This window comes from Pseudomonas taeanensis MS-3, from assembly GCF_000498575.2.
In the GTDB taxonomy this organism is placed as follows: domain Bacteria; phylum Pseudomonadota; class Gammaproteobacteria; order Pseudomonadales; family Pseudomonadaceae; genus Aquipseudomonas; species Aquipseudomonas taeanensis.
Map to the genome: position 1 here is coordinate 689,526 of NZ_AWSQ01000001.1, position 112,049 is coordinate 801,574.

Consider the following 112,049-nt stretch of genomic DNA (forward strand, 5'->3'; position numbering starts at 1 on the left):
TAACGTCGATTCACCCGGCCTGCTGGGCTGGCTACACTGCGCGCTGATTTTTGCGAGGCGCTTTGCATGCAGTTGCTCCCCTGGTCCCACGCCAGTTCCGCCGGCTTTACCCTGCGCGGTTGGCATTCGCCGGCCTCCGGCAAGCCGGTGCTGCACTTCCTGCATGGCAATGGCTATTGCGGGCGGGTCTATCAGCCGCTGCTGGAGCACTTGGCGGAGGACTTCGACCTCTGGTTGTGCGATGTGCAGGGGCATGGCGACAGTGACCACGGCGGCCGTTTTCATGGTTGGAACCGCAGCGCCGAGCTGGCCCTGGAGGCCTTCGCCGAGGGCCGCGAGCGGTTTGCCGAGGCGCCGGTATTTGCTCTCGGCCACAGTTTTGGCGGGGTGCTCAGCAGCCTGATGCTGGCGCAGCAGCCACAGCTGTTTCAGCGCGCGGTATTGCTCGATCCGGTGTTGTTCAGCCCGGCGATGATCGGGGTGATGGCGCTGTCCGACGTGGTCGGCCTGGGCCGCCTGAATACCCTGGCGAGCAAGGCGCGCAAGCGTCGCCGGCAATGGCCGGATCGTGACGCCGCGTATGCCAGCCTGCACGGCCGCGGCATGTTCCGAGGCTGGACCGAGGCGGCGTTCGTGGCCTATATCGAGCACGCCCTGGGCGACACCGAGCAGGGCGTGCAGCTGAAGTGCCGGCCGAGCCGCGAAGCGGATATCTTCGGCTCTTACCCCAAGCGCCTGTGGCCGTCGCTGGCCAAGGTGGTCACGCCGACCGAGGTGATCTACGGCCAGCGCAGCTACCCTTTTGTCGCCAAGTCGGTGGCACGCTGGTGCGCCAGCAATCCTCATGTGCGGGCCCAGGTGGTCGACGGTGGTCACTGCTTTATGCAGGAGCAGCCCACGGCGACTGCCGAGCGGGTGGCCAACTTCCTGCTGCAACGTAGCTGAACGGCTTGAGGCTCAGCGTTCTGGCGATTCTCGGGGGTGAGTATGAAACGCATATTGTGTAGCGCGTTGCTGGTGCTGGCCGGTCAGGCCCAGGCCTTCGATTGGCAGGACAGTGCGACGGTGACCCAGGTGTTCGAGCGCGCGGGCGTGACGGGCACCTTCGTCCTGCATGAAGTCGGCAGCGAACAGCTGCAGGGACACAACCGTCAGCGCGCAGAAACCCGCTACACCCCGGCCTCTACCTTCAAGATCGCCCATAGCCTGATTGGTTTGGCCACGGGCGCGGTCAATAGTGTCGATGAGGTGTTTCCCTACGACGGCCAGCCGCAGTACCTCAAGGCCTGGGAGCAGGACATGGGTCTGCGCGAGGCGATCAAGGTCTCCAATGTGTCGGTCTATCAGGCGCTGGCGCGGCGCATCGGTCTATCGCGTATGCGCAATCAGGTGAGCGCCCTGGGCTATGGCAACGGCGAGATTGGCAGCCAGGTCGATCAGTTCTGGTTGCAGGGACCGCTGGCCATCAGCGCGGTGGAGCAAACCCGGTTTCTTGCCCGTCTGGCCCAGGATCTGTTGCCCTATTCGCCCGCCATCCAGGCCAAGGTGCGTGAGATCAGTCTGCTCGAGCAGGGTCCAGGCTGGCGTTTGTCTGGCAAGAGTGGATGGGCCACGTCCTCCGAGCCGGGTATCGGCTGGTGGGTAGGCTGGTTGGAAAGGGACGGCAAGATGTACAGTTTTGCGCTGAATATCGACACTCATGGGCCAGCGGATCTGCCTAAACGAGTCGAACTGGGCAAGGCCAGCCTGCGCGCTCTCGGTCTGTTGTGAGGTCGAGCGGCTAATCCTGGTGGCGTTGAGCGTCAGCCTTGCTGTGGCTGGCTCGCCATTGCTCCAGCTCGATCACCTGCGGGCTATCGGCCATAGGGGTTTTGCAGGGGTGCGCCGCCAGCTCGATCCGTCCGAGGTGCTGGCCGAACATGACAATGCTGCCGGCGTGGCGTTGTTCGCCGGTGACGGTGAACTCGAAGCCATAGACCCGCGCCAGGCGCCGGTGACCCCGGGCATCGGTGAGCAGGGTGAGTTTGCGCAGGGCGACGTTGCCGTCGAGCAGTTCGATATCGGCTTTCACGCAGTGCTGCTTGACCAGCGCCAGGGCACGCTCGCGCAGGCCGTGGGCGTGCCACATCCAGGCCCCGGCCGTAGCCAGCAGCATCAATACGAAAATATTGCCGAGGGTCAACATCAGGGGGCTCCAGGCGGGCGCTGCATGAGTCGCAGCGGCTCCGGCAGCTGTTCAGTGCATTCTGCCAGTCGCGGCCGGGCGCTGTCTTGCCTCGTCGCCTAGCGCTCGGTTTTCAAATCCAGGAAACGCCGTTCCAGTTCCTGGCGAATCGCCCGACGTTGTTCGGCTTCGCTGAAGCGCCGGTGTTCATCGGCGGTTTGCGGCTGGCGTTGCGGCACCTGCGTGGGTTTACCCTGATCATCGACCGCGACCATGGTGAAAAAACAGCTGTTGGTGTGGCGCACCGAGCGTTCACGGATATTTTCCGTGACCACCTTGATGCCGACCTCCATCGAGGTGCGACCGCTGTAATTGACCGAGGCGAGGAAGGTCACCAGTTCGCCAACATGAATCGGTTGTCGAAAGGTCACCTGATCCACCGACAGGGTCACCACATAACCCCCGGCATAGCGGCTGGCGCAGGCGTAGGCGACTTCATCGAGGTATTTGAGCAGGGTGCCGCCGTGCACATTGCCGGAGAAATTGGCCATATCCGGGGTCATCAACACGGTCATCGACAGCTGGGTGTTTCCGGGTTCCATGGGCGGCTCTTCAGGTTGGGACGGCTTTAAGGAGGCGGTGTTCTACGCCTAATCTATCAGAACGACTCAGGCGGGCGGCGGGTCACGCCAGCGCTTGCGCGCATGCAGGTAGGCGGCGCTGTCGCCGTAGCCCAGCAGTTCGCCAATCTGCGCGCTACTCAGTCCTTGCAGTTGGTAGTGTTGCTCCAGGTCGGCGCGCAGCAGGTCGAGCAGCTGGCGGAAGCTCAGCTCCTGTTCCTGCAGACGCCGGCGCAGGGTGCGCGGACTCTGGTGCAGGGCTTCGGCAACGCTCTCCAGGCTCACTGGCTGGCCGTGCTCCAGGGCCCGGCGCGCGGCGGCGGCAACCTTGCCGGCCCAGCCGCTGAGATGACGCCGCTGCGCGAGGCGGCGGTCGAGCTCCAGGCACAGCAGCTCGACCATGCCCGGGTGGCGGCCCTGCATCGGCAGTGACTGGGTCGAGTGATCGAACAGCAGGCGGTTGTGCGCGGCGTTGAACTCGACCCGCTCGCCGAACCAGGGCCGGTATAGATCATGGTAGGCCGGTCGGGCGTGGCGGAATTGCGCGCGCCGCGGCAGCAGCGCCTGGCCGGTGCCGCGGCGCATCTGGGTTACGGCCATCACCGTGTAGTGCTCGACCAGGTAGCGCGCCAGCTGCGGCGGTGCGTCGATGTCCAGCTCCACGCCCAGGCCCTCGTCGCTTTCGACGATGCGCAACTGGTCGGAGTCGGCGGCCAGACCGGCATAGCGCACCCAGCAGCGGGTCGCTTCGGCGACGTCGGCGCAGAACAGGCAGAGATGGGCCAGCACATGCCAGTCCTGGGGGCTGAACTGGCCGAACAGGTGCAAGCCAATGGCCGGATCGTGCTCGGCGGCGGCGTTCCACAACTGCTCCAGCTCGGTCAGGCTGAAGTCCGGCGAGGCGCTGGCGCGGCTCTGCAGGAAGCGTTCGAGGACCTGGCCGAGGGCGCCGCGGTGGAAGCGTCGGGCGGGTAGATTGGCCTGTTCTCGGGTGTTTTTGTCCGTTTCGCGCATGTTGCCTCTGGCCGTTGTGGCTTCTTATGGGGCTGTCGCCCGGTGCGTCTGCCGGGCTCAGTCGAGGTTGCCATGAATCCAACAACAATCGCCAATAATCCCTCGCTCGTGGTCGGCGCAATCTTTTTCGGCTTCATCCTGCTGGAACTGGCCTGTGGCTGTTTCCGCCAGCCCAAGGGGCAGTGGCGCGACGTCGCCCTCGAGGTGTTCGGTTCGAGCCTGCTGCTCGGCCTGACCTTTCCGCTGATCTTCTTCCTCTGCAACAGCCTGCTCGCCCAGTGGCTGCCCCAGGCGCGCGGCGTGCTCAGCGACTTGCCCTGGTGGGCCGGAGTCGGTCTGTTGCTGCTGTGTGACGACATGACCCAGTACGGGTGGCACCGTCTGGCGCACCGGGTGCCTTGGCTGTATGCCCTGCACCGCGCGCACCACTCGGCGGACTACATGAGCATCCGCATCGTCTATCGCAACAACAGCTTTTACTACCTGCTGATGCCCGGTCTCTGGCTGTCCGCGACCCTGGTCTACCTGGGGCTGGCGGAGATCTACTACGGCTACCTGATCGTCAAGATGGCGGTGATTTTCGGCGCCCACAGCAGCGTGCCCTGGGACGACAGGCTCTACCGCATCCGCGCCCTGCGCCCGTTGATGTGGCTGCTGGAGCGGACCATTTCGACCCCGGCGACCCATTCCGCCCACCACGGGCAGAACGCCGCCGATGGCGTGACCCACTACAAGGGCAACTTCGGCAACCTGCTGTTCTTCTGGGACGTGCTGTTCGGCACGGCGAAGATCACCCGGCGTCGGCCCCAGGCCTTCGGCGTGGAGAACCTGCGCCCGGTGAGCTGGCAGCATGAGCTGTTCTGGCCGCTGGTACGCAGCCGCAAGCCAGTCAAGGCCAGCGGGTCTCGGGCGCTGAGTGACGGAGCCGGGCAATGAGTCTGAAGCTGGTGTTGCTGGCCGGCTCCAGTCAGCCGTCCAGCCAGTCGGCCAAGGTCGCCGCCTACCTGCAGCGGCGCCTGCTGGAGCTGGGCCATTGCGCGCCGGCGGACCTCAGCCTGATCGACCTCGGCGCCACCCCGCTGCCGTTGTGGCCGGCTGAGGATCAGGCCGGTGCCTGGGCCGACTGCGCGGCGCTGCTGCGCGAGGCGGACGGCCTGGTGCTGGTCAGCCCGGAGTGGCACGGCATGGCCAGCCCGGCGCTGAAGAATTTCTTCGTCTACGCCGGGCGCCGCGAGCTGGGGCACAAGCCGGGGCTGCTGGTTGGTGTCTCGGCCGGGGTCGGTGGCGCCTATCCGTTGAGCGAGCTGCGCGCCTCCAGCTACAAGAACTGCCGGCTGTGTTATGTGCCCGAACAGCTGATCGTGCGCCAGGTGGACAGCGTGATGAACGGCGACGCGCCGATCGATGAGGCCGATGCGCGAATCCGCGCGCGAGCCGACTGGGCGCTGCAGGTGCTGGTGCACTATGCGCAGGCCATGCGCCCGCTGCGCACGGCGATCCAGTTCGAGTCGGCGGCCTTCGCCAACGGCATGTGAATGATGGCAGGTGCGTGATGCCGGCTTATTTGCCGGCCGAGAGGCCGAAGTCGATCGCCAGATCGGCGCCGGTGATGGCCTCTGCATGTGGCTGGCACAGGTACCAGACCAGCTCGGCGATTTCCTCGGGACGCAGGAAGCGCGCCTCGCGGCCCTGGGGGTACTGGCTGAGCAGCTCGCGCTTGTAGGCGTTGGGGTTGCCCTTGCCATAGCGTTCGGCCTGGTAGTCGAGCATCGGCGTGGCGATATCGCCGGGCGACACGGCGTTGACCCGTACGCCGTGTTCGGCCAGCTCCAGTGCCAGGGTCTTGCTCAGCATGTTCAGTGCGGCCTTGCTCGCACAGTAGGCGGCTGAGCCACGGTAAGCCTGACGTCCGGCGTCGCTGGAGATGTTGACGATGCAGCCGCGGCTCTCCATCAAGTGCGGGATGGCCGCCTGGCTGAGGTAGAAGGCGGCCTTCAGGTTGACGCCCATGACCTGGTCGAAGTCCTCTTCGCTGAAGTGCGCCACCGCTCCTTCGCGCCAGACCCCGGCGGCGTTGATCACGGCGTCCAGGCGCCCGGTGCTGGCCATGACCTTGGCGATCAGTTCATGGCAGTTAGCGGCGCTGCGCAAGTCAGCGGTAGTGCTGAAATCCAGCGGCACCTGGGTATTCAGGGCATGCAGACCACTCTTGTCGACATCGGTGCCGGTGACCCGCCAGCGGCTCTGCGAGAAACGCTTGGCAATAGCGCGGCCGAGGCCGCCAGCGGCGCCGGTGATCAGGACAACAGGGGTGCTCATGGGGCGATCCTCCAGATGGGCGGTGGTCAGTCCAGTTTAGGTAAAGCTGGTCACTTTGCGCGGCGCGCGTTGAATCAGGCTTGGCTGAGGTACCAGCGCCAGTCCTGCTCGCCGACTTCGCCCATGAACTGACGATATTCGTGGTACTTGATCGCCAGGAACACCTTGATGAACTCCGCGCCCAGGGCTTCGCGGGCCCAGCTCGAGTGCTCCAGCGCGCGTAGGGCACTGAGCCAGTCGGTGGGCAGGAACTCCGTGGCCTGTGCATAACCGTTGCCTTCGATCGGCGCGCCCGGGTCGATCTGTTTGCGGATGCCCAGATGGATGCCGGCGAGCACGGCCGCGGCGGCGAGATAGGGGTTGGCATCGGCGCCGCAGATGCGGTGTTCGATATGTCGGCTGAAGGCCGGCCCACCTGGCACGCGCAACGACACGGTGCGGTTGTTCACCCCCCAGTTCTTGGCCAGCGGCGCATAGCTGTTGGCCTGGAAGCGGCGGAACGAGTTGGCGTTGGGACAGAACAGCGCCAGCGAGTCGAGCAGGGTGCTCAGCATGCCGCCGATGGAGTGGCGCAGCAGCGGGGTGCCGCTGGGCGCTTCGCTGGCATACAGGTTGTTGCCCTGCGCGTCGGCCAGGCTGACGTGCAGGTGCATGCCGTTGCCGGCCAGGTCGCCGAATGGCTTGGCCATGAAGCAGGCCTGCAAGCCCAGTTTATTCGCCACGCCCTTGACCAGGCGCTTGTAACGGATGCCTTCGTCGATGGCCTGCAGCGCATCGGCGCGGTGCTCCAGGGTGATTTCGACCTGGCCCGGCGCGTACTCGGAAATCGCCGTGCGCACCGGCAGCCCCTGCACGTCACAGGCGGCGTACAGCTCGTCGAGGAAGGGTTGCAGCTGCTCCAGTTCATAGACGCCATAGACCTGGGTAGCCTGGGGCCGCAGACCGTTGCCCTGCCGAGCCGGCAGCGGGCGACCCTGCTCGCCGCGTTCACGGTCGAGCAAATAGAACTCCAACTCCACCGCCATCACCGGGTGATAGCCGTCGACCTTGAGGCTGTCGATCACCCTGGCCAACACATGCCGCGGGTCGGCGACGGCGGCCGGCAGGCCCTGGCTGGGGTGCATGCTTACCTGCAACTGGCCGGTCGGCTGTGCGCGCCAGGGTTGCAGGCACAGGCTGCCGGGCAGTGGATAGGTCCAGCAATCGGCATCGCCAACCTCCCAGGCCAGGCCGCTGTCTTCGACATCCTCGCCATTGATGGTCAGGCCGAGGATGGTGCTCGGCAGTGGGCGGCCGCTTTTATACATCGCCAACAGTTCATCGCGGTGCAGCAGCTTGCCGCGCGGCACGCCGTTGGCATCGATGATAAACAGCTCGATGCTGCGCACCTCGGGGTGTTGGCTGAGGAAGTCTTCGGCTTCCTGAAACGTGGCGAAATGCATGTAAACCTCGTGGGCGCCGGCTTGGGCGCCTATGTCTTATGTATGTAGCCCGGATGCAATCCGGGATGGGTTGACCGAGCCCCATGGCAGCCGGGCTACGCCATGTCGCGCCCTCGCCCTGGCTTATTCGCGGGCGACGGGCATGGCCAGCAATTCACCCAGCGCCTGATCCAGGGTGGTGATCAGCCTGTCGACATCGGCTGCGCAGGTGTCCGGGCAGCACAGGGTCATGTTGTGGAACGGGGTGATGAGAATGCCGCGGTTGATCAAATACAAATGCAGGGCCATCTGCAGGCTGTCGTGGAAGGCCGCTTCGGCCTCGGCGCCAGTCTTCGGCGGCTCCGCGCAGAACTGGAATTCGCAGCGCGCGCCCAGTTCGGTCACCGACCAGTTGAGCTGGTGTTTTCCGATCAGGTGGCGCAAGCCGCCGGCCAGGCGCTTGGCCAGCGGCAGCATGTGGTCGTAGGCGGCCTGGGTCATCACCTGTTCCAGGTTGGCGCGCATGCAGTGCATGGCCAGGGCGTTGGCCGACAGGGTGGTGCCCATGCCGCTGTGGCCGTGGCCGCTTGCGCTGGCGTCGCGGCCCGGCTCATGCGCGCGCTGCTGCGCGATGTGCATGGCGTCGGCCATCGCGGCGCTGCAGCCGAACACCGAGCAGGGCACACCGCCGGCGATCGGCTTGCCGACCACGAAGAAGTCCGGGTCTAGGTTCCACAGCCGGGTGCAGCCACCGATATCGGTGGAAATGGTGTGGGTTTCGTCGATGATCAGCAGGCTGCCATATTTACGCGTCAATTCGCGGCACTGCTGCATGAAGCCCGGTGCCGGCAGCACCATGCCGATATTGGTCATCGCCGGCTCGCACAGTAGGGCCGCCACGTCGCCTTGGGCCAGCGCGGCTTCCAGCGCCGCCACGTCGTTGAACGGGATCGAGCGGCTGTGTTCGGTGAGGTCGTAGGCCTGGCCGATCAGGCCGGCACGATGCACCGTCTCGCCGTCGCGGCAACGCACCATGACGTCGTCCACGGTGCCGTGGTAGCAGCCATCGAACACCAGCAACACCTTGCGCTGAGTGATGGCACGGCTCCAGCGTACGACGAAGCGGTTAGCGTCGGTGGCGGTGGTCGCCACCTGCCAGTAGGGCAGGCCGAAGCGCTCGGCCAGCAGTTCGCCGGCGATTACCGCATCCTCGCCGGGAAGCATGGTGGTCAGGCCGTTGTCGCCTTGTTCAGCCAGGGCCTTGGCGATCGGCGCCGGCGAGTGACCAAACATGCTGCCAGTGTCGCCCAGGCAGAAGTCGATGTACTCATGGCCATCCACGTCATAGAAGCGCGCACCCTTGGCGCGCTCGACGAACAGCGGGCAGGGGGTCGACCAGTCGGCCATCCAGTGCATCGGCACGCCACCGTACAGTGAGTGACGGGCGCGTTCGGCCAGCGCCACGGACTTTGGGTTCTGCTCGAGGAAGCATTGGCGCTCGCGAGCGACGAAGGCTTCCACGGCGGTTTCGCTGATACCACTGGCAGTCATTTCAAAACACCTCGTTCGAATTTCTGCACATTCTTATTTTGTGATCACAAAACTGTCAATTGCTGGCAGATGTACGGGTATTTGTTAGTATTTTGTTTGTTTTGTGATCACAAAAGGAAGTCAGGTGGCTGAGTCAGCGTGGCAGGGGCAGGTTGCTCTGGTGAGCGGAGCTGGAAGTGACAGTGGCATCGGCATGGCCATTGCGCGCCGACTCGGCCGCGCAGGCGTGCGCGTGCTGTTGACGGCCAGCAGTGCGCGTATCCAGCAGAGGGCGACCGAGTTGCAGGCAGAAGGGATAGACGCCCGTGCCCTGGTGGCTGACCTGACTGACGAAGCGCAGGTGGCGGAGCTGGCTGCCTGGGCTGTAGCGCAGTTCGGTCACGTCGACATTCTGGTGAACAACGCCGGCATGGCCATGCAGGGCAGCCCGGAGCCGTTCGCCGAGGTGGCGGCGATGGATCTGGCGACCTGGAACCTGTCGCTGGCGCGCAACCTGACCACCAGCTTCCTGCTCACCCGCGCCCTGCTGCCGGGTATGCAGGCCCGAGGTTACGGACGCATCGTCAACATCAGCTCGACCACCGGTACCCGTGGCAGCAACCGCGGCGAAGCGGCCTATAGCGCGGCCAAGGCCGGTCTGCTTGGCTTGAGTATGGGCTTGGCGCTGGAGGTGGCCAAACAGGGCATTACGGTGAACAGCGTGGCACCCGGATGGATCGCCACCGGCTCGAGCACCGACCAAGAGCAGCGCGCTGCGTCGTACACTCCCCTGGGACGCGCCGGGCGTCCAGAGGAGGTTGCCGGAGCCGTGGTCTTCCTGGCATCCCCTGAAGCCAGTTACATCACCGGCGAAGTGCTGGTGGTGGATGGCGGTAATTGTCTAATCGAGAACAAGGCGCCCTGAGCGCTAAGGAATAACCCATGCGTAACTGTCTTCTGACCCTCAACCAACTGCCGGCGCCGCCGACATGTGCAGGGTGACCCGGACATGGCCGACAACCTGCAGGAGCAACTCTACCAACGAATCCGCGAGGCGCTGCTGGCGGGGCGTTTTCAGCCCGGCGAGCGGATGAAAATCCGCGACCTGGCGGCCGCCTGGGGCACCAGCCCGATGCCGGTGCGTGCGGCGCTGCAACGCTTGGTCGCCGAAGGCGCCCTGGAAGGCGAACAGCAACGTTCGGTACGGGTACCGGCGATGACCCGTGAGCGCTTCCAGCAGATTTCCCTGGTGCGCCTGAGTCTGGAGGGTTTGGCGGTCGAACAGGCCGCACCGCGTATCGGCGAGGCTGAGATCGCGCTGCTGCACGGCTGCATCGTGCGTATGGAACAGGCGCTGGAGCAGCGCGATGTGCAGGGCTACCTGAAGGACAACAGCCAGTTCCACATGACTCTGTACCGCGCCTGCGGCAATCCGATTCTACTGCGCATGATCGAGAGCTTATGGCTGCAGGTCGGGCCGTTTTTCAACCGTCTGTTTACCGAGGCGGACCTGTTACTACGCCTCAACGACTTTCATGAGGACGTTCTGAAAGCCTTGTTGGCGGGCGATGGCAGGGGCGCGCGAGCGGCGATTGAGCAGGATCTGAGCTTCTTCGGCCAATTCCTGCTCAATCTGCTGGATTTGGACAGCGCGGCGCGCGGTTTAGGTTGAGGGCTGAGCCTCGGGCCGCGCGCTGCGCAGCCCGGGCCAGGTGCTCAGCTCTCCAGCCAGATGTCGCGGACCCAGTGCCAGACCGACTCCCAGGTCTCGTCTTCGTTGAGCTCGCCGGTCTCACCTTCCCACAGCAATACAGTGCCGTCCTCTTCGACGCAGTAGTAGTTGCCTCGATCCTCGCAGATCGGCACCAGTTCGCGCGGTACGCCCAGCGACCAGGCCATCGAGGCCACTTCCGGCAGATAGGTGTGTGACTGCGGGTCGGCAGCAGTAACCGGCTCCAGGCGGCCGTAGACCACATCGCTGACCTGGAGCAGGAACTCGCGCAGTCCGTAGGGCAGGTGGATCAGGATCTGCTCCTGGATTTCCACCAGGGTTTCCTCATCCGGTAGCTCCAGAGGCACCGGCACGGGTTCGTTCATTTCGCGCAGTTGTTCGATGACTTCTTCCACGGCAATAGGCCCTCAATGCATGTTGATGCGCTTTATACAGTAGCTGGCGTCAGGAATAAAAAGCATCGTGCGCTGCGCCGGTGGGTTCTGGTTGCAGGGCCGTTCCCTCGGCTGAGAGTGCATAGGGATGCGCACTGGGTTTGCGCCTCTACAGATAGACCCAGTACTGCTGTCGAGGGCACCCGTCTAGCACCAAGTGTTGCAGCCTGACGCGGGCACGCGGACTAAAATTTAAGCATGGGATTGTCGCTTAGCCAGCCACTCTGGGTATGGGTGAGCAACGGGAGGTGAATCATGCATATGGCAGCAACCTTACAGCGCAGCCTGGAACAGGCGCAGTGTCAGTTCGATCTGGTGCCACACCCGCATTCGGCAGGGAGTCTGGAGTCGGCGCGGGTGGCCAACATTCCGGCAGAGCGTCTGGCCAAGCCGGTGATTCTGGATGATCGCCAGGGCCACTACCTGATGGCGGTGCTGCCGGCCAGTCGGCACCTGGATATGAGCATGGTGTGCAAAGGGGCCGAGCATTGGCAGCTCACCAACGAGTCCACTATTGCGGGTCTGTTCAAGGATTGTGAGCTGGGCGCTGTACCGGCGGTAGGTGAACCTTACGGGATGAGCATGCGGGTCGATCCGCAGTTGACCCGACAGCAGGATATTTATTTCGAGGCCGGCGATCACGAGAGCCTGGTGCATATGAGCACCGATCAGTTTCTCAAATTGGTGCCGCGTGCCGAAGTCTGTGAGCTCTGTCCGCAAGGGCCCGCCTAGGCCGTCGGCGCCGCCGATCTTCTATTGGCGCCGCTCGATCGCCCAGCGCCAGCCGCATCGTGTCGGTCGGCCGCGGCCGAAGGGACACCGCTGAGTGTCGGTTGTTGAGCATACCGGCATAAAAAACCCCAGGCTTGCCTGGGGTTTTTTGAGCAAACGAACCGATCAGTTCTGGCGAATGCCCGCCACCAGCCACGGCTGGTTGTCGCCTGCTGCGCGCTCCAGGCGCCAGCTTTCGCTGAAGCTTTCGCCCTGGTCGAAGCGCGAGGTCTTGGCCTGGCCGACGAAGGTCAGGGTAGCGACAGTCTTGTCGGCCGTGTCATCGACGCCGTCCAGCTGCACTTCGAGGTTGTCGATATAGGTGGACTGGAAGCCGTCGCCCAGGTCGGCGCGTTCCTGAGTCAGGAAGCTGAGTAACTGAGGAGTGACGAACTCGGCGATCTGCTCCATCTCGTTGGCATCCCAGTGCTGTTGCAGACTGAGGAAGTGCTCGCGGCCGGCGGCAATGAAGCTTTGCTCGTTGAACCAGGCTGGCGCATTGATCACCGGTTTGATCGCCGCCGCGCTGCCGCCGAAGATCGGGCTGGCAGCGGCCGGCATCTCGCGCTGGTAGGGTGCGCCATTGGCGGCCATGGGCTGGCTGCGTTGGCGACGGGCGGCTAGGAAACGGAACAGCAGGAAGGCGATCAGGCCGAAGATCAGCATGTCCATGATCTGCAGGCCTTCGAAGCCATCACCCATGAACATCGAGGCGAGCAGGCCACCGGCGGCCAAACCGGCCAGTGGGCCGAGCCAACGCGAGGCACCGCTGGCGGCGGCGGGTTGGCGACCGGCGGCGGTGGTGCTGGCGGCCGGTTGCGACGAGGTCTGGCGAGTCTGGTGGCTCGGCGCGGAGCCGAAGGATTTAGCACCGCCAAAGCGCTTGGCATGGGCTTCGAAACTGAACGTTAGCGCCAGGCAGATAACCAGGGCGATGCTGAGGAAACGCTGCATGATGGAGATGCTCTCGGTTTGTGGAACTACGCGCGGCATCTTGCACGTCCTGCATGACGAAGGCCAGCCGCAGAGTGTTTCGAGCTTTTGCTTTTTAGCTGTAGCGGTGCCAGCGACAGCCACGCGGATACTCTTCACCACCGTCTGCTGAGGCGCCGTTGTCATGTAAAGCCCCAAAGCCTTTGCCTGGGGCGAGGAGGCGGTACATGCCTAGGCTCGGATCGAGGTATTCGACGAGCGGCAGCGTTTGCCGGCGCAAGTCAGGCGCATGAGCAAAACCGGCGCAACTCTGAGCGATCGCCGGTGCCCCGATCGACTCTATCGGCAGCATGCTCGGGGCTATTGTCGGTTTCAGCGTGCCGATTCTGCGCGTGCACGGCATCAACCAGTTCAGTCAGAACAAGCAGGCCTGCGTCTTCGCCGGCGTGCAGGCTGGGCTGCAACAATCGTCGTGGCCGACCGAGCAGCGCCTGGCTGTGTTTATGGCGAATTTGCCAACCCACTAGCCTGCTAGGTCTGGCGCAGCAGCATCAACAGCGGGCCGCCGCGCAACTGCCGCCGCAGCAGGGCGCGGAACTCCGCTGGGTCTTCTTCGGAATGGCGCAGCCAGTGAATAAAGCAGCGCAGGTAGACACCGCTGAGCAGGCTTTCCTCGGCAATGCGATGCAGGTACAGGCTTTCCCGCCGGGCGGCCTCGCGCCACCATTGCACGGTGCGGCTGATGCGTAACAGGCCCAACACCTGCAGGTGCAGATGCCCGGGTTCGAGTTTGTAGAGCAGCATCTGTCCGGTTACCGCGCGGTGTGCAGCCAGGCTGTCGAGCCAGGCGATCAGCAGCTCCTCCAGGCACTTGGCAGGCGTCAGGGCGATCAGGTCGGCAGCTTTGGCGCGGGCCAGCAGGGCGCGGTCGGCACGGTCGAACCAGGTTTCGACCAGTTGATCCTTGTCGCGAACATGCGCGGCAATGGCGTCCAGACCGACGCCCAGGTGTTCTGCCACCTCGAACAGGTGCAGGCGCTCCCAGCCGCAGTCATCGGCCAGTTGCAGCGCCGCGTCGAGGATCTGCTCGGCATTAACAGTCGGTTTTTTCATCGGCTCACCTCGCTTTCGAGTATGGGCCGGCAGTGGGCTAGCGGTGGCTGCAAACGACAAACGGAGCCGAGAGGCTCCGTTTGTATATGAATGGCTGCTGTCCATCCCTATCGGTGCCTCTGGATGGACCAGGGCTGGCCGCACCGCGGTTATTCCCGGATTTCATCCGGGCTACGGCCTGGCTTGGATGGCTGGCTCAACGCCAGTTGTACAACTCCTTCTCGGACAGCTGGTGCATCTGGCTGACCTGGGCCTGGAAGGCTTTCATCGAGGCCCAGATACGCCCGTTCAGTTCGTTCTGCGCGGCCAGTTCGCCGAGTACTATTTCGGCCTCGAAGTGCATGGCGTCGAGCACCTCGTCGGGGAAACGCTTGAGCAGGGTGGCCTGTTTCTTCAGTTCATCCAGGGCCAGGGCGTTGTGATAGACGTAGTCGTCCAGCATGTCCTGGTTGGCCGCGCGGGTCGCCTCGGTGAGGATCGCCTGCAAATCGGCCGGCAGGCCGTCCAGGGCTTTCTGATTGATCAGCAGCTCCAACACCGCCTGGGGTTCCTGCCAGCCCGGGTAGTAGTAGAACTTGGCCGCCTTGTGCAGGCCGAAGGCCAGGTCGTTGTAGGGGCTGACCCAGTCGGTGGCGTCGATGGCGTTGGTCTGCAGGGCGGTGAACACCTCGCCGCCCGGCAGGTTGACGGTGGTCGCGCCGAGGCGGTTGAGCACTTCGCCGCCGAGGCCCGGCATGCGGATCTTCAGGCCCTTGAGGTCATCCAGTGAATTGATTTCCTTGTTGTACCAGCCGCCCATCTGCATGCCGGTATTGCCCACGGCCATGGGCTTCACGCCGAAGGGGGCATAGGCCTCGTCCCACAGCTGCTGACCGCCACCCTTGCTCAGCCAGGCGTTCATTTCCGAGGTCGACAGGCCGAACGGCACGGCGGTGAAGAATTGCGCGGCCGGCACCTTGCCCTTCCAGTAATAGGCGGCGCCGTGACCGAGCTCGGCGGTGCCGCGTGACACCGCGTCGAACACCTCCAGCGGCGGCACCAGCTCGCCGCCGGCGTAGACCTTGATGGTCAGGCGGCCGTTGCTCATGGTCGCGACCCGCTCGGCCAGGCGTTCGGCGGCGGTGCCCAGGCCGGGAAAGTTCTTCGGCCAGGCGGTGACCATCTTCCACTGAAAACTCTGCACCGGCGCGACAGCGGCTTGCTCGGGGCTGGCTTTTTCGTCATTGCAGCCAGCCAGGCCGAGGGCGGCCAGCAGGGCCAGGGTGGCGCCGAGAAGGTTGCGGTGATTCATCGAGGCATCCTTAAATGTCTGTCTTATTTATGCGGCAGCTATTACCAAGCAGCTCAAGGAGTGTTTAGCGCTGGAGCGTCGTCTTGATTGAGCACTTGCAAGACGACTCGCACTCCAGCTGTGGAAAAGGCTTCTTTCCACAGTGCACTGCCTAGGAGGTAGATTCTTGAGCTTACTTGAGGCTGCCGTTCGTTAGAACTGGTAGGCAATACCCGCCTGTAGCGCTTGGCTGGTCAAGCGCTGCTTGTACTCTTCGCCCCACAGGTTGGCGGGCACCATTTCCGTACCGTAGTCCGCGTAGCGGTATTCCAGTCGCGCGGAGATATTGGCGTTCAGCAGGTATTCTGCGCCAACGCCAGCCACCCAGCCGTCTTGCCAGCGGGTATGTGATTCCTTCACTTGGGCCAGTGTGTCCTGCCAGGTTCTTTCGACCCGTACCGCCGAGTAGCCTGCGGTGGCATAAAGCAGGAACTGCTTGTTGAAGAGATAGCCTGCGCGGCCTCTTAGCGATCCGGCCTCAGTCAACTCAGTCGTGGCGTGATAAGACGGATCAGGCTGTCCGTTAAAGGCCTGATAATCGCGGTCGGTGTCATCGGCGCGGCCTTCGTAGTCGGCCTCTATTCCGAGCAACAGATTATTTTCAAAGGTCCAGTTATAGCCTGCCAAGAGACCGTACTGGATGCCTCTGGGGTTGGTGGTTTGCGCCCAGTTGCTTTTTACCCCGGTGGTCTGAAACTGGCCCTTGCCTTCATCTTCGCTCCAGCTGTAGCCGCTGTAGGCACCCAGATAAGGCCCATTGAAATTGTCTGCGAGGGTAACGTTCGAGGCGATCAGTGCAGCCAGGAACAATGGATATTTCATGCTTTCTTCCCTGTATTATTTTTAGAGCGAGCTGAAACGCTCAGCATCTTTGAATGTGGGGTGTATTGGCGGACACGTTTTTAGCGCGGCCCCGAGAGGCAAGTCCAGCAGGCCTCATTATTTAAAGTGTGTCCCTATTCCAACTGGCGCCAATTCTTACAGTGCTTCCAGCTTGGCGTAACTGAGCATCAGCCATTTGCTGCCTTCGCTTTCGAAGTTCACCTGTACCCGCGCCTGCGCGCCGCCGCCCTCGAAGTTGAGGATGGTGCCTTCGCCGAACAGGCTGTGTTGTACACGCTGGCCGAGGCTGAAGGCGGTATCCGGCACGGCGCTGCCGGCGAACATACTGCCGCCGCTCATGCCGCGATTGCCTGAGCCCATGGGCCGGGTGACGCTGTTCGACAGGCGCACTTCCTGGATCAGTGCGGGCGGAATCTCGCGGACGAAGCGCGACACCTTGTTATAGGTCTCGCTACCGTACAGGCGACGGGTCTCGGCGTAAGTGATCACCAGCTTCTGCATGGCGCGGGTGATGCCGACATAGGCCAGGCGCCGCTCTTCTTCGAGGCGGCCAGGTTCTTCCAGGCTCATCTTGTGCGGGAACAGGCCTTCTTCCACGCCGACCAGAAACACCTGGGGGAACTCCAGACCCTTGGCGCTGTGCAGGGTCATCAACTGGATGCTGTCTTCGTTTTCCGCTGCCTGGGTGTCGCCGGCTTCCAGTGAGGCATGGCCGAGGAAGGCCTGCAACGGCGACTGCTCGTCGCCTTCGTCGTTCTCGAAGGCGCGCGCGGCGCTGACCAGTTCTTCCAGGTTCTCGATACGAGCCTGGGCTTTTTCGCCTTTTTCCGCCTTGTGGTAGGCGATCAGGCCGCTCTGCTCGATGACGGTCTGGGTCATCAGGTGCAGCGGCATGCTCAGCGCCTTGGCGGCGAGGTTCTCGATCAACTCGATAAAGCCGGCCAGGGCGCCGGAGGCGCGGCCGGGCAGGACCTTGCCGGCGAGCATCAGGCCGATCGCCTCCCACATGGAGACGTCATGGCCGCGGGCGTACTCGCGGATCGCCTCGACGCTCTTCTCGCCGATCCCGCGCGCCGGCACGTTGATCACCCGCTCCAGCGCGGCGTCGTTGCCGCGACCTTCGAGCAGGCGCAGGTAGGCCATGGCGTTCTTGATCTCGGCGCGCTCGAAGAAGCGCTGACCGCCGTAGATGCGGTAGGGAATCTTCTCGCGCAGCAGCGCCTCTTCGAGTACCCGCGACTGAGCGTTGGAGCGGTAGAGGATGGCGATTTCGCTGCGCTTGAGGCCGTCCTTGCGCAGGGCGTCCTCGATCGATTCGACCACGTAGCGGGCTTCGTCGTGTTCGTTGAAGGCGGCGTACAGGCTGATCGGCTCGCCATCGCCGTCCTCGGTCCACAGTTCCTTGCCCAGGCGCCCCTGATTGTTGGCGATCAGTGCGTTGGCGGCCTTGAGGATGCCGGCGGTGGAGCGGTAATTCTGCTCCAGGCGGATGGTTTCGGCGTCCGGGAAGTCGCGGCTGTACTGGTGAATGTTTTCGATCTTGGCCCCGCGCCAGCCGTAGATCGACTGGTCATCGTCGCCCACTACCATCAGGCTGTCACCGTCCTTGGCCAGCAGGCGTAGCCAGGCGTACTGCACGGCGTTGGTGTCCTGGAATTCGTCGACCAGGATATGCCGGAAGCGCCGCTGGTAGTGCTCGAGCAGGCCCGGCTTGTCGCGCCACAAGTCGAGGGCGCGCAGTAGCAACTCGGAGAAGTCGATGACCCCGGCGCGGGCGCAGGCCGCTTCGTAGGTTTCGTAGATTTTCAGCATGGTGGCGAGGAACAGGTCGCCGCCGGGCTGAATATGCTGCGGACGCAGGCCTTCGTCCTTCTGCCCGTTGATAAACCACTGGGCCTGGCGCACTGGCCAGCGCTGCTCGTCCAGGCCCAGTTCGCGGATCACCCGCTTGACCAGGCGTTGCTGGTCGTCGGAATCGAGGATCTGGAAGTTTTCCGCCAGGCCGGCCTCCTGCCAGTGCGACCGCAGCAGGCGATGGGCCAGACCGTGGAAGGTGCCGACCCACATGCCGGCCGGATTCATACCGAGCATCTGTTCGATGCGCGCACGCATCTCGGCGGCGGCCTTGTTGGTGAAGGTCACCGACAGAATGCTGTGCGGTGAGGCGTTGACCACCTGGATCAGCCAGGCGATACGGTGCACCAGCACACGGGTTTTGCCGGAGCCAGCACCGGCCAGGACCAACTGACGGCCCAAACCGGCCGCTACGGCCTGGCGTTGAGCATCGTTGAGGGAGTTCAGCAGAAGAGAGAGATCGTCGCGCATCGCGGCATTCTAGGGGGCGGGCGCAGGCAGGGCAAACCGCAGATGAGCACACCGTGAGCAACTGACGACTGGCAGGTCACCAGCACGGCCAATGCTTGCCGGGCCGCGCCCCGTAAAAAGTTAGGCCGGCCGGCGGGGAAATCGCGTTCATCGATCTTGGGCGCTGGCTCTAGCTCGGGTATGCTCCGCCGACGCCTAGGCAACCCTTAATAAGAATATCGCCTATGACTGCCCTCACGAGCGCCGCAGTAGCCGAGTTGACGCTGGACACTTCGCACGAGATCGATCAGCAATTCGTCACTGGTATTGCTGTCGAGCGTACCCGCCTGCTCTACCAGGGCTCACGGGTACCGACCCTATTCATGTTGCTCAATGGCCTGGCCTGCGCCTACCTGCTGTGGACGCCACAAAATCGCTGGCTGCTATCCGGTTGGCTGATCTGGTTGGTGTTGCTCGCCGTCTTGCGTCTGGTACAGGTCACCGCGTTCAATGCCGCGCCGCCGAGTCGTCAGGCCCATCCGCACTGGCGGCGAAATTTCCTGTTTGGCGCCCTCGCGTCCGGTCTGACCCTGGCCTTTGCCGCCATCTTCCTGGTGCCAGTCGATGTGTTCTACCAGCAGGCCCTGGTCTACGGACTGATTGCCGCGGCGATTCTCTCCGCCAGCGTCGCTTATGCGGTGAGTCTGTCGGCATTTCTGACCTTCGCCGTGCCCTGTCTGCTGCCCTCGGGGGCCTATCTGCTGCTCAGCGACAACGCCTTGCAGCGCGCTTGGGGCCTGCTGGACGGTATTTTGCTGTTGGCGCTGCTGGTGGTGGCCTGGCAGGTTAACCGCCTGGTACAGCGCAGTCTGCTGCAACGCTTCCAGAATCTGGCGCTGATCGGCAACCTGGAGCATGCCAAGCTGCGGGCCGAAGGTCTGAATGTCGAGCTGGCGCGAGAAATCGAACAGCGCCGGCGGGCCGAGCGCGAGTTGCGTGGTGCCCACCGCGAGCTGGAAATGCGTGTGGCTGAACGCACCCTGGAGCTGGACGAAACCACGCATGCCCTGAGCAAGAGTCAGGCGCGTCTGGCCCTGGCCCTGGAAGCCAGCGAATTGGGCTTGTGGGATTGGGACCTGCAAAGCGATCAGGTACACCACTCCCAACTCAAGGAAATTTTCGGTCTCGAACCCGGCGCGGTTCAGGTCATGTTGCGCGATCTCAAGCCGCGCCTGCATCCGGACGACCTGCCGGTCCTGCGCCGCGCCCTGGTCGAGCACATGAAGGGGCGTACCGACGGTTACCAGATCGAGTACCGCATCAAGCACGCCGCCGGGCACTGGGTGTGGATCGAAGACCGTGGTCGCGCGGTGGAGCATGACGCCCGGGGACGGGTGCTGCGCATGCTCGGCACGCGGCGCGATATCAGTGCGCGCAAGCAGCAGGAACAGCAGCAGCAGCTGGCTGCCACGGTGTTCGAGGCGGCCAGCGAAGGCATCGTGATTCTCGACCCTGACTACCGCCTGTTGGCGGTCAATCGGGCGTTCAGGCAAGTCACCGGCTACCGCCAGGATGAGTTGATCGGTAAAAGCGTGATCAGCTTTATCAGCAGTCGCGAGGCGCGCCAGCAGTACCAGCTGATCCGTCTGGAGTTGGAGCAGTGTGGTAGCTGGCAGGGCGAATTGCTCGAGGCGCGCAAGAACGGCGAGCTCTACCCGCAGTGGTTGCAGCTGAATGTAGTACGCGACTCACGGGGAAATGTCAGTCATGTGGTGGGCTTCTTCGCCGATCTTACGTCGCGGCGCGAGTCTGAAGAGCGCCTGCGCTACCTCTCGCATTACGATCAGTTGACCGGTCTGGCCAATCGCAGCCTGTTCCGCGAGCGCCTGCACGACGCCAGCCAGCGCGCGCGCCAGAGTGGCCGCAGCCTGGCCTTGCTACACATTGATCTGGATCGCTTCAAGCTGCTGAATGACAGCCTCGGCCATGACGTGGCCGATCAGTTGCTGCGGCAGATGAGCCGTCGCCTGAGCCAGGCGGTACCCGAGGCCGACACCCTGGCGCGCTTGTCGGGCGACGAGTTCGGGGTGTTGCTCGACTCCTACGGTAGCCTTTCCAGCCTGGCGCGCATGGCCAGTCGTCTGCTGGCCAAGCTGCGGGTACCGATGACGGTTGGCGATCAGGAGTTGGTGATCAGTGCGTCCGTTGGCATCAGTCTGTGGCCGGACAATGCGCGGGAAATCTCCGCGCTGATCAGCCAGGCCAACATGGCCATGCAGCACGCCAAGCATTTGGGCGGCAACACCTTCCAATTCTTCACCGATAACCTGCAAGCCTGCACCCTGGAGCGCCTGCAACTGGAGACGCAGTTGCGCAAGGCCATCGATGAGGGGCAGCTGGAAGTGTTCTACCAGCCCAAGCTATGCCTGGCCGATGACAGCCTGAATGGTGCCGAGGCGCTGGTGCGTTGGCGTCATCCGCTGCTGGGTCTGGTGCCCCCCGGCGACTTCATCGGCCTAGCCGAGGAAACCGGCCTGATCGCACCCATCGGTGAGTTCGTCCTGCGTGAGGCGTGCCGGCAGGCGCGCGAATGGCAGCGTCAGGGGCTGGCGCAGATCCGCGTCTCGGTGAACCTGTCGGTGCATCAACTGCGTCAGGGCAATCTGACCAGCCTGGTGCGCCAGGTACTCGAGGAAACCGACCTGGAGGCGCATTTCCTCGAGCTGGAACTCACCGAAAGCCAGTTGATGGAGAACGTCGAAAGTGTCATCAGCACCTTCCATCAGCTGCGTGCCCTGGGGGTCAAACTGGCGATTGATGACTTCGGCACTGGCTATTCTTCGCTCAGTTACCTCAAGCGTTTCCCGGTGGATTACGTGAAGATCGATCAGACCTTCATCCGCGACCTGTCAGCGGGCGGTGAAGATGCCGCCATCACCCGGGCGATCATCGCCCTGGCCCATAGCCTGGAGCTGAAGGTAGTCGCCGAAGGGGTGGAAACCCAGGCGCAGATGGACTTCCTCAAGGCGCACCACTGCGATGAAATTCAGGGCTATCTGATCGGCAGGCCGGTACCGGCGGAGCAGTTTGTCGAGGTGCTACGTGATCAGATCAAGGTTTTCTAGCGGCACGTGGATGGTGTTATCTGGGGTGGCGTGCGCCTGTTGGGCAAGCGCACGCGGCGGGGTCAAAGCCCGTTGGGAAGGAAACGAGTGGCGCCGCTGACCTCATCGATCCTCTTGATGCGTACGGCTTTCTGGCAGGTTTCATTACGCGTATTGCTGTCCGCGCAGTACTGCGTGAGAAACTCAGCAAACGCCATGTCCTGACCGTTAACGGTCAGCACGCGCTTGAAGTATTCGCCTTGAATGCCCTGTGCCTGGCGGCGACTGGTCATCTCCTGGTCGACTACCAAGCGTCCGTGCAGATCAACGCTGGGGAATTCGGGGGCTTTATCTTCTTTGCAGGCAGCCAGCAGCATGGCAGTGGCGGCCAGGGTGATTAAACGCAGCATGATGAGCTCTCTCGAAAGCCTCCCCCCGGCGGGTGCCAGGGGAAGTGTCGGGGGTTACTCGCCGAACAGGCGAGTGGAGCGATTGACCTCGGCTTTGCCGGAGTCTTCCAGCAAGGCTTTAGTGCCCGAACTCAGGTTGCGCGAAGCATCCGCGTCCGACTGGATCACGTCGGTTCGTGCCGCGCTCTCGCGCAACTCGGCATCGATGTAGTCGTTCGCCCGAGCTGCGCGGGCGCGTTTAGCCTGCAGTTCAAGTCTGCGCTCTTCCAGTTCGAGTGCCCGCAGTTCGTCCTCAAAGCCTTCTTCACGGCTGCGAACGCGCTTGTTTTCGGACTCTTGTGCCTGACGTTGTGCCAGAGCTTTCTGTTGTGCAGCTTGTTGTACGGCGGCGCGTTGACGGCGATTAGCAGCATCGCGCGCGTCAGCACGTGCCTGCTCGGCAACGGCCTGGCGAGTGCGCTCGGCTGCGGCATTCGCTTCAGCTTGCTTGGTTTGCTGTTCGATTTGGTACAACTGGTCGAACTGGTTGGCCAATGCCGGCAGGGATAACAAGGCCAGGGCGGAGCCCAGAACAATATGTTTCATCTGTGCGCCCTCAGCTCTTGGTCGGTTCGGGGCAGGTTGCGTTTGGCTGGATGCGTGTTTCGTTGGACAGCATCATTACCATCAGCGAGATTTCGCCAATTTTGAATTCGCAAGGACGGCCGACCTGGGCAGAGGTGAAAATCTTACCGTTTTCCGAGTAACCGATCAGCACGCCTGGCACCAGGGAGGTATCGCTGACCAGCGAGCCGGCCATTGCGCCTGCAGCACCACCTGCAACGCCGCCCACTATTGCGGTATCACGGTGATTCTGTGCGCCCAGCGCCGCGCCGCCAATAGCGCCCAGCAGGCCACCGACCATCATGGCGGCTTTCTGGTTTTTCTCGTTGCTGACTTTGATCTTGGAGGGGGAAACCGTCAGGATTTTAACGGTTTTGGCTTCTTGCTGAGTGTTGACCTGACTCGCGTCGAAGACATCGGCTTGGTACTGCTCGCCAGTGGCTTGGCAGCCAGTCAGTACGGCAGCGATAGAGAGTACCAGGCAGCGTTTGATCATCATTCCTTTATTCCTTGATGAAATATAAACATCCTTTTGCCAGTTTATTTAGAATAATAATGGCAATGAGCCGGCATTCTAATCAAAGGGTTTGGTCAGGGTAAAGGCGGGCTGTTGAACTTACTGAGATATACGCTGTCTCCCTGCCCGGAGGCGTGAGGTATCGGCGGAGCCTTGCAATTCGCGCACAGTCCTCCGTTACCATCGCGGATACTAGATGCTGATGTCAGCTAGTCTGAGCTGCTGCAGTCAGCTGCGGCGGTTTGTTGCGCTACTCCATCCACTGCCGGCCATGTCGCTCGAGCAAGCTTTGCAGCTGCTCCGGGCCATTGCTGCCGGCCGGATAGGGGCGCGGGCTCTGGTAGTGCTGGTGCCAGCCCTGGATGATCGGATCAATCCATTGCCAGGCGGCCTCCACTTCATCGCGGCGCATGAACAGCGTCGAGTCGCCTTCGATGACATCCAGCAGCAGACGCTCGTAGGCGTCCCAGCGGCGCTGTTTATTGAATGCGTCGGCCAGGTTGAGATCGAGCTCCACCGGTTTCAGGCGCATGCCTTTTCCGGGATTCTTGGCCATCAGCTGCAGGCTGATGCGCTCTTCCGGCTGCAGGCGGATCAGCAGGCGGTTGGCTTCGCCTTCGCCGAACAGCCGATGCGGCACCGGTTTGAACTGAATGAGGATTTCCGAGGACTTCTTTGCCAGGCGTTTACCGGTGCGCAGGTAAAACGGCACACCGGCCCAGCGCCAGTTGTCTATTTCCGCCTGAATGGCAACAAATGTCTCGGTATCACTGTCGTTGTCGACATTTTTCTCGAAGTAATACGCCGGAACGTCCTGCCCGCCGATCTTTCCGGCGGCGTACTGGCCACGCACGGTCTTGTCCCTGACGTCGAGGCCGGTGATGGGCTTCAGGGCTTCGAGGATTTTCACTTTCTCGTTGCGCACCGCCTCGGCGTCGAAACGCACCGGCGCCTCCATGGCTACCAGGCAGAGCAGCTGCAACAGGTGGTTCTGCACCATGTCGCGCATCGCCCCGGCATGGTCGTAGTAGGCGCCGCGGTTCTCCACCCCGAGGGTCTCGCAGACGCTGATCTGGATATGATCGATGTGCCCGGCACGCCATATTGGTTCGAACAGGGCGTTGGCGAAGCGCAGCGCCATGAGGTTCTGTACGGTTTCCTTGCCCAGGTAATGATCAATGCGGAACACCCGGGACTCGTCGAATACCGCGGCGATCGTTGCATTGATCGCCTGCGCCGACTCGAGGGAGTGGCCGATGGGTTTCTCCAGCACGATGCGCGCCTTGGGTCCGGCCAGTCCTGCGATTTTCAGGTGCGCGGCGATATCCTCGAACAGGCCGGGTGCAGTGGCCAGGTAGTACACCCGCACGCGCTCCTCGGGGTTGCCCAGGTGTTTGCTCAAACGGCCGAAATCGGCGCTGTGGCTAGCGTCCATGGCGAAGTAATCGAGGCGTGCAGCGAAATGCTGCCAGGTTTCGGCGTCGAAGTCGGCGCGCGCGACTTGAGCACGGCAGTGGCGTTCGGCGAGGGCCTGGAAGGCTGCGCGGCTGTGCTTGCTGCGCGCCAGAGCGAGGATGCGCATGTCGGCGTGCAGGCGCCCCTCGCGGTGCAGGTGATAGAGCGCGGGCAACAGTTTATGCAGGGCTAGATCGCCGGTGCCGCCGAACACCAGCATGTCGCAGGGAATACTCAATGAAGGAACTCCGACTCGTTTACCTGTGCGGGGGTGGCGGCCATGTAGTATAACTACAAGATCACTACAACCCGGCCTGCGCCGATCATAACCGAGTCGTGACTCGGTCGAGGATCGTCCGCCGGATTCAATGCCCCCAGCAGAGCCTATTTCTTGTGAATTTGTTGCAACACATAGCCCAGTCGCGCCACCTGTTACGTAAGTCGGAACTCAAGGTGGCCGACCATGTGCTGCTCGACCCGGCTGCGGTGATGCACAGTTCGATGGCCGAGCTGGCGCATAACGTGGGGATCAGCGAGCCGACCATCGTGCGCTTCTGTCGCGCCATTGGTTGTGGCGGCTTTCAGGACCTCAAGCTCAAGCTGGCGCAAAGCCTGGCTGCCGGCGCCAGCTTTGGTCAGTTCGCGATCCACGAGAACGACTCGGTCAGCGATTTCAGCCTGAAGATTTTCGATACCACCCTGCATACCCTGATCGAGGTGCGCGAGCACCTCGATCCACAGGCGCTGCAGCAGGCCATCTCCGCTTGTGCCCAGGCCCAGCGCGTGGAGTTCTATGGCTTTGGCGCTTCCGGTGCGGTGGCGGCGGATGCCCAGCACAAGTTCTTCCGTCTGCTGCTGAACGCCGCGGCCTATTCCGACCCGCACATGCAGGCGATGAGCGCGGTGACGCTGAAACCCACCGATGTGGCGATCTGCATCTCCCAGTCCGGTCGCTCCAAGGACCTGCTGATCACCGCCAATCTGGTGCGTGAAACCGGCGCCACGCTGATCACCCTGTGCCCGAGTCAGACCCCGCTGGCTGACCTGGCTTCAGTGGTACTGGCGATCGACGTGCAGGAAGACACCGAGATCTACACCCCGCTGACCTCGCGTATTGCCCACCTGGTAGTGATCGACGTGCTCGCCATGGGCGTGGCCATGGCCCGCGGCCCGTCGCTGGTCAACCACCTGAAGAGCGTCAAGCGCAGCTTGCGCAGCCTGCGCCTGTCGCCCAAGTCGATCAAGATCGCCGACGATCAGTAATCCTCGCCCTGTTGCGGCCAGCGCTGTCGGCGGTCTGGCGTAACCACAGCTTCATTGCTTTGCCGTCAAAGCGTCATGCAGGCGGTCGATCCTGTGACTCCCGTTATTCGCCTTGGGAGACATGTGATGGCTCGCTACTCGGATGAAGTGCACGCGCACGCCAACAGTGATGCGAAAGATCGGCGCAAGTTGCGCGACCAGCGGCGCATGGAGTTTCGCCGGGCGATCGAGTACTACTCGGAACAGCGCCTGTTGCAGCAGGAATTGGCCGACTATCCCGAGTTGATTGCCGCTAATTATCTGGCGACGACGCAGGCAGTGACCCGGCAAAGCGCTCAGCCAGTGCGTTGATCTGACTGCGCTGGTTGCGTACGAAGTTGAAGAACGCCTGCGCCACCGGTGACAGGTGTTTACCGCGCGGATGCACCACGCACCAGCTGCGCAGCAGCGGCAGCTCGCTGACCGGCAGCTCGCGCAAGAGGCCCTCCTGCAGTTCGCGGCGCACCGCGTGGCGCGGCAGCAGGGCCAGGCCCAGGCCGGCCAGTACTCCTTCGCGCTGCCCCTCCAGCGAGCCGACCTCCAGGGTCTGGGCGAAGTGCGCGCGCTTCTGGTGGCAATACTCTTCGCAGGCCTTGCGTGTACCTGAGCCCGTCTCGCGCACCAACAGTGGCCAGCTGGTCAGTTCCTGCAAGCTCAGTGGTTCGCGGGCGCACAGCGGGTGCGCCTGCGGCGCCACGGCGATGATCGGGTTATTGAGAAAGGGTAGAAACTCCAGGGCCATATCCGCCGGGACCTGCGACATGATCAACAGGTCGTCGCGGTTGGCGCTCAGGCGTTTGATCGCCTGAGCGTGGTTGACCACCACCAGTTGCAGGCTGACTTCCGGGTATTCGCGGCGAAAAGCGGCGAACAGGTGAGGTATGAAGTACTGCGCGCTGGACTCGACGGCCAGGCTCAGCTGCCCCTGCAGCGAGCCTTGCAGGTCGGCCAACTGCATGTCGAGGCTTTCCAGGCGGCCGAAGATATCCGCGCCAGCGCGTTGTAAGGCTTCTGCTGCGTCGGTCAGGTAGAGCTTCTTGCCGACGTAGTCGAACAGCGGTTGGCCGACCAGTTCTTCCAGTTGACGAATCTGCAGGCTGACGGCCGGCTGGGTCAGCGACATCTCCTCGGCGGCGCGGCTGTAGGAGCGCTGCTCGCACACCGAGCGAAATACCTGCAGCTGGCGCAATGTCATGCGCATCAAGGACTTACGCATTATGAGTCTCGTCGATTGCGAGTGGGGAGGCCGCGTTTGGCGGTCTTTGCCGATGCCTGGAAACTGGCGTAGAGGTGTGAGTATTAGTTTTTAATTATAGCCAATCAAATAAATATTAATTTTTGGTAATTCGCTGCGCGGCGTAGGGTAATCGGGCGATTGCTGCACGACAGCGATCCTTCGCCGAACGGCTTGCTCGTTCGTCTGCTGCCGATTCATCAGAGCCTGGCCGAGGAAAAACTCGTGATCAAGAAAATCCTGATAGCCAACCGCGGTGAGATTGCCGTGCGCATCGTGCGCGCCTGCGCCGAGATGGGTATCCGCTCGGTGGCCGTCTATTCCGACGCCGACCGCATGGCACTGCACGTCAAGCGTGCCGACGAGGCCCATGGCATCGGCGCCGACCCACTGGCCGGCTACCTGAACCCGCGCAAACTGGTCAACCTGGCGGTGGAAACCGGCTGCGATGCCCTCCATCCGGGCTACGGCTTCCTCTCGGAGAACGCCGAGCTGGCAGAAATCTGCACCGAACGCGGGATCAAGTTCATCGGCCCGAGCGCCGAGGTGATCCGCCGCATGGGCGACAAGACCGAGGCCCGGCGCAGCATGATCAAGGCCGGCGTGCCGGTCACCCCGGGTACCGAAGGCAACGTCGTCGACCTCGCCGAAGCGTTGCGCGAGGGCGAGCGCATCGGCTACCCGGTGATGCTCAAGGCCACCTCCGGCGGTGGCGGGCGCGGTATCCGCCGCTGCAACAGCCGCGAGGAGCTGGAGCAGGCCTACCCGCGGGTGATTTCCGAGGCGACCAAGGCCTTCGGCTCGGCCGAGGTGTTTCTGGAAAAGTGCATCATCAATCCCAAGCACATCGAGGCGCAGATTCTCGGCGACAGTTTCGGCAACGTGGTGCACCTGTTCGAGCGCGATTGCTCGATTCAGCGACGCAACCAGAAGCTCATCGAGATCGCCCCCAGCCCGCAACTGACCCCCGAGCAGCGTGCCTATATCGGCGACCTGGCGGTGCGCGCGGCGCAGGCGGTGGGCTACGAGAACGCCGGCACCGTGGAGTTCCTGCTCGCCGAGGGCGAGGTGTACTTCATGGAGATGAACACCCGGGTGCAGGTGGAGCACACCATCACCGAGGAAATTACCGGCCTGGACATCGTTCGCGAGCAGATCCGTATCGCCAGCGGCTTGCCGCTGTCGGTCAAGCAGGAAGACATCATCCACCGCGGCTTTGCGTTGCAGTTCCGCATCAACGCCGAGGACCCGAAGAACAACTTCCTGCCCAGCTTCGGCAAGATCACCCGCTACTACGCCCCCGGCGGCCCCGGCGTGCGTACCGACACGGCGATCTACACCGGCTACACCATTCCGCCTTACTACGATTCGATGTGCCTGAAGCTGATCGTCTGGGCACTGACCTGGGAAGAGGCGATGGATCGCGGCCTGCGCGCCCTGGACGACATGCGCGTGCAGGGAGTCAAGACCACCGCCGCCTATTATCAGGAGATCCTGCGCAACCCCGAGTTCCGCAGCGGACAGTTCAACACCAGCTTCGTCGAGAGCCATCCGGAACTGACCGAGTACTCGATCAAACGCAACCCGTCGCACCTGGCCATCGCCATCGCCACCGCCATTGCTGCCCACGCTGGCCTGTGAGGATTTGAGAAATGTCTAAGACCCCTGTTGCTAAAAAAATAACCGTCACCGACACCATCCTGCGCGACGCCCACCAGTCGCTGCTGGCCACGCGCATGCGCACCGAAGACATGCTGCCGATCTGCGACAAGCTGGACCAGGTCGGCTACTGGTCCCTGGAAGTCTGGGGTGGCGCCACCTTCGACGCCTGTATCCGCTTCCTCAAGGAAGACCCCTGGGAGCGCCTGCGTCAGCTCAAGGCAGCGCTGCCCAATACCCGCCTGCAGATGCTGTTACGTGGACAGAACCTGCTCGGCTACCGCCACTACAGCGATGACGTGGTCAAGGCCTTCGTGGCCAAGGCGGCGGTCAACGGCATCGACGTGTTCCGCATCTTCGACGCGATGAACGACGTGCGTAACCTGCGCGTGTCAATCGAGGCGGTGAAGGCCGCCGGCAAGCATGCCCAGGGTACCTTGAGCTACACGGTCAGCCCGGTGCACACGGTCGAGGCCTACGTGAAACAGGCTCAGGCCATGCAGGCCATGGGCATCGACTCGGTGGCGATCAAGGACATGGCCGGTCTGCTCACCCCCTATGCGGCCTTCGACCTGGTCAAGGCGCTGAAGGCCGAGGTCGACCTGCCGGTGTTCGTGCACAGCCACGACACCGCGGGCCTCGGCTCGATGTGTCAGCTCAAGGCGATCGAGGCCGGCGCCGACCATATCGACACCGCCATCTCCAGCATGGCCTGGGGCACCAGCCACCCGGGGACCGAGTCGATGGTCGCCGCGCTGCGCGGCAGCGAGTACGACACCGGCCTGGACCTGGAGCTGATCCAGGAGATCGGCATGTACTTCCATGCGGTGCGCAAGAAGTACCACCAGTTCGAGAGCGAATTCACCGCGGTGGATACCCGGGTACAGGTCAACCAGGTGCCGGGCGGGATGATGTCCAACCTGGCCAACCAGCTGAAGGAGCAGGGCGCGCTCGATCGCATCAACGACGTGTTCGCGGAAATTCCGCGGGTGCGCGAGGACCTCGGCTTCCCGCCACTGGTGACCCCGACCTCGCAGATCGTCGGCACCCAGGCGGTGTTCAACGTGCTGGCTGGCGAGCGCTACAAGACCATCACCAACGAGGTGAAACTCTACCTGCAGGGCCGTTATGGCCTGGCGCCGGGCAAGATCAACGAGCAACTGCGCAAGCAGGCGATCGGCAGCGAAGAGGTGATCGACGTGCGCCCGGCCGACCTGCTCAAGCCGGAAATGGCCAAGCTGCGCGGTGAGATCGGCGCCCTGGCCAAGTCCGAGGAGGACGTGCTGACCTACGCCATGTTCCCGGACATCGGTCGCAAGTTTCTCGAGGAGCGTGAGGCCGGCAGCCTGACCCCCGAGGTGCTGCTGCCGATCCCCGAAGCCGGTGGCGTGGCCGCCGCCGGTGGCGAAGGGGTGCCAACCGAGTTCGTGGTCGATGTGCACGGCGAGAGTTACCGGGTCGATATCACCGGCGTCGGCGTCAAGGGCGACGGCAAGCGCCACTTCTACCTGTCCATCGATGGCATGCCGGAAGAAGTGGTGTTCGAACCGCTCAACGACTTCGTCGCCGGTGCCAGCGGCAAGCGCAAGGCCGCCAGCGCGCCGGGTGACGTCAGCACCAGCATGCCGGGCAACATCGTCGATGTGCTGGTCAAGGAGGGCGATGCGGTCAAGGCTGGCCAGGCGGTGCTGATCAGCGAGGCGATGAAGATGGAGACCGAAGTGCAGGCGCCAATCGCCGGTACAGTCAAGGCCGTACACGTGGCCAAGGGTGACCGGGTCAATCCGGGCGAAGTGCTGATCGAGATCGAATAACCGCAACTGCGGGCAAGCGAGGCGCGTGCCGCCATCGGCAACTGTTTACCTCTGGGGGGCCGCAAGGCTCCCTTTTTTTAACTGAACGCCAGGCCATGGTATCTACGAGAGGCGGTTATGGGCATTGATCCGGTTGTACTGTTTTTCGTCTTCGGCCTCAGCGCCGGCTTGCTGAAAAGCGAGCTGAAGCTGCCGCCGGCACTCTATGAAACCCTGTCGATTCTGTTGTTGCTGGCCATCGGTCTGCACGGCGGGGTGGAGTTGGCGGAGCAGGCCAGTGCACGCTTGTTGGGCCAGGCCGCGTTGGTCCTGGGCTTGGGCGTGGCCTTGCCGGTGGTGGCCTTTGGCATCCTGCGGGCACTGGGCTTCGATCGGGTCAACGCCGCCGCGGTGGCGGCCCACTATGGTTCGGTCAGCGCCGGTACCTTCGCCGTGGCCGTGGCCTTTCTGCTGGCGCGCGGCATCCACTTCGAGAGCTATATGCCGCTGTTCGTGGCGATTCTGGAGATCCCGGCGATCCTGGTCGGCATCCTCCTGGCCAAGGGTCTGGCGCGCGACACCGACTGGCGCGAACTGGGCCGGGAGATCTTTCTCGGCAAGAGCATCATGCTGCTGCTCGGCGGCCTGATCATCGGTGCGGTGGCCGGCAAGGAGGCGATCAAGCCGCTGGAGCCGCTGTACACCAGCATGTTCAAGCCGGTGCTGGCGTTCTTCCTGCTGGAGATGGGGCTGATCGCCTCGGGTCAGCTCGGCGCGCTGAAGCAGTTCGGCATGCGTCTGCTTGGCTTCGCCCTGCTCATGCCCTTGCTCGGCGCGCTGATCGGCGCCGCCCTGGCACGGTTGATGGATCTGTCGCTGGGCGGCACCGCGATGCTCGCCACCCTGGCGGCCAGCGCCTCCTATATCGCGGTGCCGGCGGCACTGCGTCTGGCGCTACCGCAGGCCAATCCTTCGCTATCCTTGACCGCCTCACTGGGGATTACCTTTCCCTTCAACATTCTGCTCGGCATTCCGCTGTATCTGGCGCTGGCCGAGCAACTGATCGCCTGGGGACTCTGAGATGACCGCGCATACCCGTACCCTGCTCACCGTGATCTGCGAAGCGGCGCTGGAGAAGAAGCTGGTGGCCGACCTGGAGCACCTCGGCGCACCCGGCTGGACCATCTCCGATGCCCGCGGGCGTGGCGCCCATGGGGTGCGCAGCGCCGGCTGGGAAACCGAGAGCAATATTCGTGTGGAGATCATCTGCGCGCCCGAGCTGGCCGAGCGCCTGGCCAGCCACCTGCAGCAGCGCTACTACGCCAATTACGCGATGGTCTGCTATCTGGCGCAGGTTGAGGTGCTGCGCCCGGAAAAATTCTAGCAGGCTGTTGAAAAACTACTGCGCTCGACTATACGGCGTTGAAGTCAGGCCGGGACGCGGTGTCTCAAAATGCTCATTTACAGCTCGTAAACTGCGCTTTTTCGCCTAACTTCGCCTTGTCTAGCCTTCGCTCGTTACCTTTTTCAACGGCCTGCTAGGCCCGGCTCGGCCGCGTGTTGGCACTTATCCCTGTGATCCGTGCGGGCTGCCAGGCGTCTAGCAACGGTAGCCTGGGCGCCGTCTGGGTGTTGCCACGAGCCCCCGCATGCAAGCGCTGTTGACTGAAATTCTCGATGAGGTCCGTCCACTGCTCGGCCAGGGCAAGGTGGCCGACTACATTCCCGCCCTGGCCACTGTCGAACCGCGCCAGCTGGGCATCGCGGTGTACGGTAACAGCGGCGAGCTGCACGTGGCCGGCGATGCGCAGCGGGCCTTCTCGATCCAGAGCATTTCCAAGGTGTTCAGCCTGGTCCAGGCCATCGGCCATTCCGGCGAGGCGATCTGGCAGCGGGTCGGTTACGAGCCGTCCGGGCAGCCGTTCAATTCCCTGGTGCAGCTGGAGTTCGAGCGTGGCCGGCCGCGCAATCCCTTTATCAACGCCGGGGCCCTGGTGATCTGCGACATCAACCAGTCGCGCTTCGCCGCGCCGCCGTTGTCGATGCGCGATTTCGCCCGGCGCCTGGCTGGCAACCCGGAGCTGGTCATCGACAATCGGGTCGCCGAGTCGGAGTATCAGCACCGCGCGCGCAATGCGGCCGCGGCCTACCTGATGCAGGCCTTCGGCAATTTCCATAACGATGTCGAGGCGGTGCTGCGCAGCTATTTCAGCCACTGCGCGCTGCGCATGAGCTGCGTCGACCTGGCCCGCGCCTTCTGTTTTCTGGCCAACGATGGTTTTTGCAAGCACAGCGGCGAACAGATTCTCAGCGCGCGGCAGACCAAGCAGGTCAACGCGATCATGGCCACTAGCGGCCTGTACGACGAGGCCGGCAACTTCGCCTACCGCGTCGGCTTGCCGGGCAAGAGCGGGGTCGGCGGCGGCATCGTCGCGGTGGTGCCGGGGCGCTTCACCGTCTGTGTCTGGTCGCCGGAGCTGAATGCCGCCGGCAACTCCCTAGCTGGGATCAAGGCCCTGGAGTTGCTTAGTCAGCGCATCGGCTGGTCGGTGTTCTGAGCCGGTCACTAGGCGTCAGCGGCTGGGCGCGCTTGCGCGTAGCGCCTCCAAGGTCTGCCTTGCGCTCGGGCCGTTTGGCCGGTTGTCAGTTCAGCAGGGGTTCACTGGTCATCTGGGCACCTCGCCGGTTCGGCGTGGGTGGCGCGACTCAGGTCAGGCGCTTGCGGAACTGCACGAAGCCCGAGCGTTCGGCGACGCGCTCGTAGAGCAACATGGCGCTACTGTTGCTCTCGTGGGTCAGCCAGTGCACCCGGTCGCATTTGGCCTGTCGCGCCTGGGCGTAGACGAAGTCGATCAGTTGGCCACCGACGCCGCTGCTGCGCGCCTGTTTGCTAATGAACAGGTCCTGCAGGTAGCAGTAGTCGCCGACAGTCCAGCAGGAGCGATGAAACACCCAGTGCACCAGGCCAACGGCCTGGCCATCGTGCCAGGCGAGGGCTGCATGCATCGGCTCGGCGGGGTCGAGAAAGCGCTGCCAGACGACCTCGCTGGTGGCGGCGGGAATCTCGGTCATATAGAAGCGTTGATAGCCCTGCCACAGCGGCAGCCAGGCGGCTTGGTCGGCGGCGCTGACGGGACGGACCTCGACGGGGATACGAACGGGCATGGCGCGGTCTCCTGTGTGCGCAAACTGTCATCCTGCGACGGTTAGGCCGTGGCCGCAAGCCTCGCGACTGGCTTGCGGTGGCCTGGGAGCCTGACCTCAGTCGGCGCGCTCGCCGCACAGGTCGAGGGCGAACCAGTGTTCCACCTCGGCTTGGTTCAAGCCGGCGCCGAGCAGGGCGAACAGCTTGCCCAAGGCCGCCTCGCGGGTCATGCCGCCGGCGGACACCAGGCCGGCGCTGGCCAGTTGGCTGCCGGCGGCATACACGCCGAACTCGACATGGCCATGGGGGCACTGGCTGACCGCGGCCAACACCACGCCGCGCGCGTGCGCGGTTTTGAGCGCGGCGAGCAGCGCGGCATCCTCGGATGGCCCAGTGCCGCTGCCGTAGCACTCCAGCAGCAGCCCGCGTACACCGCTGGCCAGCAGGGCCTCGACCTGGGCAGCCTGGATGCCGGGATAGAACGGCAGTACGGCAAGGCTTACCGGCTGGCGTGGCTGGCGGTAATCGAGGTTGGCGGGAGTCACTCCGGCCCTGACGCCGAGGCGCTGGCGCGGCGGCTCGCTGAAGGCGTCGAAGGTTTCGCTGCCGAGCTTACTGACCCGCGCGCCATGCATCAGCCGGCCGCTGAAATACAGCTGTACGCCAGCTGCAACGCCCTGCTGCAGCGCCTGCATGGCGCCGAACAGATTGGTCCAGGCATCGCTGCCCGGGGCGCCGGCTGGCAGCATCGAGCCGGTCAGCACCACGGGTACCGGTAGGTCCAGCAGCAGGAAGCTCAGTGCGGCAGCGCTGTAGGCCAGGGTATCTGTGCCGTGCAGCACCAGTACCGCATCGCAGCCATCCTGTTCGACGCCGGCACGGATCGCCGCGGCCATTGCCAGCCAGTTGCTCTGGCTCATATTGGCACTGTCGATCGGCGGCAGCAGTTCGCGGAAAACCCAGCTAGGCAGCTGGCGGCCGGTCTCCAGGGCCTGTTGCGAACGCAGCCGGGCCTCGAAGCCGGAGGCCGGCGCCAAGCCGCTTGCAGTCTGCTGCATGCCAATGGTGCCGCCGGTGTAGAGCACTAGCAGTTTGGATGGGGAGGGCATGGCTTTTCTCCTTGTGCAGGCAGCAAAACAGGGGGCGCGCCCCCTGTTTCGTCATGGTGCAACGCCGCTTAGCAGGCTGTTGAAAAACTACTGCGCTCGGCTATGCGGCGTTGAAATCGGCCTAGCCGTCGCTCGCTACATTTTTCAACGGTCTGCTAGCGTTGGTGCTGGTAGTTGCTGACTTCGGCCTGTGCGCTCGGCTCCGAGGTCGGCGGGGTGGCCGGCCAGGCTGCGGGGTCGAGGTCCAGATCGGCGAACTGCTTAGGATCGAAGACCGGCGACTCTACACCCGCTTTTACCTGGCTGTCGTAGTCCTTCATCAGGCGCAGACCGACCTTGAACAGCAGTGCCAGGGCCACCAGGTTGGCGACTGCGAGCAGGCCCATGGTCACGTCGGCGAAGGCGAACACCGTGCCCAGGTCCTGCACCGAGCCCCACAGCACCAGGCCGACCACCAGCACACGGTAAGTCTGTACCGGCCAGCGCTTGCTGGTGAAGAAACCCAGGGCGTTCTCACCCAGGTAGTAGTTGTAGATCAGCGTGGTGAAGACGAACAGCAGCAAGGCGATGCTGACGAACACCCGGCCCCACTCGCCGACTACGGCGGCCATGGCGGTCTGGGTCAGCACTACGCCGGCCATCTCGGTGCCCGGCTGATAGACGCCGGAGAGCAGGATGATCAGCGCGGTGCAGCTGCACAGGATGATGGTGTCGATGAACACGCTGAGCGACTGCACGATGCCTTGGGCAACGGGGTGCTTGACCTGGGCCACGGCGGCGACGTTGGGTGCGCTGCCGAGGCCGGCTTCGTTGGAGAACAGGCCGCGCTTGACGCCCATGATGATCGCCGCACCGATGCCGCCGGCGAAGGCCGGTTCCAGGCCGAAGGCGCTCTTGACGATCAGCGCCAGCACCTCCGGCACCTGGTCGATATTGCCGCCGATCACGAACAGCGCCATGGCGATGTAGGCGAAGGCCATGCTTGGCACCAGGATGTCGGCAATCTTGGCGATGCGCTTGATACCACCGAAGATGATCAGGCCGATCACCACCACCAGGGCGATGCCGCTGATATGGGTGGGCAGGCCGAAGGTGTCGTGCAGCGAGCTGGCCACGGTGAAGGACTGCACGGCGTTGAAGCCAAAGCCGAAGGTCACCAGCAGCAGCAAGGACACGACGATGCCCAACCAGCGCTGGCCGAGGCCGTGCTGGATGTAGAAGGCCGGGCCGCCACGGTAGGTGCCGTCGGCTTCGCGGCGCTTGTACAGCTGGGCCAGGGAGCACTCGAAGTAGCTGGTGGCCATGCCGACCAACGCCACTACCCACATCCAGAAGATCGCGCCCGGGCCGCCGAGCATGATCGCCACCGACACGCCGGCGATGTTACCGGCGCCGACGCGCCCGGCGACGCTGAGCATCAGCGCCTGGAACGAGCTGAGCTGGCCCGGCTGACGCTGAAAGGCTTCGCTGAAAATGCGGAACATGCTGCCGAAATAGCGGAACTGCACGAAGCGCGAGCGGACCGTGAAATACAGGCCCAGGCCGATCAGCATGACGATCAGCAGCTTGCTCCAGAGCAGGTCGTTGAGGAGGTCCAGCATGAGGAGATGCCTCTCTTGTAGTTATTCGGGAATGCCACGCAGCGGGCGACCTGTGCATGGTTGAGTAACCGCGTGTGTCAGGCAATTTCGCAGATAGCGGCGATGTGACGCGAGTTGATGCTATATTTGCGCCGCTAGCACCATTCTAGGTAGGCGTCATGTCGAACCATCAGGGTCACAATCTCAAGCTGCTGTGCAGCCACTACCGCTCTATTGCCGAGGTTTGCCGGCAGCTGGCGATCAACCGCGCGCAGTTCAACAAGTACCTCAGCGGGCAGAGCCGGCCAACGGCTTACAACCTCAAGCGCATCTGCGATTTCTTCGGTATCGAGGACTATGAACTGGGCCTGCCGGCGGAGCAGTTCGCCCGCCTGATCGGGGTGCGCCGCAGTGGTCAGGAGCGGCCGGCGGCGGCCGATCCGCTGCTCGAGCTGCTGCAACCGCTGCGCGAGCATTGCAGCAGCCTGTCGCGCTACTGCGGCTACTACTTCGAGTACGCCAACTGCATGTCGGTGCCCGGCAACATCCTGCTGTCGCTGGTGCAGCTGCGCGAGGAGCGCGGCACCTACCTGTTCGAGCGCCAGGAACGCCAGGAGCGCTCGCGCGCCGACAACGGCGAGGCCGACGACTGGGTGCGCTGTCGCTATCTGGGCGCGGCGTTCTACCTGCAAGACCGGGTGTTTCTGATCGACTACGAGTCGCTGACCGCCAATGAGGTGAGTCAGACCATCCTGATTCCCAGCTTCAAGAGTCGCATCACCCGCCTCAACGGCCTGAAGACCGGGGTCTCCAGTGGCGACCGGCGCACTCCGGCCTGCACCCGGGTGGTCTGGGACTACCTGGGCAAGGAGATCAACCGGGTCAACGCCTACCGCCAGGTGATGCTCTATGGCCCGGATGACCCGCGCATCGACGCCGACATTCGCCAGCGTCTGAGTGGCGGCCAGGTGCGCGACGGCTTGTTCGAAGTCGAGTGACTGCAGGCGGGTGGTTGCACGAAGGCGGAAGGAAGCCGCCGGCGGGAAGCGCTCGCTGGCTCGGCGGTGGCGAGACCAGGACGGTCAGGCGGATGCCTGCCGCCGAGGGCAGGCGTCCGTTTTCAGCGGTGTATCAGTTGCCGGCAGGCTGCGCCTTGGCCATCACGGTGGCCGGTGCGGCTTGTGCTGTGGGCGTGCTGTCGAGCTGATCGACCACTTGGCGGCGGCCATTGTTCAGACGCAGGCTGCAGACTTTGGTGTCCAACGCCGCGCCGAAATCTTCGCGAGCCCAGCGAACCAGGGAAATGGCCATGATCAACATCACGGGCAGCATCGGCAGGGCGACCACCAGGGTGGAGGTCTGCACGGCCTTGAGGCCACCCACCACCAGCAGACCCACTCCGAACAGGGCCAGCAGCACGGCCCAGAGCACGCGGTTGCTGCGTGCCGGCTCTTCATAGCCGTTCAGTTCGCGGGTGCTGATCGAGGCCAGGGTGTAGGCCGAGGAGTCGACGGTGGTTGCCAGGAATACGAAACACAGCACGGTGAAGGCCGGAATGATTACGCTGGAGAGCGGCAGCGTCTTCAGTACCGCGACCACCATGGCCGGCATGCCTTGATCGTTGAGGATGCTCAGCAGGTCCACCACACCGGTGGTCTGCAGATGCACGGCGTAGCCGCCCCAGATGGCGAAGAATGCCCAGCAGCCGACGCTGCCCCAGATCACGCCATTGAGGACCAGGTCCTTGATGGTGCGGCCACGGGAAATGCGTGCGACGAACAGACCCATCATCGGCGCGTAGGCGACCCACCAGGCCCAGTAGAAGACCGTCCAGCCCTCGGGGAAGCCGCCTTTCTCGATCGGGTCGGTCCACATCGAGATGTGGAAGAAGTTGTCCAGATACAGGCCCATGCTGTTGGTCCACAGACCCATCAGATAGAGGGTCGGACCCGCCGCCAGGACGAACACCAGCATCAGCACGGCCAGCACGCCGTTGATGTTGGACAGGGTCTGGATGCCCTTGCTCAGGCCGTTCCATACGCTCCAGGCGATCATCAGGGTCCACAAGGCGAGCACGCCGAGCTGCAGCAGGAAGGACTGTTCGAGGCCGAACATTTCCTGGAACAAGGCGGATACCAGCGGTACCGACAGGCCCAGGGAAGTGCCCACGGCGCCGATGATGGAGAACATCACGATGACGTCGATCAGCTTGCCCAGGGGGCCGTCGATCAGGCCGCCGAATACGCCGCGGCAGGCCTCGGACAGGCGCAGCACGTTGCCCTTGCGCACGTAGAGGTAGTAAGCCATGGGCACGGCCGGCAACAGGTAGATGGCCCAGGGGATCAGGCCCCAGTGAAACATCGGGTACATGGCCGCCCACTCGGTGGCGGTGCTGGTGCCTTTGGCCAGGTGCAGGGGCGGGCCGTCGAGCAGGTAGATCGGCTCGGCGAAGGCCCAGGCGCAGATGGATATGCCAATACCGGCGCAGAACAGCATGGTGATCCAGGCGCCAGTGCTGAATTCGGGCGCTTCCTCCGGTGAACCAAGCTTGATGCGGCCTAGCGGGCCGAAGGCCAGCCAGCCCATGAAGGCGAAGGAGGCCACGCCGGTCACCAGGAACAGCCAACTGAAGGTGCTGGTAATCCAGGAAAATAGGTTGTTGACGATCTGTAGTCCGGCTTCCGGAAACAGCATGAGGGGAACGCTGGTGCAGAGTACGGCGATCACGGCGGGCCAGAAGATCGTCTGCTCTATACCTTTGCCGGCAAGGTTGTTGTTGTTCATCGACTCGTTACCTCGCGGACAGGCCAGGCTTGCCTGTCCGTGGTCGTTTTTTATAGTGCGCGGCGCTTCTGGTTAGCGGTGAGCCGGGACGCTGCGTATATCGGCCGTCATGTAACGGCGCCGAAGAGTGCGCAGCTGTGCCTGGCTAACAGCAGCCAGAGGCCGCTCGTCTGAGCTGCGCTCCTGCGCGAGTGGGGCTCCAGTACAGTACATGTTAACTAATGGTTAACATGTACTGTGGGTTAACATTATGGGTGGGCATTCAGCGGAGTGCAATAGCCGCCTGGCAGGCATTCGTCGCTGTTTCGGGGCCTACGGAGGGGAAATCGGGCAGCCGCCTATGGCCCCGTCGCGTCGGGCGCGGGGGCATCTCGGGGAAGGCAATGGAAGGGCAGCTAGTGCCGTCGCGGTTGTCGTTCGACGGCAGGGGGCAACGCAGGCCAGGGGGCGGTCAAGCAGTCGCGAGCGGTCTTGCGCTAGTAGCCTGGCGTCGTACGCCAGGCGTGTGCCCAGAATGTATTACGGGGCGGACCGGCCGGCGGTCTTGAGTTTCGCCAGTTGTTCCTGGCAAAGGGCCAGTTGTGCGCGAAGTTGTTCGCGCTCCTCGCGCAGTGCGGTGGTGTCTTCGAGGAAGGTGATCAGGTGCTCAGCCTCACCGCTGATGGGGTTGCGCTGCAACGAGGTTCGCGCCCGGATCCAGATGAAGTGGCCGTCACGATGGCGCATGCGCTTCTCGATTTCGTACATGTCAATCTCGCCGGACTTGAGCCGCGCCAGCAAGGTCAGGTTGTGCGTCAGTTCGTCTTCGTGGCTGAGCAGCTGGAAGCGCTGGCCGCACAGTTCCTCGCTGGAGTAACCGAGCAGTGTGCACAGGCGCTGATTGACCTTCAGCCAGGTGCCGTCGAGGTCGATATAGGCCATGGCGCCGCAGGCCTGTTCGAAGATGGTGCGAAAGCGCTCCTCGCTGTCGCGCAGGGCCTCTTCGGCGATCTTGCGTTCGGTGGTGTCGGTACTCACGCCGGTCATGCGCAGCACCCGCCCCTGATTGTCGCGAATCGGTGTGGCGCGCGAGGATATCCAGCGCACCTCGCCGCTGCCCAGAACGATGCGGAAGTCGAGATCGTAGGGCTCGCCCGTGGCGATGGCCTGGTCGATCGTGGCCCTCAGGGAAGCGGCATCCTCGGCCACCACGTGGGGCCAGAAGTCATCGTTGCGGTTCACCTGCCAGCCGTAGATTTTCTGCACGTTGTGCGAGTAGGTGACCTCGTCGCTGAGCAGGTTCCACTCCCAGGTAACGATGCGCGCGTTCTCCAGCGCCAAGAGCATGCGCGCCTCGCTCTCCATGATCTCGGCAGCATATTGGCGGCGCACGTCGGTCATCGGCAATTGCACAGCCTCGGCGTTTTCGGCCTCCTGCTGGGCCTGTTCGCCGTAGCGCAGCCAGATCCAGTTGACGTCGAGGAACTCGGCCAGGCTGCGCAGACGCTCGTTGTCGATCTCGCCGCCGCGGGTCCACTTGTGCACCGCGGTGCGGGAAATGCCCAGGGCGCTGGCCACGGCCTGCAGGCTCAGTTTCTTGAGCTCAAGCAGTTCCTTGAGGCGAAAAGCAAAGCTGTCAGGTTCCATAGCAAGGGCTTCTCGGAGGCGCCGTGGTGGCACGGCACAGGGTCAGGAAAACACCCAGACTAGCGACTGCAGGAGGAAGGAAAGGCAGGGCCGGGGCAACTGTGAGCGGCGATTATACACAGCTGCCCCGGCACCATGCCGGTGTTACAGGTCCAGTACCAGGCGTGGCGTGCGGGCGCGCGAGACGCAGACCATCAGGGTTTTCTGCAGGGCCTTTTCTTCGTCGCTGAGGTACTGGTCGCGATGCGCTACCTCACCTTCGAGGATGGTCGTTTCGCAGGTGCCGCACACTCCTTCGCGGCACAGGCATTCGACCTCGGCGGCGTTGGCCTTCTCGATCGCCTGGAGAATGCTCATGCCTTCCTCGACCTTGAGTTCGGTGCCGGAACGGGCCAGCACCAGGGTAAAGGCGGCGCCTTCGGCCGGGGCCACGGCGAACTGTTCCCAATGCACGCGCTCGTCGGCGATGCCCTGAGCCTTGGCCGTGGCGATTACTGCATCGATCAGCGGCTTGGGGCCGCAGACGTAAAGATGCGCCGCGGCGTCCAGGCCAGCGATCAGCGCGTCGAGATCCAGGCGCTGCTGCAGGCTGTCGATATAGAACCGCGTGCGTTCGGCATGCGGGCCGCTGCCCAGTTCATCGGCGAAAGCCCCATGCTCTGGGGCGCGGAAGGCGTAGTGCAATTGGTAGTCGGCAGCCTGCTCGTGCAGTTCATACAGCTGCGAGAGGAAGGGGGTGATGCCGATGCCGCCGGCGATCAGCACGTGCTGAGCGGCCGTCTCGCTCAGGCCGAACAGATTGTTCGGCGCGGCGATGGTCAGCTGGCTGCCGATCTCGACCTTGTCGTGCATGAAGGCCGAGCCGCCCTTCGATTGCTCCTCGCGGCGTACGCCGATCTGGTAGCTCGAGGTGTCACGCGGCGAACTCATCAGCGAGTAGGCGTTGCTGTACAGCTTGTCGCCATCGTGCATCTGCACGATGACATGGCTGCCGCCGGTAAAGGACGGCAGCGCACTGCCATCCAGGGCACACAGGCTGAAGCGCTTGATCAGCGGAGTCACCTGCTCCACGGCGGTGACCCGCACGTCGATCATCTGATACTTGTTGGACATGCTTTCCTCCAGAGGGCGCTTATCCGCGCATCACACCGCTAAACACAGGTATTTGATTTCCAGGTAGTCATCGATGCCGTAGCTGGAGCCCTCACGACCGAGGCCCGACTGCTTGATGCCGCCGAAGGGCGCCACCTCGTTGGAAATCAGCCCGGTGTTGACCCCGACCATGCCGTATTCCAATTGCTCGGCGATGCGCCAGACCCGGGCGATGTCGCGGCTGTAGAAGTAGGCGGCGAGACCGTAGGGCGTATCGTTGGCCATGCGCACCACCTCGTCGTCGCTGTTGAAGCGCACGATCGGCGCCACCGGGCCGAAGATCTCCTCGTCGAGGATCTGCATGCCCGGCTTGACGTCGGCCAGCACGGTGGGCTCGAAGAACTGCTCGCCGAGCGGGTGCTGCTGGCCACCGGTCACCAGGCGCGCGCCTTTTTCCAGGGCATCGTCGATCAGGCCGCGCACCTTGGCCACGGCCTTGCTGCTGATCAGCGGACCGATCTGGGTGCCCGGCTCGAAACCGTTGCCGATCTTCAGGTCGCGCACCCGGGCGGCGAAGGCCTGGGCGAAGGCGTCGTGCACCTTGTCGTGAACGAAGATGCGGTTGGTGCAGACGCAGGTCTGCCCGGCGTTGCGGTACTTGGAGACCATCGCGCCTTCGACCGCCGCGTCGATGTCGGCATCGTCAAAGACGATGAACGGCGCGTTGCCGCCCAGTTCCAGGGACACCTTCTTAATGGTGCTGGCGCACTGGCTCATCAGCAGGCGGCCGACCGGGGTCGAGCCGGTGAAGCTGAACTTGCGCACCTGGGGGTGTTCGGTGAGTTGTTGGCCGATGGCCACGGCATCGCCGGTGACGATGTTGATCACCCCGGCCGGCAGACCGGCACGCGCGGCCAGTTCGGCCAGGGCCAGGGCCGAGAACGGCGTTTCGTTGGCGGGCTTGACCACTATGGTGCAGCCGGCGGCGAGGGCCGGCGCGACCTTGCGGGTGATCATCGCCGCCGGGAAGTTCCACGGGGTGATGGCGGCGCACACGCCGATGCCCTGCTTGATCACCAGCAGGCGCTTGTCGGCGCTGGGCGAGGGAATGATGTCGCCGTAGGCGCGCTTGCCTTCCTCGGCGAACCACTCGACAAAGGACGCCGCGTAGCGGATCTCGCCGAGGGCCTCGGCCAGTGGCTTGCCCTGTTCCCAGGTCATCAGCGCTGCCAGGTCCTCTTCATGCTGCACGACCAGATCGAACCAGCGCCGCAGCAGACGCGCCCGCTCCTTCGCCGGCAGGGCACGCCAGGCCGGCAGGGCGGCGTCGGCCGCTGCGATGGCACGCAGGGTTTCGCCGCCGGCCATCAGCGGCACGTGGCCGATCATCTCGCCGGTGGCCGGGTCGCTGACTTCGACGCGCTGCGCGCTGTCGGCGTCGCACCAATTGCCGTTGATGTAGCACTGCTGGCGGAACAGTTGTGGGTCTTTGAGTTTCATGTCGTGCATCCCCATTCAGGTGCGAAAGCCGGGCAGCAGTTGCCCGGCCGGGTGCGATCAGGCGTGCTGGTGTTTTGCCAGTAAGCTGTGGAAGTGGGAGATGCCATGCTCGCTGATGCCACTGCGCTGCTGGTCCACCATGATCCGACCCTTGCCGCGGTAGCCGCGAGACTGCAGGCCCTTCTGCACGCTTTCGACCAGGTTCAGGTCTTCCGGACGGAACACGTCGCGGTACCACTCGATCAGGCGCTGCTGCTCCTCGCTCAGCTCCTTGTTGAGGAAGTAGATGTCGTAGTGCTGCATGGTCTCATTGGCGCTCACCGGGAACTCGTAGATCACGGTCATGAAGTTGCCGCCCGGCGGTACGTTGAACATGGAGCAAGGCCACAGCCAGAAACCTTTGTAGCTGGCGCCGCCCTGGCTTTCGTCGAACTTGAACGATTTTTCCGAGGACTTGGCTTCGCTCTCCTGCAGGCTCCAGTTCGGGTACAGGTTGTGCGCGTAGGCCTCGATCTTGATCGAATCGGAGAATCCGGGGTGAGCCGTCGGGCAGTGGTAGCACTCCTGAAAGTTGTCGACGATGGACTTCCAGTTGGCCTGGGTACGGGACACGAAGCGGGCGGCCAGATGCAGGTCGTCGATCACAGGGCAGGCTTCACGCAACTTGTCGCCGAGGCCCGGCAGTTGGTCTTCGACGCTGCCTGAGTTCGGATCCATGTTGATGTAGATGAAGCCGGCGTATTCCTCGACCTTCAGCTGTACCAGGCTGGAGTTTTCCTTGTCGAAATTGACCACGTTGTCGCAGTTGCGCGCGTGAGCCAGTTCGCCGTCCAGCTTGAAGGCCCAGGCGTGATAGGGGCAGGTGATGACGTTCTTGGCCTTGCCGTCGCCGCTCAGCAGCTGGTGGCCGCGGTGCGGGCAGACGTTGTAAAAGGCGCGCAGGAGCATGTCGCGGCCGCGCACGATGATGATGCTTTCGCCGATGATTTCCCGGGTGATGTAGGCGTTGGCTTCACGCACTTCGCTACCGTGAGCCACGCAGACCCAGCTCTTGGCGAAGATGTTGTCTTTCTCGTAGGCGAAGACGCTGGGCGAGGTGTAATAGGTCGCCGGGATGGTGTAGGCCTCTTCTGGATTGGCACAGAAGTCGACTGGTAGTTTTTCGAAAGTACCCTGCGAGCCGAGGTTGCTCGGTGGGATGATGTAAGTCTCTTCCGAGATGGAATCGAGGTCGGCTGGCAGCTGTTCGAAATCAGTCATCGCTAGGCCCTACTTGGAATGCGCGGTTGTTGTTAGGGGTGATCGAGTTAACTATAGGTTAACAGTCACTGACGGTTAACAGTATGCGTAAAATCCAACCCGCGTGCAAGAGTGGTGCATGCGCTCTATTGGCTGTTTTAGTGGACTAGTTGACGAGCGGTCAGTCGGTGGGATGCGCCGGCGGGACCCTAAATGGATAAGAGCGCATCAGCCGATGCGCTCTTGGGGTGGACGGTCTGGGATTGGCGGCGAGGCGCCCGTGTTTCAGCGCGCGGCCTTGATTCACGGGCGGCTTCTGGGCCGGCACTGTTGCCCAAATCACGGGTCTTTGCCGCCGAGGCGATGACCGCTACAGCGCTGCGTCTTATGCCGACGTCCAGCAGTCGTTCCCCGCGCAGATCCGCAACGGCCCGTGTGAGTTCGAGAAAGACGCCTCAGCTTCGCTCGCTAACCGCGCGCAACTGCTCCAGGCGCTGTATCTGCCGCCCTTGGCTATCGAAGTTGTCACTGCCCAGCCAGTGCTGGAACGCGGCGTGGCAGGCCGGCCATTCGCGGTCGATGATGGAAAACCAGGCGCTGTCGCGGTTGCGGCCCTTGATCACCATGTGCTGGCGGAAGGTGCCTTCGTAGACGAAGCCCAGCCGCTCGGCGGCGCGCATGGAACGGGCGTTTAGGGCGTTGCACTTCCACTCCAGGCGGCGGTAGCCGAGGGTGCCCATGGCCAGCTCGGCCAGCAGGTAGATCGCCTCGGTGGAGGCGGGGCTGCGCTGCAGGGTGCGGCCGAAGGCGATGTGGCCGATCTCGATGCTGCCGTCCTTGGGCGCCATGCGCAGGAAGCTGAGCAGGCCGGCGGCGCGCTGGCTGGCGCGTTCGAGTACGGCGAAGAACAGCGGGTCGCTGCTGGCCGCGTTAGCCGCCAACCAGGCATCGAAGGCCGCGCGCTCGGGAAACGGGCCATAGGGCAGGTAGTCCCACAGCAGTGGATCGGACTGCGGGCCTTGCAGGGCTTGCCACAGGTCATCGCCGTGGGCGGCCAGGTCCAGTGGTTCGAGGCGCACGTACTGGCCATCCAGCGCGGCGCGTTGCGGGATGGGGCGGGGCTGCCAGTCGGCCAGATTGGGGCGGGTCATGGCGCTGCTCCTTTCAGAGGTTCTTGCGGTACTGGATAAAGCCGGAGCGCTCGGCGATGCGCTGGTACAACTGCATGGCGTTGCCGTTGCTTTCGTGGGTCAGCCAGTGCACCCGCGAGGCGCCCGCGGCGCGGGCCTGGGCGTAGACGTGCTCGATCAGCCGGCGACCGGTTCCGGTGCGGCGGGTGTCTGCGGCGACAAACAGGTCCTGCAGGTAACAGCTGTTTTCCACCGACCAGTTGGAACGGTGGAAGATCCATTGCACCAGCCCCACTGCCTGGTCACCGCGCCAGGCCAGGGCGGCATGGGTCGGCTCGGAGGGGTCGAGGAAGCGTTGCCAGGTCACGGCGCTGGTCTCGGTGGGGAGCGCGCTCTGATAGAAGTCTAGGTAACCCAGCCATAACGGCAGCCAGGCGGCGTGGTCAGCGGGAATGACGGGGCGGATCTCGATAGTCATGGGTCTTCCTGGGCTGGGTTAGTTGGTGGCCTGTGTGGCTAGTTCAATTAGGCAATTTCGGCGTCTGAGGCCCTGATACTGCGTTGCTGCTCCTCGCCATATCCAGCTATGACTGGTCGCAGCGTCTTGCCTCGGAACCTCAGTCATCCGAACTTGAGTTAACCAACTAGCCGTACAGGCCACTTGGGCTGTTCATGCGTGCGGCCAGTTCGCGGTCGCGGGCATCAGGGCTGGCATTCAGGCCCTCGCGCACGCCGCTCTGGTCGGCGGCGCTGCGGTTCTGCCCGAGCTTCCATTTACCTTCCAGGCGCCGGATCGGCAGGGCGAAGCCGACGATGGCGCGCAGCATGCTGTCGAGGTAGTCGCGCGGTGCGTCTTCGATCGCCCAGGGCTGGGCGCGGCCAGCCTCGTGACGCGCGCTGAGGCGGCCGACCAGGGTCAGCAGACGTTCGGCGTCATCGAACAGTTCGATCTGGCCGTAGACGTGCACGGCGATGTAGTTCCAGGTCGGCACCACCTTGCCGTGCTCGGCCTTGGCCGGGTACCAGCTGGGGCTGACGTAGGCGTCCGGGCCATTGCATACCACCAGCGTCTCGGGGTCTTGCGCGAGTGCCCGCCAGTGCGGATTGGCACGGGCGAAGTGACCGTAGAGGGTGCCGAACTCGCCTTCGTCGGCGACCAGCAACAATGGCAGATGGCTGGCCTGCAGGCCGTCCGGGCCCTGGCTGACCAGGGTGGCCAGGCGTGACTCGGCGATCTGTTGGTGCAGTTCGACGAGGTCGTCCTGGCGAAAGGATGAGGGTAGATACATGAACGTTCTCCTGGCGGGATGAGCTCATGCTAGGCAGGATATTGGTCTGTTGTAAGATCCATTTTCTGCGACTTTGATAGGGCCAATGCTATGAGCACCCCCGTACCGCTGCCGGTCGACCTGTCCGGTATCCGCCTGGACCCCGCCCGGGGTCTGGCGCGCCAGCTGTACCAGGCGTTGCGCGAGCGCATCCTCGACGGACGCCTGGCCAGCGGCACGCGACTGCCGGCGGGGCGCGACCTGGCCGAACTGCTGGGCATCTCGCGCAACACCGTGGGCCGCGCCTTCGACCAGTTGTATGCCGAGGGTTATGTGGCGGGCCGGGTCGGCGACGGCACCTATGTCGCCGAACTGGTCGCGGTGGTGCGCCCGCCGCCCGCGCCGCCCAGCGCCGCAGCACCCAGTCAGGTCCTGCAGAGACTGCAACAGCACCATCTTCCCGTTCCGCTGGAGGGGGCGCCACGGGCCTTTCGGGTCGGCGTGCCGGCCTTCGATCTGTTTCCCTTCGAGACCTGGGCGCGGCTCAGCGCGCGCTTCTGGCGCAAACCGTCGTCGGCGCGCCTGGGCTATGGCGACCCGGCCGGCGACGCGCAACTGCGCGAACTGATCGCTGCCTACCTGCGCAACAGTCGCGGCCTGCACTGCGACCCGGCACAGATTCTGGTCACCTGCGGCGCCCAGCAGGCCATCAGCCTGTGCGCCCAGCTGCTGGTCGAGCCGGGCGAGCGGGTGGCCATCGAGAACCCCGGTTACCGCGCCGCCGGCCATGCCTTCGCCGTGGCCGGCGCGCAGCTGGCAGGCATTCCGGTGGATGACGAAGGGCTGGATACCGCGGCGCTGGAGTCGGCGGGTGACTGCCGTCTGGTCTACGTCACGCCCTCACATCAGTACCCCACCGGGGTGACCCTGTCGCTGGCGCGGCGCCTGGAACTGTTGGACTGGGCCGAGCGCCACGACAGCTGGATAGTCGAGGACGATTACGACGGCGAGTACCGCTACAGCGGCACGCCCCTGGCGCCGCTGGCCGCCCTCGACCGCCAGGGCCGGGTGCTCTACGTCGGCACCTTCTGCAAGATCACCTTCCCGGCGCTGCGCCTGGGCTATCTGGTGCTGCCGGTTGGCCTGGCCGAGTCCTTCGCCCGCCGTCGCGCCCTGGACATGCGCCATTCGGAGATCGGCACCCAGGCGGTGATGGCCGAGTTCATAGCCGCCGGGCATTTCCAGCGGCATATCAGGCGCATGCGCGGCGCCGCGCGCAGTCGTCGCGATGCCTTGCTGGCCGGCTGGCCGACCGAGGTGCCCGGCTGCGCGGCGCTGCCGACGGTGGAGGCCGGCTTGCACCTGTGCGTGCGGGTGGACAGCCTGGCGCGCGAACGCGAGCTGATCGCCTTGGCGGCTGCAGTGGGGGTGGAGTTGAACGCACTCAGCGACTACTGGCTGGCGGACGGCACGCCGCCAGAGGATCGCCGCGCCGGGCTGGTGCTGGGCTTTGCCGCGGTGCCCGAGGCGCAGATCAGCGAAGCCCTGCAGGCGTTGCGCCGCGCCTGGCGGCTGTGAACGTGCTGGCTGTCACGGGGGCTGCACAAACGCAAAAGGGATGGCCGAAGCCATCCCTGTAGCAAAGCAGAGCCGAGGCAACCGGGCGTTGCCTCAGGTTTGCAGCGGCAGCAGATGCGGGGCTATCAGGATGTCGCCCAGTGTGGCGTCGTCCCGCTGTCGCCCAGTCGCTTCGCCGCAGGCAGTTGGCGCGGCCTCAACGGCATTGCCCGCCCTTCACTCTTTATCGCTGGAATTGTAGATATCCAGGTCCAGCTCGTTCTCGCTACGTCCGACCAGGGTGGTGGTCATCAGGTCGCCGGCGACGTTCACCGTGGTGCGCGCCATGTCGAGGATGCGGTCGATACCGGCGATCAGCGCCACGCCCTCGAGCGGCAGGCCGACCGAGCTGAGTACCAGGCCGAGCATAATCAGGCCTGCACCGGGCACGCCAGCGGTGCCGATCGAGGCCAGGGTGGCGGTGAGGATGATCATCAGGTACTGGCCGGCATTCAGGTCTATGCCGAAGGCCTGGGCGATGAACAGCGCCAACACGCCCTGGTAGATGGCGGTGCCGTCCATGTTGATGGTGGCGCCCACGGGCAGTACGAAACCGGCTACGCCCTCGGATACGCCGAGGTTCTTGCGCGCGCACTCGATGGAGACCGGCAGGGTGCCGGAACTGCTGGAGGTGCTGAACGCTACTACCAGGGCGTCGAGGATGCCCTGGAAAAAGCGCAGCGGGTTGAGCCGCGCCAGCAGGCTGAGCAGGCCGCCGTAGACCAGCAACACGTGGACGATGCTGGCCAGGTAAATGACCCCGATGACCTCGGCCAGTGGCAGCAGTACTTCGGCGCCGTGGCTGCCGACTACGCCGGCGATCAGGGCGAACACGCCGTAGGGTGCCAGGCGCATGACCAGGTCGGTGAGCTTGTAGAGGGTCTCGGCCAGGCTGTTGAACAGCTTGATCGCCGGCTCGGCCTTTTCACCGATCAGGTTCATGCTCACGCCCAGGCCGATGGCGAAGACGATGATTTGCAGCACATTGCCTTGGGCAAAGGCGTTTACCGGGTTGCTCGGCACCATGGCGACCAGGGTGTCGATCAGTGCCGGTGCCTGCGCCGCACTGGCGGCTTCTGCGGCCACCATGTTGAGGCCCTCGCCGGGGCTGAACAGGCCGCCGAACAGCAGGCCGATGCTTACCGCGAAGGCGGTGGTGACCATATAGATGGCGATGGTCTTGGCGCTGATGCGGCCGAGCTTGCTGGTGTCGCGCATGGAGGTGATGCCCGCCACCAGAGAGACGAAGACCAGCGGCACAATGAGCATCTTGATCGCGTTGAGGAACAGTTGGCCGAGCGGGGCCAGGCTCAAGGCGTCCTTGCCGAAGGTCATACCGACCAATACGCCGAGCACCAGGCCGGTGACAATTTGTTGCCACAGCGGCAGGCGTGCCCACAGGCGCAGGGGGGCGGTCAGGGAGGAGATTGCAGTCATCGGGTTACCCGTCTTGTTGTTGTCGTGGGAGCACAGGCTTATCTGCGCGCCCTCGTGAATAGGCAGTCAGGCCGGGCGCCAGGCCGGCGTCCGCAAATAAAAAAGCCCCGATGCCAGTGGGCGGCGTCGGGGCTTGGATCGAGCGCTTAGGCCTGCAGCGGCACCAGGCGCGGGGCGATCATGTTCTCCGGGCGGAGGATGTCGTCCAGTTCGGCGTCGTCCAGCAGCTTCTCTTCGCGCACCAGCTCCAGCACGCTGCGGCCGCTGTCCAGGGCCAGCTTGGCGATGCGCGTGGCGTTCTCGTAGCCGATGTAGGGGTTGAGCGCGGTGATCAGGCCGATGGAGTTCTCCATCAGCGCGCGGCAATGCGCTTCGTTGGCCGTGATACCGACCACGCAGTGCTCGCGCAGCATGTCCATGGCGCGCTGCAGCAGGCGGATCGAATCGAAGATCTTGTAGGCGATCAGCGGCTCCATGACGTTGAGCTGCAGCTGGCCGCCCTCGGCGGCGATGGTCAGCGCCAGGTCGTTGCCGATGATTTCGAACGCCACCTGGTTGACCGCCTCGGGGATCACCGGGTTGACCTTGCCGGGCATGATCGAGCTGCCCGGCTGACGCGCCGGCAGGTTGATCTCGTTGATCCCGGTGCGCGGGCCGCTGGACAGCAGGCGCAGGTCGTTGCAGATCTTCGACAACTTGACCGCGGTGCGCTTGAGCATGCCGGAGAACAGCACGAAGGCGCCCATGTCCGACGTCGCTTCGATCAGGTCGGCAGCCGGTACCAGCGGCTGGCCACTGATCGCTGCCAGGCGGTCGACTGCGAGCTGCTGGTAGCCCGGGTCGGCGTTGATCCCGGTGCCGATCGCGGTGCCGCCCAGGTTGACCTCGGTGAGCAGCTCTGGGGCCAGGCTGCGCAGGCGCGCCAGGTCTTCGCCGAGGGTGGTGGCGAACGCGCGGAATTCCTGGCCGAGGGTCATCGGCACGGCGTCCTGCAGCTGGGTGCGGCCCATCTTCAGCACGTGGGCGAATTCCTCGCCCTTGGCGGCGAAGGCACCGATCAGGCTGTCGAGGCTGGCCAGCAGGGTGTCGTGGCCGAGCAGCAGGCCGAGGCGGATGGCGGTCGGATAGGCGTCGTTGGTCGACTGCGCCATGTTCACGTCGTTGTTCGGGTGCAGGTACTGATACTCGCCCTTGGCGTGGCCCATGGCCTCCAGGGCGATGTTGGCGATCACTTCGTTGGCGTTCATGTTGGTCGAGGTGCCGGCGCCGCCCTGGATCATGTCGACCACGAACTCTTCATGGAAATCGCCACGGACGATGCGTGCGCAGGCTTCGCTGATTGCCGCGTGCTTGGCTGCGCTGAGGTGGCCCAGTTCGCGGTTGGCGTCGGCCGCCGCCTGCTTGACCATGGCCAGTGCCGTCACCAGTTTCGGGTAGTGCGCCAAGGGCACGCCGGACAGGCGGAAGTTGTGCACCGCGCGCAGGGTCTGGATGCCGTAGTAGGCCTCGGCGGGAACTTCGAGGGTACCGAGCAGGTCTTTTTCGACGCGAAATAATGCAGCAGCGGACATGATGGCTAGCTTCTCTTGGGGATGCGGTGAGTGCCGCGATGCCTTCTAGAATATGGGCTGTGCTCAAATGCCGGCCAATGCTGTTAAGCGCTGGGGTATGCATAATCGGCATAATGTCGGCGTGACGTCCTAAACTGATCGGACGTGTAGCCCGGATGAAATCCGGGGTGCCTAACCACTCTGCCCCGGATTGCATCCGGGCTACGGGCGATTATTCATTCCATCGGCATTACGGAAAGCAGATGAACCTGGAAACCAAATGGCTGGAGGACTTCGTCACCCTGGCCGCCACCCGCAGCTTTTCCCAGGCCGCCGAGAAGCGCTTCGTCACCCAGCCGGCCTTCAGTCGACGGATCAAGGCGCTGGAGCAGATGCTCGGCCTGACCCTGGTCAACCGCGCGCGCACCCCGGTGGAGTTGACCGAGTCGGGACAATTGTTTCTGGTCACCGCACGCAGCCTGGTCGAGCAGCTCGGCGAGGTGGTGCGCCATCTGCACAACCTCGAGGGCAAGCAGGGCGAAATGTTGCAGATCGCCGCCGCCCACTCGCTGACCCTGGGCTTCTTTCCCGAGTGGATCGCCCGTTTGCGTCGCGAAGGCCTGCCGCTGACCACCCGCCTGGTGGCGACCAACGTCGGTGAGGCGGTGCATTCGCTGCGTGAAGGCAGTTGCGACCTGATCCTCGCCTACTACGACCCGGACGCCGCGTTGCAGATGGACCCGGAGATTTTTCCCTCGCTGCACCTGGGCCTGACCTCGATGCTGCCGGTGTGCGCGGTGGACGAAGCGGGGCAACCCTTGTTCGATCTCGACAGCGGCCAGAGCGTGCCGTTGCTGGCCTATTCTGCGGGGGCCTTTCTCGGCCGCTCGGTGAATCTGTTGTTGCGCCAGCGCGCCCTGCGTTCCAGCACCGTGTACGAAACGGCGATGGCCGACAGCCTGAAAAGCATGGCCCTGCAAGGCATGGGCGTGGCCTGGGTGCCGCGCCTGAGCGTGACCGCCGAACTGGCCCGCGGCGAGTTGGCGGTGTGTGGCGGGGAACCCTGGCAGGTACCGCTGGAGATCCGCCTATACCGCTGCGCCCTGGTGCGCAAGGCGGCGGTGCGCCTGCTGTGGCGCAAGCTGGAAAGCGGCGAGGTGGGACGCTGAGACGGCTGCCGGCCTACGCCGGATAGCCTGGAAAAACAAAAATGCCCGTCTCTCACGAAACGGGCATTTCTATTTCTTCAGCCGGGTTGCCGGGCGTGCAATCAGCTTGTCACGCCAGCGGTCTGGCGGGCGGTGACCCTGAGGGCGGACTCGACCATGTCGTAGTCGACATAGCAGCCTTGCAGGTGGCGGCGACCGGTTTGCGGGTCGAAGCTCTTGCGGCCATGCATGACCCGGCGATTGTCGAAGGCGACCATCTCGCCAGCGGCCAGGCGCAGGTCGAGGCGGTAACGCGGCGAGCGCAGAATCTTCCAGAAGGCCAGGTAGGCGCGGTACCAGGGCATGATCTGCGCAGGCGGCAAACGCAGGCTGTCACGCAGCCAGTTGTTGAAGCGCACCTCGATGACCTGATCGTGTTCGTCGAGGTGAATCACCGTGGCGCGTGTCACCAGGTCGACCTCTTCGTCGGCGAAGCGGCAGTCGATGGCGGTTTCGGCCAGCAGGCGGAAGGCCTGCGGGTCCTGCTCGCGCAGGGCCTCGGCCACGGCGACGCCGTCGGCGAAGATCGACTCGCCGCCCTGGGCATCGTTGGCCAGGCAGTAGAGCATCTGGATATCCGGCGGATTCTTCCAGTTGGTCAGGTCGGTATGCAGCTCAAGGCCCAGCGCGGTGTAGGCAGCATTATTCGGCTTGGGCTTGCTGAAGACCTCGAAGCGGCCGCCGAAGTTGCTGGCGCGGATCGGGCCGATGGTGGCCGCGACCTGATCGATTTCGCCACCTTCGCTGGGACCGTTTTGCAGGATCGCGAAACCGTCACGGCACAGCGCATGCAGCCAGTCCAGGCGTGCGTTGCCACCGGCCATGTAGTCGACGAAGTCGCTGCGATGAGGGATGAAGTGTTCCGCCCAGGCCTGGTTCGCCGGCACGATGCTCGGCTGCCAGGCCTGCTGCTGCGGGCGCAGGCGATACAGCCAACCGGCGTCGAAGCGGCTGGCATGGCCGTCGCTCCAGATGAGCGCCAGATGCCCGCCCTCGACACTGATGGCCGGGGCCATCTCCAGGCAGTTGGGGTCGAGGTCGATGATGAACTGGGTGCGCTCGTAGGTCTGCGGGTGCCGGCAGGCGTCGCAAGCGCAGTGATCGCGCAGCCACAGCAGCGGATATGCGGCACTTTCGCGGGTATCCAGCAGCTGCCAGGCGACGTGGATGCAGTCGTCTGCGCAGTGGGCGGCGACGATCGGCGGTGAGTTGGTGTAGGCGCCGTATTCTTTCATGTCGACTGAGCTGCTCAGGCTATCGGCGGCGGCAGCTGGGGGTGTGAGGCAGTCAGTCATCGGGTATCTCCGCTAAAGCGCAGCGCGCGTAAAAGTAGCTCGGTTGGCCGTGAAGTGGGGTGTTCGGCGCATGTCCGGTGCAAGCAAGGGTGAGGCTTGGCAGAGGGGCTGACAAACGATCAATTCATGCTCTGAGACCAAGCCAGGCTAATGCCTGCCTTAGTCATGTGCGCTATTCTCGGCGCATTGCCCCTCTTCAGTGAGCCACCCCATGAGCGATTCCGAGCGACCTGCTTCAGCCACTACCAGCGGGCCAATGGCCGATCATCTGGATCTGTCCGGGCTGACCCACGACCTGCCGCCCTTGCTTTGGCTGGAGGCATTCGAGGTGGCCGCGCGCACCCTGAGTTTCACCGCCGCCGGCCGCGAGCTGAACATTACCCAGTCGGCGGTCAGCCAGCGCATCCGTTTGCTGGAGGATCGCCTCGGTCAGGCGCTATTCGTCCGCCATCCGCGCAGCCTGAGTCTGACCCTGGCCGGCCAGGCCTGGTTGCCATCGATCCAGACCGCCTTCTTGCGCATGCGTGACAGCACGGCCGAGGTGTTCGGTCTGTCGCGCGATGCGCCGGTCACCTTGCGCTCAACGCCGCTGGCGCAACAGGCCTGGCTGGCGCCGCGGTTGGTGGCTTTTCACAAGGCTCATCCCGAGGTGGCCCTGCACCTGGCCAGCGGCTTCTGGAGCAATGACTTCGGCAGCGAGGGGGCGGACATGGAGATCCGTTACGGTCGCGGCGATTGGGACGAGCAGGAATGCATTGCCCTGGGCGAAGGCGAAGAACAGATGGTGGCCCTGGCGGCGCCGGAGCTGGCGGCGCGTCTGCAACGTCCCGAGGACCTGGCCGGCGAGACACTGTTGCACTCAGTCGGCTTCGCCGTCGGCTGGCGCGCCTGGTTGCAGGCGGCTGGCGTGGCCGAGTTGGAGCGGCAAACCCGGCGGATCAGCTGCGACACCCAGGTGATGGCCCTCGAACTGGCGCGCCAGGGCATGGGCATCGCCCTGGCCCACCGCAACCTGTTCATGCGTTGGCAGCGCGAAGTGCGCCACGGCCTGGTGCCGGTGTTCGACCTGTGCGTGACCACGCCGGAGCGTTTCTGGCTGGTACGTCCGTTGCGCCGTCAGTTGCGCGAACCGGCGCAGAAGCTGTGGGACTGGCTGGTGAGCCATCGCCAGGATTGAGCCGCGGCTGTTTAGCGGGTGCAGTGCTGAGACAGCGCGCCGGGCACCCGGCCCGGCGCGCTGCCTGCGGGTCAGAGCTTCAGGTGTTTGATCACCGCGGCCTTGCCATCCTGGCCGTCGAAGGTGGTCACGCCCTCCAGCCAGGTGTCCAGCCATTGCGGATTCTTCGCGATCCATTGCTTGGCGGCCTGTACCGCCGGCTCCTTGTCCATGATCCTTTCCATCATGTGCGACTCCATCGGGATGTCGAACTTCATGTTGCTCGCCAGCTTGGCGGCGTTCGGGCAGCGCGTCTGGTAGTCGTTGGCCATCACCGTGTGCACCTTGGCCGCGCCACCGTCCGGGCCCCACAGGTCGTCGGCCCCGCTGAGGTAGGTCATGTCGAACTGCAGGTTCATCGGGTGTGGCGCCCAGCCGAGGAAGACGATCGGTTCCTGCTTGCGGATGGCCCGCGCGACTTGCAGGCGCATGGCCGTCTCACTGGACTCCACCAGCTTGAAGTCGCCCAGGTCGTAGCGGTTCTCCTCGATCATGGTCTTGATCAACTGGTTGCCGCCGGCCCCGGACTCGATGCCGTAGATCTTGCCCTTGAGCTGATCCTTGTAGCGGGCAATGTCACTCATGTCCTTGAGTCCGTCGCTGGCCAGGTAGCTCGGCACCGCCAGGGTGAACTTGGCCCCGGTCAGGTTGGGTTCCGCCATCAGGGCTACGCTGTTGTTCGCCGCCGCAGGCTGGAACAATGGGTCGGAGGCCGGCGACCAATAGTCGAGGAAGAAGTCGATATCTTTCTTCTGCAGGGAAATCAGAATGATCGGCAGGCTCAGGGTCGTGACCTTTGCCTTGTAGCCCAGCCCCTCGGCTACTGCCATGGTCAGGCCGTTGATGGCGCCATTGTCCACCCAGCCGACGTCGGCCATGCGCAGGGTCTGGCATGACGGCGCGTCCTGGGCCCAGGACGGGCTGGCGCCGAGTGTCAGGGCAAGAGCCACCAAAGCAGTACGATTCGTTCTATTCATTATTTCGTCTCGTCAGGTTCAGGTTGTGGCAGAGGTGTCGAGGGGCGCTCCCGGCGCGGCTGCCGCATAGCCGCTGGCGTCAGCGGACTTGCAGTCTTCGGGCCTTTCCGTTCAGGTGCCTGGCCGGCATTGCGACCCGACCGTCCATGAGGGAGCATTCGGTCGGAGTCGGGTGCAGAGCAAGACTGCGGCCAGGCCGGGTGGCTGACAAACGATCTATTAGGCCGCTAAGGCCAAGCTCAGCTAATGCCTGGCTTTTCCATCGGCCGTAGATCACACCGCACCGTCCCTGTGCGGCCCCAGGCATGAGCGCTGTCCGCGGTCTGCTCCGCCCGACCGGGCTCAAAGGTGCACGTAGAGATCCTCGCCCTCGACGCTGACCGCATAGGTCTTGGCCTTGATGCTGCGGTCGACGATGAACTCGCCGGTCTTGATCTCGAATTCCCAGCCATGCCAGGCGCAGCGCACCAGATCATCCTGCTGGCCGTAGATGAAATCGTAGTGCGGCGTTTCCTGCGTGGTGCCGCACTGCGGCCCCTCGCAGAGCGCCGCGCCACGGTGCGGGCAGACATTGAGCATGGCGTGGTATTCGCCGCCGACGTTGAAGATGCCGACCGGCAGGTTGCCGAGCTTGACGATCTTCTGCTGGCCGGTGGCGACTTCATGGGTCTTGCAGGCCAGAACTTTCTTCGCATCCATGGGCTTCTCCTCTCTATCAGGCGGTCTTGGCCAGGGTCTTGGGCTGGGGCAGGCGTGAGTACACCTTCAGGGCGTTGCCGCCGAGGATGCTGTCGCGCCACTGCGGCGGGATGTGCAGGGATTCGACGCTGTCGTAGTCCCAGTGCGGGTAGTCGGAGGCGAACAACAGGGTGTTCTCGCCGTCCATCGCCTCGAGAATCGCCCACAGGTGCTCGACCTTGGTGCCCGGCTGCTCCAGCGGCTGGGTGGTGAAGCGGATGTTGCGCTTGAAGTACTCGCTGGGCAGCATCTTCAGCCACGGCGTCTCCTTGCGCAGCGCCTTGTAGTTGGCATCCAGGCGCCAGAGCAAGCTCGGCACCCAGGCCACGCCGCATTCGATGACCACGAAGTACAGGTCCGGCCACTTCTCGAATACGCCCTGGGCAATCATGCTGGCCACGTGGGTCATGGCCGACTGCGGCAGCAGTGCATGGGTTTCCCAGAAGAAGGTGGTCGGCCCCGCGCCGATCGGGTTGCTGTTGACCCCGCCCTGGCCGCCCAGGTGGATGGCGAACGGCAAGCCCATCTCCGCACAGGCTTCGTAGATGGGGTGGTAGAAGGGGTCGCCGTAGGGGCGCTGGGCGCCATGGGAGGCCAGCACCTGAACGATGTCCGGATGGCCGCCGAGGCGACGGATTTCCGCTGCGGCGCCATGCGGGTCGGTCGGGCTGATTACCAGTGAGCCCTTGAAGCGGCTGTCCTTGGGCAGCCAGTAATCGACCATCCAGTCGTTATAGGCGCGCACCAGCGCCGCTGCGTAATAGGGGTTGGCCAGGGTCGAGGCCTCCAGGGCCTCGTCACCGGTGAGGATGGCATAGTCGATGTTGTAACGATCGAGATGCTTCTCCTTCATGAGGCTGTAGTGCTCTTCCTGGGTCGCCGGATTGATGTCGGCGCGCTTGAAGCCTTCCGGATGCAGCCAGGGACGATGGCCGTGGGGGAAGGCACCGACCGGGCCGGGCTGTTCACCGCGAATGAAGAAATCCTTGAAGATCCCGTCCATGTAGGGGAGCAACACCTCCGCCGACATCCAGTAGTTGTGGCAATCGCAGTCGATGATCGTGGTCATCTTTCAGGCTCCTGTGGTTATTCGCGGTGGCAGGTCAACGCTGACCCCGGCCACCACGACTGGGTGATGGCTGCCATCCTAAGAGTCCGATTTAAATTTTTATAATGAATTAAGAATGCCGTATAAATGCAAAATAACGATTGATTGACCTGCCTGGGATACCGCGGATGAAGATCGAATTTCTGGACACCTTTGCCGACCTGGTGGAGACGCGAAACTTCAACCGCACCGCCGAGCGCCTGTGCGTCACCCAGTCCACGGTGAGCATGCGCATCCGCAGCCTGGAGGAGGCCGTAGGTGCCCAGTTGTTCATCCGCGGGCGCTCGGGCGCCGAACTGACCGCCGAGGGCCGGCGCTTCGAGAGCTACGCGACCAACCTGCGCCTGTGCTGGAACCAGGCCCGCCAGGACATCAGCATGCCGCGCGACTACCAGGGCCGGCTGCGCATCGCCACCCAGGTGAGCCTGTGGCAGCGCCTGATCAGCAAGTGGGTGTTCTGGCTGCGCCAGGAGTTTCCCAAGACGGCCATCCATGTGGAGGCCGACTACTCGAAGACCATGATCGACGAACTGAGCTTCGGCAATCTGGACATCGCGGTGATCTACACCCCGCAATACCGCCCGGAACTGGAGATCCAGCACCTGTTCAACGAGCGCTTCGTGATGGTTTCGTCACAACCGCAGTCGCTCGCCGAGGTCAGCGTGGAAAGCTACGTGCTGGTGGCCATCTCTCCGCATTTCGTGGCCCGACACGGCGAATTGCTGCCGCAGTTGCAGCTGGCACCGGTCTCGATGGGCCTGGGGGTGATGAGCGTCGAGTATCTTCGCGGGCGCGGTGGTGTGGCCTACCTGCCGGCCGACCTGGCGCAGTCCTATATCGAGCAGGGCGAATTTTTCCCGGTGGCCGACGCGCCGCAGATTGAGCAGCCAGTGTTCGTCTCCTTCCTCAGCAAGAACCGCCATCGCCCGCAGATCAGCAAGGCGATCAAGGCCCTGCGCCTGATTGCCCTCGACTGAGGCCGCGCCCTTCGCCCCTGGCGCCGGCCAGCGGACTGAGCGGACCCCGCCGTTCCGTTCGGCGGACACGCTGTGGGCAAGTTGATCGTAAATAGCGATTAATATCGCTAAAACAAAGAATCATGGTGATTGATAGGCTCTTCACAGCCAACTGCCGGCAATCCGCCCCCGGCAGACGAAGAAGAGGCCTGTCCCCGATGAAGAGCCTATCGATCGACCCCGTCCAGCTAGCCGCGCTGCCGTTCTGGCCTGCCAGCGAGCTGGAGGTGCGCTGTATCCAGATCACCCAGGAAACCCACGACGTCGCTTCGTTCTGTTTCGCCGCGACCCAGCCGCTGCTGTTCACCTTCAAACCGGGCCAGTACGTCAGCCTCAAGGTGGAGATCGACGGGCGCCAGGAAGTGCGCTGCTACTCCATTTCCACGCCGCCCTCGCGGCCCTACAACTTCTCCATCACGGTGAAGAAGGTACCCGGCGGCCTGGTTTCCAATTGGTTGCACGAGCACTTCCATGAAGGCGACTGCCTCAAGGTGCAAGGCCCCCAAGGCGGCTTCAACATCATCGACCAACCCTGCGACAAGGCCCTGCTGCTCTCTGGCGGCAGCGGCATCACCCCGCTGATGTCGATGACCCGCTGGCTCTACGACACCGCCGCCGAGGTCGACCTGCACTTCGTGCACAGCGCACGCACCCCGGACGACATCATCTACCACCAGGAACTCCAGGCGATCGATGCGCGTGCGCCGAACTTCCGCCTGTCGCTGGTCTGCGAGGGCAGCCTGAGCGGGGCGACCTGGTCGGGCTACCGCGGTTTCCTCGACGCCGCCATGTTGCAGCAGATGGTTCCCGATCTGTTCGAGCGCACCATCTATGTGTGTGGCCCGGAAATCTATATGCGTGCGGTGCGCGGCATTCTGCAGGGCCTGGACTTCCCGATGCAGCGCTACTTCGAGGAGAGCTTCGGCGGCGCCCCAGCGGCTGCCCCGGCTCCAGTCGACGCAGGCGAATCCGCCACGCACCGGGTGAGTTTCAGCCGCGCCGGCAAGAGTGTCAGTGGTGTCGCCGAAGAGACCATCCTCGACATCGCCGGCAAGCACGGCCTGTGGATTCCCTCGGCCTGCCGTATGGGCTTTTGCGGCGCCTGCAAGCTGCGCCGGGTCAGCGGCGAGGTACGCATGAACCACAGTGGCGGCATCAGCGACACCGAGATCAACGATGGCTACGTCCTGGCTTGCTGCAGCTATGCGCAAGGCGACGTCGAGTTCGACTACTGAGAACAATCGGGCGTCGCCAGCGCCCGGCCATGTGCGAGGAAGCAGCTATGCAACAGGCCCTGCGGGTTGAAAATCTAAGCGTCTCCTACGCCGGTCACTATGCCGTCGAGGATGCCAGTGTGAGTATCGAGGCGGGGTTGCTGGTCGGCATCATCGGCCCCAACGGCGCGGGCAAGTCGACCCTGCTCAAGGCCATACTCGAGCTGATTCCCAGTGACCACGGCCGCGTCGAGATCTGCGGTCGGCCGCTGCAGCAGTCCCGTCGCACGGTCGCCTATGTGCCGCAGCGCAGCGAGATCGACTGGCAGTTTCCGATCAATGTGCTGGACACCGTGGTGCTCGGCACCTATCCCAACCTCGGCTGGTTCAACAAGCCCGGGCGGCATGAACGGCAGGCGGCGCTGGAATGCCTGCGCCGGGTTGGCATGCAGGACTTCGCCCAGCGTCAGATCGGCGAGCTGTCCGGCGGCCAGCAGCAGCGGGTGTTCCTCGCCAGGGCACTGGCCCAGAACGCCGATCTGTACCTGCTCGACGAGCCCTTCGTCGGCATCGACGCGCTGAGCGAGCGCGCCATCATCGGCATCCTCAAGTCCCTGCGCGACGCGGGCAAGACGGTACTGGTGGTGCATCACGACCTGAGCAAGGCCACCGAGTATTTCGACCGACTGATCCTGATCAACAAACGCATCCTCAACTACGGCGTTGCCGCCGAGGTCTGCACCGCGGGTGCCCTGACCAAGGCCTATCTGGGCGACTTGCCGTTCACCAATCAACTGGGAGTAGCCTGCTGATGACCTTCCTTCAAGCCGTTGTGGAATATGACTTCCTGCAGAAGGCCCTGCTGACCTCGGCCATGGTTGGCATCATCTGCGGGGTGATCGGCTGCTTCATCATCCTGCGCGGCATGGCACTGATGGGCGATGCGATCTCCCACGCAGTGCTGCCCGGCGTGGCCCTGTCGTACATGCTGGGGTTCAATCTGCTGATCGGTGCGGTGTTTTCCGGCCTGTTCACCGCCATCGCCATCGGCTACGTCAGCCAGCACAGTCGGATCAAACACGACGTGTCGATCGGCGTGATGTTCACCGCCGCGTTCGCCTTGGGCATCATCCTGATTACCCTGCAGAAGAGCAGCACCGACCTCTACCACATCCTCTTCGGCAACGTGCTGGCGGTGCGTCCAGAGGAAATGTGGATCACCCTGATCATCGGCACCCTGGTGCTGGCCTCGATCTACCTGTTCTACAAGGAGCTGTTGGTCAGCACCTTCGATGCCACCATGGCCGCCGCCTACGGCCTGCCGGTCAAGCTAATCCACTACTTCCTCATGACCCTGCTGACCCTGGTGACTGTGGCCTCGCTGCAGACGGTCGGCATCGTCCTGGTAGTAGCCATGCTGATCACCCCGGCGGCCACCGCCTACCTGCTGACCAACCGTCTATCCGTGATGATCTGCTGGGCCGCCGGCCTGGGCCTGGTCTCGGCCTTCAGCGGTATCTACCTGAGCTTCACCTACAACCTGGCCTCGGGCGCGACCATCGTCATGACCTCGACCCTGTTGTTCCTCACCGCCCTGCTTCTGTCGCCCAGCCAGGGCCTGATCTGGCGCGGCCTGCAGACCCGGCGTCGGCGCCATCAGGCGCCAAGCGCCGGCGCCGCCAACAACCCTGACAACGCCATGCTCAAGCACGAGGTGAGCCCATGATCAGAACCCTGCTACTCATCGCCCTCGGCCTGCTCGGGCCCTGGCTTGCGCCGGCCTGGGCCGCTAGCGGCGCCAAGCTCAAGGTGGTCACCACCTACTCGATCCTCTACGACATCGTGCGCAACGTTGGCGGCGAACGGGTGGAGATCCACAGCCTGGCGCCGGTGGGCTCCAACCCGCACGAGTACGATCCGCTGCCGCTGGACGTGCAGAAGACCAGCGATGCCGACCTGGTGTTCTACAACGGCCTCAACCTGGAAGCCGGCAATGCCTGGTTCGACAAGCTGCTGGGTACCGCCGGCAAGGCCGGCGCGGACGCTCCGGTGTTCCGCATCAGCGCCGGGGTCGCCCCGCAGCACCTGACCTCCAGCGGTCAGGCCGGTGCCGAAGACCCCCATGCCTGGCTCGATGCGCGCAACGGCATGCAGTATGCGCGCAACGCCCAGGCCGCCCTGAGTCGGATCGACCCGGATAACGCCGCGACCTACCAGGCCAACGCCGCGGCCTATATCGGCCAGTTGCAGAAGCTGCACAGCAAGGCCCTGGCGGACTTCGCGCAGATCCCGGCCGAGCGTCGCTACCTGGTCACCAGCGAGGGTGCGTTCAAGTACTTCTGCGCCGCCTACGGTTTCGAGGCCGGCTATATCTGGGAGATCAACGCGGAAAACCAGGGCACGCCGCAGCAGGTCATCGCTCTGCTCGGGCAGCTCAAGCAGCGCCGGGTGCCGGCCCTGTTCGTCGAGACCAGCGTCGATCCGCGCAGCATGCAGATGGTCGCGCGCGAGAGCGGCATCGCCATCGCTGGCACTCTGTTCACTGACTCCCTGGGCCTACCCGGCACGCCCGGTGACAGCTATATCGGAATGCTGGCGGCGAACGTCGAGACCATCCTGGCCAGCCTGCGTTAGCGCGTGCTGGTCGCGTGCCTCTGCAAACCCCTGCCCGAGTCAGGCCAGGGTTTTGCAGAGGCCATGTTGCTCATGGCTGCTTGGCCCTGTAACAGCCTAGCGATCAACCCCCCCCCACTCAGGCGGCCCACACATGCGTGGCGCACAAGGTACTGCCTGCGTTACAACATCGCGGGCTGCCGTCGCTTGTCGATCTGACCGACCTCCCCGTAGTTGCCAGGCTGTTCAGCATGCCGGAGCTTTTCTGAGAACTGACCCCCTTAGGCGGCGCGTGCGGGCAGTGCTCAAAACGTGAATTGCCCAACTGGCAAGCACCCCTTGCCGCTGTCCGGGGGCGTGGTGAGTCATTGCGCTGGGGGTAACGGCTGTATGTGTGGTCTTGTGGCGCCTGTTGGTATGTGCGAGTCGCACTGCGTGGTGACCATGGGGGGCTTAGGGCGACTCTAATTACACGTCAGGGTTGATTGTACAAAAGCGATTAAACCGTTCTGCATAGGGAGGGCCTCACACATGTACATCGCCGTCAAAGCCGCTTGGGCGCTCTTGATGAGTATGGGGCTGCTCATGCTCGGCAATGGCTTGCAGGGCTCGCTCATCGGTCTGCGCGCCACTCTGGAGGGCTTCTCCACCCAGCTCGCCGGGCTGCTCATGTCCGCCTACTTCGTTGGTTTTCTGCTGGGCTCGACCCTGACCCCGAAAATTGTATCCAAGGTCGGCCACGTGCGCGTGTTCGCCGCACTGGCTTCGCTGGCTTCGACCATGGTCTTGCTCCACTCGGTTTTCGTCGACCCGACGCTCTGGTTCATCATGCGAGTGATCACCGGCTTCTGCATGGCCGGCCTGTACATCGTTGCCGAGAGCTGGCTCAACGACCTCGCCACCAACCAGACGCGCGGCCAGCTGCTTTCGCTGTACATGGTCATCGTGATCGGCGGCATGGCCTGCGGTCAGTTGCTGCTCAACGTCGCCGATCCGGGCGGCTTCAAACTGTTCATTCTGATTTCGGTGCTGTTGTCCTTCGCACTGCTGCCGGTGCTGCTCAGCGATGCGCCGGCACCGAGCTTCGCCGCAGCGGCGCCGATGGGGCTGCGCCAGCTGTATCACAGCTCGCCGCTGGGGGTGGTCGGCTGCATGGCCGTCGGCTTGTCCAATGGTGCGGTGGTGGGGATGGGGGTGATTTACGCGGAGCTGATCGGCTTTGCGCTCTCCGACATCTCCATGTTCATGGGACTGGTTCTGCTGGGCAGCGTGGTACTGCAATGGCCGATCGGCCATCTGTCCGACAAGTATGATCGGCGCTGGGTGATTCTCGTGGTCACCCTGCTGGCCGCGTTAGTGGCGCTGCTGGCGATACCTGCATCGCAGCTATCGGCCAATACTCTACTGGCCACGGCATTCCTGTTCGGCGGCCTGTCTTTTCCCATGTATTCGCTGTGCGTGTCGCATACCAACGACAACCTCGAGCCTAAACAAATGGTTGCGGCCAGTGGCAGCCTGGTGCTGGCGGTGGGCATCGGCGCAACCCTGGGGCCTTCGACTGCCGCTGCCATCATGGGCCTGGTGGGGCCTAACGGTCTGTTCTGGTTTCTTGCCGTGGTGCATGCCGGCGTCGGTGTGTTCGCCCTGTATCGCATGACCCAGCGTCGCGGGGTGCCACTGGATGAACAAGGCCATTGCGTTGCCATTCCAGCTACGGCGTCCCAGGTGGCGATGGCCATGGTCCAGGAAACGGCGGTGGGCGATACGGATCGTGCGGTCGAAAGCCAGGTCGAGGCAAAGATCAGCTGAGTAGGCTGGCGCCTTCAACCATCGCGTGCCCGGTTCCGGTAGCGCTCACTGCAGCCGCTGTTTTCCTGCGCGTCCGCTGGCGTGTGCGCAATTGCCAAGCGTCGCCGCATGAGTTGCAACGTGCCGGGTCGCTAGGGTCGCTCGTTGGCCCGCGGCATCTTGCGCTTGGACTGCGCCAGGGTAGTGAAAGCATGGCCAGGATCTAGTTGCGTGTGCCCGCACCTTCGTAGGCTGGTGACGCCGAAGGCTCGCCCTGTTCAGCCAGGCAATGCGCGCCTTGTAGCCCGGATGCAATCCGGGGAACGGTTGTGCGGCAGTCTGCCGATCAGGCGGGTGCACGTCACCTCGGGCGTTTGCTTCAGCCCAGCCACTTCACCGCGAACAGAATCAGTGTGGCGAGAAACAGGGTTTCACTGATCAGCAGGGTAGCCGGACGCCAGCCGACTTCCAGCAGCGACTTCAGCGAAGTCTTCATCCCCAGCGCGGCAATCGCGGTGATCAGGCACCAGCGCGACACATCGCCGGCAAATTCCTGTACCTGGGTCGAGGCTACTCCACTGCTGTTAATGGCGACGAACAACACGAAAAAGATGATGAACAGAGGCAACGGCAACGCCGGGCGCAGACCATCTGCCGCGCCACGTTTGCGCATCAGCAACGACAGGCTGAAGACGATCGGCACCAGCATCGCCACGCGCAGCAGTTTGACCACGGTCGCGGTATCGCCGGTTGCATCCGACATGCTGTAGCCGGCGCCGACCACCTGGGCCACATCGTGAATGGTCGCGCCGAGGAATACCCCGGCTTGCTGGGCATCCAGGCCGAACCATTGGGCGATCGGCGGGTAGGCGATCATCGCGATGGTGCTCAGCGCAGTCACGCTGATCACGGTGAAGATGGTGTTGCGCTCACTGTCCTTGTTCTGCGGCAGTACCGCGGAAATCGCCAGCGCCGCCGAGGCGCCACAGATGCCCACGCTGCCGCCGCTGAGAATGCCGAAGTCGCGTGACTGGCCGAGCAGCCGCGAGAGGAGGATGCCGAAACTGATGGTCAGGAACACCGCCCCGATCACCACCGCCATTAGCGTGCCGCCCAGCGAGAGGATCTGCTCCACGGTGATGCGCATGCCCAGCAGGGCCACGCCGATACGCAGGATGGTGCTGGAAGTGAAACGAATACCGGCCACCGCACGCCCCTCCTCGGAAAGGAAACCCAATGCCATGCCCAGCAACAGGGCCATCAGCATCACCGGCGCACCGTAATGTTCGGAGAGGAAGGACGCGCTGGCGGCGACTACCAGCGAGGCGATGATCCCTGGCAGCAACAGGTTGAGCTTCTGTTTGCGGCATGCCAGCCAGGACGCCGACGGTTGCGCTTCGTCCAGCGACTGGTTGGGCACGGGGGGGATGGTGTGATGCTGTTTGATTGTCATGTGCTCACCTACGTCCTGTGGTGATGACATGACTGGTTTTCGAGGCGAGCAGGCCGTTGTGCTGAAACCAGGCCGTGCGGCTCAGGCTCACCGCCAGCGCCTGCAATGGGCTGGCACAGGGGGTGTTCTGGCGAATGAGTTTCAACAAAGGCATGGCAGCGGTTTCCTTGGTAGTCGCAAGTAAACCTAAGCGCCTTGTGCTTAACTTAAAAACTGATTATATGCATATAACCTACCTGTATAAGTGGTTGATGCCAGTGCGGATAAGCCTGAGGCAATTACAGATCTTCTGCGCCGTTGCGCAGACGGGCAGCACCTCGGCGGCGGCCGAGTCGATCGCCTTGTCGCAGTCCGCCACCAGTGCCTCGCTGAATGAGCTCGAGGTGCTGCTAGCCACCAAACTGTTCGACCGCGTCGGCCGGCGCTTGCTGCTCAACGACAGCGGCAAGCTGCTGCTGCCCAAGGCACAGCAACTGCTCGATGGCGCCTGCCAGATCGAGGAGCATTTTCGCGGTGGGGTCGGCGCGCTGAAGAGCACGCTGCGGGTGGGGGCCAGCAGCACCATCGGCAATTATGTGCTGCCGCATTACCTGGCGGAATTTCGGCGTATATGCCCGGAAATCCAGGTGAACGTGGCGATTTCCAATAGCGCCGCGGTGGCGGCCATGGTGGCCAACTTCGAGGTCGACATCGGCCTGATCGAAGGGCCTTGCCATGAGGCCGGGTTGACCGTGAGCCCCTGGTTGAGTGATCAGTTGCTGGTGTTCGCAGCTCCCGGACACCCGCTGGCCAAGCGCAAGGGCGTGAGCCTCGAACAGTTGCAGCAGGCGGAATGGTTGTTGCGTGAGCAGGGCTCCGGGACCCGCGAGGAAGTCGAGCATGCCTTGCTGCCGCACCTGCATGCCCTGAATCTGCAGACAGAGCTGGGCAGCTCGGAGGCCATCAAGCGCTCGGTGGCCGCCGGCCTCGGCATCAGCTGCCTGTCGCGCTGGGTGCTGGCTGATTGGCTCGACAACGGCCAGTTACAGGCGCTCGATAGCCTGTTGCCGCCACTGTCGCGGCGCTTCTACATGCTGCGCCATCGCGACAAGTTCGTCTCCACCGCCCTGGAGCGCTTCTGGCAGCACTGCGCCGCCAAGGGAAGTGGGGATTCTCGTTAGCGGGGTTAGGTTATTTCGCGGCCAAGGCCGCTCCCACAGGTCTCTGATTCCGGTGGGAGCGGCCTTGGCCGCGCAGCGTTGTGCTGGTAAATCAGGGCTGCTAATAACCCTTCCCCCGGCAGAGCCGCTGCGCGCAGGGACGTCATCAGGGTTGTAGGAGCCAGCTTGCTGGCGATCCGCCAACAGGCCGCCAAGATCGCCAGCAAGCTGGCTCCTACACAATGTTGCCCCGAACTATTTCGCCGGCATCAATAATTCCGAGGCAGCCCCCTGGAGCGGTACTCAGGTGCCCGACTTGATCCGGGTCCAGGCGCGGGTGCGGATGCGTTCGGTCTTCAGCGGCAGCGGCTTGAGCACATACAGGGTCTTCTGCGCCTCGGCCGTCGGAGTCAGATCGGAGTTGTCGCGGATCTCCGCGCTGACCAGTGGCATGGCGTCCTTGTTCGGGCTCGGGTAGCCGAGGAAGGTGCTGATGGGCGCGACCACGCTCGGGTCGAGCAGGTTATTGAGGAACTCGTGGGCCTCGTCGACGTTCTGCGCGCTGGCCGGGATGGCGAAGGAGTCGAACCACAGCGGTGCGCCTTCCTTGGGCAGGCGCCAGTCGACCACCACGCCGTTGCCGGCTTCTTTGGCACGGTTGGCGAACTGGTAGAAGCTGCCCGAATAGCCGATGGCCACGCAGATGTTGCCGTTGGCGATGTCGTTCATGTACTTGGCCGAGTGGAAGTAGCGCACGTGCGGACGGATCTTCAGCAGCAGCTCAGTGGCCTTGTCGTAGTCCTCGCGCTTGCTGCTGCTCGGGTCCAGGCCCAGGTAATGCAGGGCGATCGGCAGGATCTCGCCCGGCGAGTCGAGCATGGTCACCCCGCACTTCGCCAGCTTGGCGGCGTTCTCTTCCTTGAAGATCAGGTCCCAGCTGTTCACCGGGGCGTCCTCGCCGAGCGCGGCCTTGACCTTTTCCGGGTTGAAGCCGATCAGCACGGTGCCGTACATGTAGGGCACCGCATGCTCGTTGCCGGGGTCGTTGGCGGTCATCAGCTCCAGCAGTGCCGGATCGAGGTGCTTCCAGTTCGGTAGCTGGGACTTGTCCAGCTTCTGGAACACCCCGGCCCTGATCTCTGTGTCGAGAAAGGTGTTGGTCGGCACCACCAGGTCGTAGCCCGAGTTGCCGGTGAGCAGCTTGGCTTCCAGCGCCTCGTTGGTGTCGAACACATCCCAGGTCAGCTGAATGCCGCTTTTCTCTTGGAACTCCTTGGGCACCGAAGGCAGCATGTAGTCGGCCCAGTTGAATACGCGCAACTCGCGCTGTTTTTCCGTGGCTTGCGCTTGGGCCGCGCCGCACAGTGCGGTGGCGACCAGGGTCGCGCCGAATAGCTGGGTGATTCTGTTCATCGAGGTCACTCCATTCTTGTTGTAATGCTGTCGCCGCGCTTGGGCGCGCCGGGTTGGCGTAGGGGGATGGCGCTCTTTTCAGCCACCAGGCTGGCCCCGGTGGACGAAACGAGCGCCGTCCATCCCGGGATCAGTTCGCTTCGAAACCTTCCAGCACGTTCACCGCATTGATGCCGATCTCCTCCACCGCGTAGCCGCCCTCCATGACGAACAGGGTCGGCAGGCCGAGGGCGGCGATGCGCTGGCCCATGCGCAGGTAGTCCGGGCTGTCGAGCTTGAACTGGGAGATCGGGTCGTCCTTGAAGGTGTCCACGCCGAGCGAGACGATCAGCACTTCTGCGCCGTACTCGGCGATGCGTTGGCAGGCCTGCTCCAGCGCTGCGCCCCATTCCTGCCAGGCGCTGCCGGCCGGCAGTGGGTAGTTGTGGTTGCAGCCTTCGCCGGCCCCTGCGCCAGTTTCATCGGCATAGCCGAGGAAGAACGGAAACTCCGCCACCGGGTCGCCGTGAATCGAGGCGAACAGCACGTCGCTGCGCTCGTAGAAGATCGACTGGGTGCCGTTGCCGTGGTGGTAGTCGACGTCGAGGATCGCCACCTTGGCCCGACCCTGATCGAGGAAGGCCTGGGCGGCAATGGCCGCATTGTTCAGGTAGCAGTAGCCGCCCATTACATCGGCGGCCGCGTGGTGGCCCGGCGGGCGGCACAGGGCGAAGGCGCTGTGGGCGCCGGCGGCGATTTCCGCCTGGGCGCTGAGCGCCACTTGCGCGGCGCTATAGGCCGCCTGCCAGGTGCCGGCGGTAATCGGCGCGCCGGCGTCGAAGCTGTAGTAGCCGAGCTGGCCGTGCAGGCTTTCCGGCAATTGCTGGCGCAGTGTGCGCGCCGGCCAGGTGTAGGGCAGCAGGTCGCCCTGACCGGCCTGCTCCTGCCAGCGCGCCCAGGCGCCCTCGAAGAACTCCAGATAGGCCGCACTGTGGATGCGTAGCAGTGGCGCACGGCCGAAATCCTTGGGCGCGCGCACTTCGCCGAGCTGACGATCCTTGACCCGCGCCAGGATATGGTCGGCGCGTTGCGGCTTCTCGAAACAGGGCACCAGTTGCCCGTTCATCAGCTCGCAGCTGCCATGGTGCAGGTGATGGTCGTCGCTGTAATAGGTCAGCATGTGCGGGTGTCTCCCAGGCGCTTTTGTTGTGGTGGCCAGTGCCATGGCGGCCAGTGCCGTGGTGGCCACTGCCATGGCGATCAATGCCGTGGTGGCCGGTGCTGTGAGAGCCATTGTTCGCCGGGTCGGCCGACTGGGGAACGCTGGTAACGGCCAATAGGGGATCGAAGTGGCCAAATGTACTGGCCGCTGTAAGCCTTGTGCATGCAGCAGGCGGTTACGGCAGCAGTAGGTGCACGCAAGAGGGGCTGTTGGGTATCGCTGCGCTCAACCCAACCTACGCGCAAAAGAGACTCGGCGTGACCCTGCTCCAGGTCGTAGGGTGGGTTAGCCGCGCAGCGGCGTAACCCACCATGGATGCCAAAAGAAGCGGTGGGTTACGCCTACGGCTAACCAACCCTACGTGCTGCGCTCAACCCAACCTACGCACGAAAGCGGCTTGGTGCGACCCCGCTCCAGCGCTGGAAGGCATGGCGGAAGCTGGCGCTCTCACTGAAGCCCAGCTCCTCGGCGATCCGGCAGATCGGCCAGTCCTCCTGGCCGAGCAGGGTCTTCGCGCGTTCGAAGCGCAGCTCGTCGAGCAGCTCCTGATAATGGGTGCCGAGTTCCTGCAGGTGGCGGCGCAGGGTGCGTGGCGAGCAGTGCATCTGCTGCGCCAGCGCCTCCAGCCCCGGTGGTTCGGCCAGGTGGCTGGTCAGTGCCTCGCGCACGCGCTGTAGCCAGGCCTGGCGGGTGGTGAACTCGACATTCAGCTTGCGGCAGCGGGCGAGCATCTCCTGATGGGTGACCGGGTCGGCCAGCGGCAGGCGCCGTTGCAGCCACTCGGCGGGAAAGGCGAAGGCATTGCGCACGGCGTCGAACTGCAACGGGCAGGCGAAGCTGGCCGTGTAGCGCTTGGCATAGGCCGGCCGGGCGTGGCTGAACTGCGCCGCGACCAGCGGCACGGGCTGGCCGAGCAGGTCATCGCAGATCAGCTTCAGCGAGGCCAGGCACATTTCCACATTGAACTGCTCCAGCGCCGACGCATGCCGGTACTCGGCTGCACTGACCCAGGCCAGCTCGCCCTCGACCTGCAGATCCAGTTTGAAATAGGTGCCGAGCAGGGCCGGGTACTGCAACAGCAACTGCCAGGCGTCACCAAAGGTGGCACTCGACAGCGCGGCGTAACCGAGCAAGCCGTAGGCGGACACGTGCATGCGCCGGCCCAGCTCCAGGCCGAGGTCGGCGCGCAGGGCCAGAGCATTGGCGCACACCTGCAATTCCTGGGTGCGGGTGATGCGCTGCTCGCCGCTGGCCAGGTCGCTGGCCTGAATGCCGCTGCCGGCGAGCAAGACCTCGCTCGACTCGGGCCGCTCGGCGAACAGCTCGAGAATCATCGAGACGACATGCAGGGTGGTCAGGTGAGCATGCAACATCGACGGCATCCGCTACTTCGGGTGGTTGGAAGCAGCAAGAAGCATACCGTGAGGCTGGCCGGATTGGTTTTGGCTGGTTTATCTGCCGCGCACTGGGAAAATCGACTGTGGTTGAGGGCTGTTGTCGAAACAGGGGATCGGTCTGCGCCTGACACTTGGGTCAGGCTATCGCCCGGCAGATAACGTGCCGACTCGATCATGGGCTGTGCGCAGGAGTTGATGCCTAGACTGGGGCCCCTCAGGAGGCCGAGCGCAATCGGCGTGTAAGGGGTTGAGCGGCATGGATGCAAGAGGTAGAGCGGCGCAGGATGCCAAAGCCGAGAGCTGCGATGGGCCAGGGATGGCCCTTCGCAGCGTGCTCCTGGAACGACGATGGAGCGAGGGAACCCTGGCGCAGCCAGGGCCGGATTTGGGGTGTGCTTTCTTTTTGGTTACTTCTTCTTTGCACCGGACGCCGATGCGGGGCAAAGAAGAAGTAACTCGTCCGAGGGGCGAAACCCGAACATGCAGCCAGCGCGGAAAACGGCGAGCAGAGTGTTGCCCACCCTACAGAAGTCGGGACGGTACTTGGGTATCCAGGCTACTCGCTAGTTGTATGTTTGGTTACATTTCATCTGAGAAGTAAGCCATTATTTCAGCTGTTGTCATTTCTTTGGTTTCGTTGGAAAAGCAGTAATAACTAGGTCTTGCATCACTAAAATACTGCATGTCCATCTCCAGGCCTTTCAAGTTTGGAAACAGGCCTACTGGCATATTATATTCGCCACTAGCGTTGAACTTATAAAACAGATGAGTTCCACATTCAGTACAAAAACCACGCGATGCCCAAGATGATGAATTGAACATCTTTACTTTATCACTACCTTCAATTTTCACTTTAGTGCCACATTTCACAGCAAAAAATGGAGCGCCTCCCCAGCTTCTACAGGACTGGCAATGGCACACTGTGAATTTGGGGTTGACGTCTTCTGCGATAATCTTAACTGCACCACAAAGGCAGTTTGTTTCTGAATGAGGCATGTAAATAACTCCTGAATTGATGAGGCACATAACGACGCTGTAGAAAACCCCAAAACCACTCCCGCTATCAAGGCTCGCAGCGCTTTTTTCGAGAATACGTGAGTGATTGGTCATTCACGGGCTTTGATGGGGCGCGTGTAACAAAGAGGGGTCGGATTCATTTAATTCAGTATCAATCAAAAATAAATCACTCCGACCCCTTTGTTTCTTTAGCCCGTCCCGAGTGAGCGAAGCGAACGGCTGAACCATTAGTTATGTTTCATTGATTGGCACGAGCTTAAGGGCGATACGATCTATTACATAGATAAAGCTTAGCGCAAGTGCGAGTGCCGCATACCAATGTAGAGTGTAGCCAAAATTTGACGCTACTAGTTTTGCCCCATATGTCAAAACAGCTGCAATTAGAAAAACTACTAAAGGATAAGCTTTGGGCGGTGTGGAAATTTTGCTGCACGCCTTGCAGATGTATTTACTGGAAAAGTTCCAGGGCATCTTGTGTGGGATTTTACTACTGCAATTTGGGCAATTCATATGCGTCCTGCAATGGAATATAATGATTAAGCTAAGGGGCTGGCTTTAGCCAGTCCCAGTGATCGAAGCGAACGATTTGAGCGCATGGTTAGAAATTAGTACAGCGAATCAATATATGAGTTCATTGGCTCATGCAGTAGATCTTGCGGGTGGTCTCCGCCAAAAGTAGCCCACTTACTTTTACCAGAAAATATTGTTGATGCTGCGGTTTCAAAGGTTTTACCGTCGTAAATTGTAACTTTTATTTCTATTCTGTCAGGTAAACCAGACCACTCTGTAGCCCTCTCTTCCCAATGGAGAATTTCTGGTACTACATAGTAGCCAAAGGCCCCATTATTTTTTAGGCAACCGATGTCGCTGCAAGATTGCGATACAGTAATGTTGTTTGAGTATCGTGCAAATGCTGCGCGTGTTGCGGCGGCAGTCATTTCACCTGACGCTTGGTAGGTGTCATTGCTGTAACGACCATTCGTGGGTGTTGCGATAATTAAAGATTTTCCGCTTTGTAATTTGGCGCTAGGAGCTGATATATCGTTGTGCATGTATTTTGCTGAGCAACCTGAGATTAGCGCTAACGCAAATAAGGCTGAAATTTTACGCATGAATACCTCTAAGTTCTAACGTTTGGTTAAGGGACGGGCTTTAGCCCGTCCCAGTGAGCGAAGCGAGCGATTTGAACCACTAGTTAGGGCTTGTTGCTAAAGTGATGTTTTATTGCATGATGTGTTTTTATTAAAGTAATAATGCAGAAAGCGCAAAAAGCGATATAAAGAAATGAGAAGACTGCAAATTGTACTGGCTGGTTTTCGATTGAGAAAACCTGGGTAGTGCTAGCGCTTATTGGTTTAAACGAAATAGTGCCGGCTATTATTTGGCTTAATGCGTATTGGATTGCTGATGCGGAAAACATTGCTGCAATAATTAGAGGTGCATAGCTTCTATAGTAGCCTTTTGGTCGGCTTGGGATTTTGATTGTAGTAAGCTTTATAATGGCAAAGACTAGTAGAATAGGCACTAATAATACTGCGACTGAAACGATGATGAACACTATTGCGCTTTGCATGATGACCCTGGCGTTTGGTTAAGGGGCGGGCTTTAGCCCGTCCCAGTGAGCGCAGCGAACGGTTTGAACCATTTGTTAGCGGTGATACCACGTGGAATTTTTGGTTTTTCCTGCCGGCGTATATTTTTCAAGAAGCTCAGCCATTCCTGCTAAATTTTCATATCCTTCGAAGCGTAGGTTGTTGAAAGATTTAGTGGTTAGCAACAGCGATTTAATATTGCCTTTAATGCACTGAATTCTAAGGTGTTCTATGTCCGATAGCGGCATGCTCACAACAGCGCCCTTGTGCGATACGTTGATTTTATCTTGAGCTTCAAGAATTTCTACTTCTGGGTATGAAGTGTCATGATTCTTGATGCTTCGATACGCATGAGGTAAATATTTAGCAAGAAGGAATATACCAATCGCTGCGATTATCTTGTTGGATAATTCGCTGCTATTAACGAACATGAATACAAAGCCTGCTATTAAAGCGACGACAAAGGTTGCGGCGAATATAGTTTTCCGTTTTCCTTGGCGCTTGTATTTTTCAGACACTATAAATTTCATTATTTACCGCTAACGTTTGGTTAAGGGGCGGGCTTTAGCCCGTCCCAGTGAGCGAAGCGAACGATTTGAATGCTGTNNGTAGGGGGAGTCCATATACCACTTGTTAGGCTGTTGGGTTAGTAGCTCTGAAAAAAGACAACATAGCTTCAAGGAAAGCACGAGCTTCAGCGCCATTGATGAAATTATGTGAATGGGTCTCTGCATTCCAAAAGAGAAGAATATTTTCATCTGATCTTTCAAGTAGCTCGGATAGCTGAGTCTGGATGCGTGACATGGCTTCTTTGTCATGGCCGGTGAAAATATCTGACCAGATTTCCTCATCCGTACCGAAATCCAGATATGCATCTTGGTGATACTAGGACCCGATAGCATTTTTGAGAGTCGCGAACTCTCCAAGATGTGCGAGGTAATTGGGTTCTTTGTTCATAATGCCTAACTAGTAATTATCCGACATACCTATATATGGAAACAATATCCATATCTAAACCCCTGTGCCCAGGTCTGGATATCCATGGTCATATGTAGCCATCACTCCCCCTCGCAATCGCCAAACCCAAGGCACGACAAAACCTGCCCATATCTCAGGCATAGAGGCATAGAGGCATCGATTGAGAGGGTTAGCGAAGGCACATCCAGATATCCATATCCTGCCTGAACGGCGTGGTCGTAGTGGCAGTTTGCTCCAGTACAGCCGTCTAGCTCAAGGGTGCAGGCGCTCACTGCCTGTATATAGAGGGGAAAGCCCGCGACCCCGGCGCCAGAGCTGGCGGACGGACGGTCATGCAGGGGGGGCGCTCTTTGTGTCGTTACGCTATACTGCGCCGCCTTAAAACCCGCCTGCTCGCGGGTTTGACCCGATCATGACAAGCCACGCACTTTGCGTGGCTTGTTGGTTTTTGACGCGCCGTGAGGCGCCCGATGAAGAGGCACGACGATGAGCGCACTGGTTGGCGTGATCATGGGCTCCAAGTCCGATTGGTCCACCCTTAGCCACACCGCCGAGATGCTGGACAAGCTGGGCATTCCCTATGAGGTCAAAGTGGTGTCTGCCCACCGCACTCCGGACTTGCTGTTCCAGTACGCCGATGAGGCCGAGGCGCGTGGCATTCAGGTGATCATCGCCGGTGCCGGTGGCGCCGCGCACCTGCCGGGCATGTGTGCGGCCAAGACCCACCTGCCGGTGCTCGGTGTGCCGGTGCAGTCGGCGATGCTCTCGGGCGTCGATTCGCTGCTGTCGATCGTGCAGATGCCGGCTGGCATCCCGGTCGCCACCCTGGCCATCGGCAAGGCCGGTGCGGTCAATGCGGCGTTGCTGGCGGCGAGCATCCTCGGTCACCAGCACCCGCAGTTCCACGCGGCGCTCAAGCAGTTCCGCCAGGAGCAGACCGAGACCGTGCTGGATAACCCGGACCCGCGTCAGGCCTGATGGCCGCTCAGGGCTTGGCCTGGTAAGAGTATCGCGGGCGAGCCCGCTCCCACAGGTTCTGTGCAGGGCCGCAGGCGCTTGCGGCAGTTGATGAGGTAGCAGCATGAAGATTGGTGTAATCGGTGGCGGCCAGTTGGGTCGCATGTTGGCTCTGGCGGGGACCCCGCTGGGGATGAACTTCGCCTTCCTCGACCCGGCGCCGGACGCCTGCGCCCAGGCCCTCGGCGAGCATATCCGCGCCGACTACGGCGATCAGGATCACCTGCGTCAGTTGGCCGATGAGGTCGATCTGGTGACCTTCGAGTTCGAGAGCGTACCGGCCGAGACCGTGGCCTTCCTCTCGCAGTTCGTGCCGGTCTACCCCTGCGCCGAATCGCTGCGCATCGCCCGCGACCGCTGGTTCGAGAAGTCGATGTTCAAGGAACTGAGCATCCCGACCCCGGCGTTCGCCGACATCCAGTCGCAAGCCGACCTCGATGCCGCAGCCGCCAGCATCGGCCTGCCGGCGGTGTTGAAGACCCGCACCCTGGGCTACGACGGCAAGGGCCAGAAGGTTCTGCGTGCTGCCTCCGACGTGGTTGATGCCTTCGCCGAACTGGGCAGCGTGCCCTGCCTGCTCGAGGGCTTCGTGCCGTTCAGCGGCGAAGTGTCGTTGGTCGCCGTGCGTGGCCGCGATGGCGAGACGCGCTTCTACCCGCTGGTGCACAACACCCACGACAGCGGCATCCTCAGCCTGTCCGTGGCCAGCAGCGACCACCCGCTGCAAGCGCTGGCCGAGGACTACGCCAGCCGTGTGCTGAACAAGCTCAACTACGTCGGCGTGCTGGCGTTCGAGTTCTTCGAAGTCGACGGCGGTCTCAAGGCCAACGAGATCGCTCCGCGCGTGCACAACTCCGGGCACTGGACCATCGAAGGCGCCGAGTGCAGCCAGTTCGAGAACCACCTGCGCGCCGTCGCCGGCCTGCCACTGGGCTCGACCGCCAAGGTCGGCGAGAGTGCCATGCTCAACTTCATCGGCGAAGTGCCGGATGTGCGCAAAGTAATGGCGATTGACGACTGTCACCTGCACCACTACGGCAAGGCCTTCAAGGTCGGGCGCAAGGTCGGCCACGCCACTCTGCGCTGCGCCGACCGCGCCACCCTGGATGCGAAGATTGCCGCCGTCCAGGCACTGATCGCGCAGGCCTGAGCCTGCTGTGGCGCCGTCCTCGGACGGCGCCATGCGTCGGCCATTGAACCTCTACAGTTGCATCCCGTCTGATGGCTTAACGCCAGACTTGAAGCAGAAGCCTGGCGCCCCTCAATCCATTCGGAGCGCATGCCATGGGCATTATCGGCACTATCTTCATCGGCCTGATCGTTGGCCTGATCGCACGTTTTCTCAAGCCGGGCAACGACAGCATGGGCTGGATCATGACCATTCTGCTGGGCATCGGCGGCGCTATCGCCGCGACCTACGGCGGTCAGGCGCTGGGCATCTACCAGGCGGGACAGTCCGCTGGTTTTATCGGCGCGGTGGTTGGCGCCATCGTCCTGCTGATCCTCTACGGCGCGATCAAGAAGAGCTGAGAAGTGGCGAAAGAATGCTCGCCTGCTCCAGCAATGCCGTTCACCTGGGTCAAGTGGACAGCCTTTTAGTAGCCCGGATGTAATCCGGGGAAGTCCGGCGCCTGAAAGACCGCTCCCGGATTGCATCCGGGCTACGCATCGGGCGCGACGGCGATTGATATTTACCCAAGCTCTGGACCCTTAGCGTCCCGATCACCGACGAGTACAGCTATGCGCTATCTGCTGTTGTCCCTCCTGCTGCTGACTAGCCTGGCGCGCGCCGAGCTGGCGGAAACCGACTGGCTCGAGCTGATGCCCGAAGCCGACCGCCAGGCGCTGGAGGCGATGCCGGAGATCAGCCACGACAGCCCCGAGCAGGACGGCGCCTTCTACAACCCGGACGGGCTTCGGCAGCAGGACAAGAGTTTGCCGGCGGTGATGTATTCGGCCAAGACCGTGGCCGCGCTCGATGGCAAGGCGATTCGCCTGGGCGGTTACCCGGTGCCGCTGGAAACCGACGCCCAGGGCCGCAGCACTCTGTTCTTCCTGGTACCTTACCCCGGCGCCTGCATCCACGTGCCGCCACCGCCGCCTAACCAGTTGGTGCTGGTACGTTACCCGCAGGGCATCGCGCTGGAGGATATCTACGCGCCGCTGTGGGTCAGCGGCACCCTGCAGGTGGAGCAGGTCAGCAACGAGCTGGCGGATGCCGCCTATGCGCTGCAGGCGGGTGAGGTGAGATTGGTAGAGGAGGCCGACCTGTAAGACCGGCCTCGCTGCCGCGTTCAGTCGGCCAAGGGCTCCGACCAGAGCGTCATGCTCAGGCTGTGTTGCTCGCCGGGCGCTAGGCTGATTGCATCGTCCAGCACGTTGGCCGATTCGATGCAGAGCATGCCCTGCCAAGCATCCTCGGCGAATTGCGAGAGGCGCTTGGCCTTGTCCACCCAGGGATTCCACAGCACCGCCGAGCGCGAACCGCTGGTTTTCAGATGTATCCGCCGCTGCCAGCCCGGATCGAGGATGCTCAGCTCGGCGGGCAGGCCCAGGTAGATGCGGTCGGTCTCGCCGCCGATGCGCAGGTTGCCGTCCTGCCAGCGCTCCTGCCAGTCCTCCAGGGTTTCGATATAGCGGCTGCCGCCGAGCCCCTCGACTTCCACCTGACGCACATCGCTGACCGCGAAGTAGCTGTGCAGCGCCTGGCTGATGGCCGCCGGCGCGCTGCCCTGGTTATGGCTGGTCAGGCTGATCTGCAGGTGCTGGTTGAGGCGAATGCTCAGGTTCAGGCTGACCCCCGGCCAGCCCGGCATGCCGTTGTCCGGTTCGATGAAGGCGAAGTCCAGGCGCACGCCGTCGCCCTCGTTCTCCACCCCCAGCAGTTGCCAGTCCGCGCCGCGCACCAGGCCATGGGCCGGGACTATCATGCGCCCGCTCTGGTACATCGCCTGCACCGCCTGCGGGTTACGCGCCAGGTCGCCGAACCAGGGCCAGCACACCGGCACTCCACCGCGCAGTGACTGGCCCTTCTTGTAGCTGGCCTGCTCACTGAGCCAGATCAGCGGTGGCTGACCATGCTGTTGATAGCTCAGTACCTGTGCGCCCTGCTGGGCCACCAGTAACTCGGCCTGCGCCGTGCGCACCCGCCAGCAGACCAATTCATCCATTTCTACCCGTTCGACCTGCGGGGCCTGCTCTGCACTGTTCATGGCTGTACTCCTCGGTAATACATAAGGGAATTTGAACCCAGTCGGCGCAAAAGGCCAATGGCGAATGACCGAGCGGCTCGACTCGAACCGGCAGGCACTGCGAGTTTTCGTGCCGAGCGTGACATCCCGACTACCCTTGGATGGAGGAGATCGCTGTAACGGAGAGCTGCATGCGCAAACTGTTGATCGCCCTGGTAATAGTCGCCGGCCTGGTGGCGTTGGGCTGGTGGTGGAGTCGTCCGCAGCCGCTGGTGGTGCGGTTACTGGAGGTCGAGCGGGGACCGGTCGAGGCGCTGGTGGCCAATACCCGTGCCGGTACCCTGAAGTCCTGTCGGCGTTCACATCTATCCTTCGAGACGGGCGGCCAGGTCGGCGAGTTGCTGATCGGCGAGGGGCAGCGGGTGCTCAAGGGCGAGGTGTTGATGCGCCTGCGCCAGGATGAGCAGCAGGCCCGTCTGGCAGAGGCCGAGGCGCGCCTCAACGGCCTGCGCAACCAGCGTCAGCAGCGCTGCCTGCAAGCCGGACTGGACCGCCGCGATCTGCAACGCCTGAGTCGCCTGGCCGAGCGAAAGCTGGTGGCCGACGACCGTCTGGACCAAGCGGGGACCCGTTCACGGTTGGCGCAGTTGGCCTGTGACGCCAGCGAATCGCAGATTCACGAGGCCGAAGCGGGCCTGGCGCTGCATCGCGCGCTGCTGGAGCAGACCAGCCTGCGCGCGCCCTTCGCCGGCATAGTGGCGGAGATCAACGGCGAGCTGGGCGAGTACATCACCCCCTCGCCACCGGGAATTCCGACGCCGCCGGCGGTGGACCTGATCGACGACAGCTGCCTGTATGTGCAGGCGCCGATCGATGAGGTGGACGTCTCCCGCGTGCACCTGGGGCTGCCGGTGCGGATCAGCCTGGACGCCTATCGCGATCAGCATTTCGCCGGCGAGGTCAGCCGCATCGCCCCCTTCGTGCAGGAGCTGGAGAAACAGGCGCGCACCGTCGATATCGAGGTGCGTTTCGCCGAGGTGCCGCCGGGGCTGGCCCTGCTCACCGGTTACAGCGCCGATGTCGAGGTGCTTCTGGAGCGCAAGCGCGATGCCCTGCGCATCCCCACCGAGAGCCTGCTGGAGGGCCAGCGGGTGCTGCGCTACGACGCCGAGGCTGGGGTGCTGCGCGAGGTGACGGTGCATACCGGGTTGGGCAACTGGCGCTGGACCGAGGTGCTGGATGGGCTGGAGGCGGGTACGCAGATACTCGCCAGCCTCGATCAGGAGACCCTCGGCGATGGCGTGGCGGTGATCCCGCAGGCCGCGACGGAGTCGGCGCCATGATCCGCTTGCGCGAAGTGACCCGCCGTTTTCAGATCGGCGAGCAACAGGTGCTGGGCCTGGACCGGGTCAACCTCGACGTCACTGCCGGGGATTACCTGGCGGTGCGGGGGCCGTCCGGCTCGGGCAAGTCGACGCTGCTGAATATCCTCGGCCTGCTGGACGCGCCGAATAGCGGCGAATACTGGCTGAATGGCGAGGCGACGGCGAGCTTGAGCGAGGAACGCCGAGCCGAGTTGCGCAGCCGCTGGATCGGTTTCGTGTTTCAGTCCTATCACCTGATCCCCCGACTGACCGCCTTGGAAAATATCGAGCTGCCGATGCTGTTGGCCGGCATCGAACCGACCGAGCGCCGCCGCCGCAGTGCCGCGCTGATAGAACGTCTGGGCCTGGGTGCGCGCAGCGCCCATCGCCCGGGCGAGCTGTCCGGTGGTCAGCGTCAGCGGGTGGCCATCGCCCGCGCCATGGTCATGCGCCCGCTGTTGCTGCTGGCCGACGAGCCGACCGGCAATCTCGACAGCCATTCCGGCGCCGAGGTGATCGCCCTGCTGGAAGAGCTCAACGCCGATGGCCTGACCCTGTTGGTGGTGACCCATGACGCGGTGCTGGCGCGACGCGCCCGACGGCAGATCCATATGCGCGACGGCTGCATCCTCGCCGAGCCGAGTCTGGTGCCGGCCTGATGCGCGCGGCCGATGCCGTAACCCTGTGGCTCGGTGCGCTGCGTGGGCACCGTTCGCGCAGCCTGATGCTGTTGCTGGTAATGGTCATCGGCGTGGTCGCGGTGATTCTGCTGACCGGTCTCGGCGAGGGCGCGCGCACCTTTGTCCTCGGCGAGTTTTCCTTGCTCGGCCGCAACACCCTGATCGTGCTGCCCGGGCGCAAGGAAACCAGCGGCGGCATGCCGCCGATCAGCGGTCTGGCGCCGCGCGACCTGACCCTGCGCGACGCTCAGGCCATCGCGCGCTTGCCGCTGATTCGCCGGGTCGCGCCGCTGCAGGCCGGGCAGGCGGAGGTGAACGCCGGCAACCGCACGCGGGATGCGTTCATCCTTGGCACCACCCACGACTTCTTCGCGATTCGCCAACTGATCGTCGCCCAGGGGCGGCCATTGCCGAAGTTGCAACCGAACCAGGCCGGGGCGTTCTGCGTGATTGGTGCCACGCTGCGTCGCGAGCTGTTCGGCAGCGCCCCGGCCCTGGGCAAATGGCTGCGGGTGGGCGACCGGCGCTTTCGCGTGATCGGCATCCTCGCCGAACGGGGCGAGGCGCTGGGCATGGATTTCGGCGAGCTGCTGGTGATTCCGGTGGCCAGCGCCCAGGCGGTGTTCAATCGCGAAGGCCTGTTTCGGGTGTTCGCCGAGGTGCGTGGGCCGAGTTTCATGGCCAGCGCCAAGCGGCAGATCCTCGCCACGCTCAAGGAACGCCACGAGGGCGAGGAGGACGTCACTCTGATCAGCCAGGACAGCATGCTCAGCGCCTTCGACGACATCCTGCGGATACTGACCCTGGCGGTGGCCGGGATCGCCGCCATCAGCCTGGTCGTGGCCGGCATCCTGATCATGAACGTGACCTGGATTGCGGTCAGCCAGCGCACCGCCGAGATCGGTCTGCTCAAGGCCATTGGCGCGACGGCGGCGCAGGTGCGCCTGTTGTTTCTCGGCGAAGCCGCGCTGCTGGCGCTGGTTGGTGCCCTGACCGGCTTGGCGCTCGGCGAGACACTTCTCTGGCTCGGCCGGCAGGCTACGGGACTGCCGTTCTATGCGCCCTGGTGGGCGCGCCTCGGCGCCGTGCTGCTGGCGTTCGCCACGGCGGTGCTGTTCGCCTGGTTGCCGGCCAGCCAGGCGGCAAAACTGCAGCCGGTGATGGCGCTACGCCCGCCGGGCACCCGCTGAAACCGAACTGTGGCGGGGCTGCTGTGGGCAGAGCCTCACCGCGCGAAGGCATGACCGACAACCGCAGCACGGCTGCACGGGAGGACCGCCATGCGCTGGCGAGATGGCTTCACCCTGACCCGTTCGGCTCTGACCAGTCGGCCGCTGCGCAGTGGCCTGACCCTGCTCGGGGTGGCCATCGGCATCGCCGCGGTAGCGCTGCTCACCGCCATCGGTGAAGGGCTGCGCGGTTACGCGATGGAGGGTTTCTCGCAGTTCGGCACGCGGATCATCGCGGTGCATCCCGGCAAGACCCAGACCGGTGGCCTGGGCAGCCTGCTCAGCAGCGTGCGCCCACTGACCCTGGCCGACGCCGATGCCCTGCGCCGTCTGCCGAATGTCGAGCAGGTGGTGCCGGTGATTCAGGGCAGCGGCGACATCCAGTTCGGTGCGCGTTCGCGGCGTAGCGACATCTTCGGCAGCGGCCACCAGCTAGCCGAGGCCTGGCGCTTCAAGCTGGCGCTCGGTCAGTACCTGCCGCAGGCGCGCGATGGCCGCTCGCCGCCCTATGCGGTGCTCGGCGCGCGCTTGCGCCGTGAGCTGTTCGGCACGGGCAACCCGGTGGGCGAGTTGATTCGCGTCGGCGGCACACGTTTCCGGGTGATCGGGGTGATGGCGGAGAAGGGCCAGCTGCTCGGTTTCGATCTGGACGATATTGCCTACATTCCGGTGGATTGGGCGCAGAGCCTGTTCAACCGCGAGGGCGTGATGGAGATCAACCTGGTGTTCAACGGCGGCACCACGTCCGCGCGCCTGAGCGAGAAAATCCGCCGGCTGCTCAGCGAACGGCATGGCGCCGAAGACTTCCGCCTGACTGCCCAGGACGACATGCTCGGCAGCCTGGACCGGGTGCTCGGCACTCTGAGCCTGGCCCTGGCTGCCCTGGGCAGCATCTCCTTGCTGGTCGGTGCGGTGGGCATCCTCACCATCATGACCACCACGGTCGGCGAGCGTACCGCCGAGATCGGTCTGTTACGCGCCATCGGCGCGACTCCGCGGCAGGTGCTCAGCCTGTTCCTTGCCGAAGCGGTGCTGCTGTCCCTGGCCGGCGGCGTGCTCGGCCTGCTGTTGATGGCGCTGTTGTTGGGCCTGCTACGGCTGGGGCTGCCGGATCTGCCGTTATCGCTACAGCCGCTGTTCCTGCTGCTGGCGCTGCTGCTGTCGGTCGGCATCGGCGTAGTCGCCGGTCTGGCTCCGGCGCGGCAGGCGGCACGACTGCATCCGGTGGAGGCGCTGAGGAGTGAGTAAGATACTGCGAGGAGCAGAGGGATGGCCCTCTCCCGTGGATGGGAGAGGGCGCGGGGGGATTACTTGCCGTAGACCTGTTCCGGCAGCCAGGTGATCAGGCCCGGGAACTGGTAGGCGATCACCAGCAGGATCAGCTGGATCAGGATGAACGGCAGTACGCCCTTGTAGATGGTGCTGGTCGGCACTGAGGCGGGGGTGACGCCGCGCAGGTAGAACAGGGCGAAGCCGAACGGTGGGGTGAGGAACGAGGTCTGCAGGTTCAGCGCGATCATCACGCCCAGCCACACCGGGTCCAGTCCCATGGCCAGCAGTACCGGACCGACAATCGGCACCACCACGAAGGTGATTTCGATGAAGTCGAGGATAAAGCCGAGCAGGAAGATCACCACCATCACCAGGAAGAAGGCGCCGAGTACGCCGCCCGGTAGTTGGGCGAACACGTCCTCGATCAACACTTCGCCGCCGAAGCCGCGGAATACCAGGGAGAACAGCGAGGCGCCGATCAGGATCAGGAACACCATGGTGCTGATTTCGGTGGTGCCATAGGCCACTTCACGCATCTGCGCGAAGTTCAGCTTGCGCTTGCTTATGGCCAGCAGCATGGCGCCGAGCGCGCCGAGTGCCGCCGCCTCGGTGGGGGTGGCGTAGCCGGCGAGGATCGAACCGAGCACCGCGGCGATCAGCAGCAGCGGTGGTATCAAGGCGTTGAACAGCTTGCCCCATTCGATCGGACCGAGTTCATCCTTCGGCAGCGCCGGCAGCTTCTTCGGCTGCAGCACGGCGACGCCGATGATGTAGAGGATATACAGGCCGACCAGCAGCATGCCGGGGATGAAGGCACCAACGAACAGGTCGCCGACCGACACGGTTTTCGGCGAGAAAATACCCATCTTCAGCTGCGCCTGCTGGTAGGCGCTGGACATCACGTCACCCAGCAGGACCAGGACGATCGACGGCGGAATGATCTGCCCGAGGGTGCCAGTGGCGGCCAGGGTGCCGGTAGAGATGGCCGGGTCGTAACCGCGACGCAGCATGGTCGGCAGCGCCATCAGGCCCATGGTCACCACGGTCGCGCCGACGATGCCGGTGCTGGCGGCGAGCAACGCACCGACCACGCAGACGGAAATCGCCAGACCGCCGCGCAGGGTGCCGAACAGCCGCGACATCGACTCCAGCAAATCTTCGGCGACCCGCGATTTTTCCAGCATTACGCCCATGAACACGAACAGCGGCACCGCCAGCATGGTCTGGTTGTTCATGATGCCGAACAGGCGGTTGGGCAGGGCGCTCAGGTAGGTGGCATCGAAAGTGCCAGTGAGCACGCCAATGCCGGCGAACAGCAAGGACATGCCGCCGAGGGTGAAGGCCACCGGGTAACCGGCCATCAGCGCCAGGCAAATGCTCGCGAACAGCAGAATGGGCATTAACTCAGCCATGTTTCACCTCCGACGCGGGCAGGTGACCGGCGAGCAAGTAAATGGATTTGATCAGGTCGGAAAGGCCTTGCAGCGCCAGGCTGAAAACCAGTACCAGAATGATGCTTTTCTGCAGGTAGACGAATGCCAGGCCGCCCGATTCGCTGGAAGCCTCCAGGGTCGCCCAGGAGTTGCCGACGTAATCCCAGCTGCTCCAGCCGAGGAACAGGCACAGCGGCAGGAGGAACAACAGATTGCCAAGGAGCTCCACCAGGGCTTGGCGACGGCCGCTGAATTTCTGATAGAAGATATCCACACGGACGTGGGCGTTGCGTTGCAGGGCCCAGGCCGCGGCGCCCATGAACACCAGGGCGTGGGCGTAAAGCACGGCCTCTTGCAGGGCGGTGGCGCCGATGCCGAAACCGTAACGCAGAATCACTACAGTGGCGGTACCGAGTACCAGAAACAGGGTCAGCCAGGCGCAGGCTTGACCGAAGCGCTGGTTCAGCGCATCGAGGGCGCGGGCTATGCGCAGCGGTAGAGGAGGTTGGTCGGACATGTTGAGTCCTTATCGTTATGGGTGAGGAGGCGCGAGAAAACCGGCGATTCTAGGCATGCCGGTGTTATTGCGGCAATGCCACTACAACTTTAGTCGTATCTACTAGGCTTGAGGGTCAGTTGCCCCTATGTTACGCAGGCACAGTCTGCCAACAGCGATCCTGTGGTCAGACCAATACAACAAGAAGGAGCTTTGCATGAAACGTCGTCAAATTCTCACCGCCGCGGGCGTGGGCCTGGCCGCCACCGCATTGGCTGGCTGTGGTAAAGAACCTGAAACCGCCGGCAAGCCCCAAGAAGGTGCGCAGGCCGAGACTTTCAGCTGGAAAATGGTCACCTCCTGGCCGAAGAACTTCCCGGGTGTAGGCGTCGGTGCCGAACGCTTCGCCAAGCTGGTCGAGGACATGAGTAATGGCCGCCTGAAGGTCAAGATCTATGCCGCTGGCGAACTGGTACCGGCTCTCGAAGTGTTCGATGCGGTTTCCCGTGGTACCGCGGAAATGGGCCACGGTGCGCCCTACTACTGGAAAGGCAAAGTGCCGGCTGCGCAGTTCTTCTGTGCCCTGCCGTTCGGCCCGAACGCCCAGGAAATGAACGCCTGGTTGCACAAGGGCGGCGGCATGCAGTTGTGGGAAGAGGTCTACAAACCATTCGGCGTGCTGCCGATGGCCTGTGGCGCCACTGGTGTGCAGACCGCCGGCTGGTTCAACAAGGAAATCAACTCGGTCGACGACTTCGTCGGCCTGAAGATGCGCACCCCTGGCCTGGGTGGCGAAGTGCTGACCAAGATGGGCGGTACCGTGGTCAATATGCCGGCCGGTGAAATCTTCACCGCCCTGCAAACCGGCGCGATCGATGCCACCGAGTGGATCGGCCCGTACAACGACCTGGCCCTGGGTCTGCACAAAGCGGCCAAGTACTACTACACCCCGGGTTGGCAGGAGCCGAACGTCACCTTCGAGCTGGACATCAACATCAAGGCCTGGGAAACCCTGCCGGCCGATCTGCAGGCCATCGTCCGCGCCGCGGCGCGCGATGTGAATGCCGATATGCTCGACGACTACGATGCACGCAACATGGAAGCGCTGGAGCAACTCAAAGCCGATGGCGTGGAAGTACGCCGTCTGCCGGACGAAGTGCTGGCCAAGCTGAAAGGCGTGGCTGCCGAAGTGGTCGATGCCTCCGCGGCTGCCGATCCGGCGGCGACCAAGGTGTGGGAGCAGCAGAAGGCTTATCTGCAGCGCCTGTACGATTACGCCGAACACGCCGAGAAGGACATCTACAACATTCGCGGTTAAGTTTTCCCGCGTACAAAAACGCCGGCTCATGAGCCGGCGTTTTCATTTAGCACAGTCTCGAATAGCACAGTCTCAAGCGCTGGCCGCCTCGACGCTGCCACTGCCGTGCAGGATCGCGTAGCTGGCCTGCGGATCGTGCTCCTTGCGCTCGCTGTAGCGGTCAGTCAGGTGATCCTTCTGTTCGCGCAGCAGCAGGGTGAACTTATACAACTCCTCCATCACATCGATGATGCGGTCGCGATAGCTGGAGTCTTTCATCTGTCCGTCGGCCTCGAACTGCTCATAGGCCTTGGCCACCGAGGACTGATTGGGGATGGTGAACATGCGCATCCAGCGTCCGAGCACGCGCAGGGTATTCACCGCGTTGAACGACTGCGAGCCGCCGGAGACCTGCATCACCGCCAGGGTCTTGCCCTGGGTCGGGCGTACCGCGCCGCTGTTCAAGGGAATCCAGTCGACCTGCATCTTCATCAGCCCGCTGACGTTGCCGTGGATTTCCGGGCTGGACCAGACCATGCCTTCCGACCACTCGACCAGGCTGCGTAATTCGGCGACTTTCGGGTGCTGCTCATCGGTGCTGTGCGGCAGTGGCAGCCCGCTCGGATTGAACATGCGCACCTCGGCACCCATCGCCGCCAGATGACGTGCGGCCTCTTCTGCGGCCAAGCGACTGAACGAGCGCTCACGCAGTGAACCGTAGAGCAGCAGAATGCGCGGAGGGTGGGTCAGCTTCATGATTGGTTTTCTCCGAGGTTGTGACAAACAGTATTGAGGTCCACGCGGCCTTGGCAGCAGTCCTCGGTCAGGTAATTCAGCAGCGCGCCGGTGCCGGCCCAATCGGTGGCGTAGAACACATGCCGTCCTTCGCGCCAGGTCTTGATCAGCTGCCCTTGCTGCAACTGGTTAAGGTGGCGGGACAGGGTCGACAGCGGTACGTTCAGCTGCTCGGCCAGGCTGCCGACCGATATGCCCTGCGGGCCGCTTTTGACCAGCAGGCGAAATGCCTGCAGTCGTGTGGTTTGGGCGAGGGCAGTCAAGGCGAGGATCATGGGCTCAGACATGTCTTTTCCATATTTGCGCAATTATGCAAATAATTAACTGAAGCCTAGCCTCGGGTCAAGCTCGAGATGATTAACGGCGGGCTGGAACGGGGCGGGTGCGACCGCTGCCGTCGATGGCGACGAAGACGAACACCGCTTCGGTGACCTTGCGCCATTCGCTGGATAGCGGGTCGTCACTCCACACCTCGACCAGCATCTGGATCGAGCTGCGGCCGACCTCCAGGGCCTGGGTGTAGAAGGACAGCTGCGCGCCGACGGCGACCGGCACCAGGAACGCCATGCGATCGATCGCTACCGTGGCGACGCGGCCTCCGGCCACCTTGCTGGCCATAGCGGTGCCAGCCAAATCCATTTGCGATACCAGCCAGCCACCGTAGATGTCGCCGAAACCATTGGTTTCGCGCGGCAGTGCGGTGATCTGCAAGGCGAGGTCGCCTTGGGGTATCGGGTCATCCTGTTCGAAGTCGTTCATTTAGTAAGGCTCGCGGCGCGGTTGTTGTTGTAGGCGCGGAGCCCGCAGGTTGCGGGCTTTGGCAGTATACCGACTGAGCGGTCGGCGGGCGACTCTGGCGCCGCGTCTAGAGGCGGCGCAGTCGGCAAAAATAACGAATTGCTGGAAAAATCGACGATGGTCATCTAACTGTCATATGCATTTCATAGATTGGTCACATGGCCTGCAGATACTTGGGCCCGTTCAACTCAACCCAGATTTTGTTAGGAGCAAGGCATGAAACTGAAGCGTTTGATGGCGGCCATGACTTTTGTTGCTGCTGGTGTAGCTGCTGCTACTGCGGTTGCTGCTGTCGACCCGGCTCTGCCGAGCTACACCAAGACTTCCGGCGTATCGGGCAACCTGTCCAGCGTCGGTTCCGACTCCCTGGCCAATCTGATGACCCTGTGGGCCGAAGAGTTCAAAAAGGAATATCCGAGCGTCAACATCCAGATCCAGGCCGCCGGTTCCTCCACCGCGCCACCGGCGCTGACCGAAGGCACCGCGAGCATGGGGCCAATGAGCCGCATGATGAAGGATGCCGAACTGCAGGCGTTCGAAGAAAAGTACGGTTACAAGCCGACTGCCGTACCAGTGGCCATCGACGCCTTGGCGGTATTCGTGCACAAGGACAACCCGATCAAGAGCCTGGATATGGCGCAGGTTGACGCCATCTTCTCCAGCACCCGTCTGTGCGGTGGCGCAAGCGACATCAAAACCTGGGGTGATGTGGGTTTGACCGGTGAGTGGGCGACCAAGCCGATCCAGCTGTTCGGCCGTAACTCAGTATCCGGCACTTACGGCTACTTCAAGGAAGAAGCCCTGTGCAAAGGCGACTACAAGGCCAACGTCAATGAGCAGCCGGGTTCGGCTTCCGTGGTGCAGTCGATCTCCAGCACCCTGAACGCCATTGGTTACTCGGGCATCGGTTACAAGACTTCCAGCGTGAAGACTGTTCCGCTGTCGAAGAAGGGCGGTGAAGCGTTCGACGCCAACGAAGCCAACGCTCTGGCTGGCAAGTTCCCGCTGGCGCGCTTCTTCTATGTCTACGTCAACAAGGCGCCGAACAAGTCGCTGAGCCCGCTGGACGCCGAGTTCATCAAGCTGGTGCTGTCCAAGCAGGGTCAGGAAGTAGTGGTCAAGGACGGCTACATCCCGCTGCCGAGCAAAGTGGCAGCGAAAACCCTGAAGGAGCTTGGTCTGGAGTAATCCCGACACGGGTAAGGACGCCTCAGTAAGTCGCACGCCCGCCATCGTCTACGATAGGTGGGCGTTGCTTTGTCAAAGCGCTGTAACTTTTCTGTCATATAGAGCGGCTAGAGTTAGCTGCTCATATAGCGACAGAACTCACGACGGCGCGCTCATGGCTGCGCAGAGACGCTCTTACCTATGAATGACTTGGCTAGTGAAACCATGACTGCCTCACCGAAATCCCTCGGGTTGGACTTCAACACTCCGGCTCTGCAACGCAAACGCCGTTTGCGTGCCCTCAAAGATCGCATCGCGCGCAGGGCGGTATCGATCGGCGGTATGGCCGTACTGGGTGCCATCACCCTGATCTTCTTCTATCTCGCCTATGTGGTGCTGCCGATGTTCCAAGGCGCCAGCCTGGACAGCCGCAAGCCGGTGCAAGCCGCCTGGTTGAATGAGGCTGCGGCGCCGCTGCTGCTGACCCTGGAAGAGCAGAACCAGATGGGCATGCGCCTGGATCAGGGCGGCCAAGTGCAATTCTTCGACGCCAAGAGCATGCAGGCGGTCAGTCGCGTGCAGCTGCCGATTCCGGCGGATACGCGCATCGTCGCGGTCGGCCAGGATCAGCCGGGCAGCAACCGCGTGGCCTTGGGCCTGTCGAACGGGCAGGTGCTGGTGTTCCAGCATGTCTACAAGATCACTTATCCGAACGATGTGAAGACCATCAACCCGAGCATCGAGTACCCCTTCGGCGAGGCGCCGATCGAACTCGATACCCAGGGGCGCGAACTCGATCACGTCGGCCTCAGCCTGAATGGCGGCACCCTGATGCTCGTCGGCTCCACCGGCACCGAGCTGCAGGTGCTGAGTCTGGGCCGCGAAGAAAACCTGATGACCGGCGAGGTCAGCCTGAGCGAAGAGCGTGTATCGCTGCCGCAGATATCCGAGCCGATCAAGGCTCTGATCATCGATCCGCGTCATCTCTGGCTGTACGTGATCAATGGTCGCGCCACCGCAGACGTATTCGACATGCGCAACAACAGCCTGAATGGCCGTTACAAGCTGCTCGGCGACGCCAAGCTGGAAGTCACCAACGCCACCTCGCTGCTAGGCGGCATCTCGCTGATGATCGGCGACAACAGCGGTGCCATTCAGCAGTGGTTCATGGTCCGCCAGGACGATGGCAAGGCCGAGCTCACTTCGATTCGCAGTTTCCAGCTGGCCGGCAACCCGATCATCCAGATCCTCCCGGAAGAGCGGCGCAAGGGCTTCTTTGCCCTGGATAACAAGGGCAACCTGGGCATCTTCCACAGCACCGCGCACCGTACCCTGCTGACCGAGCCGGTGGCCGAGGGGCAGGCGATGCTGGCCCTGTCGCCGCGCGCCAACCGCGTGCTGGTCGAGACGGATGGCCAGTTGCAGCGCCTGCTGGTCGACAACCCACACCCTGAAATCTCCTGGAGTTCACTGTGGGGCAAGGTCTGGTATGAAAACTACGACGCCCCGCAGTATGTCTGGCAGTCGACCTCCGCCAGCACCGACAACGAGCCCAAGCTGAGCCTTGCGCCGCTGGCCTTTGGTACCCTGAAAGCGGCCTTCTACGCCATGCTCCTGGCCGCCCCGCTGGCCATCGCGGCGGCACTCTACACCGCCTACTTCATGGCCCCGGCGCTGCGTCGCAAGGTCAAACCGGTGATCGAGCTGATGGAGGCCCTGCCGACGGTGATTCTCGGCTTCTTCGCCGGCCTGTTCCTCGCGCCTTACGTGGAAGGGCATCTGCCGGGCATCTTCAGCCTGCTGATTTTCACCCCGATCGGCATCCTGCTGGCCGGCTACCTGTGGAGCCGTCTGCCCGAGTCGATTCGCCTGAGCGTGCCGGATGGCTGGGAGTCGGCGTTGCTGATTCCGGTGATTCTGCTGGTCGGCTACCTGTCGCTGGGCTTGAGTGGCCATGTGGAAAACTGGCTGTTCGACGGCAATATGCGCCTGTGGCTGAGCAATGATCTGGGTATCCCCTTCGATCAACGCAACGCCCTGGTGGTCGGCCTGGCCATGGGTTTTGCGGTAATTCCCACCATCTTCTCGATTGCCGAAGACGCCGTGTTCAGTGTGCCCAAGAGCCTGACCTTCGGCTCCCTGGCCCTGGGTGCTACACCCTGGCAGACCCTGACCCGGGTGGTGATCCTTACCGCCAGTCCGGGCATCTTCTCGGCGGTAATGATCGGCATGGGGCGCGCCGTCGGCGAAACCATGATCGTGCTGATGGCCACCGGCAACACCGCGATCATGGACATGAGCATCTTCGAAGGCCTGCGCACCCTGGCCGCCAACGTGGCGGTGGAAATGCCGGAATCGGAAGTTGGCGGTACCCACTACCGCGTGCTGTTCCTCTCGGCACTGGTGCTGCTCGGTTTCACCTTTGTCATGAACACCCTGGCGGAGCTGGTGCGCCAGCGTCTGCGCGTCAAGTACGCCTCGCTCTAAGGCTTGGGAAGGTATATGTCCGTGAAGCAGAACAACCTGAAAACCTGGTTCAAGAGCGGTACGCCCTGGATCTGGATGAATGCCGGCGCGGTATCGATCGCCGTGATCATGACCCTGGGCTTGATGATGGTGATTGCCGTGCGTGGCCTCGGCCATTTCTGGCCGGCAGATATCGTTGAAGTCGACTACCAAGTGCCGGGCCAGGAAGCCAAGGTGATGGCCGGCGAGATCACCCAGATCGAAGAAGTGCCGCGTGCTCGTCTGGCTGCTTCCGGCTTGCCAGTGGACGCCGAGGGTGGCGAGTTCATGACCCGCGAGCTGTTCAAGGTGGGTAACCGCGACCTCTATGGTGCGGATTTCACCTGGGTGGTCGGTGAGTGGCTGAGCAACCAGCGTACGCCAGAGAACCTCACCGCTTTCGAGCGCCGCGAGTGGGGCAATTTCTATGGCTACCTGGTCAACGTCAAGGAAAACGGCGTGCTGGTGGCCGAGGGCGATGCCAGCTGGGCAGAGCTGCAGGCGCGTATCGAGCGGGTCGAGCAGCTGCACAACAAGCTGCAGCGTCTGCAGAAGAAGGACATCGGGCGGATCAACGCCGGCCTTGAGCGGATTCGCCTGAAGACCCGCAAGCTGGAACTGGAAGGCCGCCTGGATGAAGTCAGCCAGGCTGAACTGGACGCCGAGCGTGCGCAGTGGGACGCCGAATACAAGGTGCTGGAGACCGAGCTGATCGCATTGAATCAGGCATTCAACCGCGACAGCGTGACCCTCAAGACTGTCGAGGGCCGTGAAGCCACCTTGAGCCTGGGCAAGGTGGTGCGGGCCTTCCAGCCCAATGCCATGGGCTACCTCGACAAACTCGGCTTCTATTTCGCCAAGCTGTGGGAGTTCGTCAGCGACGACCCGCGCGAAGCCAACACCGAGGGTGGCATCTTCCCGGCGATTTTCGGCACCGTGATGATGACGCTGATCATGGCCGTGATCGTCACCCCGTTCGGCGTGGTGGCGGCCATCTACCTGCGTGAATACGCCAAGCAGGGCCCGCTGACCCGGGTGATCCGCATCGCGGTGAACAACCTGGCGGGCGTGCCGGCGATCGTCTACGGCGTGTTCGGCCTGGGCTTCTTCGTCTATGTGCTGGGTGGCTCGCTGGATCGCATGTTCTTCCCGGAAGCGGCTCCAGCCCCGACCTTCGGCACGCCGGGCCTGCTCTGGGCCTCGTTGACCCTGGCGATTCTCACCCTGCCGGTGGTGATCGTCGCTACCGAGGAAGGCCTGGCGCGGATTCCGCGGGCCGTACGTGAGGGCTCCCTGGCCCTCGGTGCGACCAAGGTAGAGACGCTCTGGCGGGTGGTGCTGCCGATGGCCAGCCCGGCGATGATGACCGGTCTGATTCTCGCCGTGGCCCGCGCCGCCGGTGAGGTGGCACCGCTGATGCTGGTGGGCGTGGTAAAGCTGGCGCCGAGCCTGCCGCTGGACGGCAACTACCCCTACCTGCACCTCGATCAGAAGATCATGCACCTGGGCTTCCATATCTATGACGTCGGCTTCCAGAGTCCCAACGTCGAGGCCGCGCGGCCGCTGGTGTATGCCACCGCGTTGCTGCTGGTGCTGGTGATCGTGCTGCTCAACTTCAGTGCGGTGTATATCCGCAACCATCTGCGCGAGAAGTACAAGGCGCTGGATCACTAATCCTTGTACGCCCGCGGCCTCAGTGCGGCGGGTGTGCACAACGAATTGTTAGCGTAGGGAGCATCCCATGCAGCACGACACACCAACACACGGTATCGACATGGCGGCCCTCGGCCGCGATCGCCAGGGCCTGAACATGGCCGATGAGCGCGTGACCATCGACGTACCGGGTCTGAACCTGTACTACGGCGACAAGCAGGCGCTGTTCGATGTCAGCATGAAGATACCCAAGCAGCGTGTGACCGCCTTTATCGGCCCGTCCGGTTGCGGCAAGTCGACCCTGCTGCGCACCTTCAACCGGATGAACGACCTGGTCGACGGCTGCCGCGTGGAAGGCGAGATCAATCTCGACGGCCGCAATATCTACCGCAAGGGCGAAGATGTCGCCGAACTGCGCCGTCGCGTCGGTATGGTGTTCCAGAAGCCCAACCCGTTCCCCAAGAGCATCTACGAGAACGTGGTGTACGGCTTGCGCATCCAGGGCATCAACCAGAAGCGCGTGCTCGACGAAGCGGTGGAGTGGTCGCTGAAAAACGCGGCGTTGTGGGACGAGGTCAAGGACCGTCTGCACGACTCGGCGCTGGGACTGTCCGGGGGCCAGCAACAGCGTCTGATCATCGCCCGCACCGTGGCGGTGCAGCCGGAAGTGCTGCTGCTCGATGAGCCCTGCTCGGCCCTCGATCCGATCTCCACGCTGAAAGTCGAAGAGCTGATCTACGAGCTGAAATCCAAGTACACCATCGTCATCGTCACCCACAACATGCAGCAGGCCGCGCGCGTGTCGGACTATACGGCGTTCATGTACATGGGCAAGCTGATCGAATTTGGCGATACCGACGCGTTGTTTACCAACCCGGCGAAGAAACAAACAGAAGACTACATCACCGGCCGCTACGGCTAAGGCCATGGTAAATACTCCCTGGCTTTGTCGAGCGCGCTTGCCGTACTACTCGTACTGTCAGCGCACGCCCTTCGCGCCAGTGAGCATTTTCCAAGGGCCTTAGCAGTGAACTCAACCTGAAGGGTGCGCGTGTGCACCACAGCCACCCAAGCTGGCAGCTTTCGCGGAGCGACACATGATCAACAAAGACAGCCTCACCCATCACATCTCCCAACAGTTCAACGCCGAGCTGGAGGAGGTGCGCAGCCACTTCCTGGCGATGGGCGGCCTGGTCGAGAAGCAGGTCAACGATGCGGTCACGTCGTTGATCGATGCCGACTCCGGTCTGGCCCAACAGGTGCGTGAGGTCGACGATCAGATCAACCAGATGGAACGCAATATCGACGAGGAGTGCGTGCGCATCCTCGCTCGTCGCCAGCCAGCGGCTTCCGATTTGCGCTTGATCATCAGCATCTCCAAGGCCGTGATCGACCTCGAGCGCGTTGGCGACGAGGCGACCAAGATCGCCAAGCGCGCGATTCTGCTGTGCGAGGAGGGCGAGTCGCCGCGCGGCTATGTGGAAATTCGCCATATCGGCGATCAGGTACGCAAGATGGTGCGCGAGGCGCTGGACGCCTTCGCCCGCTTCGACGCCGACCTGGCGTTGTCGGTGGCGCAATACGACAAGACCGTCGACCGCGAGTACAAGACTGCCCTGCGCGAACTGGTCACCTACATGATGGAAGACCCGCGCTCGATATCGCGGGTGCTCAACGTGATCTGGGCCCTGCGTTCGCTGGAGCGTATTGGCGACCATGCGCGCAATATCGCCGAACTGGTGATCTATCTGGTGCGCGGTACCGACGTGAAACACATCGGCCTGACCCGTATGCAGGAAGAAGTACAAGGTAAGGGTAAGGACAGCTAAGACCCAGTTGCTCGGCTCGGCGGCGCTGTGCGGCAGCGCCGAAGGCCTGAGCACTGGGCGTTTGATCGCCGTGTAGGCACGTCAGCCAGACTCGCAGAGTGCCGGCCGGGCGGCACAAGGCCAGCTATTCGCGGCTTTAAGGTTGGCCTTTGCCCGCTTGCGACGATTATGCTTAGGCGCATTCGTATGGGAGTGGCCGATGAGCAAAGTCAGCGTGCTGGTGGTGGACGACGCAACCTTTATCCGTGATCTGGTGAAAAAGGGCCTGCGCGATCACTTCCCCGGAGTAAAGATCGAGGAAGCCATCAATGGCCGCAAAGCCCAGCAAATGCTGGCACGGCAGAGCATCGACCTGATCCTCTGTGACTGGGAGATGCCGGAAATGACCGGACTCGAACTGCTCAGCTGGTGCCGCGAACAGGACAACCTGAAAAGCGTGCCCTTCATCATGGTCACCAGTCGTGGTGACAAGGAAAACGTGGTGCAGGCGATTCAGGCCGGTGTCAGTGATTTCATTGGCAAGCCTTTCTCCAACGAGCAGTTGGTGACCAAGGTGAAGAAAGCCTTGAGTCGCGCAGGCAAGCTGGATTTGCTGAGCAAAGCGCCCAAAGCGATGACATCGGCGTTCGCCAATGACTCGCTGTCCGCCCTGACCGGCGGCAAGACCGAGGTGATCAAGCCTAGCGCGCCCGCCGCTGTCGTGCCTGCCGCCGGCTTCAGCGCCAAGCCAGCCGCGGCGCAATCGACGGTCAAGGCAGCGCCGTCCGGGCGCGGCCAGGGCCAGCTGCGACTGCCCACCGGAAGCATGCCCTGCGTGATCAAGGCGCTGAGCCTCAAGGACGCGCAGCTACTGGTCAAGCGCAGCGACCAACTGCCCCAGGTGCTGGAAAGCGCGGTGCTCGATCTGCAGCAGGGCGAAGGCGGGGAAGTGGCGCGGCTCAACGGTTACTTGCATGCCATTGCCGCCTTCGAACCGAAAGCCGATAGCGAGTGGCTGCAACTGACGCTGCGCTTCGTCGATCAAGATCCGCAAAAACTCGATTATCTGTCGCGCCTGATCGCTCGCGGTACCGCGCAAAAGCATTTCAGTCCCGGCGCCTAGCCTGGCTGCCCGTGCAGCGGGGTAACCCGAGGCTGTGTTCGCGCGTCACTCGGTCCGGCGAGCCTGTCGGGCGCGAGCTGGCGCACAACCCTGAGCGCATTGGCTCGCACCCTGTGAGACGGGCTGCTAGTCTGCATTAGCGGGATTTCGAAAAACTATAAGATCCGAGTGTTTATGCTAGGGCGCCTGATTCTACTCTGCAGCTTGTTGGCCGTAGCCGGCCACGCGGCTGCCTTGACCATCTACAAATACACCGATGCCAACGGCGTGGTCACCTACACCGACCAGGCGGCGCCGGGCGCACAGGTGTTCGTGTTTCGTGATCGCATGGTCGAGCGCCTGGATAACCAGGTGAAACTGGAAACCAAGAAGCACGCCGCCGGTGAGACTCTGCTGGTGCGCAATGACCTGTATGCGCCCGTGCAGATCGAACTGAAGCTGGAACAGGTGCGCAATGCCGTCGGTGCTCCAGACCAGCCAATCACCTGGGTGTTGCCGCCGCGCAGCAAGATCCGCCTGGCCACCCTGGCCGCGCGCGACCCGAGCCAACCCCTGAGTTACACGCCCAAGCTGCGCTATGCCCTGGGCGACCCGCGTTTGTTGCCGACGCAGAACCGTTATCCTCTGCCCTGGCGCGGGGGGCCGTTTCGCCTGAGTCAGGGCGCCAACGGTAAATACAGCCACTTCACCCCGAAAGGCCGCTACGCCCTGGACATCGCCATGCCCGAGGGCACGCCGATCATTGCCGCACGAGGCGGGGTGGTGGTGAAGACCGAAAATCGCCAGAGCGGGCGCGGTAACAACCCCTCCGGCAACTACGTACGCATCCTCCACGACGACGGCACCATGGGCGTCTACCTGCATCTGATGAAGGGTTCGGTACAGGTCCAGGAAGGGCGTCGGGTGCAGGTCGGCAGCATGCTCGCCCGCTCCGGCAATACCGGTAACAGCACCGGCCCGCATCTGCACTTCGTGGTGCAGCGCAATGTCGGTCTGGCCCTGGAGTCAATCCCGTTCGACTTCAGCCAGCCGGTCAACAGTCTGCCGAACTTCGCCGTCGGCGGCGAGTAGCCCGGGGCCGAGCTTTCGGCCGGGTTGCCGGCTCCGGCCGCTTCACCTCTCCTGTACCCCTTCAGTTCAGCGGCGCCTCAGCGGAACGCCAGGTCGCGCAGGAACAGGGATATCTGCGGAAAGGCGATCAACAGCACCGAGGTCAGCAGCAGGATGATGAAGAACGGCAGACTGCCGCGGATCACCTCGAAGTAGGGGCGGCGGAACACCGCGATGGCGGTAAAGATGTCGCAGCCGAATGGTGGCGTAGCCGAGCCGATGGCCGCCTGCAGGGTGATGATGGTGCCCACCAGCACGGGATCGAGACCGGACAGCTTGACCGCCGGAGCGAAGATCGGCACCAGAATCAGCATCACCACGATCGGGTCGACGAACATGCAGCCGATGAAGAAGGCGATCGAGATGATGATCAGCAGCCCGGTCGGCGAGGCATCCATCAGGCCGATACCGCCGAGGATCTGTTGCGGGATCTGGGCGAAGGAAATCACCCAGGAGAACGCCGAACCGGCCCCCACCAGGATGAACACCACGGCGGTAATCAGGCCGGTGGACAGGGCGATACTGGACAGGTCGCCGAGCTTCACCCGGCGGAAGATCACCACCTCCAAGATCAACGCGTAGAGCACCGACACCGCGGCGGCCTCGGTGGGGCTGAACACGCCGGTATAGATGCCACCGATGGTCATCACCGGCAACAACAGCGGCAATATGGCGCGGCGGCAGGTGCGCAGGCGTTCGCTCCAACTGAATTTCTCGCCCTGGGGAATGCCCACCACGCGGGCGTAGCCATAGCAGTAGCCGGCCAGCAGCAGCAGTAACAGCAGACCTGGACCGATACCGGCGATAAACAGTTCGGCCACCGATGTGCCGGAGACCACGCCATAGATGATCATGCCGATGCTCGGCGGAATCAGCAGGGCGATGTCCGAGGCGTTGATGATCAGGGCGATGGCAAAGCTGTCCTTGTAGCCCTGCTGGAGCATCTTCGGGCGCATGATGCTGCCCACCCCGACCACAGTCGCCTGGGTCGAGCCGGACAGCGCACCGAACAGCGCGCAGCTCAATGCGGTGGTCACCGCCATGCCGCCGCGCACATGGCCGACGAAGGCCATGGCCACGTCCAGCAGGCGATTGGCGGTGGCACCGCGGGTGATGATGTCGGCGGCGAGAATGAACATCGGCACCGCCACCAGGGCGGAGGGGCGGATGCCGGCGATCATCTGCTGGATGATGAACTCCGGGCCCATGTTGAAGAAAAACACAAAGCCGGTAGCGGCGGCGGCGAGCAGAGTGACCATCATCGGGAAACCGGCCAACAGCAGCACCAGCATGATGATCAGGAGTGTGGTGGTCATGTCCATTAGCGGCGACTCAGGCTTGGGGCGGGAGAGGGGCATCGACGTGGCGCGGCGGCGCCTCACGGCGACCAAGTAGCACCAGCAACTGGGTGAAGGCGTGGCGCAGGAACTGCAAGCCGCTCATACCCAGGCCCAGGGGGATCAACAGGTAGATGTAATGCAGCGGTACCTGCAGTGCGGAGGAGGAGCGGCCGATGCGCGCTGCCGACTCCACGTAGCCGATCGCCGCCCAGGCCAGCCAGAGCATCAGGGCGGCGGTGAGCAGGTTGATCAGCAGCAGGGTGACGGCGGCCGGCTTGCCGGTGAGGTGCTCGATGAAGGCACTCATGCTCACGTGCCGACTCTGCCGCGCGGCGTAACTGCAGCCGACGAAGGTGACGAAGATGATGAGGAACTGGTTGAGTTCCTCGGAGAAGTACAGGCTCTGGTTAAACAGGTAGCGTCCGAACACGTTGCTGACCGAGTTCAACGCCATCGCCAGGATCGAACTGGCGAGGATCAAGGCTTCAAGCTTCTCCAGCGCCCAGTCCAGTTTACGCAACCAAACCATAGCCACCTCCAGCCCAGCGACATGCTGCTGGACACTTTTATTGTTGTGGAGGCTAGAACATATCGCTGGGCAAAAATCATGTCAATTAATTATTTGAATCATTACAAGTGCTCGATTATGGAGCGAGTGTCATGATTTGTGCGCCGTTTCAGAACACGAAATGCATCGGTGGCGGGGTCTCGTCGAACAACGCGTTGAGCGTATTCAACCCGGTCTGCAGGCGCGAACGGCTCTGCTCCGCGCCCAGACTGATGCGCACATGTTGATTGCTGCGGTCGGGGCTAGGCAGGAAGGGTTCGGCCGGGAAGATCATGACACCGGCCTGGCGTGCGCGACGGGCGAATTTCTCCGGTTCCCAATGGGCGGGCAGCTCGGCCCAGATGTGCATGCCGTTGGGGTGGGCCTTGAAGCGGCAGCCACTGAGCAACTCGCGGGCCATCTGTTGGCGCGCGGCCAGCTCCTGCTGCTGGAAGGCAATCATGCGATCCAGGGTGCCGTCCTGCATCCACCAGCTGGCGATTTCGAACGGCATCAGGGTCGCCATCCAGGTGGTACTACGCAAGCGACCGATAGCCTGCTGAACCAGGTGTGGCGGGGTGATCAGGTAGCCGGCGCGCATGCCCGGCAGGCTTACCTTGGTCAGACTGGTGGCATAGAAGCTGCGTTCGGGGATCAGTGCCGATAATGGCGGGTCGCGATCCGGTTGCAGCGCGCCGTAGACGTCATCCTCGACCACCGTCAGGTCGTAGCGACGAGCCACCTCGGCAATCGCCTGACGACGCTCCAGGCTCATGGTATCGGTGGTCGGGTTGTTCATGGTCGGGGTGCAGAACAGCACCCGTGCCCCACCCTGCCTGCAGGCCGCCTCCAACGCTTCGGGCAGCAGGCCCTGGTCATCGGTGGCCAGACCCTTGAGGTTGAAGTGCAGGGTCTGCGCCAGGGCCAGCAGCAACATGCAGGTTTCCCGCTCGCAGAGCACCGTATCGCCGGGCTTGAGCACCGTGGCCATGGCAATAGTCAGGGCGTGTGCGGCGCCGTTGCAGAACAGCATGTGATCGGGGTTGGCTGGCAGTTTCTGCTGCGCCAGCCAGCTGCAGACCACCTCGCGGTGCTGGGTCAGGCCCTGGGTCGGGTGGAAGGAGGTGATGAAATCATCGCGGCCCTCCCTGGCCAGGCGCTCCAGGCCTTCGCGGTACTGCTTGACGTGACGCTGAGTGCACACCGGGTGGGCAGTGGACAGGTCGATGCCGCGGCTGGGGTCCTCATGTTCGTCGGTGGACAGGTAGTCCGACTCATGACTGACGTGGCGACTGCGCACGAAGGTGCCGCTGCCGACCTGGGCATAGATGGCGCCCTGTTTCTCCGCGTGAGCGTAGGCATTGCTCACGGTCTGCACGCTGACCCCCAGGGTTTCCGCCAGCTCGCGATGGGTCGGCAGCTTGCTGCCGGGTTGCAGCGCACCGCTATTGATGGCCTCGCTCAGCGCGTTGCCGATGGCCAGATACTTGGGCTGGCCGGAGCGGATGAAGGGTTTCAGGTCAATTGTCATGGTTCAATAAAGTTCTTGACGAAAATTGTAATGATCATAAATATGGAGCCCATGCGGATTGACCTGTATTTTGATGTGGTCACTCTAGCAGATTTCAGTACATTGCATAATCGCCCGGCCGTTACGCCGGGTCTATAGAGACCTGAACGCGGACGCGTTCGCTTTCGAGATGCTGTCATGAGTGAAATTGCGTTGAATTTCAGCCGTGCAGAGTACGCCCAGCGTCTGGCCAAGGTGCGCGCCGCCATGGCTGAGCGGGGGCTTGCCACCCTGATCGTGCATGATCCTTCGAACATGGCCTGGTTGACCGGCTATGACGGCTGGTCGTTCTACACCCCGCAGTGTGTGGTGGTTGGCCAGAGCGGCAACCCGCTGTGGTACGGGCGCGGCATCGATGCCAACGGCGCACGCCGCACCGTCTACCTGCCGGAGGAGGATATCGCCTCCTACAGCGACCGCTACGTGATGAACCCGCCGCACCACGCACTCGACTACCTCTGTGAGGAAATCCTCCCAGGCCGCGGCTGGACCGCCGGGGTGATCGGCGTGGAAATGGACAACTACTACTACAGCGCCACCGCGCATGAGGCGCTCAAGCGCGGCTTGCCCCAGGCCCAGCTGGTCGACGCCACCGGCCTGGTCAACTGGTGCCGGGCGATCAAGTCGGCGCAGGAAGTCGAGTACATGCGGGTCGCCGCGCGCATCGTCGAGAACATGCACCGCGCCATCGTCGAGATGATCGAGCCGGGCCTGCCGAAGAACCTGCTGGTTGGCGAGATCTACCGAGTCGCCTGCGCCGGTCACGACGGCAAGTTCGGTGACTACCCGGCCATCGTGCCGATGCTGCCCTCGGGCAAGGACGCCTCGGCGCCGCACCTGACCTGGGATGACCGGCCGTTCAAGAAGGGCGAAGGCACTTTCTTCGAGATCGCCGGCTGCCATAAACGCTACCACTGCCCGCTATCGCGCACCGTCTACCTGGGCGAGCCCTCGGCGGCGTTCCGCAAGGCCGAGGAGGCGATCAACGCCGGCCTCGAAGCCGGACTGGCGGTGGCCAAACCGGGCAATACCTGCGGCGACATCGCCCGCGAACTGAACAGCAGCCTGCGTCGTTACGGCTACGACCGCGGTGACAACCGTTGTGGCTACCCGATCGGACTGAGTTATCCGCCGGATTGGGGCGAGCGCACCATGAGCCTGCGCGAGAGCGACACCACGGTGTTGCAGCCGGGCATGACCTTCCACTTCATGCCGGGCCTGTGGCTGGACGACTGGGGGCTGGAAACCACCGAAAGCATCCTGATCACCGACAGTGGCGTGGAAACCCTCTGCGACTACCCGCGCCAGTTGTTCGTCAAGGCCTAAGATGAGTATTGCAGCCATGAACATTGCACCCGAAGCGGAGCTCCAGGCGAGCAGTCTCACGACCCTCACCGAGCTCCATGAAAGCACCATCAGCGTCACCCTCGATTTCGAGCGTGACGGCGTGCAGCACGGCTTCCTAAAGTTGCCGTACTCCCATGACCAGTCGGCCTGGGGCTGCATCATGATCCCCATCACGGTGGTGAAGAACGGCGCGGGCCCCACGGCGCTGCTCACCGGCGGCAACCACGGCGACGAGTACGAGGGCATCACCGCGCTGCTCAAGCTGGCCGGTGAGCTGCGTGCCGAGGATGTCCAGGGCCGGGTGATCATAGTGCCGGCGATGAACTACCCGGCGGTGCAGAACGGCAGCCGTACCTCGCCGATCGACAAGGGCAACATGAACCGCTCCTTCCCCGGCAATCCTCACGGGGCGATGACCGAGCGCATTGCCGACTATTTCCAGCGCTACCTGATCCCGCTGTGTGACTACGCTTTGGATATCCACTCCGGCGGCAAGACCCTGGACATCCTGCCCTTCGCCGCGGCCCACCGGCTGCCGGACCCCGAGCAGGAAGCCAAGTGCATCGAGGGCGCCCGCCTGTTCGGCACCGCCGCCAGCATGATCCTCTTCGAGCTGGATGCGGCATCGTTGTACGACACCGCCGTGGAAGCCCAGGGCAAGGTGTTCGTCACCACCGAGCTACGCGGCGGCGGCACCAGCACGCCGCAGACCATGGCCCTGGCCGACCGCGGCGTGCGCAACTTCCTCAAGTTCGCCGGGATCATCGAGGGCGAGCCGGAGCTGGCGGACGAACCGCCGCTGCAACTGGATATGCCCGACGCCAGCTGCTACGTGCAGAGCGTGCACCGCGGCATTCTCGAACTCACCCTCAGCCTGGGGGATCGGGTGCGCTGCGGCGATCTGGTGGCGCGGGTGCATGCCTTCGAGCGCACCGGCACGCCGGCGGTGGAATACCGCGCCGAGCGTGACGGCATGCTGGTGGCGCGGCGCTTCCCGGCGCTGGTGGACATAGGTGACACCCTGGCGGTGATCGCCGACATAGTCGAAGGCTGACGTCCAGTGGGCGCAGTTGGTTTTCCAGTCAATAACAACAGCGGAGACTTAACCATGAGCAGATTCAGCACATTGAAGAAAGCAGCCCTGGTCGCAGCCATGGGCCTGGGCCTGATCGGTCAGGCCAGCCTGGTGGCGGCGGAGGAATGGAAGTTCGCCCTCGAGGAAATCAGCGGCAGCGTGCAGGACGCCTACGCGCAGAAGTTCAAGCAGCTGGTGGAGCAGAAGAGCGACGGCAAGATCAGCGTCACCGTCTACCCCTACGGTGCCCTCGGCGAGTCGGAGGATTTGACCGAGCTGGTGGCTAACGGCGTGCTGCAGTTCGCCCATGGCTCGACCGGTATCCTCGGTTCCACTGCGCCATCGATGCAGGTGTTCTCGGTGCCCTACCTGTTGTCCCAGGACAACCAGGTCAACCTCAAGGTGCTGACCGAGAGCCCGACCATCTACGGCCCCATGGCCGACAAGCTGAAGACCCGCAACCTGCGCCTGCTGAGCATGTACCCGGAAGGCGAAATGGTCTGGACCACCAACAAGGTGGTGCGTAAGCCGGCCGATTTCGACAACGTGAAGATGCGCGTGATGGCTTCGCCGATGCTGGTGGAAACCTACAAATCCTTCGGTGCGGTGCCCACCCCGCTGCCGTATTCCGAGGTCTATGGCGCACTGCAGCTGAAGATGATCGACGGTCAGGAGAACCCGATCTTCGCCATCGAAGAGATGAAGTTCTATGAAGTGACCGATGTGCTGACCTGGTCCGGTCATCAGCAGTTCACCGTCGCCGTGTTGTCCAGCGAGTCCTGGTACCAGGGGTTGCCGGCCGAGCAGCAGAAGATTATCGACGAGACCGTGACTGAGCTTGGCCCGTACATCTTCGACACCCAGGCGCAGTACAACAAGGAGCGTCTGGCGAAGATCCAGCAGCTCAAGCCGGGCATCGAACTGGTGCGCCTGAACGAAGAAGAACAAGCCGCTTTCCGCAAGGCCAGCCTGCCGATGCGCGACAAGCTTGTGGAGCTGGCCGGGCCCGAGGCCGGTGCCACGCTGCAAGCGCTGGAGAAGGAAATCGCCGCGCTGGAACAGCAGTAAGCGGCGCTTCACTGGCCGGCGGGGGCTGCCTCGCCGGCTTCGTTACACCTGACGCGCAGGTATGGCCCTGCGCCGGAGCGCTGCTATGCGTCTGGACAGTTACGACCTGAAGATTCTGCGTATCCTTCAGCACAACGGCCGCATCACCAAGTCCAGCCTGGCCGAAGCCATCAGCCTGTCGGTCAGTCCCTGCTGGGAGCGGGTCAAGCGACTGGAGGAGGCCGGCATCATTCGCGGCTACGGCGCGCAGCTGAATCCCGAGATCCTCATCAAGCGCGCCGCGGTGCTGGTGGAGATCAGCCTCAAGCAACACAACCGTGAAGCCTTCCAGCGTTTCGAGCGCGCCATGCAGGACTGCCCCGAAGTCACCGAGTGCTACGCCACCGGCGGTGGCATCGACTACATCGTCAAGGTCATGGCCCGCGACATCGACCAGTACCAGCGCCTGATCGACCGCTGGCTGATGGCCGACCTGGGCATCGAGCGCTACTTCACCTACATCGTCACCAAGACCATCAAGCACAGCGAGCCGCCCCTGGAGTTGGAGAGCGGCGACACCGACTAACAGGCTGTTGACAAACTACTGCGCTCGGCTATGCAGCGTTGAAATCAGCCTCAAAATGCTCATGTACAGCTCGTACACTGCGCTTTTTCGCCTGATTTCGCCTTGCCTAGCCATCGCTCGCTACATTTTTCAACAGCCTGTTAAACCGTCCCGCCTGCAAGCACTTAATCCATGACCCATCCCCTGCGCCGCCGCGCAGCGTCTTCGCCTGCGAGGAAACCAGCCATGTTCCGTGTATTCCGCTCTGTGCGGGCTAACCTCAGCCTGCGTATGCAACTGCTGGCGGGTTTTGCCCTGGTGTTGATGATTACCCTGGCTATCGCCTGGTTGGGCTTCGACACTCAGCGCAGCACCCTGGCGCGCTTCCAGATTCTGCTCCAGTTCAACACCATCGATGGCCAGCTGCAGCGCCTGCGGCAGCAAGAGCGGGAGTTTATTCTGAGCGCTGCGGAGCCGGCGCTGGTCGAGGCCCAAGCCCGTCTCGGTGAACTGCAGCGCAGTGTGCAGGGCGGCCTGGACAGTGTTACCGATGTCGATGCCCGGCAGCGCCTCGGGCTGATTCAGGAGGCCGTCAATGCCTATCAAGGGCGCCTGCAGTTGCTCAGTCAGGCCAGCGCTCAACGCCAGGCAGCGGAGCAGGCGATGGCCGCTGCCGCCGAACAAGTGTTGCAGCGTTTCGACAAACTCGGTGCTCGACTGCGCAACTGGGCTGCCAAGCTGGTGCGGCTGAGCGGCGTGGAACACAGCCTGCCGGCCATGGAGCAGGCCGAACAGAGTGCTGAGCTGACCAAGGGGCTGCTGTTGGCGCGCCAGCATGAGCTGCTGTTCCTGAATAACGCACAAGCGGCCGAGGCCACGCGGCTGCTGACCCAGCTCGAGCGTCTGCAGCAGACCGGCCAACAATTGCGTGAGCAACTGCGCGAGCCTTTTGCCCAGGCCGATATCGACGCCGCCCTGCAGCAGCTAGGCCAGTATCGCCAGGCATTTACCGCCTTGCAGCACGCGTTCGCCAGCCGGCAGGATGCCGTGACCGAACTCGGTGTACAGGCGCAGCGTGTGCTGCAGGCCTCCAGTGAAGCGCTCGCATGGCAACATCAGAACCTGGCCGTCCAGGCCCGTCAGACCCAGCAACTGTTGATCATGGCAGCGCTTGTCGCGTTGGCGTTTGGCTTGGCCTGCGCGTTGCTGATCACCCGGCAGATCGTAGTCCCGTTGCAACGCCTGGCCGGTGTGGCCCAGCGCATCGCCAAAGGCGACTTGAGCGTCGAGCATGCTGCCCGGCCGGGCGAAACGCTCAGAACCGATGAGCTGGGGCAACTAATGGGGGCCATGCAGAGCATGGGCGCTAGCCTGAGCGGCCTGTTGTCGGGTCTGGCGCAGGGTATCGAGCGTTTGACCGGCGCTACCGGGCAGATGGCCTCGGTGGCGCTGCAGACTCGCGCTGGCGTGAGCCAGCAGCGGCTGGAGCTCGAACAGGTGGCCACCGCCATGCAGCAAATGAGCGCCACGGTGCAGGAGGTGGCGCGCAGCGCCGAGTCGGCTGCGGGCAGTGCCGCGCAAGCCGACCGAGAGGCGTGCCAGGGCGAACGCATCGTGCAGCAGGCCATTCAGCGGATTGCCGATCTGGCTCAGAGCATTCAGCTGTCGGCCCAGGTTATCGAACGCTTCGAGCAGGACAGTCACAACATCGGCGCGGTACTGGACGTGATCAAGGGCATCGCCGAGCAGACCAACCTGCTGGCGCTCAACGCCGCGATCGAAGCGGCCCGGGCCGGCGACGCCGGGCGTGGTTTCGCCGTGGTGGCCGATGAGGTGCGCGCCTTGGCCCTGCGTACCCAGGGCTCCACAAGCGAAATCGAAGGGCTGATTGCCACGCTGCAGGGCGGTGCGCAAGGCGCGGTGGCGCAGATGGAGCGCAGCCGAGCGCTGGCCCAGGACACCATCGGCAGTGCCGAGCACGCGGGCCACGCGTTGCAGACGATCAACAGGGCTGTCTCCAGTATTCAGCAGATGAGCCAACAGATTGCCGCTGCGACCGAGCAGCAGAGTGTGGTCGCCGAAGAAATCAGTCGTAGCGTCTCGAGCATTCGCGACGTGGCCGAACAGGCGGCCAGTGCCAGTGAACAGAGTACCGATGCCAGCGCCGAGTTGATGCGTCTGGGCGAGACCCTGCAGGGCTTGGCTGGGCGCTTCCGATTGGTCTGAGCATTCACGCCAGGCGCCCCGCAAGCCTAGGCCGTGGGCGATTAGGCAAGCGCCAGCGGCTCCCGAAAAAATCCACGCTTTGCACGGGTGCAAAGAAAAAAACCACAAGCCAAGTCGCCGCGAAGAGAAAAAAACCGCGGCCGATCCCCCCTAAAGTGGAAACCGTAAACACGCACCACGACCCACGCCGGGCACCAGCCGCGGCCGGGCATGCAGAGGGGACGCCGTCCATGCACACACTGAAAGATCCGCGCCTGGTTCGCCAGCTGGCCTACGTCAACGGCAAATGGGTAGCCGGCAACGAGGGCCGCGACGAGGCGGTCATCGATCCGGCCAGCGAAGAAACCATCGGCCGCTGCACCCAGCTCGACCAGGACCAGGTCGCCGCCGCCATCGATGCCGCCGACGCCGCCTTCCCGGCCTGGCGCGCCCGCTCGGTGGACGAGCGTGGCGCCATCCTCGGCAAGTGGCATGATCTGCTGCTGGAGAACAAGGAAGACCTCGCCCGATTGATGACCCTCGAACAGGGCAAGCCGCTGGACGAAGCCCGGGGCGAGATCGACTACGCCGCCTCCTTTATCCGCTGGTTCGCCGAGGAGGCCCGCCGCGCCTACGGCGAGACCATTCCCAGCCACATCCGCAACGCCCAGCTGGGCAGCGTGCGCGAGCCGATCGGCGTCGCCGCGCTGATCACCCCGTGGAACTTCCCCTGCGCGATGATCACCCGCAAGGCCGCCGCAGCCCTGGCCGTGGGCTGCACCGTGCTGGTCAAACCGGCCGGCGAGACACCGTTTTCCGCCCTGGCCCTGGCCGAGCTGGCCGAGCGCGCCGGCTTCCCCGCCGGGGTGTTCAACGTCATCACCGGCGAGCCGGAAATGGTTTCCCAGGTGCTTTGCGCCAGCGACAAGGTCAAGGCGTTGTCCTTCACCGGCTCGACCCGGGTCGGCCGCCTGCTACTGCAGCAGGCCGCGGCCACGGTGAAGAAATGCTCGATGGAGCTGGGCGGCAACGCGCCCTTTATCGTGCTGCCGGACATGGACGTGGAGCAGGCCGCCCAGGCGGCGATCGACGCCAAGTTCCAGACCACCGGCCAGGACTGCCTGGCGGCCAACCGCATCTTCGTGCATCGCTCGCTGTATGAGCCCTTCCTCGCCGCCTTCGCCCGGCGCATGGGCGAGCTGACCGTGGGCAACGGCCTGGTGCGCGGGGTCAACCAGGGGCCGCTGATCAACGCCAAGGCGGTGGCCAAGGCCCAGGAACTGGTGGACGACGCCGTGGCCAAGGGCGCGCGCCTGCTGGTCGGTGACCAGGAGCAGGCGCCGGGGCGCAACTTCTTCATGCCGACCCTGCTGGCCGATGTGACCGCGCACATGCGCGTCTACCGCGAGGAGAACTTCGCCCCGGTGGCCGGCGTGCTGGCCTGGGACGACCTGGAGCAGCTGATCGTCCAGGCCAACGACACCGAGTACGGCCTGGCCGCCTATGTCTATGGTTACGACATGCGCCAGGTGTGGCGCCTGCTGCGCGGCCTGGAGTTCGGCATGGTCAGCGTCAACTCGGTGAAGATGACCGGCCCGCCCGTGCCGTTCGGCGGCGTCAAGCAATCCGGCCTCGGCCGCGAGGGTTCGCGCCACGGCCTCGATGAATACAGCCAGATCAAGTACTACTGCCTGGGCAACCTGCCCAGCGCCAGCGGTAGCTGAAAACTACTGCGGGCTTCGCGCGCTATGCGCTGCCTAGCCTTCGCTCGCTACGTTTCTAAACAAGGGAACGTAGCTGGAACCGCTAACAAATAACCTGAGGGCATTGCCATGACCATCGACACCCAGAAGATCATCGAGATCGACCGCCAGAACGTCTTCCACGCTTCCACCCACCTCAAGCAGCACGCCCACGGCGAGAGCCCGGCACGGATCATCACCGGCGCTCAGGGCATCCGCATTCAGGATTCGCTGGGCAATGAGTTCATCGACGGCTTCGCCGGCCTGTACTGCGTGAACATCGGCTACGGCCGCACCGAGATGGCCGAGGCGATCTACGAGCAGGCCAAGCAGCTGGCCTACTACCACACCTATGTCGGCCACACGACCGAGGGCATGGCCAGCCTGTCCGAGCGCATCGTCAAGCTCGCCGGCCAGGGCATGAGCAAGGTCTACTACGGCATGTCCGGCTCGGACGCCAACGAGACTCAGCTCAAGCTGGTCTGGTACTACAACAACATCCTCGGCCGTAAGGAGAAGAAGAAGGTCATCTCCCGCGATCGTGGCTACCACGGTTCGAGCATCGCCTCCGGCTCCATGACCGGTCTGCCGGTGTTCCACGCCCACTTCGATCTGCCGCTGGAGCGCATCAAGCACACCGTCGCGCCGGTCTACTACCGCCGTCCCGATGACGCCATGAGCGAGCTGGAGTTCTCCCGCTACTGCGCGCAGAAGCTCGAGGAGATGATCCTCGCCGAAGGCCCGGATACGGTCGCGGCGATGATCGGCGAGCCGGTGCTCGGCACCGGCGGCATAGTGCCGCCACCGCAGGGCTACTGGGCAGAGATCCGCAAGGTGCTGGACAAGTACGACATCCTGCTGATCGCCGACGAGGTGGTCTGCGGTTTCGGTCGCCTGGGCGTGGACTTCGGCTCGCAGTACTACGAGATGAAGCCCGACCTGATCACCGTGGCCAAGGGCCTGACCTCGGCCTACCAGCCGCTGTCCGGGGTGATTGTCGGCGAGCGCGTGTGGCAAGTGCTGGAGCAGGGCACCGACACCTACGGCGCCATCGGCCACGGCTACACCTATTCCGGCCACCCGATGGGCATCGCTTCGGCCATCGCCAACCTGAACATCATCGAGCGCGAGAACCTCACCGCTAACGCCCGCGACACCGGCGCCTACCTGCAGCAACGCATGCAGGAAACCTTCGGTCAGCATCCGCTGGTCGGCGAGGCTCGCGGCATCGGCCTGCTGGCGGCCCTGGAGTTCTCCAGCGATCGCAGCAAGCGCCAGCACTTCGACCCCAACCTCAAGGTCGGCGCGCAGATCTCCGCGGCCTGTCTGGAAGAAGGCTTGATCGCCCGCGCCATGCCGCACGGTGACATCCTCGGCTTCGCCCCACCGCTGGTGGTCACCCGTGGCGAGGTCGACGACATCGTCGCCCGCGCCGAGCGGGCGGTGAACAAGGTCACCGACAAGCTGATCAGCAGCGGCGCCTGGCAGGCCAAGTAACTCGCCAGGTCAACGCGGGGGGCATCGAGACGATGGCCCCCGCTTGCGTTCACAGGTTGGATTTTGCACATGAACGAACAACTGACCCTGCAAGACATCTACCGGGCGCGCCAGCGCATCGCCGGGCTGACCCTGCGCACGCCGCTGGTGCGTTCCGAATCACTGTCGCGGCGCTGGAACTGCGAGGCCTGGCTCAAGCTGGACTGTCTGCAACCCACAGGCGCCTTCAAGCTGCGCGGCGCGGTCAACGCGCTGCTCGGCCTGGATGCGGCGCAGCGCCGGCGCGGCGTGGTGACCATGTCCACCGGCAACTTCGGCCGCGCCCTGGCCTACGCCGGTCAGCACCTGGGCATTCCGGTCAAGGTGTGCATCTCGCGCCTGGTGCCGCAGAACAAGGTCGAGGCCCTGCGCCAGAGCGGCGCCGAGCTGGTGATCCACGGCGAAGCCCAGGACGAGGCCGACGTCGAGGCGCGCCGCCTGCGCGATGAACAGGGCCTGGCCTATGTCTCGCCGTTCGACGACCCGCTGGTGATCGCCGGCCAGGGCACCTGCGGCCTGGAGATCATGGAGGAGCAGCCGGACATCGACATGCTGTTCGCCGGTCTGTCCGGCGGCGGCCTGATCGCCGGCATCGGTCTGGCGGTCAAGAGCATCAATCCGCGGGCCGAGGTGATCGGCGTGAGCATGAACCAGGGCGCGGCGATGCTCGAGAGCCTGGCCGCCGGCCATCCGCTGCAGGTGCCCGAGGTGGCATCACTGGCCGACAGCCTGGGCGGCGGCATCGGCCTGGATAACGCCTGGAGCTTCGCCATGACCCAGCGCTACATGGACCGCGGCTACAAGGTCGACGAGGCGCAGATCGCCCGCGCCATGCTGCATTTTCTGCGTGAAGAGAAACTCCTGGTCGAGGGCGCCGCCGCGGTCGGCGTGGCCGCCGTCGAGCAGCACCAACTGGACCTGAGCGGACGCCGCGTGGCGTTCGTGGTCAGCGGCCAGAACCTGTCCACCGCCACCTTTGCCGAGGCCTGTCGCCTGGCCGGAGAGCGTCCCTATGAAAATCTATAACCGCCAGCAGATCGCCGAGCGGGTCAAGCTCGACCCGGCCGCCCTGGAGGCCGTGGAAGCCGGTTT

103 protein-coding genes and 1 pseudogene (1 of these 104 only partly in view) are annotated in these 112,049 nt (G+C 63.3%); 53 read left to right on the top strand and 51 right to left on the bottom strand.

The window, feature by feature from the left end; translation table 11 throughout:
- Window positions 1–66 precede the first annotated feature (66 nt).
- Both TMS3_RS02950 and blaOXA read left to right on the top strand, forming a co-directional pair.
- A complete protein-coding gene (locus TMS3_RS02950; protein WP_025163756.1) occupies window positions 67–945 on the top strand; it encodes an alpha/beta fold hydrolase in 879 nt (292 codons plus the stop codon).
- A 42-nt stretch (window positions 946–987) separates the two neighbouring features.
- Complete coding sequence (gene blaOXA / locus TMS3_RS02955) at window positions 988–1,770, top strand: class D beta-lactamase (RefSeq protein ID WP_025163757.1); 783 nt, start codon at window positions 988–990, stop codon at window positions 1,768–1,770.
- A 10-nt stretch (window positions 1,771–1,780) separates the two neighbouring features.
- On the opposite strand, the gene TMS3_RS02960 is transcribed toward blaOXA, so the two are convergent.
- From TMS3_RS02960 to TMS3_RS02970, 3 genes are all read right to left on the bottom strand, one after another.
- On the bottom strand, window positions 1,781–2,185 hold the full coding sequence (locus TMS3_RS02960; protein WP_025163758.1) for a DUF3301 domain-containing protein: 405 nt from the start codon (window positions 2,183–2,185) through the stop codon (window positions 1,781–1,783).
- 98 nt (window positions 2,186–2,283) lie between these two features.
- Window positions 2,284–2,766, bottom strand: a complete 483-nt coding sequence (locus TMS3_RS02965; protein ID WP_025163759.1) for an acyl-CoA thioesterase — start codon at window positions 2,764–2,766, stop codon at window positions 2,284–2,286.
- Between the two features lie 66 nt (window positions 2,767–2,832).
- Window positions 2,833–3,798, bottom strand: a complete 966-nt coding sequence (locus TMS3_RS02970) for an AraC family transcriptional regulator (protein ID WP_025163760.1) — start codon at window positions 3,796–3,798, stop codon at window positions 2,833–2,835.
- Window positions 3,799–3,870: 72 nt separating this feature from the next.
- Between TMS3_RS02970 and TMS3_RS02975 the strand changes: the two genes are divergently transcribed.
- Window positions 3,871–4,734 carry a sterol desaturase family protein gene (locus tag TMS3_RS02975; RefSeq protein ID WP_025163761.1) on the top strand — a complete coding sequence of 288 codons (864 nt, stop codon included), beginning with the start codon at window positions 3,871–3,873 and terminating at the stop codon, window positions 4,732–4,734.
- Entirely contained in the window at window positions 4,731–5,333 is a 603-nt protein-coding gene (locus TMS3_RS02980) for an NADPH-dependent FMN reductase (RefSeq protein WP_025163762.1), read from the top strand. Before TMS3_RS02975 ends, TMS3_RS02980 begins: the two co-directional genes overlap by 4 nt.
- A gap of 25 nt (window positions 5,334–5,358) precedes the next feature.
- On the opposite strand, the gene TMS3_RS02985 is transcribed toward TMS3_RS02980, so the two are convergent.
- The 3 genes from TMS3_RS02985 to TMS3_RS02995 all read right to left on the bottom strand — a co-directional run bounded on the left by TMS3_RS02985 (window position 5,359) and on the right by TMS3_RS02995 (window position 9,089).
- Complete coding sequence (locus TMS3_RS02985; RefSeq protein WP_025163763.1) at window positions 5,359–6,117, bottom strand: SDR family NAD(P)-dependent oxidoreductase; 759 nt, start codon at window positions 6,115–6,117, stop codon at window positions 5,359–5,361.
- A gap of 74 nt (window positions 6,118–6,191) precedes the next feature.
- Window positions 6,192–7,559, bottom strand: coding sequence for a glutamine synthetase family protein (locus tag TMS3_RS02990; protein WP_025163764.1), 1,368 nt, complete (start codon window positions 7,557–7,559; stop codon window positions 6,192–6,194).
- Between the two features lie 123 nt (window positions 7,560–7,682).
- Complete coding sequence (locus TMS3_RS02995) at window positions 7,683–9,089, bottom strand: aspartate aminotransferase family protein (protein WP_025163765.1); 1,407 nt, start codon at window positions 9,087–9,089, stop codon at window positions 7,683–7,685.
- A gap of 124 nt (window positions 9,090–9,213) precedes the next feature.
- Here TMS3_RS02995 and TMS3_RS03000 point away from each other — a divergent pair, with 124 nt between their 5' ends.
- Together TMS3_RS03000 and TMS3_RS03005 are read left to right on the top strand one after the other, a co-directional pair.
- Window positions 9,214–9,993 (top strand): SDR family NAD(P)-dependent oxidoreductase, encoded by a 780-nt coding sequence (locus TMS3_RS03000; RefSeq protein WP_025163766.1) that lies wholly within the window; start codon window positions 9,214–9,216, stop codon window positions 9,991–9,993.
- 84 nt (window positions 9,994–10,077) lie between these two features.
- The gene (locus TMS3_RS03005) at window positions 10,078–10,740 is read left to right on the top strand and encodes a GntR family transcriptional regulator (RefSeq protein ID WP_025163767.1); all 663 of its coding nucleotides are present in this window, start codon (window positions 10,078–10,080) and stop codon (window positions 10,738–10,740) included.
- A gap of 44 nt (window positions 10,741–10,784) precedes the next feature.
- Here TMS3_RS03005 and TMS3_RS03010 read toward each other — a convergent pair whose 3' ends face one another.
- Window positions 10,785–11,195 (bottom strand): SMI1/KNR4 family protein, encoded by a 411-nt coding sequence (locus TMS3_RS03010; protein WP_025163768.1) that lies wholly within the window; start codon window positions 11,193–11,195, stop codon window positions 10,785–10,787.
- A gap of 294 nt (window positions 11,196–11,489) precedes the next feature.
- Here TMS3_RS03010 and TMS3_RS03015 point away from each other — a divergent pair, with 294 nt between their 5' ends.
- On the top strand, window positions 11,490–11,966 hold the full coding sequence (locus TMS3_RS03015) for an aminoacyl-tRNA deacylase (RefSeq protein WP_025163769.1): 477 nt from the start codon (window positions 11,490–11,492) through the stop codon (window positions 11,964–11,966).
- A gap of 165 nt (window positions 11,967–12,131) precedes the next feature.
- On the opposite strand, the gene TMS3_RS03020 is transcribed toward TMS3_RS03015, so the two are convergent.
- Entirely contained in the window at window positions 12,132–12,959 is an 828-nt protein-coding gene (locus TMS3_RS03020; RefSeq protein WP_025163770.1) for a Tim44 domain-containing protein, read from the bottom strand.
- A 329-nt stretch (window positions 12,960–13,288) separates the two neighbouring features.
- Between TMS3_RS03020 and TMS3_RS25275 the strand changes: the two genes are divergently transcribed.
- Window positions 13,289–13,465, top strand: coding sequence for a hypothetical protein (locus TMS3_RS25275; protein ID WP_160321018.1), 177 nt, complete (start codon window positions 13,289–13,291; stop codon window positions 13,463–13,465).
- A 4-nt stretch (window positions 13,466–13,469) separates the two neighbouring features.
- On the opposite strand, the gene TMS3_RS03030 is transcribed toward TMS3_RS25275, so the two are convergent.
- The 4 genes from TMS3_RS03030 to uvrD form a co-directional block, all read right to left on the bottom strand.
- A complete protein-coding gene (locus tag TMS3_RS03030) occupies window positions 13,470–14,051 on the bottom strand; it encodes a TetR/AcrR family transcriptional regulator (protein ID WP_025163772.1) in 582 nt (193 codons plus the stop codon).
- A gap of 196 nt (window positions 14,052–14,247) precedes the next feature.
- Entirely contained in the window at window positions 14,248–15,342 is a 1,095-nt protein-coding gene (locus TMS3_RS03035; protein ID WP_025163773.1) for a TRAP transporter substrate-binding protein, read from the bottom strand.
- A 192-nt stretch (window positions 15,343–15,534) separates the two neighbouring features.
- Window positions 15,535–16,203, bottom strand: a complete 669-nt coding sequence (locus TMS3_RS03040; protein WP_025163774.1) for an outer membrane protein — start codon at window positions 16,201–16,203, stop codon at window positions 15,535–15,537.
- A gap of 156 nt (window positions 16,204–16,359) precedes the next feature.
- Window positions 16,360–18,549 (bottom strand): DNA helicase II, encoded by a 2,190-nt coding sequence (uvrD, locus tag TMS3_RS03045; protein ID WP_025163775.1) that lies wholly within the window; start codon window positions 18,547–18,549, stop codon window positions 16,360–16,362.
- Between the two features lie 224 nt (window positions 18,550–18,773).
- Between uvrD and TMS3_RS03050 the strand changes: the two genes are divergently transcribed.
- Window positions 18,774–21,653, top strand: a complete 2,880-nt coding sequence (locus TMS3_RS03050; RefSeq protein ID WP_025163776.1) for a putative bifunctional diguanylate cyclase/phosphodiesterase — start codon at window positions 18,774–18,776, stop codon at window positions 21,651–21,653.
- 62 nt (window positions 21,654–21,715) lie between these two features.
- Here TMS3_RS03050 and TMS3_RS03055 read toward each other — a convergent pair whose 3' ends face one another.
- From TMS3_RS03055 to zwf, 4 genes are all read right to left on the bottom strand, one after another.
- Window positions 21,716–22,042 (bottom strand): hypothetical protein, encoded by a 327-nt coding sequence (locus TMS3_RS03055; RefSeq protein ID WP_025163777.1) that lies wholly within the window; start codon window positions 22,040–22,042, stop codon window positions 21,716–21,718.
- A 54-nt stretch (window positions 22,043–22,096) separates the two neighbouring features.
- Window positions 22,097–22,627, bottom strand: coding sequence for a DUF5384 family protein (locus tag TMS3_RS03060; protein ID WP_025163778.1), 531 nt, complete (start codon window positions 22,625–22,627; stop codon window positions 22,097–22,099).
- 10 nt (window positions 22,628–22,637) lie between these two features.
- Entirely contained in the window at window positions 22,638–23,144 is a 507-nt protein-coding gene (locus TMS3_RS03065) for a hypothetical protein (RefSeq protein WP_235576598.1), read from the bottom strand.
- Between the two features lie 268 nt (window positions 23,145–23,412).
- Window positions 23,413–24,837 carry a glucose-6-phosphate dehydrogenase gene (gene zwf, locus TMS3_RS03070; protein ID WP_029866074.1) on the bottom strand — a complete coding sequence of 475 codons (1,425 nt, stop codon included), beginning with the start codon at window positions 24,835–24,837 and terminating at the stop codon, window positions 23,413–23,415.
- Window positions 24,838–25,010: 173 nt separating this feature from the next.
- Here zwf and hexR point away from each other — a divergent pair, with 173 nt between their 5' ends.
- Together hexR and TMS3_RS03080 are read left to right on the top strand one after the other, a co-directional pair.
- Window positions 25,011–25,880: a transcriptional regulator HexR gene (gene hexR / locus TMS3_RS03075; protein WP_025163781.1), complete on the top strand. Its 870-nt coding sequence runs from the start codon at window positions 25,011–25,013 to the stop codon at window positions 25,878–25,880.
- A gap of 126 nt (window positions 25,881–26,006) precedes the next feature.
- A complete protein-coding gene (locus tag TMS3_RS03080) occupies window positions 26,007–26,231 on the top strand; it encodes a PA3496 family putative envelope integrity protein (protein WP_025163782.1) in 225 nt (74 codons plus the stop codon).
- Here TMS3_RS03080 and TMS3_RS03085 read toward each other — a convergent pair.
- Entirely contained in the window at window positions 26,173–27,135 is a 963-nt protein-coding gene (locus tag TMS3_RS03085) for a LysR family transcriptional regulator (RefSeq protein ID WP_025163783.1), read from the bottom strand. The genes TMS3_RS03080 and TMS3_RS03085 overlap by 59 nt on opposite strands.
- A 243-nt stretch (window positions 27,136–27,378) precedes the next feature.
- Between TMS3_RS03085 and TMS3_RS03090 the strand changes: the two genes are divergently transcribed.
- The 5 genes from TMS3_RS03090 (at window position 27,379) to glsB (ending at window position 33,163) form a co-directional block, all read left to right on the top strand.
- Window positions 27,379–28,794, top strand: coding sequence for an acetyl-CoA carboxylase biotin carboxylase subunit (locus TMS3_RS03090; protein WP_025163784.1), 1,416 nt, complete (start codon window positions 27,379–27,381; stop codon window positions 28,792–28,794).
- A gap of 11 nt (window positions 28,795–28,805) precedes the next feature.
- Window positions 28,806–30,626, top strand: a complete 1,821-nt coding sequence (oadA, locus tag TMS3_RS03095; protein WP_025163785.1) for a sodium-extruding oxaloacetate decarboxylase subunit alpha — start codon at window positions 28,806–28,808, stop codon at window positions 30,624–30,626.
- A gap of 117 nt (window positions 30,627–30,743) precedes the next feature.
- A complete protein-coding gene (locus TMS3_RS03100; protein ID WP_025163786.1) occupies window positions 30,744–31,685 on the top strand; it encodes a sodium-dependent bicarbonate transport family permease in 942 nt (313 codons plus the stop codon).
- A 1-nt stretch (window position 31,686) separates the two neighbouring features.
- Window positions 31,687–31,989: a DUF3240 family protein gene (locus TMS3_RS03105; protein ID WP_025163787.1), complete on the top strand. Its 303-nt coding sequence runs from the start codon at window positions 31,687–31,689 to the stop codon at window positions 31,987–31,989.
- A 265-nt stretch (window positions 31,990–32,254) separates the two neighbouring features.
- The gene (gene glsB / locus TMS3_RS03110; protein ID WP_025163788.1) at window positions 32,255–33,163 is read left to right on the top strand and encodes a glutaminase B; all 909 of its coding nucleotides are present in this window, start codon (window positions 32,255–32,257) and stop codon (window positions 33,161–33,163) included.
- 148 nt (window positions 33,164–33,311) lie between these two features.
- Here glsB and TMS3_RS03115 read toward each other — a convergent pair whose 3' ends face one another.
- The 3 genes from TMS3_RS03115 to TMS3_RS03125 form a co-directional block, all read right to left on the bottom strand.
- Entirely contained in the window at window positions 33,312–33,770 is a 459-nt protein-coding gene (locus tag TMS3_RS03115) for a GNAT family N-acetyltransferase (protein WP_029866076.1), read from the bottom strand.
- A 96-nt stretch (window positions 33,771–33,866) separates the two neighbouring features.
- Window positions 33,867–34,859, bottom strand: a complete 993-nt coding sequence (locus tag TMS3_RS03120; protein ID WP_025163790.1) for an asparaginase — start codon at window positions 34,857–34,859, stop codon at window positions 33,867–33,869.
- Window positions 34,860–35,014: 155 nt separating this feature from the next.
- Entirely contained in the window at window positions 35,015–36,460 is a 1,446-nt protein-coding gene (locus tag TMS3_RS03125) for an alanine/glycine:cation symporter family protein (protein WP_025163791.1), read from the bottom strand.
- A gap of 158 nt (window positions 36,461–36,618) precedes the next feature.
- On the opposite strand from TMS3_RS03125, the gene TMS3_RS03130 reads away from it, so the two are divergent.
- Entirely contained in the window at window positions 36,619–37,437 is an 819-nt protein-coding gene (locus tag TMS3_RS03130) for a helix-turn-helix domain-containing protein (protein WP_025163792.1), read from the top strand.
- Between the two features lie 133 nt (window positions 37,438–37,570).
- Here the strand turns inward: TMS3_RS03130 and TMS3_RS03135 are convergent, their stop codons facing one another.
- From TMS3_RS03135 to TMS3_RS03170, 8 genes are all read right to left on the bottom strand, one after another.
- A complete protein-coding gene (locus TMS3_RS03135; protein WP_025163793.1) occupies window positions 37,571–39,223 on the bottom strand; it encodes a BCCT family transporter in 1,653 nt (550 codons plus the stop codon).
- A 519-nt stretch (window positions 39,224–39,742) separates the two neighbouring features.
- Entirely contained in the window at window positions 39,743–40,849 is a 1,107-nt protein-coding gene (locus TMS3_RS03140) for a helix-turn-helix domain-containing protein (protein ID WP_025163794.1), read from the bottom strand.
- 144 nt (window positions 40,850–40,993) lie between these two features.
- Window positions 40,994–41,962: a PDR/VanB family oxidoreductase gene (locus TMS3_RS03145; RefSeq protein WP_025163795.1), complete on the bottom strand. Its 969-nt coding sequence runs from the start codon at window positions 41,960–41,962 to the stop codon at window positions 40,994–40,996.
- 30 nt (window positions 41,963–41,992) lie between these two features.
- The gene (locus TMS3_RS03150; RefSeq protein WP_029866079.1) at window positions 41,993–43,441 is read right to left on the bottom strand and encodes an NAD-dependent succinate-semialdehyde dehydrogenase; all 1,449 of its coding nucleotides are present in this window, start codon (window positions 43,439–43,441) and stop codon (window positions 41,993–41,995) included.
- A gap of 57 nt (window positions 43,442–43,498) precedes the next feature.
- Window positions 43,499–44,701, bottom strand: a complete 1,203-nt coding sequence (locus TMS3_RS03155) for an aromatic ring-hydroxylating oxygenase subunit alpha (protein ID WP_025163797.1) — start codon at window positions 44,699–44,701, stop codon at window positions 43,499–43,501.
- Between the two features lie 434 nt (window positions 44,702–45,135).
- Window positions 45,136–45,831 (bottom strand): GNAT family N-acetyltransferase, encoded by a 696-nt coding sequence (locus TMS3_RS03160; RefSeq protein WP_025163798.1) that lies wholly within the window; start codon window positions 45,829–45,831, stop codon window positions 45,136–45,138.
- 13 nt (window positions 45,832–45,844) lie between these two features.
- Window positions 45,845–46,288 (bottom strand): GNAT family N-acetyltransferase, encoded by a 444-nt coding sequence (locus TMS3_RS03165; RefSeq protein ID WP_025163799.1) that lies wholly within the window; start codon window positions 46,286–46,288, stop codon window positions 45,845–45,847.
- A gap of 166 nt (window positions 46,289–46,454) precedes the next feature.
- On the bottom strand, window positions 46,455–47,099 hold the full coding sequence (locus tag TMS3_RS03170; protein WP_025163800.1) for an FMN-binding negative transcriptional regulator: 645 nt from the start codon (window positions 47,097–47,099) through the stop codon (window positions 46,455–46,457).
- A gap of 90 nt (window positions 47,100–47,189) precedes the next feature.
- Here TMS3_RS03170 and pdxR point away from each other — a divergent pair, with 90 nt between their 5' ends.
- A complete protein-coding gene (gene pdxR, locus TMS3_RS03175) occupies window positions 47,190–48,656 on the top strand; it encodes a MocR-like pyridoxine biosynthesis transcription factor PdxR (protein WP_025163801.1) in 1,467 nt (488 codons plus the stop codon).
- A gap of 216 nt (window positions 48,657–48,872) precedes the next feature.
- Here pdxR and TMS3_RS03180 read toward each other — a convergent pair whose 3' ends face one another.
- Window positions 48,873–50,132, bottom strand: a complete 1,260-nt coding sequence (locus tag TMS3_RS03180; RefSeq protein ID WP_025163802.1) for a dicarboxylate/amino acid:cation symporter — start codon at window positions 50,130–50,132, stop codon at window positions 48,873–48,875.
- Window positions 50,133–50,278: 146 nt separating this feature from the next.
- Window positions 50,279–51,703, bottom strand: coding sequence for an aspartate ammonia-lyase (gene aspA, locus TMS3_RS03185; protein ID WP_025163803.1), 1,425 nt, complete (start codon window positions 51,701–51,703; stop codon window positions 50,279–50,281).
- A gap of 242 nt (window positions 51,704–51,945) precedes the next feature.
- Here aspA and TMS3_RS03190 point away from each other — a divergent pair, with 242 nt between their 5' ends.
- Window positions 51,946–52,851, top strand: a complete 906-nt coding sequence (locus tag TMS3_RS03190; protein ID WP_025163804.1) for a LysR substrate-binding domain-containing protein — start codon at window positions 51,946–51,948, stop codon at window positions 52,849–52,851.
- Window positions 52,852–52,952: 101 nt separating this feature from the next.
- Here the strand turns inward: TMS3_RS03190 and TMS3_RS03195 are convergent, their stop codons facing one another.
- Window positions 52,953–54,185 (bottom strand): TauD/TfdA family dioxygenase, encoded by a 1,233-nt coding sequence (locus tag TMS3_RS03195; RefSeq protein WP_025163805.1) that lies wholly within the window; start codon window positions 54,183–54,185, stop codon window positions 52,953–52,955.
- 211 nt (window positions 54,186–54,396) lie between these two features.
- Between TMS3_RS03195 and TMS3_RS03200 the strand changes: the two genes are divergently transcribed.
- Entirely contained in the window at window positions 54,397–55,362 is a 966-nt protein-coding gene (locus TMS3_RS03200) for a LysR substrate-binding domain-containing protein (protein ID WP_200929589.1), read from the top strand.
- A gap of 71 nt (window positions 55,363–55,433) precedes the next feature.
- Here TMS3_RS03200 and choX read toward each other — a convergent pair whose 3' ends face one another.
- The 3 genes from choX to TMS3_RS03215 form a co-directional block, all read right to left on the bottom strand.
- Complete coding sequence (gene choX, locus TMS3_RS03205) at window positions 55,434–56,378, bottom strand: choline ABC transporter substrate-binding protein (protein ID WP_025163807.1); 945 nt, start codon at window positions 56,376–56,378, stop codon at window positions 55,434–55,436.
- Window positions 56,379–56,720: 342 nt separating this feature from the next.
- Window positions 56,721–57,077 carry a Rieske (2Fe-2S) protein gene (locus TMS3_RS03210; protein WP_025163808.1) on the bottom strand — a complete coding sequence of 119 codons (357 nt, stop codon included), beginning with the start codon at window positions 57,075–57,077 and terminating at the stop codon, window positions 56,721–56,723.
- Window positions 57,078–57,093: 16 nt separating this feature from the next.
- On the bottom strand, window positions 57,094–58,185 hold the full coding sequence (locus TMS3_RS03215; RefSeq protein WP_029866081.1) for an amidohydrolase family protein: 1,092 nt from the start codon (window positions 58,183–58,185) through the stop codon (window positions 57,094–57,096).
- A 167-nt stretch (window positions 58,186–58,352) separates the two neighbouring features.
- Between TMS3_RS03215 and TMS3_RS03220 the strand changes: the two genes are divergently transcribed.
- The 6 genes from TMS3_RS03220 (at window position 58,353) to TMS3_RS03245 (ending at window position 64,876) form a co-directional block, all read left to right on the top strand.
- Entirely contained in the window at window positions 58,353–59,201 is an 849-nt protein-coding gene (locus TMS3_RS03220) for a LysR family transcriptional regulator (protein ID WP_025163810.1), read from the top strand.
- Between the two features lie 197 nt (window positions 59,202–59,398).
- Window positions 59,399–60,475, top strand: coding sequence for a hybrid-cluster NAD(P)-dependent oxidoreductase (locus TMS3_RS03225; protein WP_025163811.1), 1,077 nt, complete (start codon window positions 59,399–59,401; stop codon window positions 60,473–60,475).
- A gap of 47 nt (window positions 60,476–60,522) precedes the next feature.
- Entirely contained in the window at window positions 60,523–61,266 is a 744-nt protein-coding gene (locus TMS3_RS03230; protein WP_025163812.1) for a metal ABC transporter ATP-binding protein, read from the top strand.
- Window positions 61,266–62,180: a metal ABC transporter permease gene (locus TMS3_RS03235; RefSeq protein WP_025163813.1), complete on the top strand. Its 915-nt coding sequence runs from the start codon at window positions 61,266–61,268 to the stop codon at window positions 62,178–62,180. The genes TMS3_RS03230 and TMS3_RS03235 overlap by 1 nt, the downstream gene beginning before the upstream one ends.
- The gene (locus TMS3_RS03240; RefSeq protein WP_025163814.1) at window positions 62,177–63,088 is read left to right on the top strand and encodes a metal ABC transporter solute-binding protein, Zn/Mn family; all 912 of its coding nucleotides are present in this window, start codon (window positions 62,177–62,179) and stop codon (window positions 63,086–63,088) included. The genes TMS3_RS03235 and TMS3_RS03240 overlap by 4 nt, the downstream gene beginning before the upstream one ends.
- A gap of 510 nt (window positions 63,089–63,598) precedes the next feature.
- Window positions 63,599–64,876, top strand: a complete 1,278-nt coding sequence (locus tag TMS3_RS03245; RefSeq protein WP_025163815.1) for an MFS transporter — start codon at window positions 63,599–63,601, stop codon at window positions 64,874–64,876.
- Window positions 64,877–65,234: 358 nt separating this feature from the next.
- On the opposite strand, the gene TMS3_RS03250 is transcribed toward TMS3_RS03245, so the two are convergent.
- Both TMS3_RS03250 and TMS3_RS25280 read right to left on the bottom strand, forming a co-directional pair.
- The gene (locus TMS3_RS03250; RefSeq protein ID WP_025163816.1) at window positions 65,235–66,308 is read right to left on the bottom strand and encodes a YeiH family protein; all 1,074 of its coding nucleotides are present in this window, start codon (window positions 66,306–66,308) and stop codon (window positions 65,235–65,237) included.
- A gap of 4 nt (window positions 66,309–66,312) precedes the next feature.
- Window positions 66,313–66,462 (bottom strand): hypothetical protein, encoded by a 150-nt coding sequence (locus TMS3_RS25280; protein ID WP_160321019.1) that lies wholly within the window; start codon window positions 66,460–66,462, stop codon window positions 66,313–66,315.
- A 103-nt stretch (window positions 66,463–66,565) separates the two neighbouring features.
- Here TMS3_RS25280 and TMS3_RS03255 point away from each other — a divergent pair, with 103 nt between their 5' ends.
- Entirely contained in the window at window positions 66,566–67,468 is a 903-nt protein-coding gene (locus tag TMS3_RS03255) for a LysR family transcriptional regulator (protein ID WP_025163817.1), read from the top strand.
- A 282-nt stretch (window positions 67,469–67,750) separates the two neighbouring features.
- Here TMS3_RS03255 and TMS3_RS03260 read toward each other — a convergent pair whose 3' ends face one another.
- From TMS3_RS03260 to TMS3_RS03275, 6 genes are all read right to left on the bottom strand, one after another.
- Window positions 67,751–68,860, bottom strand: a complete 1,110-nt coding sequence (locus tag TMS3_RS03260; protein WP_025163818.1) for a polyamine ABC transporter substrate-binding protein — start codon at window positions 68,858–68,860, stop codon at window positions 67,751–67,753.
- A gap of 130 nt (window positions 68,861–68,990) precedes the next feature.
- On the bottom strand, window positions 68,991–70,019 hold the full coding sequence (locus tag TMS3_RS03265; protein ID WP_025163819.1) for a histone deacetylase family protein: 1,029 nt from the start codon (window positions 70,017–70,019) through the stop codon (window positions 68,991–68,993).
- Window positions 70,020–70,441: 422 nt separating this feature from the next.
- On the bottom strand, window positions 70,442–71,434 hold the full coding sequence (locus TMS3_RS03270) for an AraC family transcriptional regulator (protein WP_025163820.1): 993 nt from the start codon (window positions 71,432–71,434) through the stop codon (window positions 70,442–70,444).
- A 603-nt stretch (window positions 71,435–72,037) separates the two neighbouring features.
- A complete protein-coding gene (locus tag TMS3_RS24435) occupies window positions 72,038–72,454 on the bottom strand; it encodes a GFA family protein (protein WP_083491687.1) in 417 nt (138 codons plus the stop codon).
- Between the two features lie 626 nt (window positions 72,455–73,080).
- Window positions 73,081–73,587 carry a DUF4823 domain-containing protein gene (locus TMS3_RS24440; RefSeq protein WP_083491688.1) on the bottom strand — a complete coding sequence of 169 codons (507 nt, stop codon included), beginning with the start codon at window positions 73,585–73,587 and terminating at the stop codon, window positions 73,081–73,083.
- Between the two features lie 536 nt (window positions 73,588–74,123).
- Window positions 74,124–74,585: a hypothetical protein gene (locus TMS3_RS03275; protein ID WP_152985467.1), complete on the bottom strand. Its 462-nt coding sequence runs from the start codon at window positions 74,583–74,585 to the stop codon at window positions 74,124–74,126.
- A 946-nt stretch (window positions 74,586–75,531) separates the two neighbouring features.
- Between TMS3_RS03275 and purE the strand changes: the two genes are divergently transcribed.
- The 4 genes from purE to TMS3_RS03295 all read left to right on the top strand — a co-directional run bounded on the left by purE (window position 75,532) and on the right by TMS3_RS03295 (window position 78,336).
- Entirely contained in the window at window positions 75,532–76,023 is a 492-nt protein-coding gene (gene purE, locus TMS3_RS03280; RefSeq protein WP_025163822.1) for a 5-(carboxyamino)imidazole ribonucleotide mutase, read from the top strand.
- A gap of 103 nt (window positions 76,024–76,126) precedes the next feature.
- A complete protein-coding gene (locus TMS3_RS03285; protein WP_025163823.1) occupies window positions 76,127–77,212 on the top strand; it encodes a 5-(carboxyamino)imidazole ribonucleotide synthase in 1,086 nt (361 codons plus the stop codon).
- Window positions 77,213–77,346: 134 nt separating this feature from the next.
- Window positions 77,347–77,592, top strand: a complete 246-nt coding sequence (locus TMS3_RS03290) for a GlsB/YeaQ/YmgE family stress response membrane protein (RefSeq protein WP_025163824.1) — start codon at window positions 77,347–77,349, stop codon at window positions 77,590–77,592.
- A gap of 210 nt (window positions 77,593–77,802) precedes the next feature.
- Complete coding sequence (locus TMS3_RS03295; protein WP_025163825.1) at window positions 77,803–78,336, top strand: DUF3299 domain-containing protein; 534 nt, start codon at window positions 77,803–77,805, stop codon at window positions 78,334–78,336.
- Window positions 78,337–78,356: 20 nt separating this feature from the next.
- Here the strand turns inward: TMS3_RS03295 and TMS3_RS03300 are convergent, their stop codons facing one another.
- Window positions 78,357–79,274, bottom strand: coding sequence for a D-hexose-6-phosphate mutarotase (locus TMS3_RS03300; protein ID WP_025163826.1), 918 nt, complete (start codon window positions 79,272–79,274; stop codon window positions 78,357–78,359).
- A gap of 170 nt (window positions 79,275–79,444) precedes the next feature.
- On the opposite strand from TMS3_RS03300, the gene TMS3_RS03305 reads away from it, so the two are divergent.
- From TMS3_RS03305 to TMS3_RS03320, 4 genes are all read left to right on the top strand, one after another.
- A complete protein-coding gene (locus TMS3_RS03305) occupies window positions 79,445–80,596 on the top strand; it encodes an efflux RND transporter periplasmic adaptor subunit (RefSeq protein WP_025163827.1) in 1,152 nt (383 codons plus the stop codon).
- The gene (locus tag TMS3_RS03310; RefSeq protein WP_025163828.1) at window positions 80,593–81,276 is read left to right on the top strand and encodes an ABC transporter ATP-binding protein; all 684 of its coding nucleotides are present in this window, start codon (window positions 80,593–80,595) and stop codon (window positions 81,274–81,276) included. Before TMS3_RS03305 ends, TMS3_RS03310 begins: the two co-directional genes overlap by 4 nt.
- Entirely contained in the window at window positions 81,276–82,487 is a 1,212-nt protein-coding gene (locus TMS3_RS03315) for an ABC transporter permease (RefSeq protein ID WP_025163829.1), read from the top strand. The genes TMS3_RS03310 and TMS3_RS03315 overlap by 1 nt, the downstream gene beginning before the upstream one ends.
- A gap of 90 nt (window positions 82,488–82,577) precedes the next feature.
- Window positions 82,578–83,774 (top strand): ABC transporter permease, encoded by a 1,197-nt coding sequence (locus TMS3_RS03320; protein WP_025163830.1) that lies wholly within the window; start codon window positions 82,578–82,580, stop codon window positions 83,772–83,774.
- A gap of 59 nt (window positions 83,775–83,833) precedes the next feature.
- On the opposite strand, the gene TMS3_RS03325 is transcribed toward TMS3_RS03320, so the two are convergent.
- Both TMS3_RS03325 and TMS3_RS03330 read right to left on the bottom strand, forming a co-directional pair.
- Complete coding sequence (locus TMS3_RS03325; RefSeq protein ID WP_025163831.1) at window positions 83,834–85,210, bottom strand: TRAP transporter large permease; 1,377 nt, start codon at window positions 85,208–85,210, stop codon at window positions 83,834–83,836.
- Window positions 85,203–85,748 carry a TRAP transporter small permease subunit gene (locus TMS3_RS03330; protein WP_025163832.1) on the bottom strand — a complete coding sequence of 182 codons (546 nt, stop codon included), beginning with the start codon at window positions 85,746–85,748 and terminating at the stop codon, window positions 85,203–85,205. Before TMS3_RS03330 ends, TMS3_RS03325 begins: the two co-directional genes overlap by 8 nt.
- 196 nt (window positions 85,749–85,944) lie before the next feature.
- Between TMS3_RS03330 and TMS3_RS03335 the strand changes: the two genes are divergently transcribed.
- Complete coding sequence (locus TMS3_RS03335; RefSeq protein WP_025163833.1) at window positions 85,945–87,045, top strand: TRAP transporter substrate-binding protein; 1,101 nt, start codon at window positions 85,945–85,947, stop codon at window positions 87,043–87,045.
- 72 nt (window positions 87,046–87,117) lie between these two features.
- Here TMS3_RS03335 and arsH read toward each other — a convergent pair whose 3' ends face one another.
- From arsH to TMS3_RS03350, 3 genes are all read right to left on the bottom strand, one after another.
- Window positions 87,118–87,780, bottom strand: coding sequence for an arsenical resistance protein ArsH (arsH, locus tag TMS3_RS03340; protein ID WP_025163834.1), 663 nt, complete (start codon window positions 87,778–87,780; stop codon window positions 87,118–87,120).
- Entirely contained in the window at window positions 87,777–88,106 is a 330-nt protein-coding gene (locus TMS3_RS03345; protein ID WP_025163835.1) for an ArsR/SmtB family transcription factor, read from the bottom strand. Before TMS3_RS03345 ends, arsH begins: the two co-directional genes overlap by 4 nt.
- A 70-nt stretch (window positions 88,107–88,176) precedes the next feature.
- Window positions 88,177–88,578, bottom strand: coding sequence for an acyl-CoA thioesterase (locus tag TMS3_RS03350; protein WP_025163836.1), 402 nt, complete (start codon window positions 88,576–88,578; stop codon window positions 88,177–88,179).
- A gap of 255 nt (window positions 88,579–88,833) precedes the next feature.
- Between TMS3_RS03350 and TMS3_RS03355 the strand changes: the two genes are divergently transcribed.
- The 7 genes from TMS3_RS03355 to TMS3_RS03385 all read left to right on the top strand — a co-directional run bounded on the left by TMS3_RS03355 (window position 88,834) and on the right by TMS3_RS03385 (window position 97,944).
- The gene (locus tag TMS3_RS03355) at window positions 88,834–89,805 is read left to right on the top strand and encodes a PstS family phosphate ABC transporter substrate-binding protein (RefSeq protein ID WP_025163837.1); all 972 of its coding nucleotides are present in this window, start codon (window positions 88,834–88,836) and stop codon (window positions 89,803–89,805) included.
- 180 nt (window positions 89,806–89,985) lie between these two features.
- Window positions 89,986–92,271 (top strand): ABC transporter permease subunit, encoded by a 2,286-nt coding sequence (locus TMS3_RS03360; RefSeq protein ID WP_025163838.1) that lies wholly within the window; start codon window positions 89,986–89,988, stop codon window positions 92,269–92,271.
- Between the two features lie 15 nt (window positions 92,272–92,286).
- On the top strand, window positions 92,287–93,963 hold the full coding sequence (pstA, locus tag TMS3_RS03365; RefSeq protein WP_200929591.1) for a phosphate ABC transporter permease PstA: 1,677 nt from the start codon (window positions 92,287–92,289) through the stop codon (window positions 93,961–93,963).
- A gap of 67 nt (window positions 93,964–94,030) precedes the next feature.
- Complete coding sequence (gene pstB / locus TMS3_RS03370; protein ID WP_025163840.1) at window positions 94,031–94,864, top strand: phosphate ABC transporter ATP-binding protein PstB; 834 nt, start codon at window positions 94,031–94,033, stop codon at window positions 94,862–94,864.
- A 175-nt stretch (window positions 94,865–95,039) separates the two neighbouring features.
- Complete coding sequence (gene phoU, locus TMS3_RS03375) at window positions 95,040–95,771, top strand: phosphate signaling complex protein PhoU (RefSeq protein WP_025163841.1); 732 nt, start codon at window positions 95,040–95,042, stop codon at window positions 95,769–95,771.
- A gap of 199 nt (window positions 95,772–95,970) precedes the next feature.
- The gene (locus tag TMS3_RS03380; protein ID WP_025163842.1) at window positions 95,971–96,873 is read left to right on the top strand and encodes a response regulator; all 903 of its coding nucleotides are present in this window, start codon (window positions 95,971–95,973) and stop codon (window positions 96,871–96,873) included.
- Between the two features lie 174 nt (window positions 96,874–97,047).
- Window positions 97,048–97,944 (top strand): peptidoglycan DD-metalloendopeptidase family protein, encoded by an 897-nt coding sequence (locus TMS3_RS03385; RefSeq protein WP_025163843.1) that lies wholly within the window; start codon window positions 97,048–97,050, stop codon window positions 97,942–97,944.
- A 77-nt stretch (window positions 97,945–98,021) separates the two neighbouring features.
- Here TMS3_RS03385 and TMS3_RS03390 read toward each other — a convergent pair whose 3' ends face one another.
- From TMS3_RS03390 to ehuR, 3 genes are all read right to left on the bottom strand, one after another.
- Entirely contained in the window at window positions 98,022–99,299 is a 1,278-nt protein-coding gene (locus tag TMS3_RS03390; RefSeq protein WP_025163844.1) for a TRAP transporter large permease, read from the bottom strand.
- A 16-nt stretch (window positions 99,300–99,315) separates the two neighbouring features.
- The gene (locus TMS3_RS03395; protein ID WP_025163845.1) at window positions 99,316–99,852 is read right to left on the bottom strand and encodes a TRAP transporter small permease; all 537 of its coding nucleotides are present in this window, start codon (window positions 99,850–99,852) and stop codon (window positions 99,316–99,318) included.
- A gap of 148 nt (window positions 99,853–100,000) precedes the next feature.
- Window positions 100,001–101,401, bottom strand: a complete 1,401-nt coding sequence (gene ehuR, locus TMS3_RS03400) for a MocR-like ectoine utilization transcription factor EhuR (RefSeq protein WP_025163846.1) — start codon at window positions 101,399–101,401, stop codon at window positions 100,001–100,003.
- A 177-nt stretch (window positions 101,402–101,578) separates the two neighbouring features.
- Here ehuR and doeA point away from each other — a divergent pair, with 177 nt between their 5' ends.
- The 10 genes and pseudogenes from doeA to TMS3_RS03445 all read left to right on the top strand — a co-directional run.
- The gene (gene doeA / locus TMS3_RS03405) at window positions 101,579–102,766 is read left to right on the top strand and encodes an ectoine hydrolase DoeA (RefSeq protein WP_025163847.1); all 1,188 of its coding nucleotides are present in this window, start codon (window positions 101,579–101,581) and stop codon (window positions 102,764–102,766) included.
- Between the two features lie 16 nt (window positions 102,767–102,782).
- Window positions 102,783–103,841 carry a N(2)-acetyl-L-2,4-diaminobutanoate deacetylase DoeB gene (doeB, locus tag TMS3_RS03410; protein ID WP_025163848.1) on the top strand — a complete coding sequence of 353 codons (1,059 nt, stop codon included), beginning with the start codon at window positions 102,783–102,785 and terminating at the stop codon, window positions 103,839–103,841.
- A gap of 54 nt (window positions 103,842–103,895) precedes the next feature.
- Entirely contained in the window at window positions 103,896–104,930 is a 1,035-nt protein-coding gene (locus tag TMS3_RS03415) for a TRAP transporter substrate-binding protein (RefSeq protein ID WP_025163849.1), read from the top strand.
- A gap of 85 nt (window positions 104,931–105,015) precedes the next feature.
- On the top strand, window positions 105,016–105,495 hold the full coding sequence (locus TMS3_RS03420; protein WP_025163850.1) for an Lrp/AsnC family transcriptional regulator: 480 nt from the start codon (window positions 105,016–105,018) through the stop codon (window positions 105,493–105,495).
- 1,140 nt (window positions 105,496–106,635) lie between these two features.
- Window positions 106,636–106,839 (top strand): annotated as a pseudogene (locus TMS3_RS25855) (HAMP domain-containing protein); the annotation flags it as partial.
- A gap of 69 nt (window positions 106,840–106,908) precedes the next feature.
- On the top strand, window positions 106,909–107,700 hold the full coding sequence (locus TMS3_RS25860) for a methyl-accepting chemotaxis protein (protein ID WP_407691601.1): 792 nt from the start codon (window positions 106,909–106,911) through the stop codon (window positions 107,698–107,700).
- Window positions 107,701–107,930: 230 nt separating this feature from the next.
- Complete coding sequence (locus TMS3_RS03430) at window positions 107,931–109,403, top strand: NAD-dependent succinate-semialdehyde dehydrogenase (RefSeq protein WP_025163852.1); 1,473 nt, start codon at window positions 107,931–107,933, stop codon at window positions 109,401–109,403.
- Window positions 109,404–109,511: 108 nt separating this feature from the next.
- On the top strand, window positions 109,512–110,918 hold the full coding sequence (locus TMS3_RS03435; RefSeq protein WP_025163853.1) for an aspartate aminotransferase family protein: 1,407 nt from the start codon (window positions 109,512–109,514) through the stop codon (window positions 110,916–110,918).
- 69 nt (window positions 110,919–110,987) lie between these two features.
- A complete protein-coding gene (gene eutB / locus TMS3_RS03440; RefSeq protein ID WP_025163854.1) occupies window positions 110,988–111,983 on the top strand; it encodes a hydroxyectoine utilization dehydratase EutB in 996 nt (331 codons plus the stop codon).
- A protein-coding gene (locus tag TMS3_RS03445) for a cyclodeaminase (RefSeq protein ID WP_025163855.1) crosses the window boundary here: on the top strand, window positions 111,970–112,049 show its beginning. The gene runs 865 nt beyond the window's last position; only the first 80 of its 945 coding nucleotides appear in the window; the start codon lies at window positions 111,970–111,972; the stop codon falls past the right edge of the window. Before eutB ends, TMS3_RS03445 begins: the two co-directional genes overlap by 14 nt.

Bases quoted from the DNA above. Each gene is read 5' to 3' on its own strand.
- TMS3_RS25280 (WP_160321019.1), bottom strand. From the start codon at position 66,462: ATGCCTTTGTTGAAACTCATTCGCCAGAACACCCCCTGTGCCAGCCCA.
- TMS3_RS03140 (WP_025163794.1), bottom strand. From the start codon at position 40,849: ATGGAACCTGACAGCTTTGCTTTTCGCCTCAAGGAACTGCTTGAGCTC.
- TMS3_RS03125 (WP_025163791.1), bottom strand. From the start codon at position 36,460: ATGCTGGACCTCCTCAACGACCTGCTCTGGAGCAAGCTGCTGATCGTC.
- TMS3_RS03360 (WP_025163838.1), top strand. From the start codon at position 89,986: ATGAATGACTTGGCTAGTGAAACCATGACTGCCTCACCGAAATCCCTC.
- TMS3_RS03310 (WP_025163828.1), top strand. From the start codon at position 80,593: ATGATCCGCTTGCGCGAAGTGACCCGCCGTTTTCAGATCGGCGAGCAA.
- TMS3_RS03040 (WP_025163774.1), bottom strand. From the start codon at position 16,203: ATGAAATATCCATTGTTCCTGGCTGCACTGATCGCCTCGAACGTTACC.
- TMS3_RS03345 (WP_025163835.1), bottom strand. From the start codon at position 88,106: ATGTCTGAGCCCATGATCCTCGCCTTGACTGCCCTCGCCCAAACCACA.
- TMS3_RS03105 (WP_025163787.1), top strand. From the start codon at position 31,687: ATGACCGCGCATACCCGTACCCTGCTCACCGTGATCTGCGAAGCGGCG.
- TMS3_RS03385 (WP_025163843.1), top strand. From the start codon at position 97,048: ATGCTAGGGCGCCTGATTCTACTCTGCAGCTTGTTGGCCGTAGCCGGC.
- TMS3_RS03180 (WP_025163802.1), bottom strand. From the start codon at position 50,132: ATGACTGCAATCTCCTCCCTGACCGCCCCCCTGCGCCTGTGGGCACGC.
- blaOXA (WP_025163757.1), top strand. From the start codon at position 988: ATGAAACGCATATTGTGTAGCGCGTTGCTGGTGCTGGCCGGTCAGGCC.
- choX (WP_025163807.1), bottom strand. From the start codon at position 56,378: ATGAATAGAACGAATCGTACTGCTTTGGTGGCTCTTGCCCTGACACTC.
- TMS3_RS24440 (WP_083491688.1), bottom strand. From the start codon at position 73,587: ATGCGTAAAATTTCAGCCTTATTTGCGTTAGCGCTAATCTCAGGTTGC.
- TMS3_RS03230 (WP_025163812.1), top strand. From the start codon at position 60,523: ATGCAACAGGCCCTGCGGGTTGAAAATCTAAGCGTCTCCTACGCCGGT.
- TMS3_RS02975 (WP_025163761.1), top strand. From the start codon at position 3,871: ATGAATCCAACAACAATCGCCAATAATCCCTCGCTCGTGGTCGGCGCA.
- TMS3_RS03240 (WP_025163814.1), top strand. From the start codon at position 62,177: ATGATCAGAACCCTGCTACTCATCGCCCTCGGCCTGCTCGGGCCCTGG.
- TMS3_RS03415 (WP_025163849.1), top strand. From the start codon at position 103,896: ATGAGCAGATTCAGCACATTGAAGAAAGCAGCCCTGGTCGCAGCCATG.
- TMS3_RS03335 (WP_025163833.1), top strand. From the start codon at position 85,945: ATGAAACGTCGTCAAATTCTCACCGCCGCGGGCGTGGGCCTGGCCGCC.
- TMS3_RS03245 (WP_025163815.1), top strand. From the start codon at position 63,599: ATGTACATCGCCGTCAAAGCCGCTTGGGCGCTCTTGATGAGTATGGGG.
- pstB (WP_025163840.1), top strand. From the start codon at position 94,031: ATGCAGCACGACACACCAACACACGGTATCGACATGGCGGCCCTCGGC.
- pdxR (WP_025163801.1), top strand. From the start codon at position 47,190: ATGAGCACCCCCGTACCGCTGCCGGTCGACCTGTCCGGTATCCGCCTG.
- TMS3_RS02950 (WP_025163756.1), top strand. From the start codon at position 67: ATGCAGTTGCTCCCCTGGTCCCACGCCAGTTCCGCCGGCTTTACCCTG.
- TMS3_RS03435 (WP_025163853.1), top strand. From the start codon at position 109,512: ATGACCATCGACACCCAGAAGATCATCGAGATCGACCGCCAGAACGTC.
- eutB (WP_025163854.1), top strand. From the start codon at position 110,988: ATGAACGAACAACTGACCCTGCAAGACATCTACCGGGCGCGCCAGCGC.
- TMS3_RS03170 (WP_025163800.1), bottom strand. From the start codon at position 47,099: ATGTATCTACCCTCATCCTTTCGCCAGGACGACCTCGTCGAACTGCAC.
- TMS3_RS02985 (WP_025163763.1), bottom strand. From the start codon at position 6,117: ATGAGCACCCCTGTTGTCCTGATCACCGGCGCCGCTGGCGGCCTCGGC.
- TMS3_RS03295 (WP_025163825.1), top strand. From the start codon at position 77,803: ATGCGCTATCTGCTGTTGTCCCTCCTGCTGCTGACTAGCCTGGCGCGC.
- TMS3_RS03135 (WP_025163793.1), bottom strand. From the start codon at position 39,223: ATGAACAACAACAACCTTGCCGGCAAAGGTATAGAGCAGACGATCTTC.
- TMS3_RS03250 (WP_025163816.1), bottom strand. From the start codon at position 66,308: ATGACAATCAAACAGCATCACACCATCCCCCCCGTGCCCAACCAGTCG.
- TMS3_RS03195 (WP_025163805.1), bottom strand. From the start codon at position 54,185: ATGACTGACTGCCTCACACCCCCAGCTGCCGCCGCCGATAGCCTGAGC.
- purE (WP_025163822.1), top strand. From the start codon at position 75,532: ATGAGCGCACTGGTTGGCGTGATCATGGGCTCCAAGTCCGATTGGTCC.
- TMS3_RS03005 (WP_025163767.1), top strand. From the start codon at position 10,078: ATGGCCGACAACCTGCAGGAGCAACTCTACCAACGAATCCGCGAGGCG.
- TMS3_RS02990 (WP_025163764.1), bottom strand. From the start codon at position 7,559: ATGCATTTCGCCACGTTTCAGGAAGCCGAAGACTTCCTCAGCCAACAC.
- TMS3_RS03155 (WP_025163797.1), bottom strand. From the start codon at position 44,701: ATGACTGATTTCGAACAGCTGCCAGCCGACCTCGATTCCATCTCGGAA.
- oadA (WP_025163785.1), top strand. From the start codon at position 28,806: ATGTCTAAGACCCCTGTTGCTAAAAAAATAACCGTCACCGACACCATC.
- TMS3_RS03055 (WP_025163777.1), bottom strand. From the start codon at position 22,042: ATGCTGCGTTTAATCACCCTGGCCGCCACTGCCATGCTGCTGGCTGCC.
- TMS3_RS03270 (WP_025163820.1), bottom strand. From the start codon at position 71,434: ATGTTGCATGCTCACCTGACCACCCTGCATGTCGTCTCGATGATTCTC.
- uvrD (WP_025163775.1), bottom strand. From the start codon at position 18,549: ATGCGCGACGATCTCTCTCTTCTGCTGAACTCCCTCAACGATGCTCAA.
- pstA (WP_200929591.1), top strand. From the start codon at position 92,287: ATGTCCGTGAAGCAGAACAACCTGAAAACCTGGTTCAAGAGCGGTACG.
- TMS3_RS03085 (WP_025163783.1), bottom strand. From the start codon at position 27,135: ATGCGTAAGTCCTTGATGCGCATGACATTGCGCCAGCTGCAGGTATTT.
- TMS3_RS03210 (WP_025163808.1), bottom strand. From the start codon at position 57,077: ATGGATGCGAAGAAAGTTCTGGCCTGCAAGACCCATGAAGTCGCCACC.
- TMS3_RS03050 (WP_025163776.1), top strand. From the start codon at position 18,774: ATGACTGCCCTCACGAGCGCCGCAGTAGCCGAGTTGACGCTGGACACT.
- doeB (WP_025163848.1), top strand. From the start codon at position 102,783: ATGAACATTGCACCCGAAGCGGAGCTCCAGGCGAGCAGTCTCACGACC.
- TMS3_RS03235 (WP_025163813.1), top strand. From the start codon at position 61,266: ATGACCTTCCTTCAAGCCGTTGTGGAATATGACTTCCTGCAGAAGGCC.
- glsB (WP_025163788.1), top strand. From the start codon at position 32,255: ATGCAAGCGCTGTTGACTGAAATTCTCGATGAGGTCCGTCCACTGCTC.
- TMS3_RS03190 (WP_025163804.1), top strand. From the start codon at position 51,946: ATGAACCTGGAAACCAAATGGCTGGAGGACTTCGTCACCCTGGCCGCC.
- doeA (WP_025163847.1), top strand. From the start codon at position 101,579: ATGAGTGAAATTGCGTTGAATTTCAGCCGTGCAGAGTACGCCCAGCGT.
- aspA (WP_025163803.1), bottom strand. From the start codon at position 51,703: ATGTCCGCTGCTGCATTATTTCGCGTCGAAAAAGACCTGCTCGGTACC.
- TMS3_RS03395 (WP_025163845.1), bottom strand. From the start codon at position 99,852: ATGGTTTGGTTGCGTAAACTGGACTGGGCGCTGGAGAAGCTTGAAGCC.
- TMS3_RS03130 (WP_025163792.1), top strand. From the start codon at position 36,619: ATGTCGAACCATCAGGGTCACAATCTCAAGCTGCTGTGCAGCCACTAC.
- TMS3_RS03350 (WP_025163836.1), bottom strand. From the start codon at position 88,578: ATGAACGACTTCGAACAGGATGACCCGATACCCCAAGGCGACCTCGCC.
- ehuR (WP_025163846.1), bottom strand. From the start codon at position 101,401: ATGACAATTGACCTGAAACCCTTCATCCGCTCCGGCCAGCCCAAGTAT.
- TMS3_RS02970 (WP_025163760.1), bottom strand. From the start codon at position 3,798: ATGCGCGAAACGGACAAAAACACCCGAGAACAGGCCAATCTACCCGCC.
- zwf (WP_029866074.1), bottom strand. From the start codon at position 24,837: ATGCTGGTGTTCGGCGGCACCGGCGATCTAGCCCTGCATAAACTGTTG.
- TMS3_RS03160 (WP_025163798.1), bottom strand. From the start codon at position 45,831: ATGACCCGCCCCAATCTGGCCGACTGGCAGCCCCGCCCCATCCCGCAA.
- TMS3_RS03305 (WP_025163827.1), top strand. From the start codon at position 79,445: ATGCGCAAACTGTTGATCGCCCTGGTAATAGTCGCCGGCCTGGTGGCG.
- TMS3_RS03165 (WP_025163799.1), bottom strand. From the start codon at position 46,288: ATGACTATCGAGATCCGCCCCGTCATTCCCGCTGACCACGCCGCCTGG.
- TMS3_RS03300 (WP_025163826.1), bottom strand. From the start codon at position 79,274: ATGAACAGTGCAGAGCAGGCCCCGCAGGTCGAACGGGTAGAAATGGAT.
- TMS3_RS03115 (WP_029866076.1), bottom strand. From the start codon at position 33,770: ATGCCCGTTCGTATCCCCGTCGAGGTCCGTCCCGTCAGCGCCGCCGAC.
- TMS3_RS24435 (WP_083491687.1), bottom strand. From the start codon at position 72,454: ATGCCTCATTCAGAAACAAACTGCCTTTGTGGTGCAGTTAAGATTATC.
- TMS3_RS03320 (WP_025163830.1), top strand. From the start codon at position 82,578: ATGCGCTGGCGAGATGGCTTCACCCTGACCCGTTCGGCTCTGACCAGT.
- TMS3_RS03265 (WP_025163819.1), bottom strand. From the start codon at position 70,019: ATGCTGACCTATTACAGCGACGACCATCACCTGCACCATGGCAGCTGC.
- phoU (WP_025163841.1), top strand. From the start codon at position 95,040: ATGATCAACAAAGACAGCCTCACCCATCACATCTCCCAACAGTTCAAC.
- TMS3_RS03330 (WP_025163832.1), bottom strand. From the start codon at position 85,748: ATGTCCGACCAACCTCCTCTACCGCTGCGCATAGCCCGCGCCCTCGAT.
- TMS3_RS03150 (WP_029866079.1), bottom strand. From the start codon at position 43,441: ATGAAACTCAAAGACCCACAACTGTTCCGCCAGCAGTGCTACATCAAC.
- TMS3_RS03420 (WP_025163850.1), top strand. From the start codon at position 105,016: ATGCGTCTGGACAGTTACGACCTGAAGATTCTGCGTATCCTTCAGCAC.
- TMS3_RS03290 (WP_025163824.1), top strand. From the start codon at position 77,347: ATGGGCATTATCGGCACTATCTTCATCGGCCTGATCGTTGGCCTGATC.
- TMS3_RS03030 (WP_025163772.1), bottom strand. From the start codon at position 14,051: ATGAAAAAACCGACTGTTAATGCCGAGCAGATCCTCGACGCGGCGCTG.
- TMS3_RS03285 (WP_025163823.1), top strand. From the start codon at position 76,127: ATGAAGATTGGTGTAATCGGTGGCGGCCAGTTGGGTCGCATGTTGGCT.
- TMS3_RS03325 (WP_025163831.1), bottom strand. From the start codon at position 85,210: ATGGCTGAGTTAATGCCCATTCTGCTGTTCGCGAGCATTTGCCTGGCG.
- TMS3_RS25860 (WP_407691601.1), top strand. From the start codon at position 106,909: ATGGCCTCGGTGGCGCTGCAGACTCGCGCTGGCGTGAGCCAGCAGCGG.
- TMS3_RS03100 (WP_025163786.1), top strand. From the start codon at position 30,744: ATGGGCATTGATCCGGTTGTACTGTTTTTCGTCTTCGGCCTCAGCGCC.
- TMS3_RS03060 (WP_025163778.1), bottom strand. From the start codon at position 22,627: ATGAAACATATTGTTCTGGGCTCCGCCCTGGCCTTGTTATCCCTGCCG.
- TMS3_RS02960 (WP_025163758.1), bottom strand. From the start codon at position 2,185: ATGTTGACCCTCGGCAATATTTTCGTATTGATGCTGCTGGCTACGGCC.
- TMS3_RS02995 (WP_025163765.1), bottom strand. From the start codon at position 9,089: ATGACTGCCAGTGGTATCAGCGAAACCGCCGTGGAAGCCTTCGTCGCT.
- TMS3_RS25275 (WP_160321018.1), top strand. From the start codon at position 13,289: ATGCTCGGGGCTATTGTCGGTTTCAGCGTGCCGATTCTGCGCGTGCAC.
- TMS3_RS03200 (WP_200929589.1), top strand. From the start codon at position 54,397: ATGAGCGATTCCGAGCGACCTGCTTCAGCCACTACCAGCGGGCCAATG.
- TMS3_RS03315 (WP_025163829.1), top strand. From the start codon at position 81,276: ATGCGCGCGGCCGATGCCGTAACCCTGTGGCTCGGTGCGCTGCGTGGG.
- TMS3_RS03020 (WP_025163770.1), bottom strand. From the start codon at position 12,959: ATGCAGCGTTTCCTCAGCATCGCCCTGGTTATCTGCCTGGCGCTAACG.
- arsH (WP_025163834.1), bottom strand. From the start codon at position 87,780: ATGAAGCTGACCCACCCTCCGCGCATTCTGCTGCTCTACGGTTCACTG.
- TMS3_RS03015 (WP_025163769.1), top strand. From the start codon at position 11,490: ATGCATATGGCAGCAACCTTACAGCGCAGCCTGGAACAGGCGCAGTGT.
- TMS3_RS03380 (WP_025163842.1), top strand. From the start codon at position 95,971: ATGAGCAAAGTCAGCGTGCTGGTGGTGGACGACGCAACCTTTATCCGT.
- TMS3_RS03215 (WP_029866081.1), bottom strand. From the start codon at position 58,185: ATGACCACGATCATCGACTGCGATTGCCACAACTACTGGATGTCGGCG.
- TMS3_RS03225 (WP_025163811.1), top strand. From the start codon at position 59,399: ATGAAGAGCCTATCGATCGACCCCGTCCAGCTAGCCGCGCTGCCGTTC.
- TMS3_RS03145 (WP_025163795.1), bottom strand. From the start codon at position 41,962: ATGTCCAACAAGTATCAGATGATCGACGTGCGGGTCACCGCCGTGGAG.
- TMS3_RS03355 (WP_025163837.1), top strand. From the start codon at position 88,834: ATGAAACTGAAGCGTTTGATGGCGGCCATGACTTTTGTTGCTGCTGGT.
- TMS3_RS03220 (WP_025163810.1), top strand. From the start codon at position 58,353: ATGAAGATCGAATTTCTGGACACCTTTGCCGACCTGGTGGAGACGCGA.
- TMS3_RS03080 (WP_025163782.1), top strand. From the start codon at position 26,007: ATGGCTCGCTACTCGGATGAAGTGCACGCGCACGCCAACAGTGATGCG.
- TMS3_RS03390 (WP_025163844.1), bottom strand. From the start codon at position 99,299: ATGACCACCACACTCCTGATCATCATGCTGGTGCTGCTGTTGGCCGGT.
- TMS3_RS03035 (WP_025163773.1), bottom strand. From the start codon at position 15,342: ATGAATCACCGCAACCTTCTCGGCGCCACCCTGGCCCTGCTGGCCGCC.
- TMS3_RS03065 (WP_235576598.1), bottom strand. From the start codon at position 23,144: ATGATGATCAAACGCTGCCTGGTACTCTCTATCGCTGCCGTACTGACT.
- TMS3_RS02980 (WP_025163762.1), top strand. From the start codon at position 4,731: ATGAGTCTGAAGCTGGTGTTGCTGGCCGGCTCCAGTCAGCCGTCCAGC.
- TMS3_RS03430 (WP_025163852.1), top strand. From the start codon at position 107,931: ATGCACACACTGAAAGATCCGCGCCTGGTTCGCCAGCTGGCCTACGTC.
- TMS3_RS03260 (WP_025163818.1), bottom strand. From the start codon at position 68,860: ATGAACAGAATCACCCAGCTATTCGGCGCGACCCTGGTCGCCACCGCA.
- TMS3_RS02965 (WP_025163759.1), bottom strand. From the start codon at position 2,766: ATGGAACCCGGAAACACCCAGCTGTCGATGACCGTGTTGATGACCCCG.
- TMS3_RS03120 (WP_025163790.1), bottom strand. From the start codon at position 34,859: ATGCCCTCCCCATCCAAACTGCTAGTGCTCTACACCGGCGGCACCATT.